Genomic DNA, 113,597 nt, shown 5'->3' with positions numbered 1-113,597 from the left:
AAAAACGACTTAAGACCACTAATATGAAAAAACCGTCCACCAATCCGCGCGGTAAAGTACGCCGTAAAACCCGTGAAGAGTTAAATCAGGAAGGCCGCGATCGTAAGCGTGAGAAAAAGCACCGCGGTAATGCTTCAGGCAGCCGTGCGAACGGTGGCGACGGCGCTTCTGGCTCCGGAAGGGGTAAACAGCAAAAAGATCCGCGTATTGGCAGTAAAAAACCGATCCCGCTGGGTGTCACCGACACGCCGGTCAACAAGCAGCACAAACCTAAGAGCGAGAAACCTATGCTTTCACCGCAGGCTGAGCTGGAAATGCTGGAAACGGATGAGCGCCTGGACGCGCTACTGGAACGTCTGGAAGAGGGTGAAACCCTGAGCGCTGACGATCAAGCGTGGGTCGATGCCAAACTGGACCGCATTGATGAGCTGATGCAGAAGCTCGGCCTCTCTTACGATGATGACGAAGAAGAGGAAGAAGAAGGCAAAGAAGATATGATGCGTCTGCTGAAAGGCGGCAACTAATCCTTTTCTATGGGGCTTTCTGTCCTGCTTATAACCCTTCCGGTTATATGTTATCTGGTGTGGTTATTCGTTAAACTACAGCGGTTGTCGCGGCGCAAGCTGTGGCTGCGCAACCGGCTTATGACCCGAAATGAGGTCAGGCCGGGCCGCCGGAACCGCCAGCGGCGTCATCGGAAGGAGTAAACAATGTCTGAGCAAGTCATCGACTGGGACCTGGCCCTGATCCAGAAATATAACTATTCCGGGCCGCGTTACACCTCATATCCTACCGCGCTGGAGTTTTCCGACGCTTACGGCGAAGACGATTTTCGCCAGGCTGTGGCGCGTTATCCTGAGCGACCGCTATCGCTATATGTGCATATCCCGTTTTGTCACAAGCTGTGCTACTTCTGCGGTTGCAATAAGATTGTCACCCGCCAGCAGCATAAAGCCGATCAGTATCTGGACGCGCTCGAGCAGGAAATTATTCACCGCGCGCCGCTATTTTCAGGTCGCCACGTCAGCCAGTTGCACTGGGGCGGGGGAACACCGACTTACCTGAACAAAGCGCAAATCAGCCGCCTGATGAGCCTGCTGCGCGGTCATTTTGCGTTTAATGCTGATGCGGAAATCTCGATCGAAGTTGATCCGCGCGAAATCGAACTGGATGTGCTCGATCATCTGCGCAGCGAGGGCTTTAATCGCCTGAGCATGGGCGTGCAGGATTTCAACAAAGAGGTTCAGCGTCTGGTTAACCGCGAGCAGGATGAAGCCTTTATCTTCGCGTTGCTCAATCATGCCCGCGATATTGGTTTTACCTCGACCAATATTGACCTGATTTACGGCCTGCCAAAACAGACGCCGGAAAGCTTCGCTTTTACGTTACAACGCGTGGCGGCGCTTAGCCCGGATCGCCTGAGCGTCTTTAACTACGCCCATTTGCCGACATTATTCGCCGCACAGCGCAAAATCAAAGACGCTGATTTGCCGACGGCGCAGCAGAAGCTCGATATTTTGCAGCAGACCATCGCTTCGCTGACCGGCTCCGGTTACCAGTTTATTGGCATGGATCACTTTGCCCGCCCGGACGACGAGCTGGCTATTGCTCAGCGAGAAGGTGTATTGCATCGTAATTTCCAGGGCTACACCACGCAGGGCGACAGCGATCTGCTGGGGTTGGGCGTTTCTGCCATTAGCATGATCGGCGATAGCTACGCGCAAAACCAAAAAGAGCTGAAACACTATTATCAGCAAGTGGACGAGCGCGGAAATGCGCTGTGGCGCGGTATCGCGTTAACCCGTGACGACTGTATTCGCCGTGATGTGATCAAAGGACTGATTTGCAACTTTCGCCTTGAGTTCGATGCGGTGGAACGTGCCTGGGATCTCAACTTCCGTGACTATTTTGCCGAGGATTTGCGCCTGCTGGCGCCGCTGGTGGTGGACGGGCTGGTGGCAATGAACGAGCAGGGATTGCAAGTCACAGCGAAAGGGCGTTTGCTGATCCGCAATATCTGCATGTGTTTTGATGCCTATCTGCGGCGCAAGGCGCGTTTGCAGCAGTTTTCACGTGTGATTTAACGAGATGGCGCATCAAGCCTACAAAACACGTTCTGTAGGCCTGATAAGCGCAGCATAACGCGAAGATTAGCTAAACAGCCCAACCAGCGCGGCACACAGAACAGCCGCGATGGCTGTTTGCGGTGTATGGCTTGCCGACGCGCCAGCTTCTACGCCTGCAGTGACCACATTGATTAATGATTCCAGCATGATGACCTCTCCCATGAACGGGCAAGATCATACGTCACTGCCGGTAACAGTAAAGCGCAAAATAACGGCAATTTGCGATCGCGGTTCATTCTTTACACTTCACCCGCACGCTACTCCATTCCCAGTTCTTTCAACTTACGCGTCAGGGTATTACGACCCCATCCGAGCAGCCGCGCCGCTTCCTGTTTGTGGCCCTGCGTGTGACGTAGCGCCGTGGTCAGCAAGGTACGCTCCATTTCCGGTTGCGCTTCTGAAAGCAGGTTTTGATGACCGGAACGTAATGCGCGATCCGCCCATTGCGCCAGCAGCGTTGCCCAACTGTCCGGCAGGCTCTGCGAAGGGCTGTCCGGCACGCTGGTTTCGAACAACTCGCCTGGCAAATCCTGAATCAACACTTCCTGGCCTGCGGCCATAACCGTTAACCAGCGGCAGGTGTTTTCCAGTTGGCGGACGTTACCCGGCCATGCCAGACGCGTTAACGCGGTTTCGGTTTCCGGGTGCAGTTGTTTCGTTTCCACGCCCAGTTCACGGGCGGCGACTTGCAAAAAGTGGCGTGCTAAACGCGGAATATCTTCCCGGCGTTCACGCAGCGGCGGCAAATGAACGCGGATCACATTCAGGCGGTGAAACAGATCCTCACGGAATTTGCCCTCTTGCACGCGCTGTTCCAGGTTCTGGTGTGTGGCTGCGATAATACGGACATCGACCTTCACTGGCGCATAGCCGCCAACGCGATAAAACTGGCCATCGGCCAGCACGCGCAGCAACCGAGTCTGCACATCCAGCGGCATGTCGCCTATTTCGTCCAGAAACAGTGTCCCGCCATCGGCTTGCTCAAAACGTCCCTGACGAATCGTATTCGCACCGGTAAACGCCCCTTTTTCGTGACCAAACAGTTCCGATTCAATCAAATCCTTCGGAATGGCGGCCATATTGAGGGCGATAAACGGCGCTTTCACACGCGGACTGTGGCGATGCAGCGCATGAGCCACCAGTTCTTTACCGGTCCCCGATTCACCATTAATCAATACGCTGATCGACGAGCGCGACAGGCGACCGATTATGCGAAACACATCCTGCATCGCCGGTGCTTCACCGATGATGTCAGTTGTCGGGCCGCTGGCCTGCACATTGCGCGGCTGCTGCTGTTCCTGATAATGGCTGATAGCGCGCTCAACCAGCGCAACGGCTTCGTCGATATCAAACGGTTTAGGCAGATAATCGAATGCCCCTTGCTGATACGCGCTTACCGCCGCATCAAGATCGGAATGCGCGGTCATAATGATGACCGGGAGCATCGGATGGCGCTGTTTGATCTGTTTCAGTAACGCAAGACCATCCATCCCTGGCATACGAATATCCGAAAGCAGTACATCCGGGGTTTTGGTGGTGAGTGCGTCTAGCACTTCATTGGCACTTTCAAACGTTGTACAACTCAAGCCAGCTCCGGTGAGCGCGCGTTCCAGCACCCAACGGATGGAGCTATCGTCATCAACGATCCAGACTATCCCTCGTTGCATAAACACCTCTACTTCCGAATAGGCAGAAATACCGAGAATTCGGTATGGCCTGGCCAACTGGTAAATTCAATTTTGCCAGAATGTTGATCAATCAAACTGCGTGCGATAGATAACCCCAGCCCGGTACCGCCTTCACGTCCGCTTACCATCGGATAGAACAACGTATCCTGCAGGTGCGACGGAATACCCGGGCCGTTATCTTCCACATCTATTCTCGCCGCGAGGCGATAACGCACGCCGTGCAGCGTTAGCTGGAAGGCAGTACGGGTACGCAGAATAATTTCGCCCCCCTCCGGCCCCAGCGCCTGCAAAGCGTTACGCACAATATTCAGTAAAACCTGTTCGATTTGGTCGGGATCGTGCGCGAGCTCCGGCAAACTTGGATCATAATCACGGGTTAAGGTGACATTCTCCGGTAGCTCCATCGATACCAGTTTCACTACACGCTCAGCTACTTTGTGAATACTTTCGGTAACGTGCATGCCCGGTTGTTGCGGCCCTAACAGGCGATCAACCAGGTTACGCAAGCGGTCAGCCTGCTCGATGATCACTTTGGTGTATTCCAGTAACGCTGGATCGGGTAGGGCTTTGCTCAGCAACTGCGCCGCACCGCGTAAACCGCCAAGCGGGTTTTTAATTTCATGCGCCAGACCGCGTACCAGATCGCGCGCCGCAACTTGTTGCGCATGCTGGAGTTGCTCCTGGCTAAGACGGCGCTGGTTATCCATCGGCGCCATTTCCAACAGAATCAAACCATCCGGCAGACGTTGCGCCGTCAGCGAAAGAATGTGTGAGCGCCCGTCAATGACAAGCGTCACTTCGTTATCAGTAAACCCCTGCCCGGCATGTAAACTTTCCCGCATCAAATCGATGTTCAGGGAAAAGTAACTCAGCAGTTCGGGGAGCGGTGTGCCGAATAACTTACGAGAGCTTTGCGCCAGCAGTTGCTGTGCCGCAGGGTTGGCGTAATGTACCGCCAGGTCGTCATCAACCAGCAAGATGCTGTTGATCAAAGAATTGAGGATCTGCCCAGCATCGGGCAGCACGCCGCTTGCCATTTAGCAGTCTCCCGGAGGTGTGCACCAATTTAGTGCAGTATAGCGTTTTATTGATAAAAAGCGCGTTAGATCAGGTTGTTGGTGGAGAAAAAAGCCCATCCAGGGATGGGCTAAAAGTTCCACGGCAACTAAAAATCCTCTGGCATCTTTCTCACCGTAGCAGCGTTGGCTGCCCTCATTAGCCCGAATCACTTATAGACTAAGCTCATCGGGACTCATTCGGTTGCCACCTTGCTGCGACAAGACTTCTGCCGAGTCTTAATTATTAAACGCTGTAGTACAGTTCGAACTCTACCGGGTGCGGCGTCATGCGAACGCGGTCGTTCTCTTCCATACGCAGCGCGATGTAAGCATCGATAGCGTCGTCGGTGAACACGCCACCAGCAGTCAGGAACTCGCGGTCAGCATCCAGCGCGTTGAGCGCTTCTTCCAGAGAGCCTGCAACCTGCGGGATCTCTTTCGCTTCTTCAGCCGGCAGGTCATACAGGTTTTTGTCCATCGCTTCGCCCGGATGGATTTTGTTTTTAATGCCATCCAGACCGGCCATCAGCAGCGCTGCGAAGCACAGGTACGGGTTAGCAGCCGGATCCGGGAAGCGAACTTCGATACGACGCGCTTTCGGAGAAGCCACTACCGGAATACGGATAGAAGCAGAACGGTTACGAGCAGAGTAAGCCAGCATTACCGGCGCTTCATAACCCGGGACCAGACGCTTGTAAGAGTTGGTGGTCGGGTTAGACAGGGCGTTGATAGCTTTTGCGTGTTTGATTACGCCGCCAATGTAGTACAGCGCCATTTCAGACAGGCCAGCGTATTTGTCGCCAGAGAACAGGTTCGTGCCGTTCTTGGACAGAGACATGTGGCAGTGCATACCGGAACCGTTATCACCGAACATCGGTTTCGGCATAAAGGTCGCGGTTTTGCCGAAGCGGTGGGCAACGTTGTGCACCACATATTTGTAAATCTGAATTTCGTCCGCTTTTTTGGTCATGGTGTTGAAGCGGGTAGCCACTTCGTTCTGACCAGCCGTTGCCACTTCGTGGTGGTGAGCTTCAACAACCAGGCCCATCTCTTCCATCACCAGACACATGGTGGAACGCAGATCCTGTGATGAATCAACCGGCGGAACCGGGAAGTAACCGCCTTTCACTGCCGGACGGTGACCTTTGTTACCACCTTCGTATTTGGTGGAAGTGTTCCATGCGCCTTCGATATCGTCGATAGCGACGCTGGAACCGGAGATGGAGCTGCCGAAACGTACGTCGTCGAACAGGAAGAATTCCGGCTCTGGCCCAAACAGAACGGTGTCTGCCAGACCGGTGGAGCGCAGGTACTCTTCAGCGCGTTTAGCGATGGAGCGCGGGTCACGATCGTAGCCCTGCATGGTGCCTGGTTCGAGGATATCGCAACGAATGATCAGCGTAGACTCTTCGTAGAACGGGTCAATGACAGCGGTAGTCGCGTCCGGCATCAGCACCATGTCTGATTCGTTGATGCCTTTCCAGCCACCAATCGAAGAACCATCAAACATTTTACCTTCTTCAAAGAAGTCGGCGTTTACCTGATGGGCTGGGATAGTGACGTGCTGTTCTTTACCTTTGGTATCGGTGAAGCGCAGATCGACAAACTTCACTTCGTGCTCATTCAGCATCGTCAAAACGTGTTCAGCGGACATACTTAAACTCTCCCGGATTTGTCATTGTCGTCGTGGTAACGAGGTCTTCTAATTACTACGTAAGCTGGCGTAGTTATCGTACAATCGTTAAAGCGAAATCTATGCCAACTTTTAAATGCCCCTAAAAAGGCGTTATCATGCACGGTATAGTGCAAAAGGGCTGCACCATGATGGTTATGTTGCACCAATATAGTGCCTTTATGTGAACATTGGGCACTATATTGGTGCAATTTTCGTTAAATGCCCCTTTTAACGCTCCGTGAAAGCGATCACAAAGCAACTCTGCAATACTTGTTTGCGGAGGATGTTTGTGATCCTGTTTAGTCCTTCGATTAATACGTGTACAATAACGCGCTATTTCTAATGCCTGAGGCAAAGTTGTGATCGAAAATCTGCGTAACATCGCCATCATTGCTCACGTTGACCATGGTAAAACGACCCTGGTTGACAAGCTGCTGCAGCAATCCGGTACGTTCGACGAACGTGCTGAAACTCAAGAGCGTGTGATGGACTCCAACGATTTGGAGAAAGAGCGTGGGATTACCATCCTCGCTAAAAACACCGCTATCAAATGGAATGATTACCGTATCAACATCGTTGATACCCCAGGGCACGCCGACTTCGGTGGTGAAGTTGAGCGTGTGATGTCCATGGTCGATTCCGTGCTGCTGGTGGTTGACGCATTTGACGGCCCTATGCCGCAAACGCGTTTCGTGACCAAAAAAGCATTTGCCCATGGCCTGAAACCGATTGTGGTAATCAACAAAGTTGACCGTCCTGGCGCGCGTCCGGACTGGGTTGTCGATCAGGTATTCGACCTGTTCGTTAACCTGGACGCGACCGACGAGCAGCTGGACTTCCCGATCGTTTACGCTTCTGCGCTGAACGGTATCGCGGGTATGGACCACGAAGACATGGCTGAAGACATGACCCCGCTGTACCAGGCGATTGTTGACCATGTACCTGCTCCGAACGTCGATCTCGACGGTACTTTCCAGATGCAGATCTCCCAGCTCGACTACAACAACTATGTTGGTGTAATCGGCATTGGTCGTATCAAGCGCGGTAAAGTAAAACCGAACCAGCAAGTCACTATCATTGATAGCGAAGGCAAAACCCGCAACGGTAAAGTCGGCAAAGTGCTGACCCACCTGGGGCTGGAGCGTATCGATAGCGAGATCGCAGAAGCCGGCGACATCATCGCGATCACCGGTCTGGGCGAGCTGAACATCTCCGACACCATCTGCGATCCGCAGAACGTCGAAGCGCTGCCGGCACTGTCTGTTGATGAACCGACCGTAACCATGTTCTTCAACGTCAACACCTCTCCGTTCTGTGGTAAAGAAGGTAAGTACGTGACTTCACGTCAGATCCTCGACCGCCTGAACAAAGAGCTGGTGCACAACGTTGCGCTGCGCGTTGAAGAGACCGAAGACGCTGACGCATTCCGCGTTTCCGGCCGTGGTGAGCTGCACTTGTCCGTGCTTATCGAGAACATGCGTCGTGAAGGTTTCGAAATGGCGGTTTCCCGTCCGAAAGTTATCTTCCGCGAAATCGATGGCCGCAAACAAGAGCCGTTCGAAAACGTCACGCTGGACGTTGAAGAGCAGCACCAGGGTTCTGTGATGCAGGCGCTGGGCGAGCGTAAAGGCGATCTGAAAAACATGAATCCGGACGGCAAAGGCCGCGTACGTCTCGACTACGTGATCCCAAGCCGTGGTCTGATCGGCTTCCGTTCAGAGTTCATGACCATGACTTCCGGTACCGGTCTGCTGTACTCCACCTTCAGCCACTACGACGATGTTCGTCCGGGTGAAGTGGGCCAGCGTAACAACGGTGTGCTGATCTCCAACGGTCAGGGTAAAGCGGTTGCGTTCGCACTGTTCGGCCTGCAGGATCGCGGTAAGTTGTTCCTCGGTCACGGCGCGGAAGTGTACGAAGGTCAGATCATCGGTATTCACAGCCGTTCTAACGACCTGACGGTAAACTGCCTGACCGGTAAGAAACTGACCAACATGCGTGCGTCTGGTACAGACGAAGCTACGGTTCTGGTTCCGCCGATCAAGATGACCCTGGAGCAAGCTCTGGAATTCATCGATGACGACGAACTGGTAGAAGTGACCCCGCTCTCTATCCGTATTCGTAAACGTCACCTGACGGAAAACGACCGTAAACGCGCAATGCGCGGAGCGAAAGAAGAGTAATCGCTCTTTATTTGCTTGTGAAAAAGCCGCTGATTTTCAGCGGCTTTTTTTATGTCTGTATCTTCTTCGCGTGAAGCCGCGAACTATTCAAGTCAGAACTTTCCCGCTACAGTTAACTCTCCACGGCTGGCAAGGAGAGAGAAATGCTCTATATCTTTGATTTAGGTAACGTGATTGTCGACATCGACTTCAATCGGGTGCTGGGTGTCTGGAGCGATTTTAGCCGTGTGCCGCTGGCGACCTTGAAGCAGAATTTCACCATGGGCGAGCCGTTTCATCAGCATGAACGAGGGGAAATCAGCGACGAAGATTTCGCTAAAGCGCTGTGTCATGAAATGGAACTACCGCTCAGCTACGAGCAGTTTTCCACCGGCTGGCAGGCCGTGTTTGTCGCGCTGCGCAAAGAGGTCGTCGACATCATGCACAAACTGCGTGAGCAGGGGCATCGGGTCGTTGTGTTATCGAATACTAACCGGCTGCACACCACGTACTGGCCGGAGCAATATCCGGAAATTCAGGCGGCGGCTGACCATATTTATCTTTCCCAGGAGATGGGGATGCGTAAGCCCGAAGCGCCAATTTATCAGCAAGTGCTGGCGCTCGAAGGTTTCTCTGCCGAAGATAGCGTCTTTTTCGACGACAATGCGGATAATATCGCCGGTGCGGAACAACTGGGCATAACCAGTATTCTGGTGACGGATAAAACGACCATCCCGGACTATTTCGCGAAACAGCTATGCTAAAAAATCTGCGGCATCATGCAAAACATCGCACGCGCCCGCTTGTTGCCTGGTTGCGGTTGCTATGGCGGCGCATTGATGAAGACCATATGACGACGCTGGCGGGGAATCTCGCCTACGTCTCTTTGCTTTCGCTGGTGCCGCTGATCGCCGTGGTGTTTGCATTATTCGCTGTTTTTCCTATGTTTTCTGAAATTAGCGTCCAGTTGCGCCACTTTGTATTTGCCAATTTCATTCCCACCACCGGCGATGTGATTCAGAACTACATTGAGCAGTTTGTGGCGAACTCCACCAAAATGACGGCGGTTGGCGCATGCGGGCTGGTGGTGACATCGCTGCTGCTGATGTACTCCATCGATTCGGCGCTAAACACCATCTGGCGCAGTACGCGTGTACGCCCGCATGTTTATTCATTTGCCGTCTACTGGATGATCCTGACGCTCGGCCCGCTGCTGGCGGGTGCCAGCCTGGCGATAAGCTCCTACTTGCTGTCGCTGCGCTGGGCCAGCGAGCTTGATAGCGTGATTGATGATGTGCTGCGCATATTTCCGCTGATCCTGTCGTGGCTCTCTTTTTGGTTGCTATACAGCATTGTGCCGACAACCCGCGTGCCTAACCGCGATGCGATTGTCGGCGCGTTTGTCGCCGCACTGCTGTTTGAGTTCGGTAAAAAGATTTTTGGTCTCTACATCACCATGTTTCCGTCTTATCAACTCATTTATGGCGTGCTGGCTGTCATCCCCATTTTGTTCCTCTGGGTCTACTGGACCTGGTGTATCGTCTTGCTTGGCGCAGAAATAACTGTCACTCTCGGTGAATACCGAAAACTCAAAATAGCCGCACAGCAAGAAGAAGCAGACCAACCATGATTGCATTAATTCAACGTGTTTCCCGCGCGAGCGTTAGCGTGGCGGGTGAGGTGACGGGCGAAATCGGCCCTGGACTTTTGGTGTTGTTGGGCGTCGAAAGGGAAGACGATGAACAAAAAGCGAACCGCCTGTGCGAACGTGTGCTGGGGTATCGTATTTTTGGCGACGCGGAAGGGAAGATGAATCTTAACGTCCAGCAGGCTGGTGGGAGTGTGCTGGTGGTGTCGCAATTTACGCTGGCGGCGGATACAGAACGTGGCATGCGTCCGGGGTTTTCCCGTGGCGCTGCGCCGGAAAAAGCCGAGGCGCTGTACCACTATTTTGTTGAACGTTGCCGCAGCCAGCAAATGGAAACGCAAACCGGGCGATTCGCTGCCGATATGCAGGTTTCGCTGGTCAACGACGGCCCCGTCACGTTCTGGTTGCAAGTATGAGCCAGCTTGCGGCGTGGCCCCTGGTTACAAGAGAGAGTGCTGCTATGTACCACCTTCGCGTACCGCAAACGGAAGAAGAGTTAGAGCTCTATTACCAGTTCCGCTGGGAAATGCTGCGTAAACCGCTGCATCAACCGAAAGGTTCCGAGCGTGATGGCTGGGATGCGATGGCACATCATCAGATGGTTGTCGACGAAGAGGGCAACATTGTCGCTATCGGTCGGTTGTATATCAACGCAGATAACGAAGGGTCGATTCGCTTTATGGCGGTCCATCCGGACGTGCAGGAAAAAGGCCTCGGCACATTGATGGCGATGACGCTGGAGTCCGTGGCCCGCCAGGAAGGGGTGAAGCGCGTGACCTGTAGCGCCCGTGAGGATGCGGTGGCGTTCTTCGCAAAACTCGGGTTCGTCAATGAAGGGGAAATCACCGCGCCGCAAACCACGCCGGTACGCCACTTTTTGATGATCAAACCGATCGCCACGCTCGATGATATTCTGCATCGCGGCGACTGGTGCGGGCAGTTGCAGCAGGCCTGGTATCAGCATATCCCGCTGAGTGAAAAGATGGGTGTGCGTATTCAGCAGTACACCGGGCAGAAATTTATCACCACCATGCCGGAAACCGGCAACCAGAATCCGCACCACACGCTGTTCGCCGGTAGCCTGTTTTCCCTGGCGACGCTCACCGGTTGGGGGCTGATCTGGCTGATGCTGCGTGAGCGTCATCTCGGCGGCACCATCATCCTTGCCGATGCGCATATTCGCTATAGCACGCCGATCACCGGTAAACCGAGCGCGATTGCCGATCTTGGCTCGCTAAGCGGTGATTTGGACCGTCTGGCGCGCGGGCGCAAAGCGCGCGTTCAGCTACAGGTTGAGCTGTTTGGTGAAGATAAGCAGGGTGCGATCTTCGAAGGCATTTATATCGTCTTGCCCGCCAAACCCTTCGGCTCGTTCGAAGAGGGCGGTAACGAGGAAGAGTAAGCCGCTGCGCGCCTGACGATACAGGCGCGCAACGTCCTGCGAACCACCCCTACTGCGCGAAGAAAAACCACGCGATTTTGATCAACCCATCCTGCACTTCATAGACGGCCATATTTTCAATGACCGACTCGCCGATGCCGTAGATTTTTTCGTGATCGAACACCTTATTGCCCATCACCGTGCGCGACAGCAACTCGGCGCGTAATGCCGGGTTGTTAAAGCGATGCGCAGCATAAAAGGCACGTAATGCTTCGAGCCCTTGCAGCGACGGCTCAGTGGATGGCAAGCGATACGCGATAAAATCGTCGCTAAAACAGGCGGTAAACGCCTCAATATCATGGGCATTGTAAGCAGCAAACTGCTTTTCCACAGGCCTTACGACAGACATCGGCTCTCCTTTTTTCACGCGGTTATATCCTGGCCACCCGTGCGGCCACGTCTCTTATCGCGTCTTTTGCGCTTTGGCTGATCCCGGCAAGCTGGAAGAATCCATGGATCACGCCCTGATATTGTGAACAAGTGCAGGTTACGCCCTGCTCGGTCATGTGCTGAAACAGGGCTTCACCCTCATCACATAGCGGGTCAAACTCTGCGGTAATGATGTGTACCGGCGGCAGACCGGAAAAATCATCGCGCCACAGCGGGCTGACATCCGGCAACAGGCGATCGGTATCGCCAAGATACATTTCATAGCCTGAAAGCAGCGCCTCGCGGGTAATCACATAATCGGAACCGTTAAAGGTATAGCTATCAAAATAGGCGGTGGCGTCGAGCATCGGGTAAATCAACACCAGTTGCGCCGGTTGCCATGTCGCCGCAGCTTTCAGCCGTAGCGCCGTCACCAGCGCCAGGTGACCGCCTGCGCTATCCCCCGCAAGCGTGATACGTTTTCTGTCGACACCGAGTTTTTCGGCGTTTTTCCACACGATATCGGCACCAGATTGCGCATCATCATGTGCGGCAGGCCAGCGATGTTCTGGCGCTAACCGATATTGCACAGCAACAACCCGGCAGCCACTATAAAAGGCCAACTGACGCAATTGCTTATCGTGCGTGTCGAAGCCGCCGCTAATAAAACAGCCGCCGTGGTAGTAAATCAACGCGGGAAGATCACCGCTGGCGTTTTGCGGCGAAAACAGACGAAACGTCATGCCTTCAAGCGTTATATCTTCAACCTGAACGCGCGTTTCCGTTTCCCCTGCCAGCACGGTGCTGGCGACATATCCACTGCGCCGGTCATCAATACTCTTCGCCCGAGCTGACGGGCGACCGGCGGCAATAAAGTCGCTCACCAGCCCGGCAATACCTTTTTCCAGTGCCATTCCGCTAACCTTTATCTGTATAAATATCCAGCCTTTATAGCCTGGTTTAACCTGAATGGGAACGGTGATTTTTAACGCCAGCAGGCGTGAGAAGAGGGTAGGGGAAAGTGAAAAAGGCTGACAACCCTTGCCCGGAAGGCAAGGGCTGGAGGCGATTATTCCCCTTCGCCGGGGAATAAAAACGGGTTGATGGAGCTGCGGGCGAAGCCTTCCTGCTCCATGCGGGCATCTAACACCAGCGAGGCCAAATCGTCCGCGACCGGCTCGACGTTCGGGTCTTTTTCCTGATACAGGATCTTCAGGTAAGTGCCGCAGTCGCCGCAGCTTTCCGCTTTGATTGCCGCCTGCTCGTTATCCAGCGACCAGTAGTGTAAATCGCGGGTTTGCTCGCAGTTGCTGCATTTGACGCGCACCACATGCCACTCGGTTTCACACAGGTTGCAGTGCAGATAGCGCAACCCTTGCGTCGTGCCAATATGCACCATGCTGGAGACCGGCATTGATCCGCACACCGGGCAGAACTGGCGCTGTTCACCATATTCCGCGCGTGCTTTGCCGGGGATCAGGCTGGCCATTTGCGCCCAGTAAAGCGACAGCGCCGCCCAGATAAAAGGCGCTTTATCGCTGCTAACGGAGGCGAAATCAGCGGCAAACAGCGCGCTGGCCATCGCTTCCAGTTCCTGCGCAGAGGCTTTTTCCAGGTTCTCAATGACCGCCAGCGCCGGGCCGCTCATCTCCGGCTTCAGCTCGGCGATCAGCGAATGCAGCAGTTTGTGCCAGTGCGCATCGCGCGGCAGCACATGAATGTCCAGCGGCGGTTTGCCCTGTTCAGCGGCCTCTTTAATGCGCGCAGTCAGGTCGATGTGCAGGGGGTGGTCGTAAAGCACCACTTCCTGGGCATGGGCGATAAGCGCAGCAAAACGCAGATAATCACCCAGCGGGTTACTCTCTGCCAGCTCACGCAAACGCTCTGCGCGGCGGTTATAGAGATTTTTCAGTCTGGGGAATAATAACGGCGGAATAACTTCCGCCGTGCGTTTATCGCTCTTCTCCAGCTCATCTTGCGGGATTATGCGAATACTCATTCAGTCGATTTTTCCGTTGTCTTGCGAACTTCCCGGTACCAGCGCGGGTGATGTTTCTTCGCCCACGAACTGGTAACCCAGCCTTCCACCATTGCGGTTATCGTGCCTTTTACCCACAGGGCGGCGTAAATGTGCACCATAATAACCACAATTAACGCGACCGCGGCAAATGAATGCACCATCAACGCTAATCGGATCACCGGAATGGGAAACGCTGGCGCGAAGTAAGGGCGCCAGATAACCACGCCGCTTACCAGTAGCAACACCAGGAAAATAATCGCCGCCCAGAAAACACATTTCTGACCGAAATTATAGCGCCCGGTGTCACCCACTTCCTCATTGACGACGATCTTACGAATATTCTTCGCCCAAAAGATATCATCCCTATTGATGAGGTTATGGTGCCAGTAGCGGAAAAACATGATTATAAACGACGCGAACATCACCACGCCGACAAACGGATGGAGAATGCGCGCCAGCTGCGGCGTACCCAGAATCCCCATCAACCAGTTGAAGGAGGGGAAGAAAAACCCCAGCCCGCTCACCGCCGCCAGCACGAAGCAGAAGGCGGTGACCCAGTGGTTGATGCGCTCTGGCGCCGTGTAGCGCACGATGGTGTCACGTTTTTTCATTTGCGCACCTCGTCTTTCTCTTCATGCAGGTTATCGTCTTCCTCTTCTGCGCGGTTCGGACCGACACCGACATAATGGAAGATGCTGGCAGCGAAGGTCGCGGCAAAGCCGACCGCCGCAAGAGGTTTCCAGATACCTTTCCAGAACTTCACGGTAGAGCTGATTTCCGGGTTCTCTGGCAGGCCGTGATACAGATTCGGCTTGTCGGCATGATGCAGCACATACATCACGTGCGTACCGCCAACGCCTGCCGGATCGTACAGGCCAGCGTTGTCGTAACCACGGGTTTTCAGTTCCGCCACGCGCTCGCCGGCCAGCGTTTTCATATCCTCTTTAGAGCCAAAGTGGATAGCGCCGGTCGGGCAGGTTTTCACACACGCCGGTTCCTGGCCCACGGTCACGCGGTCAACACACAACGTACATTTGTAGACGCGGTTGTCTTCCGGGTTCATGCGCGGCACGTCGAACGGACAGCCGGCGATGCAGTAACCGCAGCCGATGCACTGTTCGGACTGGAAGTCGACAATGCCGTTGGCATACTGAATGATAGCCCCTTCTGACGGGCATGCTTTCAGACAGCCAGGATCGGCGCAGTGCATGCAGCCATCTTTACGGATCAGCCACTCCAGTTTGTCGTTCTGTTCCACTTCCGAGAAGCGCATGACCGTCCACGATTTGGCGGTCAAATCCGCCGGGTTGTCGTACACCCCGACGTTATGCCCCACCTCATCACGAATGTCGTTCCACTCGGAACAGGCCACCTGACAGGCTTTACAGCCAATACAGGTGGTGACGTCGATAAGCTTCGCCACTTCCTGCTGGTGATCCCGCGCCTGCGGCGCGGGAGTGAAACCATTAGTCGCGGAACGACGGATGATGTCTTGCGATTGATAAGCCATAAGTCGTCTCCGTTACACCTTTTCCACATTCACCAGGAACGCCTTAAACTCCGGCGTTTGGGTGTTCGCATCGCCGACAAACGGCGTTAACGTATTGGCGATAAAGCCTTTCTTCGCCACACCTTCATAACCCCAGTGGATAGGAATACCGATGGTATCGACTTCCTTACCGTGCACGTTGAGCGTGCGAATACGTTTGGTCACCACCGCTTTGGCTTTGATATAGCCACGGTTGGAGGAGACGCGCACCGTATCGCCCTGCGTGATGCCCAGCTTGTTCGCCAGTTTCTCGCCAATTTCCACAAACTGCTCCGGCTGCGCGATTGCGTTAAGCAGCGCGTGCTTGGTCCAGTAGTGGAAGTGCTCGGTTAAACGGTAAGTGGTACCGACATACGGGAACTTATCCGCTTTACCCATCGCTTCCAGATCGCCTTTAAACACGCGGGCGGCCGGGTTGGAAACCACTTTCGGGTGCAGCGGATTGGTGCCCAGCGGCGTTTCAAACGGCTCGTAATGTTCCGGGAACGGCCCTTCTGCCATCTTATCGAGCGCGAACAGGCGGCCCATGCCTTCCTGCTGCATGATAAACGGCCCAACATTGCTGCCAGGTGCGGCAGCGCTGTAGTCCGGAATATCCACCCCGCCCCATTTCGCACCGTCCCATTTCAGCAACTGACGCTTCGGATCCCACGGGTTGCCCTGCGGATCAGCGGAGGCGCGGTTATAGAGAATGCGGCGGTTAAGCGGCCATGCCCATGCCCAGCCCAGCGTATTGCCGAGGCCCGATGGGTCAGCGTTATCGCGGTTCGCCATCTGGTTGCCTTTCGGCGTCCAGCTTCCGGCGAAAATCCAGCAACCGCTTGCGGTGGTGCCGTCATCGCGCAGGTGAGCGAAGGTGCTCAGTTGCTCGCCTTTCTTCGCCAGCACGGTGCCGGTTGCCGGATCGATAATATCCGCCAGCGCTTTACCGTTGCTTTCCATGGCCACTTCTTCCGGCGACGGGTTTTCCGGCGTCGAGTAGTTCCAGGTCATGTTCAGCACCTGTTCCGGGTTGGCGCCGCCTTCTGCCGCGTACATTTTACGCATGCGCAGGAAGATGCCCGCCAGGATCTCGCCGTCGTTCAGCGCATCGCCCGGGGCGTCCGCGCCTTTCCAGTGCCACTGCAACCAGCGACCCGAGTTAACGATAGAACCGTTCTCTTCCGCGAAGCAGGTCGATGGCAGACGGAATACCTCGGTCTGAATTTTCGACGGATCGACGTCGTTAAATTCGCCGTGGTTCTGCCAGAAGTTCGAGGTTTCGGTATTGAGCGGGTCAATGGTCACCAGGAACTTCAGTTTCGACAGTGAGGCGACAACTTTATTTTTGTTCGGGAACGACGCTACCGGGTTAAAGCCCTGGCAGATATAGCCGTTGACCTTGCCCTGGTTCATCATGTCGAAGTACTGCAGGACGTCGTAACCCTTGTCCCACTTCGGCAGCCAGTCAAAGCCCCAGCTATTTTCCGCTGTCGCTTTGTCGCCAAAGAAGGATTTCATCATCGAAACGAAGAATTTCGGGTAGTTGCCCCAGTAGTTTACCTGGCCTTCCAGCAACGGTTTTGGCGTATTGGCGGTCAGATAGGTCTGGAGATCGGTCTGTTTTTCATTTGGCAGCGTCATATAGCCCGGCAGGCTTTGTGACAGCAGGCCAAGATCCGTCAGCCCCTGAATGTTGGAGTGACCGCGCAGGGCGTTCACGCCGCCGCCTGCCATCCCCATATTGCCCAGCAGCAGCTGAATCATCGCCATGGTGCGGATGTTCTGCGCGCCAACGGAGTGCTGCGTCCAGCCAAGTGCATACAGGAACGACGCGGTTTTATCACGGGCGCTGGTTTCGGCGATGTATTCACACACCTTCAGGAAATCCGCTTTTGGCGTCCCGCAGATGTCTTCCACCACGTCCGGCGTATAGCGGGAGACGTGCGCTTTCAGCAGGTTCCATACGCAACGCGGATGGGTGAGCGTGGTATCGCGTTTGGCGAAACCTTTCTCATCCAGTTCGTAGTTCCAGCTGGTTTTGTCGTATTTACGTTTTTCCGCGTCATAGCCGGTGAACAGGCCATCTTCGAAGCCAAAATCTTCACGCACGATAAGCGTGGCGTTGGTATAGGCCTCGGTGTATTCGCGCTGATATTTTTCGTTGGTCATCAGGTACAGCAACACGCCTGACAGGAAGGCGATGTCAGTACCGGAACGAATCGGCGCATAGAAATCCGCAACAGAGGCGGTACGCGTAAAGCGTGGATCGATAACAATCAGCTTCGCGCCATTGTGGATCTTGGCTTCCATCGCCCAGCGGAATCCCACCGGATGCGCTTCTGCCGCGTTCCCCCCCATCACAACGATAAGGTTGGCGTTTTTCATGTCGACCCAGTGGTTGGTCATCGCACCGCGACCAAAAGATGGAGCAAGACTTGCTACCGTTGGTCCGTGTCAGACACGCGCCTGGTTGTCGACGGCTAACATGCCGAGTGCGCGGGTAAATTTTTGCGTTAAATAGCCGGTTTCATTACTGGATGCGGATGCGCACAGCATCCCGGTGCTCAGCCAGCGGTTGACGGTCGTCCCTTCTGCGTTTTGCGCAATATAGTTGGCGTCACGATCCGCTTTCATTAATTTGGCGATGCGGGTAAAGGCTTCATCCCACGAAATTTGTTGCCACTTATCCGAGCCTGGTGCGCGGTATTCCGGGTATTTCAGGCGGCTTTCTGAGTGGATGAAATCCACCAGACCCGCGCCTTTCGGGCACAGCGCCCCACGGTTTACCGGATGATCGGGGTCACCCTCAATATGGAAGATTGACGCTTTGGCGTTTTTTGCTCCATCGCCGAGGCTGTACATCAACAGCCCACAGCCGACGGAACAATATGTGCAGGTATTCCGGGTTTCGCGGGTGCGCAGCAGCTTATACTGCCGTGTTTCCGCGAGCGCAACACTCGGGGCAAAGCCCAGCGCCGCTGCCGTGGTTCCTGCCATACCGCCAGCGCAGATCTTAAAGAACTGCCTTCTGCTGACCTGCATGGTTTGCTCCTGGTTCGACATTACTCTTATCGTTTTTTTCTTTGCGGTGCTTTTCGCAAAGGTTCAGAATTGCTGCTAATCCCTCATATCCTGGGGGATTAGCAACGAAGAATACCACAATGTAGGTATGCTTATTCTGACGTGAAGGATTCAGAACTGCTGCTATTCCCTCTTTTCCCCAAGGGATATGCGCGGAGAATACCATAATGTCGATACGCTTGTTCGATAACGGTTAAGACAAAGTGAACGATTTGCAGACAAAAAAGCACAAAAATGCAACATCAGTCACAGGAGCCCGCGAGGTTAGCCTGTGGAAACGCATTGATTTGCAACATGCCGTGCCGGATATGCTGGCGGAAGAAGTGCCTGTCGCGCTGGTGTACAACGGCATTTCGCATGTGGTGATGATGGCGTCACCCAAGGATCTTGAACTCTTCGCGATCGGCTTCTCCTTATCCGAAGGGATTATCGAAAACGCATCAGACATTTACGGGATGGATGTGGTCCCCTCCTGCAACGGCCTTGAAGTGCAAATTGAGCTCTCCAGCCGCCGTTTTATGGGGTTAAAAGAGCGGCGACGCGCGCTGGCCGGGCGCACCGGTTGCGGCGTATGTGGTGTCGAGCAGCTTAATGACATTGGCAAGCCCATCGCGCCGCTGCCTTTTACCCAAACCTTTGATTTACAGGCGCTGGATGCCGGTCTGGCGCACTTAACCGATTTTCAGCCTGTCGGGCAGCTCACCGGCTGCACGCACGCCGCCGCCTGGATGCTGCCATCCGGTGAGTTAGCGGGGGGGCATGAAGATGTCGGGCGTCATGTGGCGCTGGATAAGCTGCTTGGTCATCGCGCCCGTGAAGCGCAAACCTGGGCGAGCGGTGCGGTGCTGGTTTCCAGCCGCGCCAGCTATGAGATGGTGCAAAAGTCGGCCATGTGCGGTGTCGAAATCCTGTTTGCCGTCTCCGCCGCCACAACGCTGGCAGTGGAAGTGGCGCAGCGCTGTAACCTGACGCTGGTGGGTTTTTGCAAGCCAGGCAGGGCAACAATCTATACCCATCCGCAGCGATTAATGGGTGTATAGATTAGTCAAAAAAGTTGAATATTGAGAACAAATCCTTCCGCTTTTTGTTGTGAGTAAACAGGACTACTCTTTATTTCATCGAGGCACGGTGCCTCACTCCAACAAATTAACGTAAGGGTTTATATCATGAAAATCATCAAAACTTTTGTCGCAGTTATCGCCCTGGCTACTTCTTTTGGTTCTTTCGCTGCCCAGTCCGTGACCGCAACTGATTTAACGCTGAGCGGTGCTGAAGCAAAAATTGCGGCGCAGGCTCAACAGGCAGGTGCATCTTCTTACCAGATCACTGAAGCGTATACCGGCAACCAGGTTCACATGACCGCCGAACTGAACAAATAAGTCACGCTTCCCTGTCGAAAGAGCGCCTGCGGGCGCTTTTTTTTTGCTTTTTATCCAGCCTGCCGGGCGAGCCGCCAGTACGACACCAGCGTACTGAGAATGAAGGCGCTCTCCATGGCAACCGCTACGGGCGATCCGATCACCATATTATTCACCAGCCAGCAGCCGCTACCGCAGAGGGTGAGCCGCCGCATACTTTTTGCCGCCGGGTGAAAAGCGGCGCTGGTCATCAGCAGGCTACCGAGTAACGGTAAAACATCGGTGGGTTGCTGCCAGCTTAGCGCGCTGCACAGGCAGGTTGCGACAATAAACCCATTTTTCATTTTCCGCGCAGTCGTCATGATGGCGGTGAGATAACGGCATGCGGCCAGCGCCATCAAACTTGCGGCTACGGGCGCGTTCAGCAAGCAGAAATGTACCGCCAGCAGGCTGGTGGAGGCGGCAAGTATCGCCAGGGTTATCCGCCGGCGGGCAAACTGAAACGCCAGCAAATCAAAAATGAAAGAAAAGCCAGCCAGCATTTGCGACAGCCAAAAAGCGCTCATCATCGTTTCCTCTACGGTGTGATGAGGCGATGGTAGCGGCCTGGCGGCAGGCTTTCGTTAACCTTTGTTAAGGCGCGCGCGGATGCGCGACAGGCTCACCGGCGAGATGCCGATATAACTGGCGAGATCTTTTTGCGTTAATTGTGCTTCCCATGCGGGAAAATGGGTTTGCACATAGCGATAGCGTTGCTCCGGGTTATTGAGCAAAAACATCTGTTCCTTCTTCTCTTTAAATATCAGTTGCTGGCGCAGGAGCGCTATTTTTGCCACCTGATGTTCTTCTTTTTCCAGTAAACGCAGCGGTACTTCGCTGAGCACGCCTGGCGTCAGCATTTGCAGGCTGTAATCCGCCACGCTACCGGTTAGCCAACTGAGATAGAAAAAACAGCACTCACCGGGAAAATAAAACTCCTTCACGCGCTCGCTCCCTTCCGGCGAGTACCAGACCGCACGCGCAATACCTTCGTGCAGCACAAACATTTTTTGCTGGAGATCACCCTGTCTGAGCAGGGTTGTCGCCGGGCGGATTTGCACTGTTTTCTGACCGACAAGGAGGGGGGCTAACCAATCAGCTATCATGCAGATCTCTATTGTTCATTAATTTTGACAAAGAATGGCAAATCATTCCGCTTTTTGTTGTGAGCAAACAGAACTACTATTTATTTCATCGAGGCACGGTGCCTCACTCCAACAAATTAACGTAAGGGTTTATATCATGAAAAGCATCAAAACTTTTGTCGCAGTTATCGCCCTGGCTACTTCTTTTGGTTCTTTCGCTGCCCAGTCCGTGACCGCAACTGATTTAACGCTGAGCGGTGCTGAAGCAAAAATTGCGGCGCAGGCTCAACAGGCTGGCGCATCTTCTTACCAGATCACTGAAGCGTATACCGGCAACCAGGTTCACATGACCGCCGAACTGAACAAATAAGTCACGCTTTCCTGTCGAAAGAGCGCCTGCGGGCGCTTTTTTTATTTCTGCGATGGGATGATAGCGTATTATCGGGGATGTAGTTGTGTTCAGTAATTACCCAAAGTGTTTTAAAAATATCCCTATATTATTGAAATGCCCGATGGCATATAAGAAATGTCGTCGGGCATTATTATTATGGGTGATTTAAATTCACATTCTTATTATTACAGTGCGTTATCAATAATAATATTACGCGGTAAGCGAATTATTAATTATATGTGTAGTTAACAATAATCTGGCTTGACTGGCCATTGACTGTCACCATTCTACCGGTGCCATTTACGCGGGCATATAAACTGAACGGTTGGTTCGGTGCGAGATTATAAGGTGTGAAGTCAATATTACCTGAACGTGCATCAGAAATATCCCTACAGTTGTTACCGTTGTTATAGCATAAATAAACCTGCATTCCAGCCGGGTAGGAACTGTAAGCCCAGGTGTAATAAACCATGCCAACTTTACCAGTTGAAGGTGTTCCGGCTGTAATCGGGAACGTCTTGTTATACCATTGGTTTTTTACTGAGATTGATGGTGCAAGCATTGAGCCGATGGACGTGCCGCCCGTTGCAAATGCGCTTGAAGAGATAAACATTAAACCTGATAAAGCCAGCAGGATCGATTTCCGTTTCATTTAAAGCCTCATTAAAGAGTAAGCTAACTAATATCCATGATATTTAACTTAAATCATGGGAATTATTAAGTTGCCCTGCGTGAATACAAGGTAACTCAATAATTCTTATTTGTCAGCCATAATTTCCTTTTGCCCGTGGAAAACTAGATAATATATTTATTTTTGTCAACGTTTATTATTTAAATTAAGCGAGGCTTAATTGCTGTTTAATATTTAAATATCCGGGGTAAAGTATACGGAATACCTATCGGCGGATGTGGTTAATTCTTTAGGTGTCAATTTTGGTAGGTTTGGTTGAAATGAATCCATGGCAAAAAAGCTAAAGCTTTCGTTTTTCTGGCCGTTAATAGTGATATGTAGTTCACACCATATCCGTGTTCTTCAGGATGAATTATTGGCAAACATGGAACGGTTGCACGACTCAGGGATAAGCGAAACTCACCACACGACATCTGGCGCTGACTTGATACGCCTGGATTCGGTGACCTATTCCTACGCCGCCGGTACAGCGCGGCAGACTATCCTGCACAACATTTCGTTATCTATCCCCGCCGGGCAAAGTTGCGCCATTGTTGGCGCGTCTGGCTCGGGGAAAAGCACACTGCTCAATCTGCTGGGATTGCTTGATACGCCCACTTCCGGGCGCGTGATGTTTCATGGCGAAGATATGTCCCGCTGTGGCGCAGACGCCCGCGCGACGGCGCGTAATCACATCATTGGTTTTGTCTTTCAGAGCTTCAATTTACTGCCCCGGCTTACCGCGCTGGACAATGTTGCTTTGCCGCTGCTCTACCGCGGCGTGCTGCGCCATGAGGCACAGGACGCTGCCCGCAAACAGCTTCAGCGCGTTGGTTTAAGCGATCGCGCGCATCACCGTCCTGCGGATTTATCCGGCGGGCAGCGCCAGCGTGTGGCCATTGCCCGAGCGCTGGTTGGTGAACCGGCTTTGCTGCTCGCCGACGAACCCACCGGTAATCTTGATAGCCAAAACGCTGCTGACATTATTGACTTGTTGCTGGCATTGAATCGCGACAGCGGCACCACGCTGGTGCTGGTGACGCATGACAATTCCATTGCCCGCCGCATGTCGCGCTGTATTCAGGTGGCTGACGGGCGGATCAGCGAGGCAACGCATGTCTGATCTTCGTCTGCCCGCTGCAGTCCGCGTGTCTCAGCCTTCACGCTACGGAATGCCGTGGCTGCAACTTTTGCTGGAGTCGCTGGATAACCTGCGGCTGCTGGGTCGCCGCGCGGTGCTGGCGCTATTAGGTATCGCGGTGGGCTGCGCGGCGGTGGTGGCGTTGCTCAACATTGGCTACAACGCCGAACGTGAAGCGATGAGCATCTTTCGCGGTATGGGTAGTGAGCTGCTGGTGGCTAACATTCAGCAGCCTGTCGGTTCCGGCCGAAAACCACTGGTTGCGCCGGCCGATCTGGATATCGATACCTTGCATCAACGCATCCCGGAAATTGACGCCGCCTCTGCGCTCGTCCCCAGTAACACGCAAGCACGTTTTAATGGCCGAACGGCGGCGGCAACGCTGGTCGGAAGCGGCGCTGAACTGCCTTCTGTTCTGCGGTTGCAACTGGAACAGGGCCGCTTTTTGAGCCGCTTTGATGCGCAGAGCACCTACGCCGTTCTCGGGGCGAATGTCGCCGCACAATGGGCTCAGCCCGACCGCCCTGTACTACTCGGCGACCGCATCCAGATTGACGGTTATCTCTTTGAGATAGTCGGTATTCTGCGCCCGCAAGGGCCAAACCCGATCATTCCGGTCTCCGTGGATGATGCCATTTTGCTGCCGATTACCGGTATGCGCCGGGTAATCAGTTTTCCGCAAATAACGGGCGTAGCGGTGCGCAGTCGCAATGGTGAAGAACTGGAGCGCATCGCGCCCCGGCTACAGGCGTGGCTCAGCGAAAAAATGCCCGGCTTCGAGGTCAATGTGCAGGTTCCTCAGCAGTTGCTGGAAGGCATTGAGCAGCAGTCGCGCCTGTTTTCCTGGTTGCTCGCCGGACTTGGCGGTATCTCGCTGTTGGTCGGCGGGGTGGGCGTGATGAATGTGATGGTGATGAATGTGTCGGAGCGTCGCCGGGAGATTGGTGTGCGCATGGCGCTGGGCGCGCGTCCGCGCGATATCGCGATGCTCTTTTTGCTGGAAGCGATTGTCTTAGCCACCGTTGGCGCGCTGCTTGGCGCGGCGGCGGGGTTGGCGGCGGCGTGGCTGTTTGTCTGGTTTTCCGGCTGGTCTGATTTTGCCTTATCCGCCGCTGCGTTGCCGCTGGGCATTGGCAGCGCCATTGTTATCGGGCTGTTTTTTGGCTTATCTCCCGCACTGGCGGCGTCCCGGCTGGAGCCGGTGGAGGCGCTGCGCGATGCGTAAACATGTCTGGCTGTGGTTACTGGCAAGCCTGATTGTTTGCCCGGCGCGTGCTGAAATGCCGGTGAACCCTTCCCATGCCACGCGAGACGGCGAGACGGCGCGTATTGCCCTGAAAGGCGACAGTATCGATCTCACACTGAGCGATGCCATCTATCTCGGGCTGCGTGATAACCGCGCTATTCGTAGCGCGTATCTCGACAGGGTTGCGCAGAAATTTGACCTGCGCGTGGCCGAAGATCGCTTCACGCCAAAACTGGTGCTCTCCGGCAATTATCTCTCCACGCGTAACCAGGACGACCGCTACCGGCAGGGAAACCTGACGCCGGGTTCCACGCTGCTCACCCCGTACGGCACGCGCGTTAGCCTCGGCTGGACATATCAGCACACCGACGCCAACGTGGCGGGGTTATCCCACAACGACGGGGCGAACTTTTCTGTTATTCAGCCGTTGCTGCGCGGCGCGGGTAAAGATATTGCCACCGCGCCGGTTCGCCTTGCGCAGATGACCGAGCAAATCAACCGCCTGAATTTGAAGTCCACCGTTTCGCAGACGATCACCCAAATTATCACCGCTTACCGCGATCTGTTGCTGGCGCAGGAGCAGTTAAAGATTGCTCAGGATTCGCTGGCGCGGGCGCGCCAGTTGGTGGAAGTGAACCAGGCGATGATCAGCGCCGGGCGCATGGCGGAGTTTGAAATTGTGCAAACCGAAGCCGAAGTGGCCTCACAAGAGCTGTCGCATGAAGAGGCGCGAAACCGGGTGGATATGGCGCGGCTGGCGCTGTTGCAACTGCTGGCGTTGGATCTGCATGCGCCAATCGTCGCGACCGAAGCGCTACAGGCAAAGCCTGTCGAGGTGCAGGCCGATCGCGCACTGAAACAGGCGGAGGCGTCGCAGCCCGCTTACCTGGCGCAGCTGCTTGTTGGCGAACAGGCTGCGATTAACCTCGCCGTCGCCCGTAATGACCGGCTGTGGGATGTTTCGTTGGTTGGCGGCGCGACACAGCAGTGTAACCGTGCGGCGCGAGGTGATGGCGCGCGCAACTGGGATAACTATGTTGGGGTTCAGGTGGAGATCCCTATCGGCGACATGACCGCCCGGCAGGCGGAAGTGCAAGCGCAGGTTAATGTGAAGAACCAGCAAATCCAGCTGGCGGAAGCGCACCAGCAGCTTGACCGTGACGTAACCAACGCCGTGCGCGATATGGGAACCCGCTGGCGGCAGTTTGAGATAGCCCAACGCGCGCGGGATTTGTCACGCCGAAAACTGGAAATTGAACGGGAAAAACTGACCGCTGGCCGCTCCAGCAACTTCCAGGTGCTGAGCTTTGAAAACGATCTTCGCAACGCGGAAAACGCCAGGCTAAATGCGCTTATCAGCTATTTGAATGCGCAGGCCGGGCTCGATCAAACGCTGGGAACCACGCTGCAAAGTTGGGATATTTCGCTCAATGATTAAATTTCTTATGCAAAAGCAACGCCTGCTTTTACTGCTGACACTTGCGGTAGTGGCTGGCGGCTCGCTCTTATGGTGGGTTGTCGCACGCGAACCGGAGAGTGGCGCTGCGCAGGAGATCTGGCTGCCGGTTCAGCCGCAGCGGCTTGAAAACCAACTGGGGCTGGTGGGGCGTATCCAGGCGGCCCGCCAGCAAACCCTTGCCGCGCCGTTTGACGGGGTGATCCGCGAAATCGCGGTTCACGAAGGGCAACGCGTTGAAAAGGGGCAAGTGCTGATAGTGCTCGATCCCGGACAGATTGAAATCCAACTTCGTCAGGCGCAGGCGGAGCTTTTGAAAGCGCAAAAAGAGGTGGCGCTGTTTCGCAACTGGAGCAGCAGCCCGGATGTTTCGCGCGCCAGACGCCTGGTGCAGACTGCGCGCGCGACGCTTTCCAATACGCAGGCCAATCTTCGCGATACTACTGCGCTTTTTAAGCGCGGGATTGTCGCCCGTATGGAAGTCGATGCGCTGGCGCAGCAGGCACAAGCGCAGCAGCAGGATCTGGCTGCCGCGCAGGAAGAGTTACAAACGATGGAAGCGCGGGGTAAAGGCGAGGACAGCAAAATTGCCGATATGGAACTGACAAATGCGCAGGCCCGCTACGCTGCGCTGAAGGCGCAGGTGGAACGGCAAACGTTACGTGCGCCCTATGCCGGTTTTATCATGCGCCCGGTCGCAACGGATAGCGGTAAACCGGTTACCCTCCAGCCGGGGTTGTCGGTGAGCCAGGGCGCGGCGTTATTGACGGTGACGGGGCTGGACACGATGCAGGTAGTGACCCGCGTCGAGGAAGCGGATCTCCACCAGTTAAAAGAGGGGATGCCGGTCAACATCACCGGTGAAGGGTTTGCCGGAAAAACGCTCAGCGGGCAGATCCGCGAAATTGGCGTTCAGAGCAGCGCGGCAGAGACGCAGGGCGCTTATTACGATGTCACTGTGTCGGTAGATACGCCGCTGGCGGATTTACAGCAAGATATTCGGCTGGGAATGAGCGCCCGGCTGGCGGTGATCACCTGGCAAAACGAACACGGTATTGCGGTGCCCGCTCAGGCGTTACATATCGATCCGCAATCCGGGGCGCGCTGGGTGCTCTGGCGAGCCTCGTCCGGTGAGACACCGCGCAAAGTGGTGGTCACCATCGGGCAGGCGGTGGCGCAGGGGGTGGAAATCCACGGGATTGACGCGGGGGAAGTACGCGTTGAAATGGGCGCGCAGGGCAGTTCGGCTAACCCTGTTCCCGTGAGTATCCATTAACACACCCGTTTCTTATGCGATTCCGGCAAGGCGCAGCAGCGCGGTGACGACCGCAGCGGAGAGGATCACCACAATCAGCGGCATTTTGCGCCAGGCGAGAAACAGCGCGAAAAGCACGCCCAGTACGCGTGCCATGCCAGCGAAATGCCCGCCTTCATAGAGCATTGATGCCAGCGCGACCGCGAAAAGCAGGGTGGTAGCCGCATCCGACAGCAGTGCCTGCGAATGCTCGGAAAGCGCCAGCCGGCTGCCGAGTTTTGCGCCGCCAAGGCGCATCAAATAGGTGCCGATAGAAAGGATGGCGATACCGCCAATAATGAGCGCGACGCTGGCCATTATTTCTTCCTCGTCAGTAAGCCAAGTAAAGAGAGCAGCACTGGTAATCCCACCGGCGCAAAAGGAACGGCGGCGAGCGACAGTACCGCGCCGCTCGAGGCGCGAATCAGCGTGGTGCGCTTTTTCAGCGCTGGCAATACCAGCGCCAGCAAAATTGCCGGGAAAACCGCATCCAGACCGATGGTTTCCGGTGCGGGCAGCAATTTACCCACCGCTGCCCCTACCAGTACGCCAGCGGGCCACAATAACGCGACACCTAAACCGCACAGCCAGTAAGCAGCTTTACGCTGCTCGGCGGTGGATTGTGATAAGCCGAACACGACGCTTTCATCATTCATGATGTGGCAGCCGAGAAAAGTGGCCGCACGTTGTCCTACCAGCTCACGCACCGTGACGCCAAAAGGGATATGGCGAGCGTTAACTAACAGACCCGCCAGAGCCGCAGCCAGCGGATTGCCGCCGCTGGCGACAATACCGATAAACATAAACTCGGATGCGCCAGCCAGCACCAGGGTGGAGAGCGCCAGCGGCACCCATAAAGGAAAGCCGTAAGCCATGGCCAGCGATCCATACGAGACGCCGACAACGCCCACGGCCAGGCAGACCAGAAAAATAGCTTTTACGGTGTCGCCCTTCAGCGAGGCGAAGTGTCTGGTGAACATCTCTCTTTACCCATATCGAACGTTTATCCATTATAATGAACACACCAGAATCGTTTTTCAACAAGAACGATTCGTTCGATTAAATGAACAATGGGGTGTTTATGACACAGCCAATTAGCATCATTGCCAAAAGTCTGGTGCGTGAGCGACTGCGAACCGGGCTTTCGCTGGCGGAGATTGCCCGCCGGGCGGGTATCGCCAAATCCACGCTTTCACAACTGGAAGCGGGTAACGGTAATCCTAGTCTGGAAACGCTCTGGGCGCTGTGTGTCGCGCTCGACATTCCCTTTGCGCGCCTGCTGGAACCGCAAAAACCCACCACGCAGGTTATTCGTCGTGGCGAAGGCACGAAAGTGATTGCCGAAGAGGCAAATTACCAGGCGATATTGCTTGCTGCCTGCCCGCCCGGTGCACGACGCGATATCTACTTGTTGCTGACTCAGCCAGGCGCCGATCGGATCTCGCATCCTCACCCGACAGGTTCAGTGGAGCACATTATTGTGACACAAGGGCGGGCTCTGGTCGGGCTGACGGAAGCGCCAGAAGAGTTAGGCGAAGGGGATTACATTTGTTATCCGGCGGACAGAGAACATATCTTTAAAGCACTCGAAGCCGATACACAGGCTATTCTGGTGGCTGAACAAAATTAACCCGCTTTAATTCCACCCGGCAATAATAAAAACGGATAAAGATAACAGAGAGTGGGACAATTTAATTGTTCCCTTTGCTTTTTGTGTTTTATTTGGGATTTTTCACTTCATTTTTTCTGGTGAATATTCTGATTAAATACCTATTTTAATTAATTAATTGATCTTTTTAAGTCGTTAATTAATTACGTATCGCGCTGTTTTTTATGGCTTTTTGTTTATTGGTGTATTGCTTTTGTGAATATTAAAAGCAATGTTATCAATTGCTTGTATGTTATAGCTTGGTTCCATTTAATGCTCTCTTTTAATACCTTTACATAAATATTATCCCAGTGTAATTTACTCGCGAAATCAAAATGATTGGATATATATCAATCATATTCATTGGAGTTGTTAATATAAGGAGCGAGGCGAGTTTATGCACAAGTTAGTAAATATTTTTGCCGCAACAGCTATTTTGTCATTGAGCAGTTCTGCTTTTGCCGCGACATCAAATAACACCGTGCGTTTTATGGGTGAAGTTAGCGAACAGACCTGTGATATCAATATTAATGGTAGCAGCACATCTCCGATTGTACTTTTACCTACCGTCAGTGACAGTCAATTAGCGTCTTCCGGTTCAACGACAGGTGATACGCCGTTCACCGTAACGCTTTCTGGCTGTGGCGGCACGCAAGCATCTAATGCCGGAATTGTTTTTGTTGCCAACGATATTGATGGTACGAATTTGAAAAATACCGCGACCACTTCAGCAGCAACGAATGTTGCGATTCAGCTGATGGACGGTTCGAATGCGATGGACTTTACGGGAAATAAAGCCCAAACCTCGACGCAATCTGTCGGCGGGGCCAATACTACCGTAACCTATGACCTGGCAGCACGTTATTACGCGACCGGGCAGGCAACACCTGGCGCTGTTGAAGCACAAGCGCAATTTGCTGTGACTTATCAATAATCTTTCTTAAAGCGCTGCATTATGCAGCGCTTCTATGCGGCTTATATCTGTATGTCGAAATATATATCACTGACAGCATTATTATTTTTTATTATCGGAAATGCTTGCGCCAGTGTGACGATGGTCGGGACGCGCATTATTTATCCTGCTGACATAAAAGAAAAGGGATTAGCTTTTACTAATACGGGTAATGAACCTGTTTTAGTGCAAGTCTGGGCGGATAAAAATAATCCTCAGTCGACACCGGAAACGGCTGATGCGCCGTTTCTTGTGATGCCGTCGATTTTCCGTATTAATCCAGCTACTGAACACACATTACGGCTGAAATTTACCGGAGCACAACTTCCTCAGGATCGAGAATCTCTTTTTTGGTTGAATTTTCTGCAATATCCGGCAAAGAAAACATCTGAACGTGGGCAGAACAGTTTAACCATGCTGATAAAAAGCCGACTGAAAATTTTTTACCGCCCCGACGGGGTTACAGGAGATGCTAACCATTCTCTCGACAATGTAAAAGTGACATTACATGGTCAAACTGTCGAAGTGAATAATACGAGTGCTTACCATATTTCTGTGATTAGCGCTTTTACTGAAGAACGGGGAAAGAAACATCCAATAAACTTCAAGGGAATGATATCTCCACGCTCCATTACGCAGTGGACTCTCCCAACTGCTGGTGGGGATAAATTAACGATTAATGCATTAAATGATTATGGTGGAGTATTTAGCAAGTCGTATTCTTTAGTTAAATAAATCTTCCGCTCGGAAATATAAAACATTATTCAACTCGGATGGTACTGATGCATCTGCGCTCCTCATGCTTTCGTATTCTCATAGGGTTTATTTCTGTTGTATCGTTGACGGCATCGGCGAAAGATAATGAATTTTATTTTGACGCGTCCTTGTTAAGGGGAAGTGGGTTATCTAATGAAGATCTCCTGCGCTTAAATAAGGATGAATTAATTACGCCGGGCCGACATTCTCTCGATATTTATCTTAATGGGAAATTTACTACCCACCGCGAGATTGAATTTTCCCGCCGCGGTAAAAAAATCGAACCGTGTCTACCCCATGATTTATTAACAACGTTGGGTTTTAATGCGTTGTCTGACGACGCTGCGCCATCCTGTTATTGGCCAGATGATAAGGTATTGAACGGTATCACCCGTAAAGATGACATGGCGCAATTGCGGATGGATTTCACCGCGCCGCAGGCGTTATTGAAATCGGTTCCCCGTGGCAGCGTAAGCGAAGCAAGCCTCAGCGCCGGGGAAAGCATGTTATTTCTCAACTACATGGCTAACCAGTATCATGTTAAGTCGCGCCAGGGTAATACCGACGGCATGGATTCAACCTGGCTGAGTTTCAATGGCGGTATTAATTTGGGGCTATGGCGTTATCGCCAGCAATCCAATTTTAGTTACAGCAAATATAGCGGCAGCCGCTGGAGCACCAGCCGCCGTTATATCCAGCGTGCGATTTATCCGTTACGCAGTGAAGTCTTGATCGGCGAAGGCTACACCAACGGGCAATTCTTCTCCGGCATGAGTTTTCGCGGCTTCCAGATCTCATCGGATACGCGAATGCTGCCGAATTCCCAGCGAGGCTATGCGCCCGTCGTGCGTGGGATTGCCAAAACCAATGCCAAAGTGACCATCCTGCAAGGCAAAACCACGCTATACGAAACCACGGTTGCCCCCGGTCCGTTCACCATAAATGATCTCTATCCCACCAACTTTGCCGGGGATTTAACCGTTGTTGTCAGCGAGGCCGACGGCAGTGAAAACACCTTTAGCGTGCCTTTCTCCGCGCTGGCTGAATCCATGCGTTCAGGCGCTTCTGATTACGTTTTCACCGTGGGGCGAGCGCGCGACGTTGGTGATAACAATGTCTTTAGCGAAGCGGTCTGGCGTCAGGGGCTGACCAACGCGCTCACCCTCAACCTCGGCAATCAGCTTGCCGCGGGTTATATGAGCTATTCATTGGGGGCGGTTTACAGCAGCGTGGTCGGGGCATTTGGTCTGAACAGTATGTTCTCACGAGCGAATATGGGCAGCGAAGGTAACAAGAGCGGCTGGACGCTGCGCGCGAACTACAGCAAATTTATTCCGCGTACCGGCACCTCATTTACGCTGGCGGGTTATAGGTATTCAACGGAAGGTTATTCTGAACTTTATGACGCCCTGGGTTCGCGTGAAGCGCGCAATCATGGGCAAAAATGGCAGTCATTAAGCTGGAAACAACGCAGCCGCATTGAGATTTCCGCCGGTCAGCGCATTGGCATGCTAGGGGATATCACCCTCTCTGCATCATCCCAGGATTACCGTGACGGTAAAAAGCGCGACAAACAACTTCAGTTCAACTGGAGCAAAACCTTCAACCATGGCATCTCGCTGAATCTGGGGGTTGCGAGGACGTATAACGTCGTGCCTGGCATGAACAGTACCCCATGGCAAAACAACGGTAACGAACATACGATTTTCCTGCGTGATCGCATTCAGACCATGTGGTCGCTCTCTGTTTCCGTGCCGCTTGGCAATACACGCTATGCCCCGATTTTGTCGGCCAGCGCGAACCGATCAAACAGTAGTAATAGCCGCGATGGTGGCTATCAATCGACGCTGAGCGGGGTGTATGGCGAGAAGAACCCACTGAACTACAACCTGAATTACTCGACCGATAGCAAAGGTGAGCAATCTGTTTGGGGGGGCGGACTCCAGCGCAGTTTCCCGTATGCCAATACGGGTCTTTCATGGTCCTCCTCGAAAAATTACTGGCAAGTTTCAGGCTCGCTTCAGGGTGCCCTGGTGGCGCATAGAGGTGGCGTGACGCTCGGTCACTGGGTGGGAGACAGTTTTGTGTTGGTTGATGCACCTGGCGCCAAAGGTGCGGAAGTGATTGGTGGGCAGGGTGCGCGTATTGATTCCTTTGGTTATGCGATTGCGCCGTCGCTGGGGGCTTATCAGTTCAATAACATCGGTCTCGATCCCCGCAATATGAGCGAAGATGTGGAACTGCAAACGTCACTCCAGCGTGTTGCACCTTATGCGGGCGCGACGGTGCGGGTTCGTTTTAACACGCTGAGCGGCCAGGCCATGCTTATCACCGCGCAGCCGCAGCACAATACACCGATCCCCATGGGTTCCTCTGTCTATGACAGCTACGGCAATTACGTCGGCATGGTCGGTCAGGCTAATCAAATTTACCTGCGTTCGAGTGACGATAACGGAACGTTGCGCGTTCAGTGGGGAAATAACGCTCAGGAAATCTGCCATATCTCGTGGCGTATTACGCCGCCACGCAAACCTCTGCTTCTGATGAGCTTGCCATGTCGTTAAGCAACGGAGTTTTTATGCCATTTATACGCATCATTTTGCTGAATATTCTTTTATTAACCAGTTTGTCCGCGAACGCGCTGTGTAAAAAAGGCCCGGATTTTGTCCGTACCGAATTAGATGACTATGGCCTTGGCCTGGCGATGGGAACTATTAACGTTTCCAGCCTTGAAATCCAACCGATAGGTTCCCCTCTGGGCTCCAATATCGTGACGTTCTCGCAGAACCCGCGTTACAAAGGCCCGGATAGCGTGTTGTGGGTGTGCGATATTGCAGATAAAGACAATATCTTCGAAATCATCGCCACTAACGGCGACGATCGTAACAGCGGTTTTTATGATTTAGGGAAAGACGATGGTTTTCCCAACTACTTCGGCACGCTGTTTGCGCATGTTGCGTTACGGTTGACGCATCTGAATTCAGGCACGGTGTTTACGCGCCAATATCAGCGTATCCCGATGAAAAATTACCTGGTCTCACCGGATGGTACGCAGATCTATATTCGGGTTAAAGATTTTAGCCCTATCCGCGCGGATCTGATTCGGGTGAGCGGGACAACCTCTACAGGTGCGCCCTTTAATTATTGCGGTCGTGCGTCGCAATTAACCTCCGGCAGTTATAGCTGCAACCAGCCCAACGGTTATGTCTCTTTTTGCTCGCCGGGCAGCCCAGATGCGTACTGTGATTCTGGAGATTCTGCTTACACCTTTGATGGCTGGTATTTAGATAACTGGATGGCCATTAATATGGGCATTTCTACGGGTCACCCCGCCAACCTGGTATCGATACCCACCTGTGTGGCGAAAAGCGTCACGCCGGTGGTGTTTTTCCCCACGATTTCCGTGAGCGATCTGAATAACGGCCAAACCGCTCAGAGCAACTTTAACGTGCACATTCTCTGTGAAGGTCAGTCGACAAGCGGTGAAACACAGGGGATGACGGCAATGGGACTGCAAGTGCCCTATGAAAGTTATCTGACTGCGCAGCAGCTTAATCTGGTGAATGCGTCAGGCGGTGTGAGCCATCTGCTTTCCGAAAAATATGGTCAACCGGGTTACGCCAGCGGAGTGGGAGTTCAGATAGCCAACAGCAATGACGGTGTGCTGCGTAATTTTATTGGCTGGTCTCGCTGCCAGGCCGCAACCTGCCAACCCGGCGGCAATGGCGGCTGGTACCCGGTGCGTGATGGCGCGACGCAAGTGACGAATAACGGCTCAACCGCGATCAATGAATATGTGGTGAATTTCAATGCTTATCTGACGCGTATCGCGGGCGAAACGGTCACGGCGGGTAAGGTTGATGCCAGTGCCGAAGTGCTGGTGAAAGTCCAATGAGAACCCGACTTGCCATCGCGCTGCTCACTGCTTTGTTGATGTCCGCCTTTTCCACCCGCGCCGGGCTTATCGCCGCCTCGACGCGGGTGATTTTTAACGAAGGACAGACCCAGCAAAGCCTGATGCTGGTCAACACCAACAGCTGGCCGGTGATGGTGCAAACCTGGGTCGATAACGGCGACGCGGATGTCGATGCGCCCGCCCGCTTTAAAGCGCCGTTTGTGGCGGTTCCGACGCTGTTTTCACTCGAACCCAAAGGGATGCAAGGGTTGCGGCTGTTGTATAACCAGCAAATGCTGCCAAAGGATCGGGAGTCGGTTTTTTGGCTCAACCTTTATGAGATGCCGCCAAAATCATCCACCTCAGCGCCAGACGCACGCAGCGTGATCCTGACGATGAACACACAAATGAAAATCTTCTGGCGGCCAAAAGGGCTTGGCGCGCCGGTGGATATGGCGAAAAAAATCCGTTTCAGTGTGGCAAACAGCGGTAAAAGCATGGAAATTGTCTGCCATAACGCCTCGCCGTGGCATGTCTCATTTGCCGGATTATCGTTACTCCACGGCGAAAAAACCTACGCCGTGGAGCAGCAGCCGGACATGATGGTGGCGCCCTACGGCGAGAAGCGATACACCGTGGTTGCAAAAGACCTGCAGCCCACGGTTTTACCGCTGCGTATCCAGGCCAAATTGATTGATGATAGCGGCCGGGTTGCCGAACAGACATTTCCCGTTCGTTAATCCCCCTCCGTTGCGAAGGGGGCTAACCGCTTACTCCTGGTAGAACACTTCTTTTAATTCCGCGCTGACCGGGCTGTTGTCCGGGTTAGCGGGCATTACATCACGCATATATTTCCACCAGCGCTGGCACACTTCCGTATTCGCGACCGCGTTCCAGCGCGCTTCCGATTCAATCTCAACGGTGGCGAACAACAGGTTGCGCTGTTTATCGAGAAAAATGGCGTAATGGTGCGCCCCGCCTGCTTTCAGCGCCGCTTCCAGTTCCGGCCAGATCGGGTTGTGGCGGCGTTCATACTCTTCGTGTGCATCGGGATTTACCTGCATCACAAAGGCTTTACGGATCATAATGCCTCCAGATAAAGCTCGCGGACTTCGTCCCGGCTGGCGGTTCGCGGGTTGCACGGTGCGCACGGATCGGCGAGCGCTTTATCCAGCCAGCCTTCGATATCCGCTTTGGTAACGCCGAGTTTGCTGAAACCAGAAGGAATACCGACGCGCGCACTCAGGGCGCGGATCGCATTGATGGCTTCCATGCTGGCGGTTTCATCGCTCATTCCTTTGGTGTCGACACCCATCGCCTGCGCCACGCGGGCAAAACGGGCGACGGCGTTCGGGCGGTTAAAGTTTTCGATGACTGGCAACAAGATGGCATTGCATACGCCGTGCGGTAAATTGTGCGTGGCACCCGGCTGGTGCGCTAACGCATGAACCAGACCAAGCCCGGCGCTGTTAAAAGCCATGCCGGCAAGATACTGGCCGTACGCCATTTGCTCACGCGCTTCGAGGTTGTGGCCGTCATCAACCGCCTTTGGCAGCCACAGGTTAATTAAGCGAATCGCTTCCAGCGCGTTGGCGTCGGTCAACGGGTGCGCACCCACCGAGACATACGCTTCAACGGCGTGGGTCAGCGCATCCATGCCGGTTGCGGCGGTAACAGAAGCGGGGATCTCCAGCATCACGCTGGCATCATCGACGGCGATATCAGGAATAATGTTCGGGTCGATAATCACTTCTTTCACCTGCCGCGCGGAATCAATGATCACCGCGTTACTGGTCATCTCCGCCGCCGTACCGGCGGTGGTATTGATGGCGACCAGCGGCACACCGGGGTTTTTCACTTTGCCGACGCCGGAATAGGCGGTCGACGGGCCAGGGTTAGCGGTGAGGATTTTCACCCCTTTGGCGGTATCGATCGGGCTGCCGCCGCCGAAGGCGATAATGTAATCGCAGGCGGCGTTTTGATACGCCGCATAGCCTTGTTGTACCAGCGCTTCCGTTGGGTTCGGGAACACGTCATCAAACAGGTGATATGGCATGTGATGCGCTTTCAGCGCGGCAAACAGGCTGTCCAGCAGACCCAGTTTGACCAGTTGCCCGTCGGTGACAATCAGCGCTTTTCCCCACTGTTTGTTCGCCACCATTTTGACCATATCGCCGATAGCGCCCGCGCCATGCAGGCTGATTTTGGGTAGTGCTAACATAAAGCTCATACATAACTCCTTTATTTTCTTTGATTTTTACCGGCGACGAAACGCCCTGTCGCCGGAGGGATTCATAAACGCCTGCGCTGCATCATGCGGCGGGTGATGATCGGCAGCGAAATCACCACAATCAGCATCGCGCCGACGATAATCGACATCACAATGCCCGGCACATTGAGCAGGCTCAGGCCAAAGGTCACCAGCCCCATCAGGAAGGCGGCGATAATCACGCCGACCATGCTGCCGGAACCGCCAAGAATGTTGACGCCGCCGAGCACCGCCATCGTCACCACTGAAAGCTCCCAGCCCAGCGCAATCGTCGGGCGCGTGCTGCCCAAACGCGATGTCAGCAGCACCGAGGCCAGACCCGCCATCAGCCCCACCAGCGCGAAGAGGATCAGGTTGTGGCGTTTCACATTGATGCCGGAATACCACGCGCCGGTCGGGTTATTGCCGATGGCGTACGTGCGGCGGCCAAAGTTGGTTTTGTGCAGCAGAAAAGCGAACAGCAACGCCAGCACGATGAACAAGGCAAACTCAAACGACAGTGCGCCCCACACGTAGCCCTGACCAAACCACGCAAAACTCGCAGGCCAGGTGTTAAGTGCCTGATCGCCGAGCAGAATGTAAGTAATGCCGCGATACAGGCTCATGGTGCCGATGGTGATCACAATTGAAGAGAGGTTAAAGCGAGTCACCAGAATGCCGTTGAACACTCCGCACAGCAGCCCAACGCTCAAGCCGACGCACACCAGCAGCGGCGTATCCATACCCGCCTGGGCGCAAAAGCCCATCGCCGTTGAGCTGAGCGCGATGGTGGCGGCGACAGAGAGGTCAATTTCGCGGGCAATGATCAGCATCGCCATTGGCAACACGATGATCGCTTTTTCGGTGAAGTTGAATGTCGCGTCGGAAAGATTCCAGATGTTGAGAAAATAGGGCGATGCAAGGGCGTTCACCACAAACACTGCCAGCGTCACCGCCAGTAAAAACCCTTCCCAGCACAACAAGCGCTTAAAGAACGGTGTCGCGGCAGGGGTATTTTTCACGGGCTCAGAAGTCAATATTTTGCTCATGGTTTCACCGCCTGTTTTTGTCGTGCCAGCGCCGCGTCACGCAGGATCAGGCGGCCTTTGCGTTTGTTACCGCGCTCGTTGAGCAGTACCGCAATCACAATCACCGTGCCGGAAATCGCCATCTGCCAGAACGGCGAAATGCCAATTACCGGCAGTGCGTTATTGATAACGCCGAGGAATAGCGCGCCGAATAAACAGCCGAGCACGCGCCCGGTGCCGCCCATGGTGCTGATGCCGCCAATCACACAGGCGGCAACCACTTGCAGTTCGAACCCGTTAGCCACGTCGACATAGGCCACGGCAAAACGCGAGATCCACAAGTAGCCGCAAAAGCCCGCCAGTGCGCCAGAAAGGCAGAAGCTGACAAACTGCATCTTTCCGGCGTTGATACCGGTGTAATACGCCGCCGTGGCGTTGCCGCCCGCGGTATAGAGCGCTCGTCCGGTGCGGCTGTAACGCAGGAAGTAGCCCACCAGCAGCAATATGGCGATGGCGCACCAGCTCAGTACCGGCAAACCCAGCACTGAAGTTCGCGGCAGGCCGAGAAAATCCGCGCCCATCTGGTTCGAGTTCACCCAGCCGCCGCCGGAGAGCAAAAAGATAATCCCGCGATAAATACTCATGGTGCCAAGCGTGACGACAATTGCCGGGATACCGAGTTTCCATACCAGCAGGCCATTGATGATGCCCATCACCAGTCCGAGTACCGTTGCCAGTAGCAGCAACGACCAGACAGGCACATCCGGGTGATGGAAATTAATCAGCGCGACAATCATGCCGGTCAGCGCCAGGTTGGCGGCCATCGACAGGTCGATACCTTTGGTGAGCAGCACCATCATTTGCCCGAGGGCGAGAATGATCAGAATGGCGGTGTCGTTGAACATCTCCACCAGGTTGCCAGGGCTGATAAACGAGGGGACACGGCTGCCGATGATAAGCACCAGTAGCACAATCACGCCGCCGAGCAACGCTTCGCGATGTTTAAGCAGTTGTTGCCACATTATGCTGCCTCCTTCCCGGCACCGCTGGCGGCGCTGACGATGGTTTCCGCCGTCGCTTCACCGGCCTGGTACTCGGCGACCATCAGCCCTTCGTGCATGACGATCACCCGATCGGCCATGCCCATCACTTCCGGCAATTCAGAAGAGACCATAATCACAGCCAGACCGTGGGCTACCAGTTCCGACATAAACTGGTGTACGGCGGCTTTCGAACCGATATCGATGCCTTTTGTTGGTTCATCGAGGATGATCACGTCCGGATGGGTGGCGAGCCATTTGCCGATCACCACTTTTTGCTGATTGCCGCCGGAGAGGGTTTCCACCGCCTGCTTCCAGCTAAAGGCTTTCACCTGCAAACGGCGGGCGTACTCATCCGCCAGCGCCCACTCTTTGGCCTCGTTAAGCACGCCGTTGCTATTGAGTTTGCTGAGCTGCGGCAGGCTGATGTTCTGGGCAATCGACAGCTCAATGATCGCGCCCTGTTTTTGCCGCTCTTCCGGTACGCAAACAATCCCGGCGTTGATAGCGTCCGCAGGCTGGCGGAAATGCACCGTTCGCCCGTTAAGGATGATCTCGCCAGAAGAGGGGCGCGACACGCCGGAAAGTGCCTGCATCAGTTCCGTGCGCCCGGCACCCACCAGGCCGTAAAAGCCGAGGATTTCGCCTTTGCGCAGCGAAAAGTTGATATGGGCAAATTCCGTGGGATGGCATAAATCGCGCACTTCCAGCACGGTTTCGCCGGGTGTGCAGGCCACTTTCGGCCAGCTCTGGTTAATGGCGCGCCCGACCATCATCGCCACCATCCGCTCTTCGGTGATGTCATTGATGGCGCCGGAATCGACATACACTCCGTCGCGCAAAATGGTGTAGTGATCCGCCAGCTCAAAAATTTCATCAAACTTGTGCGAGATAAACAGGATCGCTTTGCCTTCCTGCTTCAGACGTTCAACGATTTGGTAGAACTCCAGGATCTCATGCTGCGAGAGCGCGGCGGTCGGTTCGTCCAGAATCACCACCTGCGCTTCAAAGGAGAGCGCACGGGCAATCGCCACCATGTGGCGCTGGGCGATACTCAATGTTTTCAGCGTCGCGCGCGGATCAATTTGCACCTCCAGTCGGGTGAGGATCGCCTGTGCTTGCTGGTGCATGGCGGGCCAGTCGAGTTTTTTCAACAGCCCTTTATACAGATACTGCCCAACGAAGATATTTTCGGTGACCGATAACTCGTCAAACAGCACTGTTTCCTGGTGAATAGCGGTGATCCCTACTTTATGCGCCGACTCGGGCGTGGGGAGCGAAATGGGGATCGCTTTGTAGAGTATTTCGCCCTCTTCAGGCTGGTAAATACCGGTCATCACTTTGACCAGCGTGGATTTGCCCGCGCCGTTTTCACCGATCAACGCGGTGACTTTGCCGGGCCAGAGATCGAGCTGTACGTTCTCAAGGGCGCGCACACCGGGAAAAACTTTGGTGATGCCCTTGAGCGACAGCAGAGGAGTGGATGCCGTCATGATAGTTCTCCAGTTTTTGCCCTCTCCCGCAAAAGAGGGCAGGAAGGGATCAGAAAATCTTCGAGAACTTATCAATGTTGCTGGCATCGTAGACAAACGGCTCAGCCATCGCGCCGTTACCGTCGGCGTCGAGTTTCACCTTGCCGAGTTTGCCCATGCTGGCTTCGTCTTTGGTCGCCGTGCCTTTCACCAGATCATCCGCTAAATAGGTGGCGGCATAACCGAGGTCGATCGGGTTCCAGATGGCGAAACTTTTGCTCGCGCCGGACTTGATCGCGCCCGCCATTTCAGACGGCAGCCCTAAACCGGTGACATACACTTTGCCAATCTTGCCCTGGTCTTTTACCGCTTGCGCCGCCGCGACAATGCCGACCGACGATGGCGAAACAATCACTTTCAGGTCCGGATACGATTTCAGCAGGCCGACCGCTTCGCGGTAGCTCTTATCGGAGAGATCGTCGCCATAAGCGACAGTCACCAGGTTAATCGACGGGTACTTCGGCAATACCTTTTTCATCTCCGCAATCCAGATATTCTGGTTGGTGGAGGTGGGCGTGGCGCTAAGAATCGCCACATCGCCTTTTTCAACATTCAGCGCTTTTAGCGCATCGGCGGCCAGTTTGACGTTGGTTTCGCCAATCAGCGCGTTATTCGAGGGGTTGAGGTGGATCTGGCGTCCGGCTTTCGCCACGCCGGAATCCCATGACACCACTTTAATGCCGCGCTGCATCGCTTTTTTCAGCACCGGCACCACGGCATCGGGATCGTTGGCGGAGATGGCGATCGCATCCACCCCCTGGGCGATCAACCCGTTAAGCACTTCGATCTGCGCTTCGGCCGTGGTGGTGGTCGGGCCGGTGTAGATCACTTTGACATCTCCTAGCTCTTTGGCTGCCTCCTGTGCGCCGGTGTTTGCTGCTTCAAAAAAGCCATTACCTAAAGATTTCGCCACGAGGGCGATTTTTACTTCAGCTAAAGCGGAACCGGACAACGCCAGCATGGCAACGGTGAGGATTAAGCTTGCTTTTGTTTTCATTGCTTTTACTCCACGAGAGTTAGTGTTTGTAGGGCTTGCAGGTGAGGATTCGCCCCGTCTCAGTGAGCGGGGCGCGATGTTGTTATGGGTACAGATCTAATGCCGATTGCAGCGGCGTCACGCCAAAGCGTTTACCCAGCGCAATCAACTCTTGCTGCGTGATGGTCTGTTTCATACCGCCCATCGAATAGATTTTTACCAGCACCTCGGCGGATTTCTCGGCGGTGTCGATCAGACCAAACGCTTCATCCAGCGTCGGGCCGCTACCGAACACGCCGTGGAAAGGCCACAGCACCAGCGAATGTTTCTGCATATCTTTGGCGGTCGCCTGGCCGATTTCATCCGTGCCTGGCACCATCCACGGCAGAATGCCAACGCCATCCGGGAACACCACCAGACACTCGGTACTGCCTTCCCACAGTTTGCGGGTAATCAAATCGGCGGAGTTTTCCAGCACGTAGGTCAGCGCAATCAGATTGGTGGCATGGCAGTGCATGATCACGCGGTCTTTCCCGCCGGTGGCTTTGATGCGTTCGCAGTGCGACAAAAAGTGCGCCGGTAGCTCTGACGTCGGAACCGCTTCATGTTCCAGTCCCCACAGAATGTGGTAACCCGCGCCGTCGCTGTCGACTTTCACTACGCCTAAATTTGCTGCCGGATCGAGCTGCACGTTACGGAAAAATTTGCCGGAGCCGGTGACGATAAACGGCGTGTTAGCCAGCAGCGGCATCGGCTGGCTGAGGGCGATATAGCGTGGTTTCTGGTGAAAATCAGCGGCGAACGATGTGATGTCCGCCTCATCCAGGCGCAGCGTCAGGTTGCCGCCGTTGCGTTCATCCCAGCCTTTCAGCCAGGCGTCCGAGGTGGCTTTGATCATCCCCTGGACGAACCAGGAATCGGTAATGGTCTGCATAGTCTTCTGTTTCCCGTTTATTGCCCGGTAGCGCTGCGCTTACCGGGCTGATGAATGCGCAGCGATTAGCCACGTTTGCTTAATACGTCTTTCTCATAGGCCCGCACGCTTTCCAGCCACTGGCTACCGGCTGGCGTATCGTGGCGCTGGCAGTACATTTCCCACACCGCCTGCCACGGCAGGGATTTCTGCTCTTCGAGCAGCGCCAGGCGCGCGGTGTAATCACCGTCCGCTTCCAGTTTGCGCAGTTGCTCAACCGGCTCGAGCAGCGCCCGCAGCAGCGCTTTTTTCATGTTGCGCGTACCAATCACCCACGCGGCGATGCGGTTGATGGAGGCGTCGAAGAAGTCGAGCCCGATATGGACGCGATCGAACAGTTTGTGGCGGATAATTTCGCTGGCGATAGCCTGGGTTTCGTCATCCAGCAGCACCACGTGGTCGCTGTCCCAGCGTACCGGGCGGCTGACATGCAGCAGCAGACGCGGCACATAGAGCATGGCGGCGGAGATTTTGTCGGAGATAACCTCCGTTGGGTGGAAGTGTCCGGCATCGAGGCACAGCGCGGTCTGGCGGCTGGTGGCGTAACCCATATAGAACTCGTTGGAGCCGACGGTGTAGCTCTCAGCGCCGATGCCGAATAACTTACTTTCCACGGCGTCGATATGGTGCGCCGGGTTCAGTTTTTCGCTGATCACCTCATCCAGCGCATTGAGCAGGCGCTGGCGCGGCGCAAGACGGTCAACGGTGACATCTTTCATGCCGTCCGGGATCCAGATATTCATTACCGACGGTGTACCCAGTTGTTCGCCAAAATAAGCGGAAACGCGGCGGCTGGCTTTCACGTGGTCGATCCAGAACTGACGGATCTCGTCGTTAGCGTGGGAAAGCGTGAAGCCATCGGCGCTCAGCGGGTGCGAGAAGCAGGACGGGTTGAAGTCCAGACCCAGATTGTTGGCTTTTGCCCACTGCACCCAGTTTTTGAAGTGCTCGGGTTTGATTTCATTTCGCGCGACCGGCGTTTCGGCTTCGTGATAAATCGCATGCAGGTTCAGGCGTTTCGGACCTGGGATCAGGCTCAGCGCTTGTTCCAGATCGGCGCGTAATTCCGTGGCGTTGCGCGCTTTGCCCGGATAATTGCCGGTAGCCTGAATGCCGCCGGTCAGGCTGCCTTCCGGGTTTTCGAAACCGGCAACGTCATCGCCCTGCCAGCAGTGCATGGAAACCGGCAGCCTGTCGAGCTGGCGCAGCGCCTCCTCGACATCAATCCCCACAGCGGCGAAACGCTGTTTAGCAATGTCCCAGGCTTGTTCAAGTTGAGTGGTCATGCGCAAAGCTCCTTTGTCTGTCGTTTTTGCTGAAAGCGCGCGACATAGCGGGCGATTTCATTATCAGGATTAGGGGTAAACGTAATCAGTGAGTGGTTAGCTGTGACCAGCTGGCGAAAGTCATCGACGTTGCTTAACTCATCCAGCGTCATCAGTTGCACGCCAATATTGCCCAGCGTCGAGGCTTCCACCGGCCCGGCGACCACCGGCAGCCCGCAGGCATCGGCGCAGAGCTGGTTCAGTAACTGGTTCTGGCAGCCGCCGCCGACAATATGCAGGCGGGTAAACGGCTTACCACGCAGGAAAGCCAGTTCGCTCAGCACATCGGCATACAACAGCGCGAGGCTATCGAAGATGCAGCGCGCCAGTTCGGCGGCGTTTTGCGGTACGGGTTGACCCGCATCCCGGCAGGCGGCCTGGATTTCGGCGCTCATGTTGTCCGGGTTGATAAAGCGATCGTCGTTCGGGTTAATCACGCAGCGGCAGTTAGGGAGCTGCTCAGTGAGGGCGATTAACGCCGGCAAATCGGTGATGTTTTGCTCTTTCAGCACGCGTTGCAGCAGCCACAACCCCATGATGTTTTTCAGCACCCGGTAACGGCCTTCGGCACCGCCTTCGTTGGTGATATTGGCGGCGAGCGCCTCATCGCTGGTGTGTGGGGTTTTGCTCTCAAAACCCATCAGTGACCAGGTGCCGGAAGAGAGATACGCCGCGTCGGGATTTTCCAGCGGTGCGGCGATAACCGCGCTGGCGGTATCGTGGCTGGCGACAGCGACGACCGGAATGGCATTCCCCTGCGGGCAGATCCAGTTGCCGATAACGTTGCCTGGATGGGTTGGCGTGCCAAACCAGCGAGCCGGAACGCCTGCCCAGTTCAGCAGGGATTCATCCCAGTTATCGGTGTTGATATTGACCAGTTGTGTGGTGGTGGCGTTGGTGTATTCCCAGTTGAGATTGCCGGTCAGGCGGTAGCTGAAGTAATCCGGGATCAGTAGTGCGTGGTCGGCCTGTTCCAGCAGGTGCGGTTGCTGTTCTGCCAGTGCGCGCAACTGGTACAGAGTGTTGAAGGGTAAAAACTGAATACCGCTGCGGCGATAGATATCGGCTTTGCCGGGGTTTTGCAGCGCGCGGTGCATCACGCCATCGGTGCGATTATCGCGGTAGGCAATCGGCAGCCCGACGCGCTGGCCTTCACGATTAACCAGAATGTAATCGACGCCCCAGGTATCAATGCCGATGCTGTCTGGCTGTATGCCTTCGGCGCACACCTTATTCAGACCGAGGCGGATTTCGGCTTCCAGACTGTCGATATCCCAGCAATCAAAGCCGTCCACTTTTTGCAGACAGTTTACAAAACGGTGCATTTCGCGAAGCGAAAGCGTGCGGTTCTGGCGGTCGTAGCGCGCCAGCATGACGCGTCCGCTGGAGGCGCCTAAATCAACCGCAACACAATGGCGAAAAGTCATGATCGGGTCCTTCTTAGAGTCATTGCGGACAGTCTAAAAAGGGCGCGGCAGTCGTACCTTCTTGCTACTGACAGTGGCGATTTCGCGCTGGCAAGAAAGCAAAGATGAACGTGAGAGAGTTCACAGTTTCCAGTAATCGCGAGGTTTTCAGCCATTGTGACCCTCACCACATTTCCCGATCTTTCCGGCCATTTCTTGAAAAAACGGCAGGCTATGCGCAAATCGGCGTCGAAAATTTAAGGTGAGGTGGAAAACCCTTAATTACTATTTTGAGAACATTTCTCAAGACCGGGGCCATCATGACCGTACTGCATAGCGTGGATTTTTTTCCGACAGGTAAATCACCCGTTGCCATTGAACCGCGATTGCCCCAGGCCGCGTTTCCGGAACATCATCATGATTTTCATGAAATTGTGATTGTTGAACACGGTACGGGGATTCATGTGTTCAATGGTCAGCCGTACACCATCAGCGGCGGCACGGTCTGTTTTGTGCGCGATCATGACCGCCATTTGTATGAACATACCGATAATCTCTGTTTGACCAATGTGCTGTACCGCTCGCCGGATGCGTTCCAGTTCCTTGCCGGGTTGAACCAGTTGCTGCCGCAGGAGCAGGACGGGCATTACCCGTCGCACTGGCGGGTAAGCCAGCACACGCTGGGGCAGGTGCGCGGCATCATTAGCCAGATGGAAGAGATGGGCAGTGAAGTGGCAACGCATGACATTGCCAACCGCGAGATCCTGTTTATGCAGTTGCTGGTGTTATTGCGTAAAAGCAGCCAGCAGGAAGATGCGGGCAACAGCGATGCGCGGCTGAACCAGCTTATGCTGTGGCTGGAAGATCACTTCGCGGAGGACATTTGCTGGGAGTCGCTGGCAGAACAGTTCAGCTTGTCGTTGCGTACGCTGCATCGTCAGCTTAAACAGTCCACCGGCATGACGCCGCAGCGCTATTTAAACCGCCTGCGGTTGATTAAAGCGCGCCATATGTTACGCCACAGCGACGAGAGCGTGACGGATATCGCTTTTCGCTGCGGGTTCGGCGACAGTAACCACTTTTCGACGCTGTTTCGCCGCGAGTTTGACTGGTCACCGCGCGATATCCGCCAGGGGCGCGACACGCTGCTTCAGTAACGAGAAGGTTATCACCGATTTTTAGCCGGGCTTCCGTTAATAATGTCAGGTTGTTCACGGCAGAGGTGGCGTTGTGGCTGGTGAGTTAATTCTTCGTAAAGCAGACTTTTTTCCGCGCGCCGGACAGGCGGTCGTGGTGGCCGATCGCTACCCGCAAAATGTCTTTGCTGAACATACGCATGAGTTCTGCGAACTGGTGATGGTGTGGCGCGGCAATGGGTTGCATGTGCTTAATGACCGGCCTTACCGCATTACGCGCGGCGATCTGTTTTATATCCGCGCCGAAGATCGCCACTCTTACGCCTCGGTTAATGACCTGGTATTGCAGAACATCATCTACTGCCCGGACCGGCTGACGCTGAATCTTGACTGGGCGGCGCATATTCCGGGGCTTAACGGCGCGCCGTCCAACCCGCACTGGCGGATTGGTAGCAGCGGCATGGCACAGGCGCGGCAGGTGATTACGCAACTGGAACATGAGAGCGCGAAGGACGATCCGCTGGCCAATCTGATGGCGGAAACCCTGTTTGCTCAACTGGTGATGACCCTAAAACGCCACCGTTTCGCCACCGATAACCTTGCCGCGACCCACAGCGAAACGCTGCTGGATAAGCTCATCACCGCGCTTTCCGGCAGCCTGAATCGCAGCTTTGTGCTGGAGCATTTTTGTGAACAGGAGCAGTGCAGCGAGCGGGCGCTGCGCCAGCAGTTTCGTACTCAAACCGGGATGACCATCAACCACTATTTGCGCCAGTTGCGCATTTGCCACGCCCAATTTTTGTTGCAGCACTCCGAGCAGATGATCAGTGAAATCGCCATGCAGTGTGGCTTTGAGGACAGTAACTACTTTTCGGTGGTGTTTAGCCGCGAGGTAGGGATGACGCCAGGTCAGTGGCGTCATCGTAGCCGGGTTGCTGCCTGATTAGCTCGCCATGCCGAGGCCGACGATATTGGCCGCGACAATGATCACCACGCAGCCGAGACTCAGCACACTCACCGGTTGCCGTCCGGCATTCTTCCACTCTTTTAGCACCAGACCAACCAGCCCGCCGCACAGCACATAGAAGCTCATATGCAGCATCCAGCTAATGTAGTCATACTGCCCCGGAATGCTGGCGTGACCCCAGGCGTAGAAGAAAAATTGCAGATACCACATCAGGCCACCCAGTGCCGAAAGCAGGATATTGCTGATAAGCAGCCCTTCTGCCAGCGAGAAGTCGGCTTTTAGCGACAGATCTTTCACTTTTGCCAGCCGGATAAAGCAGAAGCTCAGGTTCACCAGCGCACCACCGCCCATGATCACCACGTAGCTTGGCAATGCGGTATAGAGCGGATCGATACCCAGTGCGGCGGCGGCGTCGTGCATCGGTTTGGCGGCGTTCATCGCAAAAGACATCCCGGCAGAGAACACGCCGCACATCACTGCCAGCGCTAACCCTTTTTTCAGGTTGAACTCTTCGGCTTTGATGCCCATTTTGCGCTCTTTCAACTGACCGGCGCGGGTGACAATGCCAACACCAATCAGCGCCACCAGCACACCCAGCAACGTCATCCGCCCGCCTTCGGTGTTGATCAGCACATCGAAGTGGCCGTTGAGGATCGGCGTCATCAATGTTCCGACAATCAGCGTAATACCAATGGCGATGCCAATACCCATCGACATGCCTAAGTAGCGCATGGTCAGGCCATAGTTGATGTTACCGACGCCCCACATTGCGCCGAAAAGAAACACCGGCAGCAGCGTTGAGGCGCTAAACGAACTGAAATAAGCCCAAAAATCAGGCAATAACAGCGCGCTGATAGTCCAGGGAAGGATCAACCACGAGACGATGCCGCCGATTGACCACATCGTTTCCCAGGACCACTTTCTTACCTTTTTAAACGGGGCATAGAAACAGGCTGCACTGGCCGCACCTATCAAATGCCAAAAAATACCCATCGTAATCGCGTTACTCATTTCACAATCCTCTTTGTTTTTATCGCCGGGATACGAGCAGCCGACCCGATGAGTGTAAAAATCGGTCAGAAGATTAACCTTGAGGCGTTTGCCGCGTTGCGTTGCAGGCTGGCAATGAGCACGTGATGAGGGTGAGCGGCTTCACAATTTCAATAACATAACCAAAAGTTATAACCTTATTAAAACTACGGCATTGATAAACATTTTCAATATCATTTAATTAACTATAATGAACCAACTGCTTACGCGGCGTTAACACAATAGCCGCTTACCCTTAATGGAGATGAATATGAGCTATACACTGCCCGCTCTGCCGTATGCATACGATGCCCTCGAACCGCATTTCGACAAGCAGACGATGGAAATCCATCACACTAAACATCACCAGACTTACGTGAACAACGCAAACGCCGCGCTGGAAAGCCTGCCGGAGTTCGCGAGCCTGCCGGTTGAAGAGCTGATCACCAAACTGGACCAGCTGCCAGCCGACAAAAAAACCGTACTGCGTAACAACGCAGGCGGCCACGCTAACCACAGCCTGTTCTGGAAAGGCCTGAAAAAAGGCACCACCCTGCAGGGCGATCTGAAAGCCGCTATCGAGCGTGATTTCGGTTCCGTGGACAATTTCAAAGCTGAATTCGAAAAAGCAGCGGCGACTCGCTTTGGTTCCGGCTGGGCATGGCTGGTGCTGAAAGGAGACAAACTGGCTGTGGTTTCTACCGCTAACCAGGATTCCCCGCTGATGGGTGAAGCGATCTCTGGCGCGTCTGGTTTCCCGATTCTGGGCCTGGATGTGTGGGAACACGCTTACTACCTGAAATTCCAGAACCGCCGCCCGGACTACATTAAAGAGTTCTGGAACGTGGTGAACTGGGACGAAGCTGCTGCGCGTTTCGCTGCGAAAAAATAAGCCGCTTTCGTCCACGCCGTAGAGCGTGAGTCGAAGCCCCGCCAGGCGTTGCCGGCGGGGCTTTTTTATTCCTTTTTGGCTGCCAGAAACTAAAAGGAACGTTGATCCTAAAATAATGAAATAATGTTTTGTTATGGTTGTTTGATCACTTTTCTCGCATCAATCCGGGTCTACCCTCTCTTCATCCGCGCGGCTGTTGTTCCGTTCAACCGGAGTGCCTGCGCCATAAAAATCGAACGGTTTTTACAGGTGAAGATATGCAAATCAAGCGTGCAATAGAAAAAATCCCTGGCGGGATGATGCTGGTTCCATTGTTCATCGGTGCTCTGTGCCACACTTTTGCGCCCGGCGCAGGGAAATACTTCGGTTCATTCACTAACGGCATGATTACCGGCACGGTGCCGATCCTTGCGGTGTGGTTTTTTTGCATGGGCGCGTCGATCAAACTGAGCGCGACCGGTACGGTGCTGCGCAAATCCGGCACGCTGGTGGTGACGAAAATCGTGATCGCCTGGGTGGTGGCGGCTATCGCATCGCGGTTGATTCCGTTCTTCGCTTTCGCGCTTGGCAACACCATCGATTTAAGCGTGATTGCGCAAACCGGGCTGCTGGGGATTTTGCTGGGCGTCGCGGTGATTGTGATAACCGGCATCCCGCTGATTATTGCCGACAAACTGATTGGCGGTGGTGACGGAACTGCGGGTCTGGCGGCTTCCAGTTCGGCTGGCGCTGCGGTGGCAACGCCGGTGCTGATTGCTGAAATGGTGCCGGACTTCAAAGCGATGGCACCGGCGGCGACGGCGCTGGTGGCGACATCGGTGATCGTTACCTCGATCCTGGTGCCGATTTTGACGTCTGTCTGGTCACGAAAAGTGAAAGGGGCGGAAGCGGACATGTCGCTACGCAACACGGTGAAATAACGAAATGAGGCCGACCTTTACAGGTCGGCTTTTGCATTAGCGGATAGCAAAAACGGTGTCGATAATGTTGCACTGATCTTCAGTGAGGGCACCGCCGAAGTTACGGGCGACGGGGGTGCAGTAACCAAACTTGCGCGAGACCACGGTTTTGATGGTGGTAACAAAATCGTCGCCGATGCTGTAGATGGCCATAAATTTGCCGATCTCTTGCTGCACCTGATGCAGGGTTGCCAAATCACTTTGTCGCCACGCCTCCCGCGCTTTAACAAACAGCTCCGGCATCACGTTGTTTAAGCCCGAAATCACGCCAGCGCCGCCCGCCAGCAAAGTAGGAATGAAATACTCGTCGTAACCGCACAACACTGAGAAATCATCGCGCACGTTCCTGGTTGCCAGAATCATATTGCGGGTGTGCGACTGGCAATCAACGGTGTCTTTAATGCCGGCAAAATCGGGGAATTCGGCGGTCAGCGCCGCGACCAGCTCGGGTGTTAAATCACAGCCGGTGCGCGCCGGGAAGTTATAGGCAAACCATTTGCCGCTGATGGCTTTGCCCAGCGCGCGAAAGTAGCTTAAAAGCTGGTTGCTGGTTTGCCCATAGTAATAAGGCGGCAGCACCATCACGGCTTCATAGCCGGTGCGGTAGGCTTCATCAGCCATCCACAGGATGTAGTTAAAACAGGTGGAAGAGACGTTAGCCACCATCGAAATGGGCGACATTCCGCGCGCTTCACGGATCAACATTATTCGTTCATCCAGTGTGAAGGAGGCGAACTCGCCGATACTGCCCATCAGCAATACCACGTCGATTTTCGCCGCCGTCAGGCGGGTAAGATGCTGTTTTAATCCATTGAGATCGATGTTGCCTTCACTGTCCATCGGCGTGATGGAAGGACACCAGACGCCGGAAAAGGGGGTTTTTTGCGTCACGTCACTGCCTCCTCGATTAATGAAATCATGTTTCAAAAGCGTAAGGTAAGTGATAGCACGGCACAGCGGCGCGCATGTGCATGAATGTCTCATTTTTGCAGGTTTGGTCTGAGCTCAATTGTGGTGTAATACCGTGATGAACGAAGCCTGTTGGAGGGAATATGCAACATCCGGTTGAAGTATTTGTAGGAAAAATAAGGGATTATCAGGGCAGCCGACCGAGCGCCATCGCAAAATTGCAGGTTGAAGGCGAACTCACGCTAACCGAAACCGGTATCGCCGGGGACGAGCAGGCGGAGAAAAGTTACCATGGCGGGACAGATCGCGCATTGTGCCACTACCCGCGAGAACACTATGCTCACTGGGCGCAGATGTTTCCGCAGCAGGCGGCCTTATTTTGCGCGCCCGCATTTGGCGAGAATCTTTCCACCAGCGGTCTGACAGAAAAAAACGTCTTTATCGGCGATATTTTTCGCTGGGGCGACGCGCTGATCCAGGTGACGCAACCGCGTTCGCCCTGTTTCAAACTCAATTTCCACTTTGGCATCAGCGACATGTCAACGCAGATGCAGTCCAGCGGCCGTACTGGCTGGCTTTATCGGGTGATTGCGGGCGGCAATGTATCGGCGGAAGCGCCGCTGGAGCTGGTTTCACGTGTGAGCGATGTCAGCGTCTATGACGCGGCGGCGATAGCCTGGTTTCAGCCGTTTGATGATGAGCAATATCATCGCTTGCTGTCGGCCGCCGGGGTGTCGGCGAGCTGGACACGTACGATGCAAAAGCGGCGTTTGAGCGGCAAGATTGAAGATAATTCACGCAGGTTGTTGGGGAATTAAAACGCCCCCTCCGGTGAGCGGAGAGGGCGAGTTATTAAGCGCGTTTATATAACGGCAGCCATATCGTCAGGCGTAACCCGCCGAGCGGGCTGTCGTCTGCTTTTACCCAGCCGCGATGCTGCTGAATAGCGGTTTCGACAATCGCCAGGCCAAGGCCCGTGCCGCCGGACTCGCGATCGCGCGCTTCGTCGGTACGGTAGAACGGGCGGAAAATCTGTTCCCTGTCTTCCGGGCTGACGCCGGGGCCGTCATCGTCCACGTTAATGGTTATGCCGTCTTTATCCACCGCGAAACTGACTTCGATTTTGCTGTGTGAGTAGCGCAGCGCATTGCGCACGATGTTTTCGACCGCACTTTCCAGCGCGCTCGGGTTACCGTACAGCGGCCACGGGCCCGGCGGGAAGTTGACGGTCAGGGATTTACCCATCTGCTCCGCTTCAAACGCTGCGTTATCCAGCACCTCATTCCACATTTGATTGGCTTTCACCGTTTCGCTGACCAGCGCGTTTTTCTGCTGATTGCGCGACATTACCAGCAGATCGTTGATCATGCTGTCCAGCCGCTGCGCTTCGGTTTCAATACGCTCCAGCTCTTTGCTTTCACCGCTGCGGCGACGCAGCAGGGCGGTGCCGAGCTGTAAGCGTGTGAGCGGTGTACGCAGTTCGTGCGAGATGTCGGAAAGCAGGCGCTGCTGCGCGGTCATCATGCGTTCGAGCGCCGTCACCATCTGGTTGAAACTGGCGCCGGCGGCCAGAAACTCCTGCGGCCCGGATTCCAGTTCCGGATGCTGCCGCAAGTTGCCTTGCGCCACTTCATCCGCCGCATTTTTCAACTTACGCGCCGGTTTCGCCAGGCTCCACGCCAGCCACAACAGCAGCGGCGAGCTGATCAGCATGGTGACAATCAGCAACAATAACGGGCGGTCAAACAACAGGTTGATAAAGTCAGATTGCGAACTGCTGGCGGGACGAATCAGATAGAGCTGGTAATTGTCTTCCCCGTCACGCACGGAGAAGGGCCCTACCATTTCGACCCGGCCATATTTTTTCTTCTGCGGATGGTCGGAGTTGTCCGCCTGGCCGATGAAGTTACGGATGATCTGCATCTCGTTGCGTTCGGCGCCAATGACGCGCCCTTCGCTGGTCACCAGCAGCAGACGTTGACCCGGCGGCGCCCATTTGTCGATGGCGCGGAAAAGCCTGCGCCACCACATCAGGTCGTTCGGCGGGTCGTTCGACAGTTCCGCTTCAACATGCTGTTCAATCATCACGCCCTGGCGCTGCTCGCTGTCCAGCAACTCCGTCATCTGACGGGAGTCCAGCTTCGGCACCATCAACACCAGCATCAATACCAGCGCCAGCGTTAACCAGAAAATGGCAAAGATGCGGGCGGTCAAACTTCCTATCATGAAGCGGACACCATCAGATAACCGCGGCCGCGCAGGGTTTTAAACCACGGATGCCCATCTTTACGCTCCGGCAGTTTGCGGCGCAGATTGGAAATGTGCATATCAATAGCGCGGTCGAACGGCGTTAAACGTTTACCCAGCACTTCCTGGCTCAGATGTTCACGCGATACTACCTGACCTAAATGTTGAGCCAGCAAGTACAGCAGGGTGAATTCGGTGCCGGTCAGTTCCAGCGCCTGGCCTTCAAAGCTGGCTTCCTGACGACCCGGATTAAGACTCAGCGCGTCCACTTCAAGGGTAGGCGAGCCGTTATCGGTGCTTTGCTGCTGTTCGCTCCAGTGCGAGCGGCGCAAGATTGCGCGAATACGCGCGACTAATTCACGATCGTTAAACGGTTTTGGCAAATAGTCATCCGCGCCCAGCTCAAGGCCAAGAACGCGATCGAGTTCGCTGCCGCGCGCGGTCAGCATAATGACCGGTGTCTGGTGTGTCTGGCGTAGCTCTTTAAGTGTGTCGATGCCGTTTTTCTTCGGCATCATGACATCAAGCAAAAGCAGGTCGATGCTGTCGTCGAGGAGGTCGAGCGCCTGCTCCCCGTCATGGGCAACGAGCACATTGAAACCTTCCATGTCGAGTAGCTCCTTTAACAAGGAAGTAAGCTCTCGGTCATCATCTACTAAAAGGATTTTATTCATTGTTTAAATACCTCCGAGGCAGAAATTACGTCATCGAGACTTGCTAATCCATGACTTTACGTTGTTTTACACCCCCTGACGCATGTTTGCAGCCTGAATCGTAGACTGATTATCGTTGAATCGTGAGACGAAAAGGTTACTGGAGTAAATGATGCGCATCGTTACCGCTGCCGTCATGGCCTCAACGCTGGCGTTTAGCACCGTTAGCCAGGCTGCTGACGTCGTAACAGGCGATAACTGGCACCCGATTGATGGGTTTGCACAGCGTAGTGTTCAGAGCCATATGTTCGACGGTATTAATTTAACCGAACATCAGCGTCAGCAGATGCGGGATTTAATGAGACAGGCGCGGCACGACCAGCCCCCTGTTAATGTTAGCGAAATGGAGACAATGCATCGCCTTGTCACCGCAGAAAATTTTGATGAAAACGCTGTGCGCGCTCAGGCAGAAAAAATGGCGCAGGAGCAAGTCGCTCGTCAGGTTGAAATGGCGAAAGTCCGCAACCAGATGTACAACCTGCTGACGCCGGAGCAGCAAGCGGTTTTAAACCAGAAACACCAGCAACGGATGACGCAACTGCGCGAAGTGGCGCAGATGCAACAAAGTTCTCCGTCGATGGTTATGAGTAGCAGTAGTACCCGGCATTACCAGTAACAAACCCTGTTTTCCTTGCCATAGACACCATCCCTGTCTTCCCCCACATGATGTGGGGGTTTTTTTGTCAGGTATTTCGGGAAACCCCTTCTAAATCAGTACCCGCTGCAACCGCATTAAGCGGCTACAACGGATTACTGACTTCAACGGCGTAGACAAAACGTAGACAACATTGTCACACCGCGACCCCACCGCCAAGCGGGTTTAACGTCACCGCATGTTGCAGATAATCCGGCGCGAGATGAGCATAAACCATCGTTTGCTGAATGCTCGCATGGCCAAGGATCTGCTGTAACGCGATGATGTTCCCGCCGTTCATCATAAACCAGCTGGCGAACGTGTGCCGTAGCACATGCGTTGCCTGCCCGCGCGGCAAGTCTGGTTTCACCTGCCGCAGCCGTTCGCAGAAGTTTTCATAATCGACTTTGAACAATGGCCCGGTTTCCCGGGTCCTGATCTCCTTTTCCAGCGCTGCCGATATGGGAACCGTGCGGTTTTTCCCGTTTTTGGTTTTCAGGAATGTCACGCGACCGTGAATAATCTGTTCAGCGCGTAGCGTGCTGCCTTCACCCCAGCGCGCGCCGGTACTCAGGCAAAGCAATGCAACGCGGCGCTCGTCGCCGGTGAGCGTGTCAAGCAACTGGCCGATCTCAGGTTTGGTTAGATAGGTCATGGCCGCCGGGGTTTCTTTCAGCGGTTCAAGGCCTTTGAGGGGGTTTTCTTGCCTGAACTCTTCCAGCTTTATCAACGCGCTAAACATGCCGGAAAGGCGGTACATGTCGCGATTGATCGTGGACGCGCTAATGCCGTCCGCCAGGCGTAAGCCGCGATGCTGCGCCAGCGTGCGCTTGCTGAGACGGTTAACCGCTGGATCACCGAGCGCGGTTATCGTTTTCAGCAAATGCCGTTTTTCAATTTCGCCATTTTCCTGCGCCTGCCCGTACAGCAACCACCATGCATCAAGCAATTCGCCTAATGTCCGGCGATCTACGTTCGCGCCCAGCCACTCTTTTTTATCCGCGTTAGCCATCACGTAACGCGCAAAAAGCACGGCCTCGTGTTTCTTCTCAAACCGCCTGCGGATGCGCTTTCCGTTGCGCCCGCGAGGCCAAATGTCTACCTGATATTGACCACCTTCGAGCTTCTTAATCGACATAGCGAAGCCCTCCGGTACTGCTACAGATCGAATGGCTTTCTATCCATTCGATGAATGCGTAATGAAGTGTTAACCAGTCTTGCGGCCTGAGCGGTGAGAAATTTCTCTGCTTTGCCCATCAGGGGAGAGAACCGGTTCAATCTGTCCGGCTTCAGGTATGGTGGTATCAGTCATTAACCAGAGCGTATATTTTGCAAAGCGAGGATGTTGTGTGATTTTCAATAATATCTCGCTGCCGACTCCCTCTCTCCTTCCCATTTCATAGTGTTTTTGCGTGCCTGAAGGAATACCTGTCAATTCAAAGAATTGCGTCCTCGATAAACCTTCTGCATCCCTTATCGCACGAATTTTTTGCCCAATAGCAGTTGACTGGGTCTCATTTGATACCATATGCTTCTCCTTGTTGGGTCTCAATTGATACCATTGAAACAAGCAAACGGCGCGCACAGTACCCCTGAACGAGTTGTAAGCCGCCGAACACCAAAGGAGATTATTGCACATGCAGAGGGAACATCAGGAGAGTTACATTCAGCTTAAACATCCGATTGATGCAGTACCCGCCGCAAAATTTGCAGAAATGATCGGCAAGACGGCCAAGGCTGTGACCAATATGGTTGGCGAAGGAAAGTTGCCGGTCATTCCAATGAAGAACCCGGACGCGCTAACAGGACGCGCAGAAAACTGGGTATACCTGCCGGAGTTCAACCGCGCAATGCGTGACGCTTTCTACAACCGCCCCAAAGAACAGCGCGACGCCTGGCTGCTCTGGATCGGTCTGTGAGGGTTAGCTATGTGCCTTTTATTATCACCTCAGCTTTCCACCGGGCAGCGGGCAACGTTTTACGGACGTCACCGGCTTCACCATCCGGGAAATATCGAAAATAATTATTTAGTCGATATGCAAAAAGGGCTCGTTATTAAAACCGAACGCGGTGAATTTATAATGACGAATAAAAAAATTATCAATAAAGAAATTAAATCTATTTCACACGATGTTGATAGTCAGCAATTAAAAAAGGGGAGATAGGAATGACTATATCTTCTAAGTTAATTAAGTTAGGTCGCCACGCTTATTTATATCGCGGGTTCACAATTCAGGAATGCCCGCGCAATCCTTTCACGCAGAGAGCGTCTTACACTATTTCCAGCGGCGGGAATCACTACGGACGTGATTTCGCGCTTGCCGACGCGATCAGAACCGTTGATAACATTTGCCGGGGTGGCAGCTATGCAAAGTGAATGCCCGTCGATGGCAAGCCTGCTGCGCCACGGCTGCAAAGTGACGCACTTCAAAAACTCACGCGGCTGGATTGAAACGCCAGACGGAAGATTTTTTAAACCCGAACCGACGCGCGTGCAATTTATCAAGGAAAGGAATAAGCCGTTTATTTATGCCGGAAAAATAAAAAAGGGGGCTTTACGCACGCTGCTCGAATTATTTAAAAAGGCGATCTAACCCATTCAGTTTTTAAACATCATTTTTGTATTTCCGTCATTTTTAAATATGACGGCGGTTAAACTCATCTGATTAAGAGGGATGCACCGTGACCGTACTGTCAAAACGCGACCAGCTTAATTTTATTTTGCATAAATTAATTCCGGCCATCGTCGAAGAGGGGATGACCATCAAAACCCGGCACGATGGCGAAGTGACTTTTAAAGCCACCGATCCCGCCGTCATGGAATTTATCGACGCAACCCGCACACGCATCAGCAACCAGTTGCAACGCGCTGCCGCGCCTTCCTCGCCATATGGAGCATGACGACATGCAAATGAGAAATAGCGAAAAGCGGAAATTTCAGGTGGCGAGCCCATCCCTCAGCCGCCTGCCGGAGCGCACACGCAAAGAAGAGCGCCTGCGCTGCGGCGATGTGACTGCCAACTCGCTGGCGCTTCTTGCAACGCATACCAGCGACAGCGCGCTGAACAGCACAGAAGCCGCTGAGCTGCTGCGCGCCACGGCTGAGGCTATCCGCAACGAAGTCAGGGAGCCGATCTGATGGAAATCGCCGTTTTGCTGGCTGGCGTGCTCCTGTGCGGCATCAGCATCGCGCTGATCTGCTGGATGGAAAAACACAGGGGCTGACCATGCCGGACGCCATCGACTTAGTGCAACAACGCGGGCAGGAAGTGCGGGAGCGGCAAATCATCATAGCCCGCCGCCGCCCGGTGGCCGCGTCCCGTGTTATGTGCGAATGCGGCGGCGGTTCCATACCGGCAACGCGCCGCGTAGCGGTTCCCGGTGTTGTCATGTGCGTGACGTGCCAGGGCATTTACGAAGAGTACCGCAAACATTTCAAAGGATGATTTATCAACACGGAACACGTTAAACAACCGCGTTTTTTATTTTGGCCATCGGGGATGACGGCGAAGAGCGCCTGCGCGTGCCGGTGAATGATCCGGGTGCGTAAGCCTGCTTGCTGCATTACATCAGCGTGCAGCGATCTGCCGGCGCGGGCAGAAGAGATGCGCAAAAAAGCCGGGGAAGTGAGCGGCGTGATGGATAACAAGGAGGTTTTTGATGGCCGGATTAACCGAGCTTTTAAACGAAATCGGTGATGAAAATTTGTCGTTTCAGACGCTTCACCAGTCTGTAACTGGTGCCGCGAAAAAACGCAACGGTGACACTGAAGTGAAATTCGTCGCCACCGGCATCAGGCCGGGGGATCTCTATGGCCGCCTGAAAAAAACCGCGGTCATTGTGTGGATGGACGCTGACAAATTCGATGCCGCGCTGCTGAGTCTTCAGAATAAGGCTGATTAGTCGTGACCGCAGTAAATCGCGGGCGTTACGCGCCATCTGATCCGCCGCCGTTTCCGGGTAGTGCGGAAGACGCTACCCGTTACGCTTACGCGTGGAATCAGCCACGGCCAGCGGTAGGGCGGGAAACAGACACCAGGCGTGATGGCTTCGGCTATCTCACCCCCAACGGCACGCGAAAACAGCTCACCTTTGCCGATCTTGCCGAAGAAGACGAAAAGCCCGATCGCTGCAAATTCCTGCGCCGCCGCCTGGCGGCTTTGCCGCAGTACCTCCGCCACCACTATGCCCGCAAGCTGGAAACGCTGGACGCGCGCGATCGCCGGGCTGGCGACCGCTGGCTGATTAACATCTTCGAACGCCACATCCTTTCCCGTATCGACACCGTTAACGAACGTTATTTGCCGGTGGGCGTAACACCCGGCGCACTGCTGCCGGTGCACGAGCAGCTTTTGCGGTTGTTATGGGCGAGGAAAAAAGAGCTAAAACGCCTCGCGTATACGCTTGTCGATATCTTTACCAGCGAGTTTATACGCGAGTCGAATTACCAGCTTTCCCGCACTGGTGACCCGGCGTTCGCTGCGCTTTCCGGTTATGGCCGCATTGCTTCGCTGGCGCGTCATCTGAATACGCCGATCCCCGGATGGTCTGCTTACTGCAAAGAAGAGCTGGAAGCGGAAGACGCATTACGCATTGTGCTGCGTCTTGAGTCGCCCAAATGGTGGCTCAACCGCCTGCGCCGTATTCACGCGCGCTGGCGCGAACATTTGCTGATCGCCGCCGGTTACGTGCAGAAAAAATCCACGCCATATGCCAGCGCGCCGTGCGTCAGCGAGTGGCACGCGCAAAAAAAGGCGAACACCAGATTTTTGCAAGCGATGGAGCTGGAAGACCAGGACACCGGCGAACGCACATCCCTGATCGATAAAGTTGCCGGGAGCGTGGCGAACCCGGCGAACCGCCGCCGGGAACTGATGACCAGAATGCGCGGGTTTGAAGATCTGGCGCAGCTACAAGGGCTGGCTGGTGATTTCTATACGTTAACCGCGCCGTCAAAGTTTCACGCGATGCAGCATGACGGCAAGCGCAACAACAAATACACCGGCGCATCACCACGGAAAACCCAGAAATACCTTTGCAACGTGTGGGCGAAAGTGCGCGCCGCGTGGAAGCGCCACGGCATTCGCGTTTTCGGTTTCCGTGTTGCGGAACCGCACCACGACGCGACACCACACTGGCACTTATTGCTGTTCATGCGCCCCGATCACGTCGGGCTGGCGCGCGCCACTTTCCGCCAGTACGCGCTGGAGGAAGACGGCAACGAGCCGGGCGCAGAAGAGAACCGCTTTAAAGTCGTGCCGATCGACAACGCGCGCGGCGGCGCGACGGGCTACATAGCCAAATACATTGCAAAGAATATCGATGGCTTCGCGCTGGACGATGAGAAGGACGATGAAACCGGCGAAGACCTGAAAGCGATGTCACGCCGCGTCAGCGCCTGGGCTTCACGCTGGGCGATTCGCCAGTTTCAGCAAATCGGCGGCGCGCCGGTCACGGTGTATCGCGAGCTTCGCCGCCTGCGCGATCGCGATCTCACGCTTCACCCGGACATTTCACCGGCCCACGTTGCGGCCGATAGCGGCGACTGGGCCGGGTATATCACGGCGCAGGGCGGACCGCTGGTCACCCGCGACGCGCTGCGCGTGCGCCTGAGTTATGAAACCACGGAAAACGGCAATGACTTCGGCGATGACGTGTCGCGGATCTCCGGCGTCTATTCGCCGCAGGCGGGAAAAGATTCTTTAATTTTTACCCGCACCAGCGCTTACAAAATCGTGCCGAAGCTGAAGGCCGACGACACTGGCGAAAAGTTGGGCTTTTCAGGCGGCAGCGCCGCCCCTCGGAGTTCTGTCAATAACTGTACGCGGCAGGCCGCGCAAGGGTTTGACGGAGATTTACATGCCGACAGCGACGCAGCGGCACCGGCAGAAATAGCGGTGTCAGCTTACGATGGCGCGACGGTGAATGTTGATGCGCTGACGCGCAAAGAGAAGCGGGAAATTGCGCAACGTTTAACCAGTGACGTTAAGCGGAAAAGGGGGAAACGGGGAACGCCGACACCGCCGCCGATATTAGAAGGACGCGAAACGATTATCGCGGAATTGCTGGCGGCCAAAGGGCTGGAGAGCAGCCCGGCGCTGGTGAAATCGGTGATGGCTGGCGCGGCTATCGCCTGCGGTGATCTGGTTTACAGCGTGGTGGACGGGCGCCTGGTTTCATGCCGGCGCGGTGAAGATAAATCACCGGCGTGGGTGATGGCGACAAAGCAGCAGACCAGCAGCCTGATCAGCAGGATGAAGGCTAAATTTCGCAGAACTAAGCCGATATAAGCCGCTCTAAGTCGATATAGCACCTTGAAGACACAACCGAAATCGTTATGAGTTTCGCCGTTTTCTGCTTATAGTGTGCGCGTTTTTGTGTCATAACTAATAAATAATAAGGTTGCTGCTACATACAGCGTGGAATGCTTCGGAGGCTCTCATGACTATTCAAAAGCCAATGAGTCGTATATATGAAAAGATAAGCAATGCTGGTTTTAACCAGGCTTACATAAAAACATTACTACCAGAGTGGTGGGATGATAGCTTGGCTGAAACTCCGGCTGGTAAGCAGTATGCTAGCCTGCATTTAGCTCGTATCTTTAGCCTTGCGCCAGAAAGCCTCAAGGATGATTCAGGTTCTGTTAGTTTCTGTTTCGATGGGCATCATCGTTTTAAGCATCGTGTAGATCTGGGTGAAGATGATCTCACTGTGGCGACTGCTATCGCCTATTCAGCAGCACGAATTGTTTCGAGTAACTTCGGTATAGATTACGATCCTGATGTTGATTTGGATTGGACTTCGGTACGCGCGCAGTTGTTAAAAACATCACCTTACGTGACGCTGCCTGCTTTGGTTAGGTTCTGCCACATGTCAGGTATTCCTGTCGTCTACATTAAGAACTTCCCGCAGAAAGCCTGCAAAATGGCAGGCATGGCGCTTATGTGTGCCGGTCGTCCGGTCATTATTCTTACCCAGGCTAAAAAATACGGTTTTATGTTTTTCGACCTTGCCCATGAACTGGGGCACATAGCAAAAGGGCATCTGAAGGCCAGCGCCGAAGGTGTGTTTGTTGACAGGAAAATTGATTCTGGAGCCACGACTGATCTTGAAGGAGAAGCTAACAGCTACGCCTTTGGTTTGATGGCAGGAAAAGAATCTTTGAGGATTGTGCCAAAAGGGCGGTATTTGACTGCTGAACGTCTTGCCCGTGCTGCAAAAGCCTATGGTGAAGAGAATTCCATAGACCCGACACATGTTGTTTTGAACTATGGATTTAGCCTGAAACATTGGGGTGTTGCAACGAATGCCCTTAAGTACCTTTGCAAGGGCAATCCAGTGGATCAAGAAATCGTTCAAAGGCTGCTTATGGAAGATATCGATCTGGATTCCATTAATGATGATGATTTGGAGTTACTGACTGCACTCTGTGGGGCATAAGTAGTGATCGTTTTATCAGACAATGATGTCATTTTGAAACTTGCGCAGTGTGATTTGCTTAAGCATCTGCCTGAAATACTTGATGAAAATGAGCACGATATTTTTGTTAGCCCCTCCGCACGGTTTAAGTTGTTATCCCCTCGTAAACCTGAAAAAGCGTTGAAGCTATGTGGTAATGATACGGTTTACAGAAAAGTCTCTGACTTCCTTGATCGTGTGCAGGAAATACCAGAGGTCACAAATGAGCAATTATTCAACGAACTTGGGAAAGTTCCTCACATTGATATTGGTGAGCAATTGCTTTTAGCCTCCTGTATGGAAAACCCAGGCTCCCTCTTCATGACTGGAGATAAGCGTTGTTTGCAGGCTGTAATGGACAACCAAACTATCATTGCAACAGTGCATTCTCGCTTGATTAATAGTGTCGTGACTTTTGAAAGCGCTTTGCTTTTATCTGTAAGAATGTTGGGTTTTGATGCAGTTTATAAGCAACTACAGGAAAATCCGAAACCAGATTCAATGTTGAAACTTGCGATGCGTTCAGCACAGCACGATGATGTTTGTGGGTGTCTACTTTCATTCACCAGGCCTGTTTATGACTATCTGGCTTTCAAAGACAGGCTTCCGGTTCGGGCAGCATACATGTGATCCAATCTCTTAGGCTGTTCCTGTCAATTGAGCGGCTTTTCTTCCCCTCATCTCCCCTGCTTTAGTTGCACAATAGTGCTCAAATTTGCACAATTTTTTTGAAACTGTTTTTGCCTGATAAGCCCAGATGTGGTGTGGCCAGCCGTGTTCTGCAAGTTTGCACAAAAAAGCGGGACTTCTGCGTATGGGCTACGACCGCTCACGCGCATTAGCCTCCCCCCTCCGGGCCGATATTCAGCATCGCATATTTATTAAAGCGCACCACATCGATCCCCAGCCAGGTGTTTAACTCCTTCAGCGTTTCCATAACAAACGACATTTCATTGATGAAAAATACTTTCGCGGCCTTCTCCGAGTCGCCGAACCCGCCGACATTACATGGCATGACGGCCTACAGCACCGGCGGGATGCGGTCAGCAGCCAGCAGGTCAATGTCGCGCACTCACATGGCATCTTCTCCGGCTTTCCGACCTGGCGAGGATACTGCACAAGCGTGCGAACGCGCGCCCGTTCCCACTCAGAGCGACGTCGCCAGCGATAGATCGGGTTGATGCCCACCCCGATTTTTTCGAAATCTGAATGACGCTATCTACCTGATTTTGCGCGGATACTGAGGTCTCCGACGATATTCCTGGCGGCAGACTAACGCGCCCGCAGGTACAACCATCCCGGCTGTGATTGTGGCACGCCTCTGACAAAAGCAACGCTTTGCGCCGGGCGGCCATCGGGGGGGATGATAAGCCAACTGGTTAATATCAACCGCTTATCACCGGCGCTTTGTCACATGCCAGTGATGAATTTTTCCGCGTGGCGGTCGGGACGCAACAAAATGCCCCCTCGACCAGATTGGCGCGCGTAACTGAGGCGGTGTGAGACGTAAATAAAGGGATTTCGGCTGCAACTGAATTACAGGCAGGAGCGTTGGTTTATCTGCCTGATATCCGGCCGCCAGCGCAGCGAGAGATTGTGCAACTGTGGGACTCAGCGCGATATGAACAATTCAAACAGCGAGAAAAATACAGTGAAATGGATCGCTACCCATCTGCCCATTATTTATGCGGTTTTGGCCGCTGTCAGCCTCTCTTCGCTGATGAGCCTTTATGACGGCCAGCCAGTTGTGAAGACCGTCACGGGCGCACTGGCCTGCGGCGTCATGACGGCGGTTCTGGCCACGTCTCTGGATTTCTTTGGCCTGCCGATCACCTCCGCAACACTCGTTGGCGCATCCGTAGGATTTATGGGCGCGGAAAAAATTCGGGACAAAATTACCAGTTTCGTCGATAGCCGGAATCGGAGAGTAAAAAGTGGGGAATAACTTTTCATTCAGCCAGCGCAGCGATAGCAACCTGCGCGGCGTGCACCCCGATCTGGCGCGGCTGGCGCGGGCAGCGCTGCAGCTTTCGCCGGTCGATTTTGGCGTGACCGAAGGGCTGCGAACCCTGGCGCGTCAAAAGCAACTGGTAGCCAGCGGCGCAAGCCAGACCATGAAAAGCAGGCATATCACTGGTCATGCGATCGACGTGTTTGCATACCCGACAAACGCTGGCTCCTGGGAGTGGAAATACTATGAGGCGATCGCCGCCGCCTTTAAGCAGGCAAGCGAAGCAATGGGCATCCCGGTCGAGTGGGGCGGCGACTGGCAGACGCTAAAAGACGGCCCGCACTTTCAGTTGCCACACGCGAGTTACCCGGCCTGATGGTGTCGTTTATCGGTCAATACTGGCTGAAGGTCATCACGGTGCTGATAAGTATCGCGCTGTTCTGGGCGGGAGATCACCACGGGGCAATGCAGGCAAATAACGCCTGGCGGATAAAGTGGGCGCAGCGCGATCGGGATGACGCAAACGCGCTGGCGCAACGGCAGGCGCAGGAAAGAGCAGAAGAGCACCGGCGACAGCGCGCAGCCGATGCGGAAAGGAAACGAGCCGATGAGGAACGGGCAAGTGCGCAGGCCGATGCTGATGCTGCTAAGCGTGCTGGCGACAAGCTGCACAAATCAGTCGCCGAACTTCGAAACAGCCTCGCCAGAAGTGAAACCGGCAAACTATCCGCACTTGCAGCAGAACGCGCGGCAAGGGAAAAGGCCGGCATATTGCTTGCCGACTTGCTCCGCGAATCTGACGCGGCAGCGGGAGAGTATGCAAAAGAGGCTGACCGGGCTTACACCGCCGGGCGCAGTTGTGAACGGACATATGACGCAGTGACCGGCGTGAAGACGGTCAAAAAGTGAGGAAACATCATGGAAAAAGCACAAATCAGTAAAGTAGTAAAAGACACCTACGTTGTAACCGCCGGGCCAAGCGCGACACGCTTTCTCGACTATCAGGAAGCGATGGATAACCTGCCGCTGCTTATTAAAAACTTCGGTTTCCCGGCAGGGGTAAGCAAAGAAACGGTGTATATGATCCTGGAAACAATTGAATAACCAGTGCAGCGGGCATTCGCAGAGTGCCCGCGACAGTGCGTATTCATTAAGGAACCGGCACATCGTAAACGCCGGTTTACTGTGCTTGGCGGCCGGCAAAAGCGGATTTAAGGCCCTGATCGACAGCGGGAACTGGACGATTACGCGTGGCGTTCATTATATGGGCAGCAGCGGGTTTACCACATCGCCAGCGCCGGAAGTGAAGAGCGCCGACGGGGCGGCAGAAAGTGACGATTCAACAGCGTAGACGTTATACTTGCGGCGATATTAACCCGCAAGAAAGGAGGCGCACGTATGGCATTACGCTGCCCTCGTTGCCGCGCAGCGGCAAAGACCCGAACCAGCACCGAACTAAGCCCATTAGTGCGGCGCAGCTATCACCAGTGCCAGAATCTGACGTGCGGTTACTGCTTCACAAGCATGACCCATATTGATGGCCCGCTAAATGAAGTCAGAACCGTACCCGGCGCGATGGTTCCGGATGTTTTCCCGCGAAGTCACAAGGGGGACGATCAGATATCGTTAGTGCTATAAAAATAACCCGCCTTTCGGCGGGTTTTTTATTTATCGAAACTTTTTCACCTGCTATGTTTTACGCCGGTTAAATAACTATTTCTATGGAGAGAAATAAAATGGCGTTAATTCATTGCCCGGAATGTGGAAAAGAAGTCAGTGATTCCGCATTAAAATGTCCATCCTGCGGGCAGCAAATAAGAAAACCGAAACGAACATTATTCGGGAAAGCGGTAAAATGGATATTTATTATATTCAACATATTTATGATTTATTGCCTATTTGCCGGTGCGGGTGGGAGTGGTGAAGTGATCGATGCCGCAACGACAGAAGCGGAACGTGCAGGCGCGACGATTGGCGCGGGCATCGGCGTGATGCTCCTGGGGGTGATATGGGTTATCGGCGATATTATTATCGGCATGATTGTTTTTCTGACCAGACCGAAAGCATAAGGAATACATTATGAATAAAATAATTATATTCATGGTGTTTTTGTTTTCGGCTTTTTCGGAAATATATGCTGCGGATAATATTGATAAGGAAGGTCTGACAACGTGCCAGTCTGAAACAAACAGTGACAGGCGTCTGGCTTGTTACGATAGAATTATGCCACCTGCGGCAACTGCTCATAATAAAACAGCGGAAGGCGCCGGAAAATGGCAGATAGATTCAGAACTATCACCGGTCGATGATTCAAAAAACGTCACTCTCAGCTTGTCTGCTAATCAGCCAATTCGCTCACAATTTGGCGAGACGGTTACACCGGGTTTGTATGTTATATGCCGGGAGAATAAAACCGAGCTATTTATCAATTGGGGCGTATATCTCGGTATGGGGGATACAGAGGTACTGTACAGGTTGGATAAAGCGAAAGCACAAACCAATTCATGGGGGATCTCTGCTGACAACAAGGCAGCCTTTTACCGGGGCAACACGATCGAGCTTGCCAAAGAGCTCGCAACATCTACCCGCTTATTTCTTCAGGTCACTCCATATGGTGAAAACACGGTGAGCGCAACGTTTGATCTTGCCGGTCTGCCGCAAGCCATTAAGCCGCTTCAGGAAGCCTGCGGCTGGAAATAATTTGCGCAGATTTTTAAACAGACCACCGGGCAGATGCCCGGCCGCTTTGTCGACATGTAGTCAACAGGTAGACAGCTTTTGCAATAAATCCATTTATTACAGTTGATTAAAGAGATAGTTTTTTCCCCATCCCTGTCTTCCCCCACATGATGTGGGGGTTTTTGCCCGCAATTCCACTGCTTAATTTTCCCATTGCTGTTGCCTGCCTTTCGTTATAATCCCTGCTGGATCCAGGCAGGAGCGTTTATGAATCAATCCTATGGGCGTTTGGTTACCCGGGCAGCAGTTGCGGCGACCGCCATGGCGTCGTCACTGTTGATAATTAAAATATTCGCGTGGTGGTTTACCGGTTCGGTCAGTATTTTGGCGGCACTGGTTGATTCGCTGGTGGATATTGCCGCGTCGCTAACCAACTTGTTAGTGGTACGCTATTCGCTGCAACCCGCCGATGAAGAACATACCTTCGGCCACGGAAAGGCGGAATCGCTGGCGGCGCTGGCACAAAGTATGTTTATTTCTGGTTCGGCGTTGTTCCTGTTTTTGACCGGTATTCAGCACCTTGCTAAACCTGAACCGCTTCGTGATGCTGGCATTGGTATTACGGTCACGCTGATCGCGCTGTTTAGTACTGTGATCCTTGTCACTTTTCAGCGCTGGGTCGTGCGGAAAACCCACAGCCAGGCGGTGCGGGCGGATATGCTTCATTATCAGTCTGATGTTATGATGAACGGCGCAATTCTCATCGCGCTGGGTCTCTCCTGGTATGGATGGCATCGTGCAGATGCATTGTTTGCGCTGGGTATTGGCAGCTATATTTTGTATAGCGCGTTACACATGGGGTATGACGCCGTTCAGGCATTGCTGGACAGAGCCTTACCCGACGAAGAGCGACAGGAAATTTTCACCATTGTCACCTCCTGGCCGGGCGTCAGCGGCGCTCACGATCTTCGCACGCGGCAGTCAGGGCCGACCCGCTTTATTCAAATACATCTGGAAATGGAAGATAACCTGCCACTCGTTCAGGCGCATCTTATTGCTGAGCAGGTAGAACAGGCGATTCTGCAACGTTTCCCGGGTTCTGATGTGATAATCCATCAGGATCCTTGTTCGGTAGTACCTCAAGGACGATAAGCACGTAGAGGCTTTCGTATTTCGTTGTAAAAAAGTGAGCCAGACCAACTTTTTGTGTATAAATTACCGCCATTTGGTCTGACCTGAATCAATTCAGCAAGCTGGGATTGATATACTATTTGCAGCATAGTTGTTCGCTCCCACAGGGGAGTCGCTTCGGGCCACAGAATTTTATTTTGCATTCCTAAGTTCAGAGGTAGTCATGATTAAAAAAATCGGTGTGTTGACAAGTGGCGGTGATGCGCCAGGCATGAATGCCGCGATCCGCGGTGTCGTCCGCGCAGCATTGACAGAAGGTCTGGAAGTGGCAGGTATCTATGACGGTTACCTCGGCCTGTACGAAGACCGCATGATCCAACTTGACCGCTACAGCGTGTCCGACATGATCAACCGCGGCGGCACATTCCTCGGCTCCGCCCGCTTCCCGGAATTCCGTGAAGAGCATATCCGCGCCGTGGCTATTGAGAACATGAAAAAACGCGGTATCGACGCGCTGGTGGTTATCGGCGGCGACGGTTCCTATATGGGTGCTAAGCGCCTGACTGAAATGGGTTTCCCGTGCATCGGTCTGCCGGGCACCATTGATAACGACGTTGCCGGTACTGACTACACCATCGGTTACTTCACCGCGCTGCAAACCGTGGTTGAAGCCATCGACCGCCTGCGTGACACCTCTTCTTCTCACCAGCGTATCTCCATCGTTGAAGTCATGGGGCGCTACTGTGGCGACCTGACGCTGGCAGCGGCGATTGCGGGCGGTTGCGAGTTTATCGTACTGCCGGAAGTGGAATTCAACCGTGAAGACCTGGTAGCAGAGATCAAAGCGGGTATCGCCAAAGGTAAAAAACACGCCATCGTGGCGATTACCGAGCATATCTGCGATATCGACGAGCTGGCGAAGTACATCGAAAGCGAAACCCAGCGTGAAACTCGCGCTACCGTTCTTGGCCACATTCAGCGCGGCGGCTCTCCGGTACCTTACGACCGCATTCTGGCCTCCCGTATGGGTTCTTATGCGATCGAGCTGCTGTTGCAGGGCTACGGCGGTCGCTGTGTCGGTATTCAGAACGAAAAAATGGTACATCACGACATCATCGACGCTATCGAGAACATGAAACGCCCGTTCAAAGGCGACTGGCTCGACTGCGCGAAAAAACTCTACTAAGTGCAAAAACGCCCTCAATAGCGAGGGCGTTTTTTTATCCCCATTTATTCCCCAAAGTTATAGCCAATCTTTTTTTATTCTTTAATCATTGGATGCCTTTCTGGCAGTCTGACGACATCAAAATCGATAACTTTAAGAGAGCGGGCGATGAATAAATGGGGCTTGGGGATTACATTACTGCTGGCTTCCACCAGCGTTCTGGCAAAGGATATCCAGTTATTAAACGTCTCTTACGATCCAACGCGTGAGCTGTATGAGCAATACAACAAAGCCTTCAGCGCGCACTGGAAACAAGAGACTGGCGACAACGTTGTGATCCGTCAGTCCCATGGCGGCTCCGGCAAACAGGCAACATCGGTTATCAACGGTATCGACGCCGATGTGGTGACTCTGGCGCTGGCCTACGATGTTGACGCGATTGCAGAACGTGGCCGTATCGATAAAAACTGGATTAAACGCCTGCCAGACAACTCCGCTCCGTACACCTCGACCATCGTTTTCCTGGTGCGTAAAGGCAATCCGAAACAGATTCATGACTGGAACGACCTGATTAAACCGGGCGTTTCGGTGATCACGCCGAACCCGAAAAGCTCCGGTGGTGCGCGCTGGAACTACCTGGCGGCCTGGGGTTATGCGCTGCATCAGAACGGCGGCGATCAGGCAAAAGCGCAGGAGTTCGTTAAAGCGCTATTTAAAAATGTAGAAGTGCTGGATTCCGGTGCGCGCGGTGCGACCAATACTTTCGTTGAGCGCGGTATCGGTGATGTACTGATTGCGTGGGAAAACGAAGCGCTGCTGGCAACCAACGAACTGGGCAAAGACAAATTTGAAATTGTCACCCCGAGCGAATCTATTCTCGCAGAGCCGACCGTCTCCGTTGTCGACAAAGTGGCAGAGAAGAAAGGCACTGAGAAAGTAGCGGAAGCCTACCTGAAATATCTCTACTCGCCGGAAGGTCAGGAAATCGCCGCGAAGAACTTCTATCGCCCCCGTGATGCGCAGGTGGCGGCGAAATACGCCAGCGCGTTCCCGAAACTGAAACTCTTCACCATTGATGATGTGTTCGGTGGCTGGACGAAGGCGCAAAAAGAGCACTTCTCCAACAGCGGTACGTTCGACCAAATCAGTAAACGTTAATCTCCCCAAACGCCCTCGTAAGAGGGCGTCTTCTTTTCTGTCTGCGTAAAATCCAGGATTTTCAACTTGCCGGGCAATTTGCGCTATCATTCCGGTTCTTTCAGCAAAGGAAGCGGAAAAAATGAAAACAGTGCGTCGCGTCGTCATTGTTCTGTTGGTGCTGGCCTTACTGGCAGCGGCGGGAGCGTGGTTGTGGTTTAAAAACAGCGGTAACCCGGATGCGCTGCGCCATATCGTTACCGAACAATGTTTACCGAACCTGCGTGAGCATAACTCGCCAAAACCCTGCGCCCAGGTGAACCTGAAAGGCGGCTATGTGCTGATGAAAGATCGCAATGGGCCGCTGCAGTTTTTGCTGATGCCAACGTACCGCATCAACGGCACGGAAAGCCCGTTGCTGCTGCAACCGACAACGCCCAACTTCTTCTGGCAGGCGTGGCAATCCCGCGATGTGATGAGCAAACTGCGTGGCAGCACGGTGCCGGACAACGCCATCTCCTTAACCATTAATTCACGCTCCGGGCGCACACAGAACCATTTTCATATTCATATCTCCTGCCTACGTCCTGATGTGCGCACGCAACTGAATGACAATGCCGCACGTATCAGCAGCCAGTGGCTGGCATTTCCGGGGGGGCTGCTCGGTCATCAATATTTAGCGCGCCGCGTGACGGAAGCGGAGCTGGTGCAACGCAGTCCGTTTTTGATGCTGGCAGAAGAAGTGCCGGAAGCAAAAGCGCATATGGGCCGCTTCGCGCTGGCACTGGCGCAGCAGGCCGATGGCTCGTTTGTGCTGCTGGCCACCGAGCGTAATCTGTTAGCGCTTAATCGCGCATCGGCAGAGGAAATTCAGGATCATCAATGCGATATCCTGAAATAACCCCACCATAATTCACGTTTACTCCGCCTGCCTGTCACCGTAGACTTGCTGAAAAAAACTACAGGAGACAGGCATGTCGCTCTGGTTTTCTCACCCTCTGTTCCTTCCCTCTGTCATTGTCGGCATCACTATTGTTTTGTGGGCCACCTCGTTATTGCCGGAATTTATCACCGCGCTGCTGTTTTTTACGGCGGCGATGGTGGCGAAAATTGCCCCGCCGGAGGTGATCTTTGGTGGCTTCGCGTCATCGGCTTTCTGGCTGGTGTTCAGCGGGTTCGTGCTCGGTGTGGCAATACGCAAAACCGGGCTGGCGGATCGGGCGGCGAGAGCGTTATCGGCAAAGCTGACCGACTCATGGCTGCAAATGGTCGCAAGCGTCGTACTGCTCAGTTACGCACTGGCGTTTGTGATGCCTTCGAACATGGGGCGCATAGCGCTGTTGATGCCGATCGTCGCGGCAATGGCGGCGCGCGCGGGTATTCACGAAGGCACTCGTTCGTGGTACGGGCTGGCGCTGGCGGTCGGTTTTGGCACTTTCCAGTTATCGGCAACCATTTTGCCCGCTAACGTACCAAACCTGGTGATGAGCGGCGCGGCAGAAGGCTCTTACGGTATTCATCTTAACTATGTGCCTTATCTGCTGCTGCATACGCCGGTGCTTGGCCTTTTAAAAGGGCTGATCTTGATTGGCCTTATTTGCTGGCTTTTTCCCGGTCAGCCACGTGCGCCCCGCGAGCAAGCCCCTTCTGAACCGATGAGCCGGGCAGAAAAACGGCTGGCGTGGATGCTGGCAGTGGTGCTGACGTTGTGGGTTACCGAAAGCTGGCACGGCATCGGGCCTGCGTGGACGGGGTTAGCTGCCGCCTGCGTGACGCTGCTGCCGCGTGTGGGGTTTATCACGGGTGATGAATTTTCCAGCGGCGTGAATATTCGCACCTGTATCTATGTGGCGGGAATTCTTGGCCTGGCGATTACGGTGACGCAAACCGGGATCGGTAGCGCCGTTGGTGATGCGCTGCTGCATGTGATGCCGCTCGATCCGGCGCGGCCGTTCACCAGTTTCCTGGCGCTGACCGGCATTACCACCGCCCTGAATTTTATTATGACCGCTAACGGCGTACCGGCACTGTTTACTACGCTTGCGCAGAGTTTTGCCGACGCCACCGGTTTTCCGTTGCTGTCAGTGATCATGATTCAGGTGCTGGGATATTCCACGCCGCTATTGCCGTATCAGGCGTCGCCGATTGTGGTGGCGATGGCGCTCGGCAAAGTTCCGGCGAGATCGGGGATGCTGCTCTGTCTGGCACTGGCAGTGGTGACGTATCTGGTGTTGTTACCGCTGGATTACGCGTGGTTTAGCGTGCTGGGGAAATTGTGAGGTAAAACCCTCTCCCGGGTCGGGAGAGGGTAAAACAGAATTACGCCTGTTTTGCAGCTTCTGCCGCTTTAACGATCACCGCAAAAGCGTCAGCTTTCAGGGATGCGCCGCCAACCAGTGCGCCGTCGATATCCGGCTGGGTGAACAGCTCAGCTGCGTTGCCAGCGTTAACGGAACCGCCGTACTGAATGATCACTTGTTCAGCCACTTTCGCGTCGGCTTTTGCAATGTGGTCACGGATAAATTTGTGAACAGCCTGTGCCTGTGCCGGGGTCGCGGATTTGCCGGTACCGATAGCCCAAACCGGTTCGTAGGCAATTACCGCGCCTTCGAATGCCGCAGCACCCTGCGTTTTCAGCACGGCGTCGATCTGACGTGCGCATACTTCTTCGGTTTTACCGGCTTCGTTTTCTGCTTCGGTTTCACCGATGCACAGAACCGGCGTCAGACCCTGCGCTTTCAGCACGGCGAATTTCTTCGCGATCAACTCGTCGGATTCTTTGTGGTAAGTACGGCGCTCAGAGTGGCCGATGATGATGTATTTCGCGCCAATATCTTTCAGCATTTCGGCAGAGGTTTCGCCGGTGAATGCGCCAGACAGGTTAACGTCAACGTTTTGCGCGCCCAGTACAATGTGGCTGCCGTCAGCGGCGTGTTTGGCCAGATCGAGGTACATTTCCGGCGGAGCGATTGAGACAGCACAACCCGTTACGCCAGCCAGCTCGGTACGCAGGTTTGCAACCAGTTCGTTTACCATGTGGCGGCTGCCGTTCAGTTTCCAGTTACCCATCACTAAAGGATGTCGCATTTTTACTCTCCACGCGCTTGGCGAATTAAGGAATATGGCCGCCCCTCAGGGCAGCATGGTCTGTGAAACAGTATAGAGATTCATCCCCTGAAAGGCTTTGCTTTTTGTCATTTATTGTTCTCTTCCAGCGAATCAGATAGCGTCAGCTTAATCGGTTCAACAGCGAAGGTCAGCCCTTTTTCACCGTTGTCTGCTACCACATAGCGAATCGCGCCTTCCGTTTCGGCGTAGTAAGGTTTGTTTTTGCCGTTAGTCAGCAACTTTTGCAGCTTTTGCGTACTTTGTGCGGCGGTTAACGTCGGTGAAAAGGCGCGGATAAACGCCGCCATATACTCCTGAGCTTTTGCTTTCGCCGCTTTTTGCTCCGGACCTTGCACTGGCAGCCAGGTTATCTGCATCGATTTGATTTTCAGCGTACCGCGCTCCAGCGCCGTCGAGGCGTAGAGGTAATCATTGATTTTTGTGGCTGCGCGCGTCAGGTTCGCCTGATCGCCCCGGCTATCCACCGCGCGAAATTCACTGAGCGCCAGCGTCGGGTTATCGGTGTTGAATTTCTCACGAAACTGACTAATCGACTGATCAAATGTCGGCGCGCCCGGCAATAAATAGGGCGCAGTGGTGGCGGTCGACGGCTCTTCTGCATGAGCCGGTATGCTGAAAACCAGCGCGGAAAGGAGCAGCCAAATGGGATAACGCCATGCTTTCATTCACATCGCCCTCTGTTGAGTTTGCTCACGATTAAAACGATATCGGGCTGGCTTGTCAAAAACTCCCGCCGCCAGGGTAAACTACGCGGCACTACGATAATAAGGAACCTTACATGGGCATACAGCAGTGGTTGTTCTCTTTTAAAGGGCGCATTGGGCGTCGCGATTTTTGGGTCTGGATGATCCTCTGGCTATTGAGTATGACGGTGCTGTTCACGCTCGCCAACGGCGGCATGCTCGATTTTCAGATGGCGGCATTTATCCTTGTGTGCCTGATCTGGCCGACAACCTGCGTGATGGTAAAACGTCTGCATGACCGGGGGCGTCACGGCGCGTGGGGTTTTTTGCTGGTGCTGGCGTGGATGCTGCTGTCGGGCAACTGGCAGGTACTGGGCGGTACGCTGGAGTGGACGGTGGGGCGTCTGATCCCGGTGGTGATTATCGTCATGATGGTCATCGACCTGGGCGCATTTGTGGGCACTCAGGGGGAAAATAAGTACGGCAAAGAGACACTGGATGTGAAATACCGCTGATCACCAATAGTGTTCGGCGGTGATATGCCCGGGGCGGCGGCGCAGATGTTTCGCCATCTGGCGGGTATCTTTCAGTAACTGTGTGGTATCGCGCACCATCTGCGGGTTGCCGCACAGCATCACATGGCTGGTCTCCGCTGCCATCGGCAGCCCGACCGCTTCTTCCAGCGCACCGCTTTCAATCAGCGCCGGAACGCGCCCGGTCAGCGAACCGGAAAGGGTTTCCCGGCTGACCACCGTCTGAATCCGCAGTTTCCCTTCATAGCGTTTTTGCAGCTCCAGCATTAGCGGTAAATAACTTAAATCCGCCGCGTAGCGCACCGCATGTACCAGCACCAGGTTTTTGAAACGCTCCAGATCTTTGCCTTCCTGCAACATCGACAAGTACGGCCCAATCGCGGTGCCGGTTGCCAGCATCCACAAAGTGTCGCAGTCCGGCACTTCTTCCAGCACGAAGAAACCCGCCGCTTCGCTCACCAGTAACACCTCGTCTCCCGGCTGGAGTGCGGCCAGGCGCGGGCTAAGTTTCCCTTCCGGCACGGTGACAAGGTAGAACTCCAGATCGGGATTGCTCGGGGCGTTCACGTATGAGTAGGCGCGCTGGACGCGCTCGCCGTCAATTTCCAGCCCAAGTTTGGCGAATTGTCCGGCAGTGAAGGGGTGAACGGGGGCATGAACGGTGAGGCTGAATAGCGCATCGGTCCAGAACTGCACCTTTGTGACTTTTCCTGTTACCCAGTCCGCCATGGTTTTCTCCTGTTCTGTAGCGTTGCCTTATCTTCGTGTCTGTCGTGCGAGATTTCCAGCCCGTGAAGGCCGGAAAGCTCAATTGAACAAATACCCTTACAGTATATGACGCTGCACTTCCGGGTCTTTACGATCCAGATAGTGAATGGACTGAATACGGCGAATGGTGCGCGATTTGCCGCGGATCAGCAGCGTTTCGGTGGTGGCGATATTGCCCTTACGGGTGATGCCGTCCAGCAGGTCGCCTTTGGTAATGCCGGTAGCGGCGAAAATAACATTGTCACTGCGCGCCATTTCATCCAGACGCAGCACATTGCCCGCTTCAATCCCCATGCCACGGCAGCGTTTTAATTCATATTCGCCAATACGACGGTTCTCTTCGTTATCGCCTTTCACCTGATGGCGCGCCAGCAGACGGCCCTGCATATCGCCATCAAGCGCGCGGATGACCGCCGCGGAAACCACACCTTCCGGCGCACCGCCAATACCGTACAGGACATCCACTTCGCTATCCGGCATACAGGTGAGGATGGAGGCGGCAACATCGCCATCGGGAATCGCGAAAATACGTACGCCCAGCGCCTGCATCTCGGCAATAGTATCGTCGTGGCGTGGTTTAGCCAGAATGGTGACCGTCAGTTCACTCAGCGGTTTGCCGAGCGCAGCGGCGACATTACGCAGGTTATCGGCCAGCGGCAGATTGAGATCGATAGCGCCTTTCGCACCAGGACCGACAATCAGTTTTTCCATGTACATATCCGGCGCATTCAGGAAACAGCCCTTATCGCCGACCGCCAGCACCGCCAGCGCGTTGGCCTGGCCCATTGCCGTCATGCGTGTCCCTTCGATCGGGTCAACGGCAATATCGACCGCATCGCCTTTACCGGTGCCGACTTTTTCACCAATAAACAGCATCGGCGCTTCGTCGATCTCGCCTTCGCCAATCACGATGGTGCCGTCTATGTCGACATTGTTGAGCATGATGCGCATAGCGTTAACCGCCGCGCCATCCGCGGTGTTTTTATCGCCACGCCCCAACCATTTGTAGCCAGCCAGCGCTGCGGCTTCGGTCACGCGGGAGAATTCGATGGCAAGTTCTCGTCTCATAACAAACTCTATAGTGAAAGAAATTGAGCGAAGTTTATCACAGCGAGAAGAGGAGGGTTGGTAGAGCAGCCCTCTCTCCGGGGAGAGAGGGCAAGGTTGAGGCTAATTACTCGTCACGCTCTTCCCACGCCATCGCGCGTTTGACGGCTTTTTTCCAGCCGTCGTAGCGGAAGTTACGCTCGGTGGTTTCGATACCCGGGCGGAATTCGCGTTCGATAACCGCTTTTTCCTGCAGCTCATCCAGATTCTGCCAGAAACCAACCGCAAGACCCGCAAGGTACGCCGCGCCCAGCGCCGTAACTTCACGTACTTCCGGACGCTCTACGCGCGTGCCGAGAATGTCAGACTGGAACTGCATCAGGAAGTTGTTGGCAACTGCGCCACCATCCACGCGCAGCGCGTGTAAACGAATGCCGGAATCCGCCTGCATCGCTTCCAGTACATCGCGTGTCTGGAAGGCGATAGACTCAAGCGTAGCGCGAATGATGTGGTTCGCATTGACGCCACGGGTCAGACCGAAAATAGCACCGCGCGCATACGGATCCCAGTACGGTGCACCCAGACCGGTAAAAGCCGGTACTACGTACACACCGTTGGTATCTTTCACTTTGGTGGCGAAATATTCGGAGTCGAACGCGTCGCTGATAAGTTTCATCTCGTCGCGCAACCACTGAATTGACGCCCCCGCCATAAACACCGCACCTTCCAGCGCGTAGTTCACTTCACCTTTCGGACCGCAGCCGATAGTGGTCAGCAGACCATGCTCAGATTTCACCGCTTTCTCGCCAGTGTTCATCAGCATAAAGCAGCCGGTACCATAGGTGTTTTTCGCCATCCCTTCTTTCACACATAGCTGGCCAAACAGCGCCGCCTGCTGGTCGCCCGCGATCCCGGCGATAGGAATACGTGTACCGCCTTTACCACCAATGTTGGTCTGACCGTAAACCTCAGACGATTTACGTACTTCTGGCAGCATGGCGCGCGGAATATCCAGCGCCTCCAGCATTTTGTCATCCCAGTCCAGCTCGTGGATGTTGAACAGCATGGTACGCGAGGCGTTGGTGTAATCCGTCACGTGAACGCGGCCCTGAGTCATTTTCCAGATAAGCCAGGTATCAACAGTACCGAACAGCAATTCGCCGCGTTTCGCACGTTCGCGAGAGCCTTCAACGTGGTCGAGGATCCATTTCACTTTGGTGCCAGAAAAATACGGGTCAACCACCAGACCCGTGGCGTTGCGCACATACTCTTCCATGCCGTCGCGCTTCAGTTTTTCGCAAATATCGGCGGTGCGGCGACACTGCCAGACGATGGCGTTATAAATTGGCTTGCCAGTTTCACGTTCCCAGACGATCGCGGTTTCACGCTGGTTAGTGATACCGATAGCGGCGATCTCGTCGGAATTGATATCCGCTTTCGCTAACACTTCGACCAGCGTTGAGCTCTGCGATGCCCAGATCTCCATCGGGTCGTGCTCAACCCAGCCTGGCTTCGGATAAATTTGTTCAAACTCGCGTTGTGAGACGCTGATGATGTTGGCGTCATGATCCATCACGACGGCGCGGGAGCTGGTAGTGCCCTGGTCGAGCGCAACGATATATTTTTTGTCAGTCATGGTTATGTTCCCGTAGTCACATTACAGCGAAGCTTTTTGTTGAGTCGTGGAGGCGGTGCCTTTTTCTTCTGCCGCCTCACTGGTTCCAGACGGCAGATGGCGACCAATCAGTTTACGATAACCGAATGCGCCGAGCGCCGCGCCTACGATCGGCCCGAACAGCGGGACGAGGAAGTAGGGAATATCTTTGCCGCCGGTAAAGGCAACGTTGCCCCAGCCAGCAAGCCAGGCGAACGTTTTCGGTCCAAGGTCACGCGCCGGGTTCATGGCGAATCCCGTCAGTGGCCCCATGGATGCACCGATAACCGCAATCAACAAACCGATGAGCAAGGGTGCCAGCGGGCCGCGCGGAATACCGTTGCCGTCGTCACCTAACGCCATGATGACGCCCATCAGCACAGCGGTAATCACCATTTCAACGGCGAAGGCCTGCACAAAGTTGATGTGCGGGTTCGGGTAGGTAGAGAAAATACCAGCCAGATCAAGACTTTCAACGCTGCCGCGCACCATATTGTGCGTGTGTTCGAAATCGAGGAAAAGATTGTAGTAAAGCCCGTAAACAAGTGCAGCCGCGCAAAACGCGCCGGCAAACTGAGAAATGATGAAGGGAACAACTTTGCGCCCATCAAAACTAGCGAAGAGCCATAATGCAATAGTCACAGCCGGGTTCAGATGTGCGCCGGAAACCCCTGCAGTCAGGTAGATGGCCATCGCCACACCCAAACCCCAGATGATACTGATTTCCCATTGGCCGAAGGTGGCGCCAGCCACTTTCAACGCCGCGACACAGCCGACACCGAAGAAAATCAACAACCCGGTGCCGAGAAATTCGGCGATGCACTGGCCTTTTAAGGTTGATGTCTGACTCATAATCGGATCCTGCAAAAGAGTAATGGTTATTGTTAGCACGGGCGATCGCTCCCCCATGATGTCGTGTAGACATAGTGTTAATTTATCGTTAACGAGCAAAAACGAGAAATATCGAAATTAAAATGTGTGTACTGCGTCAATAAAATGAGCGTTTTCGAGCGCTGAAGCGCGTTTTTGCACCATAGCGAAATGTGAGCTGAATCATTTTTGTAACCCAGGCCTTAACAATTTAGTGGTAGGCGTGCGCGTTGCACCAGGATGAGGACGAAAAGTGTTGCAAAGCGCAAACAGCGCGGCTCTGCGCTGGACAGGGGCTGGTGGGCTTCATACAATCGGGGACAAGCGAGATCCGCTCAATATCATAAGGCGTCGCCGATTTTCGGGACGGGGATTTTTAAAGACACGCATCATTCGGGTTGCAAGAAAGCGGTGACGCACCTGCAACGCGAAGATATTAAGTGTATATCCATCAGCGCCTTGCAACTCAGGAGAGGTATGACAATGTCATTAGAAGTGTTTGAAAAACTGGAAGCGAAGGTGCAGCAGGCGATTGATACCATCACGCTGCTGCAGATGGAAATCGAAGAGCTGAAAGAGAAAAACAATAGCCTGGCGCAGGACGTACAGTCTGCTCAGCAGAGCCGTGAAGAGCTGGAGCGTGAAAACCACCAGCTGAGAGAGCAGCAGCACGGCTGGCAGGAACGCTTGCAGGCGCTGCTGGGGCGTATGGAAGAAGTCTGATTACGCTTTTCGTGCTGTCGCGGCACTGGCTTGCGCGTATTCACCCCGGTAACGGCGTTGCCGGAGAAATGGGCTTAGCTACAGCGCGAAATGGGCAGGGAAAGTACGGCGATGTCGGATAAGTGAAGCGCTAGCCGGCAAAAAGAAAAAGGGCACCTGACGGTGCCCTTTTTTTACTCGATATCGAGGGGATCTTCGGAAAGGATAATGCCAGTGCTATCGGCATAAAGATGGTCGCCGGAGAAGAAGGTCACGCCGCCGAAATTGACACGTACGTCGCTTTCGCCGATACCTTCGCCCGCTGCGCCAACCGGAATGGCGGCAATTGCCTGAATCCCAATATCCAGCTCTTCAAGATCGTCTACCTGGCGTACTGAGCCATAGACTACAATTCCTTCCCACTCGTTTTGCACCGCAGTGCGGGCGAGATCCGCGTCGATTAACGCACGACGCATTGAACCACCGCCGTCGACCAGCAGGACGCGACCACGGCCGTTTTGTTCGAGCAGATCGTACAGCAACCCGTTATCCTCGAAACATTTCACCGTGATGATTTGTCCGCCAAACGACGACCGTCCGCCAAAATTGGAGAACAGCGGTTCCACGACGTTGATCTCTTCCTGGTAAATATCACAAAGCTCAGAAGTATCGTATTTCATAGGATTAGCGTTCAGTTGCTGCGAGAACCGTCAGTATATCGCGCATCACGCGCTGTTGGCAAAATCATCAATTGTTCGTTGACATTTATCAGTTAAAGATGCGTTTGACTGAGGATTATTCCTAATACAAACAAGAGATTAGTTAACAGTGCACCTTTTACCGTGCGTTCCAGCATCGGCGGCATAGCGCGCGGGTCGAGCTCGCGCAGCACAAAGCGCGCCTGTTTGATAAGCAGTGGTGCTGCCAGCACAAACAGCCAGCCCCACAGGCTTTGCAGCGAAAACAGGTTAAACAGCGCAAGGCATAACAGCGCGCCAACCAGCAGGCCAGCATGGTAACGGCGTGCGTTAATTGGTCCTAAACGGACGACAAGCGTATTTTTGCCGTTTTCGCGGTCACTTTCGATATCGCGCAGATTGTTGATATTCAATACCGCCGTCGCCAGCAGACCACAGGCGGTCGCGGGCAGAATAACGGCCGGGATCAGCATATGCGTCTGCAAATACCAGCTACCCATTACGCTTATCCAGCCGAAGAAAAGCAGCACGGAAATATCGCCAAGGCCAAGATAACCGTATGGACGCTTGCCGACGGTATAGGTAATGGCGGCAATAATCGACAGCCCACCGAGCGCAAGGAAACCGATGAAATCCGCCATCGTTTGTGTCGCCGTGATTACCAGCAGCAGCCCGGAGATACAACTCAGCACGATGACAATCATCAGCGCGCGCTTCATCTGCGCAAGGGAAATGGCGCCTTTTTGCATGCCGCGCAACGGACCAATGCGATCCGGTTTATCGCTGCCTTTGACCGCATCGCCGTAATCATTGGCGAGGTTGGAGAGGATTTGCAGCAATCCGGCGGTGATGAGTGCGAGCACCGCCACCAGCGGATCAAAATAGCCCTGCCACCAGGCCAGCACTGTGCCAACGACAATCGCGGCGAAAGCCAGCGGTAATGTTTTCGGTCGCAGGCTTTCCAGCCAGGCCTGGGTGAGGCTAAGAGATTGCGTTTCGTTCATAAGGTCAGCCAACAAAAATGGGGGCAAAAGCCCCCATCGAGTGTGATGAAAACGTTGTGGCCGGGATTATAAGATAAAACGGCTCAGATCTTCATCTGCCACTAAAGCATCAAGGTGCTTACTCACATAGTCTGCATCAATGGTGATCGTCTCGCCGCCCAGATCGCTGGCGTCATAGGAGATATCTTCCATCAGACGTTCCAGCACCGTATGCAAACGACGCGCACCGATGTTTTCGGTGGTTTCGTTCACCTGCCATGCGGCCTGAGCAATACGTTTGATGCCGTCTTCGGTGAAATCAATGTTTACGCCTTCGGTCGCCATCAGCGCTTTGTACTGTACGGTGACAGACGCGTTTGGCTCGGTCAGGATGCGTTCGAAATCTTCCGTGGTTAACGCTTTCAGCTCAACGCGGATTGGCAAACGGCCTTGCAGTTCCGGGATCAGATCCGACGGGCTGGCAATCTGGAACGCGCCAGAGGCAATAAACAGGATGTGGTCGGTTTTCACCATGCCGTGTTTGGTCGATACGGTGCAGCCTTCCACCAGCGGCAGCAGATCGCGCTGCACACCCTCGCGGGAAACATCCGGACCCGAAGTGTTACCGCGTTTACAGATTTTGTCGATCTCATCGATAAATACGATCCCGTGCTGCTCAACGGCTTCGATAGCGTCCTGTTTCAGCTCTTCCGGGTTCACCAGTTTCGCCGCTTCTTCTTCAATCAGCAGCTTCATCGCGTCTTTGATTTTCAGCTTACGCGGTTTCTGCTTCTGGCCGCCCAGGTTCTGGAACATGGACTGGAGCTGATTGGTCATCTCCTCCATGCCCGGAGGCGCCATAATTTCTACGCCCATCGGCGCGGCAGCGAGATCGATTTCAATCTCTTTGTCGTCGAGCTGGCCTTCGCGCAGTTTTTTGCGGAAAGACTGGCGCGCAGCGGATGGTTCAGCGGCTTGTTCCGGCTGGCCCCAGTTGTTTTTCGCTGGTGGGATCAGCACGTCGAGAATGCGCTCTTCGGCCATCTCTTCCGCGCGGTAGCGGTTTTTCTCGATCGACTGACTACGCACCATTTTCACTGCCGCATCGGTCAGATCGCGGATGATAGAATCCACTTCTTTCCCAACGTAGCCGACTTCGGTGAACTTGGTCGCTTCAACTTTGATAAACGGCGCATTGGCCAGTTTTGCCAGGCGGCGGGCGATTTCGGTTTTACCGACGCCGGTTGGGCCGATCATCAGAATGTTTTTCGGCGTGACTTCATGGCGCAGCTCTTCATCAAGCTGCATGCGGCGCCAGCGGTTACGCAGGGCAATCGCCACAGAACGCTTCGCTGCGTCCTGGCCGATAATGTGTTTGTCCAGTTCGCTGACAATTTCGCGTGGGGTCATTTCAGACATGGGAGATCCTTACGCTTTATAGGCTAATTCTTCGATGGTGTGGAAGTGGTTGGTGTAGATGCAGATATCGCCTGCAATCCCCAACGCCTTCTCAGCAATTTCGCGTGCGCCAAGCTCGGTGTTTTCCAGCAACGCGCGGGCAGCGGCCTGGGCGTATGGCCCGCCGGAACCGATGGCGATCAGGTCATTTTCCGGCTGGATCACATCGCCGTTACCGGTGATGATCAGCGACGCGGTTTCGTCGGCAACCGCCAACAGTGCTTCCAGCTTGCGCAGCATGCGATCGGTGCGCCAGTCCTTTGCCAGCTCGACAGCCGCTTTCACCAGATGACCCTGGTGCATTTCCAGTTTGCGTTCGAATAATTCAAACAGAGTGAAGGCATCGGCCGTGCCGCCGGCAAAGCCCGCAATGACTTTGTCGTTATACAGGCGGCGAACTTTTTTCACGTTGCCTTTCATTACTGTGTTGCCCAGTGTGGCCTGGCCATCACCGGCGATAACGACATGGCCGTTACGGCGTACGCTTACGATTGTTGTCACGAGCAGACCCCTTGGTTACAAATGCACAATACAGCGCCCCGCACGGTGTACGGGGCAGAATGCAATTATAAATGGGGGGTGTTTTAGGGGTTTCAACCCCCGGCGGCAAGACGGATGCAGTTTGCGTGACCGGCCATTTTCAGGCGGCTGATGGTGGCATCGGCGCTCTCTTTGCCTTTCACTGGGCCCATCACCACGCGATTCCAGCCGTTGTTGCTGGTAATACGCGAGTCGAAACCTTCAAATGCCAGCTGTGCACGCACGGTTTCTGCCTGATCCTGGCCTTTAAACGAACCGCACTGGATAAGCCAGCGGCGATCGTCCTTTTTCTCAGCCGTTTGCGGTTGCGCCTTCGGCGTTTCCACTTCACGTGTTACCGGCGCGGCTTGTTGCGTTTTCGGCTGTGACGCAGCGGTATGCGGCGGCGTTTGCAGCAGATCCTGATACGGTTGCGAGGTGGCCGTTTTTTGCTGCGTTGTGCTTTGCGTCTGGCGCGGCGGTGGCGTGGTTTGCGTAGTACGCGCCTGCTGCTGCACCGGCTGCTCCGTTACGCGCGGTTGCGTGCGCGGCTGCTGTGCTTGTACCGGCTGCGACTGCGTCCACTGCTGTTGCTGCTGTTGCATCTGCACCTGTTGCTGCGCCTGGCGCTGACGTTGCAGCGTTTGCTGGCGCTGCTCCGGCGTCTGTTCGTTCCACGGCACTTCGTTGAGCTGCGTCGGCTGCTGGCGCATGTCGGCCTGCATCTGCGCTAAAAGCTGACGCTGTTCGTCGGTCAACTGCTCCGGTTTTTGCACTTCACCACCGGCCGTCGGCTCGGTTGGCGCTCGTACGCCAGGCTGGCGGCTTTCCAGCTCTTTAATGTAGCGCCAGCGCTCTTCCGGTTTCGGCGGCAGGCCGTTGCCGGTCATTTTCTGGTTTTGCAGTGACTCGGATTCTTCTTTTTTGTGGTGCGTAATAAAGTACAAACCACCGATAAAGGCGACCAGCACGGCGGCCGCAATGGCGACCATAGCTGGAGAGACCGCAGACTTGCTGCGCTGTTTTTTCCTTGAGTTACTCGTCTTTCGCCGCGCAGGAGCCGACTGGCTGCGGCGTACATAATCTCGTTGTGCCACTATCGTTTCGCTGTATTTATTTCGTTTATCAGCCCGCCATGTTACTTAAGCGACGGGGTTTTGACCAGAAGAGGGCGTCTGAAAGGCCGCGCCTTTACTTCAGCGCCCGGGTGCTGCCGCGCAGGATTAATTCACACTCCAGCAAGCGCGAACCGCTGCTTACGTTATGCCCCTGCAACTGCTCCAGCAGCAATAACATGGCTTCGCGACCAATCTGATAACGCGGTTGCGAAACGGTGGTCAACGGCGGGTCGCTGAATTCAGCCAGGGAAATGTTATCAAAGCCGATGATCGATAAGTCGTCCGGTACTTTCAAACCCCGGCGTTTAGCTTGCGACAGGGCGCCAAGCGCCATCACATCGCTGTGACAGAACACGGCCGTTGGCGGCTTCGGTAGCATCAATAACTGATCCAACGCCCGCGCGCCCGCCTCAAAAGTGAAATCACCGCGCGTGATGTAATGCGGATCAACGGTCACGCCAGAGCGGCGCAGCGCCTGAACATAGCCCTGCAAGCGGTAATGGCACAGCGGCATCTCTTCCGGACCGGCGATACAACCGATTCGCTGGTGACCCTGTTCCTGCAAATAATTGACGGCATTAAAGGCGGCGGTCAGGTTATCAATATGCACCGTCGGCAACTCCAGCTCCGGCGCGAATTCGTTAGCCATCACCATTGGCGGCAAATTGCGTTGCTCTTCAATGCTGGCGTCAAACGGCAAACGCGAGCCGAGCAGCAGCATGCCGTCGATTTGCTTGGTGATAATCAGGTCGATAAAGGTTTTTTCCTGCTGATTTTGATGGGCGCAGTCGCCAATCAGCACCAGATAGCCGTGTTCTGCGGCGGTCACTTCAATGCCGCGAATAATCTCGCTGAAAAAGGGATCGCAAATATCCGGCACAATCACCAGCAGTGTGCGTGATTCATTGCGTTTGACGTTGCGTCCCATCGATTGAGGCAAATAACCCACTTCCATTGCCGCTTGTTCTACCCGGTTGCGGGTAGCCTGCGACACTTTTTCCGGGTTCATTAATGCACGTGACACAGTTGCCGTCGAAACCTTTGCTTTCATGGCAACATCTTTCATGGTCGCTGCCGCAACCTGATTTTTGGGTTTCACATTGTTCTCCTCGCATGCACGGCGCAGGCGTTGTCACATTTTTATCAGATAGTTAAGCGCACCGGTTACAGAATTTTCATGAAAAGTGTGATGAAAGTTGAATTTTATACGCCGGCTCGCAGCGTTAACTTTCAATCGGGTCGACATCCAGCACCCATTTCACCCGCCGAGCGTCCGGCAGGGTGTTAATCAGGGCCAGCGCGCCGGTGACGATATGCTGCAGGCGAATACGGGAAGGATGTTGTAGCAGCAACTGCCAGCGGTAACGCCCGGCGCGTTTGGCCGCCAGTGCCGGAACCGGGCCCAGGATCCAGAGCTGGTTGTCCGCCAGTGGGCTGGCTTGCAGCAGATTTTTAAGCTGTTGCAGAAACAGCGGCGCGTGCTGGTTGTTCTGATCTTCCGCGCGGATCAGCACATGGCTGGTCCACGGCGGCAATTGCATGGTTTGCCGCTCCGCCAGCGCCTGTTCCGCGAAGGTGTCATAGCCTTTATGCAGTAGCGTTTGCAGAAGCGGATGTTCCGGGTGGTGCGTTTGCAGTACCACTTCGCCCTGTTTGCCTGCGCGCCCGGCACGGCCGGAAACCTGGGTATAAAGCTGGGCGAAACGCTCGGCAGCGCGGAAATCTGCCGAAAATAACGCGCCGTCGACATCCAGCAGCGCAACCAGCGTAACATCCGGGAAGTGGTGGCCTTTTGCCAGCATTTGCGTGCCAATCAGAATGCGCGCGCCGCCGCGATGTACTTCGGCAAGGTGTTGCTCCAGCGCGCCTTTGCGGCTGGTGGTATCGCGGTCAATGCGTGATAGCGGCACACCGGGAAACATCGGCGTTAACGCGTGTTCCAGCTGTTCAGTGCCAAGGCCAACAGGCAATAAATGTGTTGAACCGCAGGACGGACACTGGCGCGGCACCGGGCGCTGGCTGTCGCAGTGGTGACAGCGCAAATGCTGCTGCGCCTGGTGGAAGGTGTAATAGTGGTCGCAGCGCGGGCATTCCGCTATCCAGCCGCAGTCATGACACAGCAATGCAGGCGAAAAACCACGGCGGTTAAGGAACAAAATAACCTGGTTTCCCGCCTGTAAATGCTGGCGCATACGGTTGATGAGCGCCGGAGCCAGGCCGGCCTGTAACGGCTGGCCTTTCAGATCCAGCACATGCTGCATCGCGGGTCGCGCGTGGCCAGCCCGGCGGGTCAGGCGCAGCAGATGGTATTTGCGTGACCGCACGTTGTGCAGAGTTTCCAGCGCAGGCGTTGCCGAGCCAAGAATGATCGGGATCTGCTCACTGTGAGCGCGGTAAACCGCCAGATCGCGGGCGTGATAACGCCAGCCTTCCTGCTGTTTATAGGAGCTGTCATGCTCTTCGTCGATGACGATCACGCCAAGGTTCTTAAACGGGGTAAACAGCGATGAGCGCGTGCCGATCACAATCGCCGCTTCACCGCTCTTTGCTTTTTGCCATGTGATCAGGCGTTCGCTGTCGTTCAGCCCGGAGTGAAGCACTTCAACTGGCGCGTTAAAGCGCTCGCGAAAACGGGCGATAGTTTGCGGTGTCAGACCAATTTCCGGCACCATCACCAGCGCCTGCTTTCCCTGCGCCAGCACGTTTTCCAGCACGCTTAAATAGACTTCTGTTTTACCTGAACCGGTCACGCCCGCCAGTAACCAGGCGGAAAAGCGATCCGCTGCGCTGTGAATAGCGCCAACGGCGGTGGCTTGCTCTGTGTTCAGGCGCAGCCGGTCGCCGCTTACGGAAAATGTCGTGCGCCAGTCATTAAAGGCTGGTGTTTCGCTGTTCATCTCCGCCAGCCCTTTGGCGCGCAGCGCTTGCAGGGTAACGCTTTTCAGATCCAGCGCTGCCAGTTGATGCTGCCAGATTTTGCCTTTTCGCAGCGCCGAGAGCGCCTGTTGTTGTTTGGCTGATTTGACGCGATTGATGTCCATCGCCTGGCCCTGCTCGGTCGCAAACCAGTAGCCCTGGAACTGCGCGCTGGCGGGCTTAGTCTGGCGCAGCAGAACGGGAAGGGCGTTAAACAACACATCCCCGATCGGATGGTGGTAATAATCCGCAGCCCACAGCAATAACCGCCAGACCGCCGGGGAAAAAACCGGTTCGCTGTCGAGCACCTCTTCCACGCTCTTGAGATCGGTCAGCGGCAGTTCGCTTTCGTCGCCCACTGACAGCACAATGCCGACGCGGTGCTGGTTACCAAACGGCACACGCACGCGACAACCCGCGCGCGCGGACATCTCATCCGGCAACAGGTAATCGAACGTGCGGGGCAACGGTACAGATAGCGCAACGCGGGCGACGGGCATCTCATCATCCTGACTTGAAAACTGGCGGGATAGTATACACATTGTTGCTACCGGCGAGCGGATCAGTTTGCATGTGCTGGCTAATTTCTGTATGATTCGCCGCCTTTGATGCGTTTTGAACGTGCCAAAGATACACTTACATATTAACTCGCGTGGTGTCTGGCGTTAGGGCTGGAAGAGCGACGCGGCCTTAAACTGAGGTTTCCCATGAAAAAAGGTATTCACCCGAATTATGTAGCGATTACTGCAACCTGTTCTTGCGGTAACGTGATCAAAACCCACTCCACCGTGGGTCACGACCTGAACCTGGACGTATGCGGCAAATGCCACCCGTTCTTTACTGGTAAACAACGTGTTGTTGATACCGGTGGTCGTGTTGAGCGTTTCAACAAACGCTTCAGCATCCCGGGCAGCAAATAAGTTGCCAAAGAAAAAAGCGCCGAAAGGCGCTTTTTTTGTCTCTGCGTTTTGCCGAAGGGGCGCTTTTTTGTGATAAAAGTCACAAAAATATTGCTCTGCTTAAAAAGTGAGCATATGCTTTTCGCCATCCATTCCTGTGACATTGGGCGGAAAAATGAGCGATTTGCTGACGGCTGTGAAAAACGTATTTATGTCTTACCTGCTCTCGCTGGCGGAAGTGCACCCGGAAGTGACGCGCTTCTGAGTGAGCCGATAAGATAAACAGATTGAAACAAAAAGGGCGGAAGATATCTTCCGCCCTTTTTTATTGCGATCAGTATTCCCACGTATCCGGGTCGATCCCCAGTTCACGCATAATCACTTTCGCCTCTTCCGGGATTTCGTCGCTGCGCTCTTTACGCAGGTCTTCATCGTTCGGCAGGGGTTGACCGGTAAACGCATGCAAAAACGCTTCACACAACAGCTCGCTGTTGGTGGCGTGACGCAAGTTGTTCACCTGACGACGGGTACGTTCATCGGTGAGGATTTTTAACACCTTAAGAGGAATGGAAACCGTAATTTTTTTTACTTGCTCACTCTTCTTGCCGTGCTCAGCGTATGGGCTGATATATTCGCCGCTCCATTCAGCCATGAGATACCTTTAATCCTCTCAGTCATTAGTCTAAACCCGGACACCGCCGGGCCGTAATTCCGCGTAGTTTACCGTAGAGTCAACATGGTGACACGGTGTATCGCTCAGCTACCGGTACTAAAGCGTATAATTTTAACGGCTATTGTACTTTTGCTCAATCTATACGCAAAGAAGTTTAGATGTCCAGATGTATTGACGTCTATTGTCGCAATGTTTACTCTGTCGTGAGACTTTTCATCCATTAAGCCAGGAAGCCTTCACCATGACGCGTAAACAGGCCACCATCGCAGTGCGTAGCGGATTGAACGATGACGAGCAGTACGGTTGCGTTGTCCCGCCTATTCATCTCTCCAGTACTTATAATTTCACCGGCTTTAACGAACCCCGTGCGCATGACTATTCGCGTCGCGGCAACCCAACGCGTGATGTGGTTCAGCGTGCGCTGGCAGAACTGGAAGGTGGCGCGGGCGCGGTATTGACCAATACCGGCATGTCGGCAATTCATCTGGTGACGACCGTCTTTCTCAAACCAGGCGATCTGCTGGTTGCGCCGCACGACTGCTATGGCGGTAGCTATCGCCTGTTCGATAGTCTGGCGAAACGCGGTTGCTACCGGGTGAAATTTGTTGATCAGGGCGATGAGCAGGCATTGAAAGCGGCGCTGGCGGAACAACCGAAGCTGGTGCTGGTCGAAAGCCCAAGCAACCCGCTGTTGCGCGTTGTGGATATCGCGAAAATCTGCCAGCTTGCGCGTGAAGCTGGCGCAATCAGCGTGGTGGATAATACGTTCCTGAGCCCGGCCCTGCAAAACCCGCTGGCGCTGGGCGCGGATTTGGTGCTGCACTCCTGCACCAAATATCTCAACGGCCATTCCGATGTGGTGGCGGGCGTGGTGATTGCGAAAGATGAGGCGACTGTCACCGAACTGGCATGGTGGGCGAATAACATTGGCGTCACCGGCAGCGCCTTCGACAGCTATCTGCTGTTGCGCGGTCTGCGTACGTTGTCGCCGCGCATGGAAGTGGCGCAGCGTAATGCTCAGGCGATCGTCGATTTCCTGCAAAAACAGCCGTTGGTGAAAAAACTGTACCACCCGTCTCTGCCGGATAATCAGGGGCACGAGATTGCTGCGCGTCAACAAAAAGGCTTTGGCGCGATGTTAAGTTTTGAGCTGGATGGCGACGAACAAACGCTGCGTCGTTTCTTAAGTGGTCTATCGTTGTTTACGCTGGCGGAATCATTAGGCGGGGTTGAAAGTTTAATCTCCCACGCCGCGACAATGACCCACGCAGGCATGGCGCCGGAAGCGCGCGCCGCAGCGGGAATTTCTGAGACGCTATTGCGTATCTCAACCGGTATTGAAGACAGTGAAGATCTAATTGCCGATCTGGAAAATGGCTTCCGGGTCGCAGCTGAGGGGTAAACATGAGTGTGATTGCGCAGGCAGGGACGAAGGCTCGTCAGCTGCACAAATTTGGTGGGAGTAGTCTGGCGGATGTGAAATGTTACCTGCGTGTCGCAGGGATCATGGCGGAGTATTCACAACCGGGCGACATGATGGTTGTCTCGGCCGCAGGCAGCACCACCAACCAGCTGATCAACTGGCTGAAATTGAGCCAGACTGACAGGCTTTCTGCGCATCAGGTTCAACAATCGCTACGTCGTTATCAGAGTGATTTAATCAGTGGGCTGTTGCCCGCCGCTATCGCCGACGGTCTGACCAGCGAGTTTATTCACGATCTTGAACACCTGGCGGTGCTGCTGGATGGTGGCATCACCGACGCGGTTTACGCCGAAGTAGTTGGCCATGGTGAAATCTGGTCGGCGCGTTTAATGGCCGCCGTGCTGAACCAGCAAGGTCTGGATGCCGCCTGGCTGGATGCCCGCGATTTCCTGCGTGCCGAACGCGCGGCACAGCCGCAGGTAAATGAAGGTGCGTCTTATCCGCTGCTGCAACAACAGCTGGCGCAGTATCCGGGCAAACGTATTGTGGTGACGGGCTTTATCAGCCGCAACGAAGCCGGTGAAACCGTGCTGTTGGGACGTAACGGTTCGGACTACTCGGCCACGCAAATTGGCGCGCTGGGCGATGTTACCCGCGTAACCATCTGGAGTGACGTGGCCGGTGTTTACAGCGCGGACCCGCGTAAGGTGAAAGATGCCTGCCTGTTACCGCTGCTGCGCCTTGATGAAGCCAGCGAGCTGGCACGTCTGGCGGCACCGGTGCTGCATGCGCGCACGCTACAACCGGTCTCCGGCAGCAATATCGATCTGCAATTGCGCTGTAGTTACCACCCGGAACAGGGGTCGACACGCATTGAACGCGTGCTGGCTTCCGGCACCGGGGCGCGGATTGTCACCAGCCATGATGACGTCTGCCTGATTGAGTTTGTTGTACCGTCCGGGCAGGACTTCAAACTGGCGCATAAAGAGATTGACCTGATCCTTAAACGTGCGCAGGTACGCCCGCTGGCGGTTGGCGCACATGCTGACCGCAACCTGCTGCAGCTTTGCTACACCTCAGAAGTGGTCGATAGCGTCTTTAAACTGCTTGATGAAGCCGGTTTACCGGGCGAATTGCGTTTGCGTCAGGGGCTGGCGCTGGTAGCGATGGTTGGTGCGGGTGTTTGTCGCAATCCGTTGCACAGCCACCGTTTCTGGCAGCAGCTTAAAGGCCAGCCGGTGGAGTTTATCTGGCAATCTGACGAAGGCATTAGCCTGGTCGCCGTGCTGCGCGTTGGCCCAACGGAAAGCCTGATTCAGGGGCTGCACCAGTCGCTGTTCCGCGCGGAGAAACGCATAGGTCTGGTGCTGTTTGGTAAAGGCAATATTGGTTCCCGCTGGCTGGAGCTGTTCTCGCGCGAGCAGAGCGCGTTGTCGGCGCGTACCGGTTTTGAATTTGTGCTGGCGGGCGTGGTGGATAGCCGCCGCAGTTTGCTGAGCTATGAAGGGCTGGATGCCAGCCGTGCGCTGGCGTTCTTTAATGATGAAGCGGTAGAGCAGGATGAGGAGTCGCTGTTTTTGTGGATGCGCGCCCATCCGTACGACGATCTGGTGGTGCTGGATGTCACCGCAAGCTCGCAGCTGGCGGAGCAGTATCTGGATTTCGCCAGCCACGGCTTCCATGTGATCAGCGCCAACAAACTGGCCGGAGCCAGCACAACCGATACCTATCGTCAGATCCACGATGCGTTCGAAAAAACCGGTCGCCGCTGGTTGTATAACGCCACTGTTGGCGCCGGTCTGCCGGTGAATCATACCGTGCGCGACCTGCGTGAAAGCGGTGATTCGATTCTGGCGATCAGCGGAATTTTCTCCGGTACGCTCTCCTGGCTGTTCCTGCAATTCGACGGCACCGTGCCGTTTACCGATTTAGTGGATCAGGCCTGGCAGCAAGGGTTGACCGAGCCGGATCCGCGCGTTGACCTTTCCGGCAAAGATGTGATGCGCAAGCTGGTGATCCTCGCCCGCGAGGCGGGCTACGATATCGAACCAGACCAGGTGCGCGTAGAGTCTTTAGTGCCTGCGGGTTGCGAAGAGGGATCGGTCGATCACTTCTTTGAAAATGGCGATGAGCTGAATGAACAGATGGTGCAGCGCCTGGAAGCCGCCCGTGAAATGGGGCTGGTGCTGCGTTATGTGGCGCGTTTTGATGCCAACGGTAAAGCGCGCGTCGGCGTCGAGGCCGTTCGGCCGGAACACCCGCTGGCGGCGGTTTTGCCGGGGGATAATGTTTTTGCCATTGAAAGCCGCTGGTACCGCGATAACCCGCTGGTGATCCGCGGGCCGGGCGCGGGGCGCGATGTGACCGCTGGCGCTATCCAGTCGGATATCAATCGCCTCGCACAGTTACTGTAATTCCTTTCTTTTATCCTCTCCCGGGACAGGGAGAGGATGCTGTGCGGCATCATGAACTTTTTTCATCTTCGCTGAACATTCCTCACACAGAATAGTGATTTTCCTGTTGACGCCCCGATCGTTTTCCGTCATTTTTACATCTGGACGTCTAAACGTATAGAAGTTCACAAAACAACAGACAATGACACGCGATTGATGAGGTAAGGTATGAGCTTTTTTCACGCCAACCAGCGGGAAGCCCTGAATCAGAGCCTGGCGGAAGTTCACGGCCAGATTAATGTTTCCTTTGAATTTTTCCCGCCGCGCACCAGTGAAATGGAACAGACCTTATGGCACTCCATCGATCGTTTAAGCAGCCTGAAGCCGAAATTTGTTTCGGTAACTTACGGTGCAAATTCGGGCGAGCGCGATCGCACACACAGCATCATTAAAGGCATCAAAGATCGCACCGGGCTGGAAGCGGTGCCGCATTTGACCTGCATCGATGCCACACGTGACGAATTGCGCACTATCGCGCAGGATTACTGGAACAACGGCATTCGCCACATTGTGGCATTGCGCGGTGATTTACCCCCGGGCGGCGGTAAGCCGGATATGTACGCCGCCGATCTGGTGACGTTGTTAAAAGAGGTCGCGGATTTCGATATCTCCGTCGCCGCTTACCCGGAAGTTCACCCGGAAGCGAAAAGCGCACAGGCCGATCTGCTGAACCTGAAACGCAAAGTGGATGCGGGCGCGAGCCGCGCGATTACGCAGTTCTTCTTCGATGTGGAAAGCTATCTGCGCTTTCGCGATCGCTGTGCGGCAACCGGTATTGATGTTGAGATCGTGCCGGGCATCCTGCCGGTCTCCAACTTTAAACAGGCGAAAAAATTCGCCGATATGACCAATGTGCGTATCCCGGCGTGGATGTCGCAAATGTTCGATGGCCTGGATGATGACGCGGAAACCCGCAAGCTGGTGGGCGCGAATATCGCCATGGATATGGTGAAAATTTTAAGCCGCGAAGGGGTGAAAGATTTCCACTTCTATACGCTGAACCGCGCCGAAATGAGTTACGCCATTTGCCACACGCTGGGCGTTCGCCCGGCAGTGTAAGAATCCTTGCAGTGGAAAAATTAAAGAAAAGCCGGATTGCGATCCGGCTTTTTTATGGCTGACTGAAAACCACGCCTTATGCGCGTGGTCATCAACCGATTTTAGCTCTGCCTTGTTTTGGATTTATATCTCACAGGGTTGGCAGAGACGCTTTTTAGGCGCTTGATACTCCCCGTGAGGGTGCAATCAGAGCCACCCACTGTAAACCTGAGCGCTATTCCCACTCTTCAAGAAAACGCTGCCCGTACTGATCGGCGACCAGTAGCGCGGCATAGACCTGATCCGCTGTCGCACCGCCCGGCATATTGTGAATGGTTTCCCCTTGTGCACAGGCAGCCTGCGCCACGATGCGCATTTTCTCTGGAATGTCAGTTTTAATCCCCAGTTGCGCCAGCGTAATTGGCAAACCCACGGTATGACACAGGGCGGCGACGGTTTCGATCTCTTCCAGCGGCGCGTTTTCCAGTACCAGTTGAGTTAAGGTGCCAAACGCCACTTTTTCGCCATGGTAGTAATGATGCGCTTCCGGAATTGCCGTGATGCCGTTATGAATGGCGTGTGCTGCCGCCAGACCGCCACTCTCAAAACCGACACCGCTGAGGTAGGTATTGGCTTCCACCACGCGCTCCAGCGCAGGCGTCACCACATGCTGTTCGGCGGCGAACATCGCTTTTTCACCCTCTTCAAGTAGCGTGTTGTAACACAGCTCCGCCAGCGCGAGGGCGGATTGCGTACATTGACCGCCCGCCATGGTTTTTGCGCCGCTGCGTGAACAAGCACGCGCTTCAAACCAGGTCGAGAGTGCATCACCAATCCCGGCTGCCAGCAAACGCGCAGGGGCTCCGGCGACAATTTTGGTGTCGACAATCACCCGATCCGGGTTGTTGGGCAGCAGCAAATAACGGTCGAACTCGCCACTGTCGGTGTAGATAACCGACAGCGCGCTACAGGGCGCATCGGTCGATGCGATAGTGGGGGCAATCGCCACCGGCACGTGCATGAAATGCGCCAGTGCTTTGGCAGTATCCAGCGTTTTACCGCCACCGATGCCGAGTACCGCGCCGCAGCGGGCGCTTTCTGCCACACCGCGCAGCCGGTCAATTTCGTTTTGTGAACATTCGCCGCCGAACGGCGCGATTTCACAGGCCAGCCCGGCATCCACCAGGCTTTTTTGCAGCGTTTCCTGCGCAAAACCGAGAACAAATTTGTCACCGACCACCAGCCAGCGATCGGCCAGCGGTTTGAGATAGTCACCGAGGCGGGTGATAACGTCTGCACCCTGGATATACTTGCCCGGCGACTGGATGATGCGGTCCATATACTACCTCCTTATAGGTTGAGGTTGCCAAAAGCTGTTTTCCAGTCCTGTTCAAACTTCTCAATGGCTGACTCTACTGCGGGTGTATTGAGCATTTGTTGCGCTACATCTAATGGGAGCGTGATCGCTTCGCATCCGACCAACAAACACTCCAGTGCCTGGCGCGGCGTTTTAAAACTCGCGGCCAGCACTTTGCTCTCTGGCGCATGGAGTTTCAGCAGGGTTTGCAGCTCCTGCACCATGCGGATCCCGTCTCCGCCCTGTGCATCGACGCGGTTAACATACGGGGCGACATATTTTGCGCCAGCCAGCGCGGCAAGCAGCCCCTGCGCGGCGCTGTAAACTGCCGTACCCAGCGTGACAATGCCCTCTTTTTTCAGTTGCTTGATGGCGGCCAGGCCTTCAGCAGTGACCGGAATTTTGACCACAATATCCGGCACGGCGTTATTGAGGCGTTTGGCCTCAGCCACCATGCCATCCGCTTCGCGGCTCATCACCTGGGCAAACAGCGTTCCTTGTGGGCCAATAGCGCGCTGCAGGCGTGGCAATACGTCCCAGAGGGAGTCTTTACCGGCGGCGATAATGCTCGGATTAGTGGTTACACCCGCCAGCGGGTAAATCCGCGCCAGGCGCTCCACTTCCGCTACGTTTGCGGTGTCGAGATACAGTTCCATCATGCTTCCTCATATAGCGTTTCTGCACACAGCATAAGAGCGCGGGTTGTGTGCTCGCCATATAACAAATCTGCCAAACACTGGACAAATGTGATCGAGAGAACAAAGTGCGAGCTGGCTCACAAGTTGCGTGATAGCGGATGAAAAAAGGCCTTGTAGGGTGCTGTTGAAACAAAATTGGTTTTTTTAACGTACAAAAATCCAGTGCTGGCGTTATTCGTCCAGCGGGGACTTTTCGCTGAGATGGCTGTGATACTGCTGGCGGTATTCCGTGGGGGAGCGTTCCGTGTTTTTACGAAACAGGCGGCAGAAGTAATTACTGTCAACAAACCCGCAACTGTGCGCCACTTCTTTCACTTTTAAATCGTACCCTTTGAGCAGCGTTTTAGCGTGCTCCAGCCGGGTATGAGTCAGATATTCGTTGAAGCCAACAGAACCGGTTTTCTGAAACAGATGCGACAGGTAATTGGGTGAGATATAAAACGCCTGCGCCACCGATTCACGCGTGAGTGGCAAAGCGTAATTTTCGTCGATATAGTCGCGAACAGCTTCGAACAGCGCCTGACTGCGCGATGCGGTTTGGATCTGGCTACCAAGCAAGTCATGACAGTGGCTGAGCAGGCTGGTGACGATCAGACGTGCGGTTTGCTGTTCGTGCGGCTGCATCTGCATTTCATGCAGCGTTTGCAGCAAGAAAGAGCCGACGCGCGGGCCGCGACGCGCAACATGTTGTTTCGCCAGGTTTTGCAGCATGGCGCCATCCCACTGCGTGACGTTAAAACTGAGCTGTTGCTTGCCAAACAGCACGCTTAATGTGGTGGCAGGTAGCTGCCATTGTGGGTGATTCCAGCTACCTGCGGGAACATACAGCACGTCGTGCTGCGACATCCGCGCGGTTTCGCCGTTGATCCCCGTATCGGTCACCGTTCCTTCCAGCACAATTTCCAGGCGTGGGAAATCCACCTGGCAGGCCTGCGCAGGCGCGGTTCCGGTCACGCCCGCAAAGTATATCTGCCGTAGCGGGGCCGGGCCGTTTATCAGGCGCGAGATAAGATGGCTGACATCGAGACTCATGATGTCCCTTTGGTTGCTGGCGAAGGGACAACCTTAACTGGCAGGATCAAAAAAGGCCACAACCAGTGTGGCCTTTTGCGATGATAGCGAAATTAACCGGTATTACGCATACCCGCCGCCACCCCGGCGATCGTGACCATCAGCGCTTGCTCAACGCGGTGATCCGGCTCTTTGCCTTCTTCTTCCGCAAGGCGCGAGCGGTGCAGCAGCTCGGCCTGCAACACGTTCAGCGGGTCGGTATAGATGTTACGCAACTGGATGGATTCGGCGATCCACGGCAGATCGGCCATTAAGTGCGAGTCGTTGGCGATTGCCAGTACCACTTTGATATCCGCTTCCAGCAGTTTGCGCAGCTCACTACCCAGCGCCCACAGTTCAGGTTTCACCAGACGCTGATCGTAATATTCTGCCAGCCACAGGTCGGCTTTCGAGAACACCATCTCCAGCATGCCCAGACGAGTGGAGAAGAAGGGCCAGTCGCGGCACATGGCTTCCAGCTCGCTCTGTTTGCCGTCTTCCACCACTTTCTGCAACGCCGCGCCCGCGCCCAGCCAGGCTGGCAGCATCAGACGGTTTTGCGTCCAGGCGAAGATCCATGGGATCGCGCGCAGCGATTCAACGCCGCCGGTCGGGCGACGTTTCGCCGGGCGAGAACCCAGCGGCAGTTTACCCAGTTCCTGCTCCGGCGTGGCGGAACGGAAGTACGTTACGAAATCTTTGTTTTCGCGCACATAGCCGCGGTACATATCGCAGGAGATGGTTGAGAGCTCGTCCATAATATGGCGCCACTCGGTTTTTGGCTCCGGCGGCGGCAGCAGGTTGGCTTCCATGATCGCGCTGGTATAGAGCGACAAACTACTGATGGTGACTTCCGGCAGACCGTATTTGAAGCGGATCATTTCGCCCTGTTCGGTCACGCGCAAACCCCCTTTCAGGCTGCCTGGCGGTTGCGAAAGCAGTGCGGCGTGAGCCGGTGCGCCGCCACGGCCAATAGAGCCGCCGCGACCGTGGAACAGTGTCAGTTCGATTCCTGCTTTTTCGCAGGTTTTGATTAATGCGTCCTGCGCCTGGTACTGTGCCCAGGAAGCGGCCATCACGCCCGCGTCTTTCGCCGAGTCGGAGTAGCCAATCATCACCATCTGTTTGCCCTGGATAAAGCCGCGATACCAGTCGATATTCAGCAACTGGGTCATCACGTCGTCGGCGTTATTCAGGTCATCAAGGGTTTCAAACAGCGGCGCGACCGGCAGCGCAAAACCGATACCGGCTTCTTTCAGCAGCAGGTGAACTGCCAGCACGTCTGAAGGCGTCTTCGCCATTGAGATCACATACGCGGCGATAGATCCGCGCGGCGCTTCGGCGATCACCCGGCAGGTGTCCAGCACTTCGCGGGTCTCTTCGCTTGGCTCCCACTGGCGCGGCAGCAGCGGACGTTTAGAGTTCAGTTCGCGGATCAGGAATGCCTGTTTGTCCGCTTCCGACCAGCTTTCGTAGTCGCCAATACCCAGGTAACGCGTTAATTCGCCCAGCGCTTCCGTATGACGGGTGCTCTCCTGGCGAATGTCGATGCGTACCAGTGGCACGCCAAAACTCTTCACGCGGCGTAATGTATCGAGCAGTTCCCCGTTGGCGATAATGCCCATGCCGCAGGCCTGCAACGATTTATAACAGGCGTAGAGCGGTTCCCACAGTTGCTCGTTTTGCACCAGCAGTCCGGCCGGTTTCGGTAATTTCTGGCCTTTCAGGCGCGCTTCCAGCCAGGCCTGGGTGGCCATCAGATCGCCGCGCAGCTTCTTCATCAGGTAGCGATACGGTTCACGCGCGCCTTCTGCGCCCGCCAGTTCGCGCAACTCGTCGGTACACTCCACCATCGACAGTTCGGAAATCAGCAACTGAATGTCCTTCAGGAACAGATCGGTTGCTTTCCAGCGGCTGAGCAGCAGGACATGACGGGTGATATCAGCGGTAACGTTCGGGTTGCCGTCACGGTCGCCGCCCATCCACGAGGTAAAACGCACCGGCACAAAGTCCACCGGCAGTTTGTAATTGAGGTTCTCTTCCAGCTGTTCGTTCAGCTCGCGCAGGTAATTTGGCACGCCTTCCCACAGGCTGTTTTCCACCACCGCAAAGCCCCATTTGGCTTCATCTACCGGGCTTGGACGGTTTCTGCGGATTTCATCGGTATGCCAGGACTGGGCAATCAACTGGCGCAGGCGGCGCATCAGCTGGTGGCGTTCATAATCGGCGATATCGCTGTTATCTAGCTGCTTTAAGCAGTTATTCACTTCCACCATTTTGTGGATCAGCGTACGGCGAGTAATTTCGGTCGGGTGCGCAGTCAGCACCAGCTCCAGCGACAGTGATTCAATCGCTTTAATAATTGTGGCTTCGTTGAGATTGGGTTGGTCTTTCAGCTTTCTGATGGTCTGGGCAATCACTTCCGGGTTGCTGGCCGCTTCGCCTTTCGCTGAAATGCTATGGTATTGCTCAGCGGTGTTAGCAAGGTTCAGGAACTGGCTAAACGCGCGGGCTACCGGCAGCAGTTCGTCATTGGACAGATTCTGCAAAGTGGTGAGCAGTTCCTGACGGCTGGCTTCATTCCCGGCGCGGGAGGATTTGGACAGCTTACGGATTGTTTCTACCCGGTCGAGAATGTTCTCGCCGAGAGCATCCTTAATGGTATCTCCCAGCAGTTTGCCGAGCATACTGACATTACTACGCAAAGCGGAATATTGTTCGTTCATGTTACCCCAGACACCCCATCTCATTTTATTTTGTTATACCTGCCGTTGCGCAGATATAAGACACCGTCTTTTATAAAGCCACGTAAAACCCACCGCGTCAATTGTTGCGAAATCGCTTCAGCAAACGAATAAATGTCGGCAATTTACGAAATTTAATTCGCATCGTGTCCAATAAGTATTGCTTATGGGATCGTGACAATTGTCACGCTTTTTCGCACATAAAAACCCCCTCATACGAGGGGGTAAAAAAGCGAAAATCACTTCAGTGCCAGCAGAAATGATGAACGACCTGGGTGATGAGTTCGCGTGTTGGTTTAATAAAGCGGGTTTCCAGATATTCATCCGGCTGATGCGCCTGGTTAATAGACCCCGGCCCCAGCACCAGCGTCGGGCAAAGCGTCTGAATAAAGGGCGCTTCGGTGCAGTAGTTCACTACGTCGGTTTCGACGCCGAGCAGTTTTTCCACCACTTCTACCAGTTGGTGATCCGGCGGGCATTCGTATCCCGGAATCGGCGGGTGCAGTTCAGAAACGGTCAAACGACCCGGCCAGCGGGAACTTACCGGCTCCAGCGCATCGTTTAACAGCCCATTGAGATCGTTAAGCGTCATGCCCGGTAGCGGACGAATATCCATATGCAGTTCGCAACAGGCGCAGATACGGTTTGCCGCATCACCACCGTGAATATGCCCAAGGTTCAATGTTGGATACGGCACGGTGAACGCGTCGTAGTGATAACGTTCTTTCAGGCTGTCGCGTAGTTGCAGAATATGGCCGATGGCATCGTGCATCAGTTCGATGGCGTTGACGCCGCGCGCCGGATCGCTGGAGTGGCCGGATTGACCAAGAATGCGAATCGCATTGGAGATATGGCCTTTATGCGCACGCACCGGCTGCAAAGAGGTCGGTTCGCCAATGATGGCGCAGTCCGGGCGCAGTTGCGTGTTCTCGGAGAAATAGCGCGCACCGGCCATGCTGGTCTCTTCATCGGCGGTGGCGAGCACATACAGCGGCTTGCTCAGTTTTGTCACATCGACGTCACGCAGCGCATCAAGAATAAAGGCGAAAAAGCCTTTCATATCGGCGGTGCCCAGACCGTAGAGCTTGTTGTCATGCTCGGTGAGCGTAAACGGGTCGCGCGTCCAGCGACCATCATCGAACGGCACTGTGTCGGTGTGACCGGTCAGCAACAGGCCGCCCGCGCCGGTTCCGGCACTGGCAAGCATATTGAATTTGTTACGGGTGCCGGGAACCGGCTGCACTTCAACCTTGAAACCGAGATCGCCAAACCATCCAGCCAGCAAATTGATTAAAGACGCATTGCTCTGATCCAGCGCTTCTTCCGTCGCGCTGATCGACGGCGTGGCTATCAGGGCGCGGTAGATCTCGATAAATGGTGGCAAATTCATTTTCATTGTTGACATACCTGAGTTCGTGATAGTATCAATATTCATGCACTAAATGTGAATAAAAATACATTAATGTTGAACGTAAAGGAACCCATGCGGCGACTTTGCTCAGCGACGCGGGATTGATGCCGAGTCTTTCCCTGGCACACATGACGTAAGAAGGTAAACCGCCCCAATGTTGAACACATTAATTGTGGGTGCCAGCGGTTATGCTGGTGCAGAGCTAGTGACCTATGTAAATCGCCATCCTCATATGAACATAACCGCTTTGACGGTTTCTGCGCAAAGTAATGATGCAGGAAAATGTATCTCTGATTTACATCCGCAGTTGAAAGGCATTGTTGATCTCCCGTTACAACCGATGTCCGATATTGGCGATTTCCTGGAGGGCGTGGATGTTGTCTTCCTCGCCACCGCCCATGAAGTGAGCCACGATCTGGCGCCAACCTGCCTGGCGGCGGGATGTGTGGTGTTCGATCTCTCTGGTGCGTTCCGCGTTAACGATCCCGCGTTTTACGAAAAATTCTACGGCTTCACCCATCAGCATACCGATCTGCTGGCACAGGCAGTGTATGGGCTGGCGGAGTGGAACCATAACAAACTGAAAGAAGCGCAATTAATTGCCGTGCCGGGGTGCTATCCGACGGCGGCGCAGTTGTCATTAAAACCGTTGATCGACGCCGGGCTGCTGGATCTGAACCAATGGCCGGTGATCAACGCCACCAGCGGCGTAAGCGGCGCGGGGCGCAAAGCGGCGCTTTCTAACAGTTTCTGCGAAGTGAGCCTGCAACCGTACGGTGTTTTCAACCATCGCCACCATCCGGAAATCGCTACTCACCTTGGCGCGAGTGTGATCTTCACCCCGCACCTGGCGAGCTTCCCGCGTGGGATCCTTGAAACCATCACCTGCCGTTTGCAACCGGGCGTTACCCACGCACAGGTGGCGGATGTATTCAAACAAGCGTATGGCGATAAACCGCTGGTGCGTCTGTATGACAAAGGCGTTCCGGCGTTGAAAAACGTGGTTGGCCTGCCGTTCTGCGATATCGGTTTTGCGGTACAGGATGAGCACCTGATTGTCGTCGCCACGGAAGATAACCTGCTGAAAGGCGCGGCGGCGCAGGCGGTACAGTGCGCGAATATTCGTTTTGGCTATGCTGAAACTCAGTCACTTATTTAAATTGAACAGGCGTGATCGTGATGATGAATCCATTAATTATTAAGCTCGGTGGCGTACTGCTGGATAGCGAGGAAGCGCTGGAGCGTTTGTTTACGGCACTGGTGCACTATCGTGAATCTCATCAGCGCCCGTTAGTGATTGTCCACGGCGGCGGCTGCGTGGTGGATGAGCTGATGAAACAGCTTAACCTGCCGGTTAAAAAGAAAAATGGCCTGCGCGTAACCCCGGCGGATCAGATTGACATCATCACCGGTGCGCTGGCCGGTACGGCCAACAAAACCCTGCTGGCGTGGGCGAAGAAACACCATATCGCCTCTGTCGGCCTGTTCCTCGGTGATGGCGACAGCGTGAAAGTGACGCAACTGGATGAAGAACTGGGGCATGTCGGCCTGGCACAACCGGGTTCACCGAAACTGATCAATGCGCTGCTTGATGGCGGCTTTTTGCCGGTGATCAGCTCCATCGGCGTCACCGATGAAGGTGAGCTGATGAACGTCAACGCCGACCAGGCAGCAACCGCACTGGCTGCAACATTGGGCGCAGATCTGATTCTGCTCTCCGATGTAAGCGGTATTCTGGATGGAAAAGGCCAGCGTATTGCCGAGATGACAGCGGCGAAAGCGGAGCAACTGATCGCCCAGGGCATCATTACCGATGGCATGATCGTAAAAGTAAACGCGGCGCTGGACGCGGCGCGCACGCTGGGTCGCCCGGTGGATATCGCCTCCTGGCGTCATGCCGAGCAGCTACCCGCGCTGTTTAACGGCACGCCGATCGGCACCCGTATTCTGGCGTAACGACACAACAATTTATGTAGGCCGGGCAGGCGCTGCGCCGTCCGGCAAAACGGATAAAGAGAAGGAAGCAAACTATGGCACTTTGGGGCGGGCGTTTTACTCAGGCAGCGGATCAACGGTTCAAACAGTTCAACGACTCTTTGCGCTTTGACTATCGCCTGGCGGAGCAGGATATCGTTGGCTCTGTGGCCTGGTCTAAAGCGCTGGTAACCGTTGGCGTGCTGACTGCGGCTGAGCAGCAGCAACTGGAAGAAGCGTTGAATAATCTGCTGGAAGAGGTGCGCGCTAATCCGCAGCAGATCCTGCAAAGCGACGCGGAAGATATTCACAGTTGGGTGGAAGGCAAGTTGATCGATAAAGTGGGTCAACTGGGCAAAAAACTGCATACCGGGCGCAGCCGTAATGACCAGGTAGCGACCGATCTGAAACTGTGGTGTAAAGACACCATCAGTGAATTGCTGCTGGCGAATCGCCAGTTGCAGAGCGCGCTGGTGGTGACGGCGGAAAATAACCAGGACGCAGTCATGCCTGGTTATACTCACCTGCAACGCGCGCAGCCGGTGACGTTCGCGCACTGGTCGCTGGCCTATGTTGAGATGCTGGCGCGTGATGAAAGCCGCTTGCAGGATACGCTAAAACGCCTGGATGTCAGCCCGCTGGGCAGCGGCGCGCTGGCGGGAACGGCTTATGAAATCGACCGTGAGCAGTTAGCGGGCTGGCTGGGTTTTGCCTCGGCAACCCGCAACAGCCTGGACAGCGTATCCGACCGCGACCACGTGCTGGAACTGCTCTCTGACGCTTCAATCGGTATGGTGCATCTGTCGCGCTTTGCCGAAGATCTGATTTTCTTTAACTCCGGCGAAGCGGCGTTTGTTGAGCTTTCTGACCGCGTAACCTCTGGTTCTTCACTGATGCCGCAAAAGAAAAACCCGGATGCGCTGGAGCTGATCCGTGGTAAATGCGGCCGTGTGCAGGGCGCGTTAACCGGCATGATGATGACGCTTAAAGGCCTGCCGCTGGCGTACAACAAAGATATGCAGGAAGACAAAGAAGGGCTGTTCGACGCGCTCGACACCTGGCTTGACTGCCTGCACATGGCGGCGCTGGTGCTGGACGGCATTCAGGTGAAACGCCCGCGTTGTCAGGAAGCGGCGCAGCAGGGTTACGCCAATGCCACCGAACTGGCGGATTACCTTGTCGCGAAAGGCGTACCGTTTCGCGAAGCGCACCACATCGTTGGTGAAGCGGTGGTGGAAGCGATTCGCCAGGGCAAACCGCTGGAAGATCTGCCACTTGCCGATCTGCAAAAATTCAGCGATGTGATTGGCGATGATGTTTATCCCATTCTGTCACTGCAATCCTGCCTTGATAAACGTGCGGCGAAAGGCGGCGTGTCACCGGTGCAGGTCGCGCAGGCCATTGCGGATGCGAAGGCGCGGTTGGTGTAAGCACGCTACAGTTTGCAAACAGGAGCCTGGCGTTACGCCGGGCTTTTTTATGCAAAAAAATGCGGACGCTAAGGTCCGCAAAACGTTCACGTTGGCTTTAGTTGTTCAGAGAGAAACAGAGGGTAGTTGCCTCATCACGGGTCAAGCTGAGGTGCCGCTTCGTTTCTGGTGCTAATTATTGAACAGAATGCTTGATAGGGATAATCGTTCGTTGCTATGCTATCTATCGCCATGAACTATCGTGGCGACGGAGGATGAATAATGAATATTCGTGATCTTGAGTACCTGGTGGCGTTAGCCGAACACCGCCATTTTCGCCGTGCAGCCGATTCTTGCCACGTCAGCCAGCCCACGCTGAGCGGGCAGATCCGTAAACTGGAAGATGAACTTGGCGTAATGCTGCTGGAGCGTACCAGCCGCAAAGTGCTGTTCACCCAGGCGGGTTTGTTGCTGGTAGATCAGGCGCGCACCGTGCTGCGCGAGGTCAAAGTGCTGAAGGAAATGGCAAGCCAGCAGGGGGAAACGATGTCCGGCCCGCTGCATATTGGCCTGATCCCAACCGTTGGACCTTACCTGTTGCCGCATATCATTCCGCTGTTGCACCAGACTTTCCCGAAACTGGAAATGTATCTGCATGAAGCGCAGACGCATCAGCTTTTAGCGCAGTTGGACAGCGGCAAGCTCGACTGTGCGATCCTCGCGCTGGTGAAAGAGAGCGAAGCCTTTATTGAGGTGCCGCTGTACGATGAGCCGATGATGCTGGCGATTTATGAAGATCATCCGTGGGCGAACCGCGAATGTGTGCCGATGGCTGACCTGGCGGGCGAAAAGCTGCTGATGCTGGAAGACGGGCACTGCCTGCGCGACCAGGCGATGGGCTTCTGCTTTGAGGCGGGTGCGGACGAAGATACGCATTTCCGCGCAACCAGCCTGGAAACGCTGCGCAATATGGTCGCCGCCGGGAGTGGCATCACGTTGCTGCCTGCGCTTTCCGTTCCGCGCGAGCGTAAACGCGATGGCGTGGTGTATCTGCCGTGCATCAAACCTGAACCGAAACGCACGGTTGGGCTGGTGTATCGCCCGGGTTCGCCGCTGCGCAGCCGCTATGAGCAGCTGGCAGAGGCCATCCGTGGTGCGATGGATGGCCATTTCGACACAGCGTTAAAACAGGCGGTTTAAGCCGTTTAATGCCGCTACCCGGTAGGCTTCCGCCATTGTCGGGTAGTTAAAGGTGGTGTTAACGAAGTACTCAATGGTGTTACCGCCACCTTTCTGCTCCATAATCGCCTGGCCGATATGAATAATTTCGGCCGCGCGCTCGCCAAAGCAGTGAATTCCCAAAATCTCTTTCGTTTCGCGGTGGAACAGGATCTTCAGCGTACCGACATTCATGCCGACAATCTGCGCCCGCGCCAGGTGTTTAAACTGCGCGCGACCCACTTCATACGGCACTTTCATGGCCGTGAGTTGCTGTTCGGTTTTGCCCACGGAACTGATCTCCGGAATGGTATAAATCCCGGTCGGAATATCTTCAATCAGATGCGCCGTGGCTTCGCCTTTGACCATCGCCTGCGCGGCAATGCGCCCCTGATCGTAAGCCGCTGATGCCAGGCTGGGGTAGCCAATCACATCGCCTACCGCATAGACGTGCGGCAGCGCGGTTTGGTACATGCTGTTAACCTTCAACTGACCGCGTCCGTCCGCTTCAAGGCCAATATTCGCCAGTTGCAGGCTGTCGGTGTTCCCGGTACGGCCGTTGGCGTAGAGCAGGCAGTCGGCTTTCAGTTTTTTGCCGGATTTCAGGTGCATAATCACCCCGTCATCCAGCGGCTCGATGCGCTCGTACTCTTCGTTATGGCGGATAACGACGCCGCTATTCCAGAAGTGATAAGAGAGTGAGTCCGACATTTCCTGATCAAGGAACGCCAGCAGGCGATCGCGGGTGTTAATCAGATCCACTTTGACATTCATACCGCGGAAGATCGACGCATATTCGCAACCGATCACCCCCGCGCCGTAGATGATCACATGGCGGGGCTCGTGGTGCATATCGAGGATCGAGTCGCTGTCGTAAACACGGGGATGGGCAAAATCGACATCGGCCGGACGGTAGGGGCGGGAGCCGCAGGCGATAACAAATTTTTCGGCGGTGATGGTTTCGACAGTGCCGTCGTGGCACTCCAGCGCCAGTGTGTGGTCATCAATAAAATGGGCGTTGCCTTCTAAAATTTCGCAGCGGTTACGCTCATAAAAGCCCTGACGCATGCGCGTTTGCTGATTAATCACGCTTTCAGCATGGTTCAGGATATCGGCGAAAGAGGAGCGGAGAAGGCGGGTGTGGTCACTGTAGAGCGGGTTTTGGTTGAATTCGATAATACGGCTAACGGCGTGGCGCAACGCTTTTGAGGGGATAGTGCCCCAATGCGTACAGCCGCCGCCGACATTGTGGTAACGCTCAATAACCGCGACCCGTGCTCCTTGTTTAACCAGGCCCATGGCTGCGCCTTCGCCGCCGGGGCCGGAGCCTATTACTATTGCATCATAATCGTAGGAATGTGGCATGGTAAGGCTTACCTGTTCTTATACATAAAAGCAACATAATACTAACATCAAAGCGGCGGTAACCCAATTATCGTTGTGCTCTTTTGCCACGAAAAAGAAGAAACTGCGCGTAAACAATCAGTCACAATCCAGTACAATCGGATCGGATTTATTCTCTGGTATAGTGCCAGCGGGCCCCTGGAAGGATTCAAACATCGTGATGGGTGTAAGAGCGCAACAAAAAGAGAGAACGCGGCGTTCGCTGATCGAAGCCGCATTTAGCCAACTCAGCGCGGAGCGCAGCTTCGCCAGCCTGAGCCTGCGGGAAGTCGCCCGTGAGGCAGGTATTGCGCCAACGTCTTTTTATCGTCATTTCCGGGATGTGGATGAACTCGGTCTGACCATGGTGGATGAAAGCGGGTTAATGCTGCGCCAGTTGATGCGCCAGGCGCGTCAGCGTATTGCGAAAGGCGGTAGCGTTATCCGCACATCAGTTTCCACATTTATGGAATTTATCGGCAATAATCCCAACGCTTTTCAGCTCCTGTTGCGGGAACGCTCCGGAACGTCCGCAGCCTTTCGTGCGGCGGTGGCGCGTGAGATCCAACATTTTATTGCGGAACTTGCCGACTACCTTGAACTCGAAAACCATATGCCGCGAGCGTTCACTGAAGCGCAAGCCGAAGCGATGGTGACGATTGTCTTCAACGCCGGCGCTGAAGCGCTGGATGTGGGGGCGGAACAACGCAGGCAACTAGAAGAGCGACTGGTACTACAATTGCGCATGATTTCAAAAGGCGCGTATTACTGGTATCGCCGTGAACAGGAAAAACTGGCGCATCAACCGACGAGTGAAGGATGAGTAATGAAACAGTCTGGTCAAGATAAAGGTACGTTGCTGCTGGCGCTCATCGCTGGCTTATCGATTAACGGTACGTTCTCTGCCGTGTTCAGCTCGATTGTACCGTTTTCAATATTCCCGATTATCTCGCTGGTGCTGACGGTGTATTGTCTGCATCAGCGCTATCAAAATCGCACGATGCCGGTGGGTCTGCCAGGCCTTGCCGCCGCGTGTTTTATCCTCGGTGTGCTGATTTACAGTACGGTGGTGCGCGCCGAGTATCCGGATATCGGTTCTAACTTCCTGCCTGCCGTTTTGTCGGTGGTGCTAGTTTTCTGGATTGGTTTTCGTCTGCGCGATCGCAAACACGAAGCCTCTGAATAAGCATTATCCCCTCTCCCTGCGAGAGGGGATTTTCATTCCCAATGAATCAAGTGTTGAAAGTTATTAATCCCTTTGTTCTGCGTTTGCGAAATAACTCCCTGCCAGAATTCATCAATAATTTATTAATTAAAAAAATCTACGGTAAAACGCATTTCATCTGATGTACTGATCCGGCATTTTATTCGGTTGCCTTACGATCGCTTGATCCAGGTGACAGGTTAAAATTAACTCTGGACATCCTCATGAAAAAAATAACACAACTTCTGTTAGCCACGGCCGGTTTAGTTATTTCGGTCGCCGCATTCGCGGATACAATAAAAACGAATGAGAGCGAGCACCGTATTCCGGCGATAAAGCTCATTAATACGGCGGATAACCACTCGGCGTTTATTAAAGGTTCTGTTCCCTCGCTGGCGAAGCTCTCGTCGCAAAATCTCTACTTCAGCAATACATTCGAAGAGTGGCAGAAAGGGGTACATCCGGCACCGAAGAAGCAATACGTGGTGACGATGAAAGGCAAACTTAAGTTCAGGGTGAGCGATGGCTCAACCTTCATCATCGAACCCGGCACGGTTCTGCTTGCGGCAGACACGGCGGGCGAAGGTCACAGCTGGGATATTGTCGACGGTAAAGAGTGGGTTCGCGTTTATATTCCGGTGGGTGATGATGACCACTTTATTGCCGATAAATAACCCGTAAAACGCATTATTTCTCAGCCCTGCTTCTCGCGGGGCTGAACGCGAAATATCAGAAGCGAACATCTCTGGTGATATAAATACCGCATCAGAACATTCACAAACTATTATGAAATAACGTTAGCGAGATCACGTTCCGCAATAGTCATTATTCTGATAAGTAAATAGTTACGCGCAGCAGTCATTTGCGTCTCACCGCTATTATTCGGCTGGCCTGATTGACAGGCCAGCCGTTAAATGGAATTGCCGGGTTTTGTATAGCGCTATTTATTTTTACGCGTAAGCAGTACGCCGCACTCCATATGGTGCGTATACGGGAATTGATCGAACAGCGCCAGACGTGAAATATCGTGTGTCTGGCTCAATGCTTCCAGGTTTTTACACAGCGTTTCCGGGTTGCAGGAGATATACAGAATACGCGGATAGGCCTGCACCATTTTCTCGGTTTCCGCGTCCAGCCCGCTGCGCGGCGGATCGACGAAAATCGTTTCGCACTGGTAGCTCGCAAGATCGATACCCTGCAAACGGTTAAAAGCGCGCACGCCATTCATCGCCTGCGTAAATTCTTCGGCGGACATGCGGATAATCTGCACGTTATCAATGTGGTTAGCCGCGATATTGTATTGCGCTGCCGCCACGGACGGTTTGGCGATTTCGGTTGCCAGCACACGATCGAAATTGCGTGCCAGCGCCAGCGAAAAGTTGCCATTGCCGCAATACAGCTCCAGCAGATCGCCCGTTGAATCGCGCGTGGCATCAAGCGCCCATTCCAGCATTTGGATATTCATCGCGGCGTTAGGCTGCGTAAAGCTGTTCTCCACCTGGCGGTAGATCATCTCTCTGCCACCGACCGGCAGACGCTCATCGACAAAATCCTGATCCAGCTCGATTTTGGTTTTGGTCGCACGGCCAATTAACTGCACATTCAGATTCCGGGCGCGCAGCGCGTCACGCAAGTGCGCGGCTTCTGCCTGCCATTCATCATCCAGCTTTTTGTGATAGAGCAGAGTGACAATCGCCTGGTTGCTCATGGTGCTCAGGTAATCAATCTGGAACAGTTTATGACGCAGTGTTTTATTGCCGCGTACCGCCTCGATCATTACCGTCATTAATTGGTTAATCAGCTCGCTTGCCGCCGGGAAGCTGTCCACGCGGATCCGCGATTTCGTCTGCTGATCGAAAATGATGTGGTAGAGATCGTCGCCGTCATGCCAGATGCGGAATTCGGCGCGCATACGGTAATGGCTGACCGGTGAGCGGAACACCTCCGGAAGCGGCGCGGAAAAAGGCGTCATCATTGATTGCAGACGCACCACTTTTTCGGCCAGCTGGGCTTCGTACTGTTCTGTCGGCAGGTGTTCGGGGGTCATCATGCTTCCTGAGTGATTAAGAATAACGCGGGGATTGTAGGCATTGCTCAGGCGATGTCCAGCCCCGGATGTGAGCTAAATAGTCAGTTAGCAGTCTGGACATCCATATGTTACAGAATGTAGCATCCTTGTTCCGGTCCTGTGAGTTAAAAGGGAACCCAGTGAGAATCTGGGGCTGACGCGCAGCGGTAAGGATCAAGGTGAGAGAGCAGACACTGCCTGTGGGGTGGGAAGTCGCTTTCTTGATGTACCTCCAAGCCCGAAGACCTGCCGGTATACGTCGCATCTGGTGACATCATCGCGTGCTATTGATGGAACCTGCGGCATCCTTACTCTTTTGTGGATGCTTTCACAATGATTAAAAAAGCTTCGCTGCTGACGGCGCTCTCCGTCACAGCTTTTTCCGGCTGGGCGCAAGATAGCAGCTCAGACACTTTGGTGGTGACAGCAAATCGTTTTCAACAACCGGCTAAGACGGTGCTTGCACCAACTGAAGTGGTGACGCGTGAGGACATCGATCGCTGGCAGTCGCGCTCACTGGTTGATGTGCTGCGTCGCCTGCCTGGAGTTGATATCGCGCAAAACGGCGGATTAGGCCAGACCGCTTCGGTTTATGTGCGGGGTACAGAAGCGAAACACCTGCTGCTGCTGATTGATGGCGTACCGGTTGCGCGCTCAGGGATTTCCAACGATCCCGAGCTGAATCAAATCCCGCTCTCTTTAGTACAACGCGTTGAATATATTCGCGGGCCGCGCTCTGCCGTGTATGGCTCCGGGGCGATTGGCGGCGTGGTTAACGTCATTACCATGACCGGCAATGAGAAATCACAAATCAATGCCGGCGTAGGCTCGAAAGGCTATCAGACCTACGACGGTACGCTGCGCCAGCGCTTTGGCGACACCGTGGCGACGGCGGCGGGTTCTTATACCAGCACACGCGGTTTTAATGTGCAGCCCGGTTCAACCTGGGATCATGACAGTGATCGCGATGGTTATCGCAACAAAACGTTCTGGGGCAGCCTGCAGCACAAGTTCAACGATAACGTCGACGGTTTCTTTCGCGGTTACAACTTTAGCAACAACGTGGATTACGATCTTGGCAGCCCACCGTTCGCGCCAGACTATAGCGCCGATGAGCGTCAACTGTTTGTGCAGGGTTGGGATACCGGGCTGAATTTCGCCGAGGGGATCTATTCGTCCCAGTTGCTGGCCAGCTACCAGAAAAGCAAAGACTACAACTACAGCAGCATTTATGGCCGCTATAACGACGGCACCACGCTGGATGATATGGAGCAGCGATACATTCAGTGGGGCAATAACGTTGATGTCGGCAAAGGTTCTGTTGGCGCGGGCGTAGACTGGAAACAAGAGCGCCTGGTTTCATCGAATAAAACGACGCGCGATGCTTATGAGCGTGAGAATACGGGCTTGTACCTGAACGGGATGCAGCAGTTCGGCGATGTCACGCTGGAAGCCTCGGGCCGTGAAGATAAAGATGACGAGTTCGGCTGGCATGGTACCTGGCAGACCGCTGCTGGCTGGGAGTTCGTTGAAAACTACCGTCTGACCGTCTCTTATGGCACCGGCTTCCTGGCGCCTTCTTTAGGCCAGCAGTTTGGTGCGAAGCGTTTTGGCATTGCTTCCAACCCGAACCTGAAACCGGAAGAGTCCAGACAGTGGGAAGCGGGTGTTGAAGGCTTAACCGGCCCGCTGGACTGGCGTTTGTCTGCCTATCGCTATGAGATTGAAAACCTGATCACCTATAGCAATACGGCTTACTACAACATCAACTCTGCCACTATTAAAGGCGTTGAGTGGACGGGCAGCGTGGATACCGGCATTTTCTCGCATCGCGTGACGCTGCAATACATTGATCCGCGTGATGATGAAACCAATGAAGTGCTGCCGCGTCGTGCGAAGCGTCAGGCGAAGTACCAGCTTGACTGGTCCGTATTGAATGTCGATATGGATCTGGCCTGGGAGTACTTCGGTAAGCGCTATGACAACCGCACGTCAACCTATAATCCTGAGCAACGTATTTTGCCAAGTTATAGTACGGTTGATTTTTCTGCCTCATATCCTGTGACCTCTCATTTAACAGTTCGTGGTAAAATCGCCAACCTGTTCGATAAAGAGTACGAGACAGCATATGGCTACCAAACTGCAGGACGGGAATACACCTTGTCTGGCAGCTACACCTTCTGACGCACGTCCCACCGTGCTGGTGTTTGACTCCGGCGTCGGTGGGTTATCCGTTTATGATGAGATCCGGCATCTCCTGCCGGATCTGCATTACATCTACGCGTTTGACAATGTCGCTTTCCCCTATGGTGAGAAAAGCGAAGCGTTTATTGTTGAGCGCGTTGTCGAAATCGTCGCCGCCGTTCAGGCCCAATACCCCCTCGCACTGGCCGTTATTGCCTGTAATACGGCGAGCACCGTATCTTTGCCCGCGCTGCGGGAGACGTTTTCCTTCCCTGTCGTCGGCGTCGTGCCTGCCATCAAACCCGCCGCGCGTCTAACGGCGAACGGCGTGGTAGGGCTGCTGGCCACGCGGGGTACGGTGAAGCGTCCTTATACACACGAACTGATTTCGCGTTTCGCGAATGAGTGTCGGATTGAGATGCTGGGTTCGGCGGAGCTGGTTGTATTGGCGGAAGCGAAACTGCATGGTGAAGCGGTCTCGCTGGATGAACTGCGCCATATCCTTCGCCCCTGGCTGCGCATGAAAGAGCCGCCGGATACGGTGGTGCTGGGATGTACGCACTTTCCTTTACTGCAAGACGAGTTGCTGCAAGTGCTGCCGGAAGGAACGCGTTTGATTGATTCAGGCGCGGCAATTGCGCGTCGTACTGCCTGGCTGCTTGAACACGAAGCGCCGGATGCGAAATCTTCCGATGAGAATATTGCCTATTGCATGGCATTAACGCCAGAGACTGCGCAATTATTGCCCGTTTTGCAGCGCTATGGGTTCAAAAAGCTCGAAAAACTGGCGCTTTAGCGCAGTTTTGCGCAAAAAAGAGACGGTTGAAAAGTTTTTTGAAATTAGGGGTTGTCAGCGGGAATTAACTCCCTATAATGCGCCTCCACTGACACGGCACAACGGCAAACACACCGGCCTGTCAGGTGAAGAAACCTGAAAATAAACAGTTGACTTCACGGCGGGAAAGCGTAGTATACGCAACCCGCGCCGCAGCAAAAAAGCGAGGCGGCACTGCTCTTTAACAATTTATCAGACAATCTGTGTGGGCACTCAGGGTGACATGGATTCTT

116 protein-coding genes and 1 riboswitch are annotated in these 113,597 nt (G+C 54.4%); of the genes, 64 read left to right on the top strand and 52 right to left on the bottom strand.

Annotated features, from left to right (window positions below; all coding sequences use genetic code 11):
• The first annotated feature begins 23 nt into the window (after nt 1–23).
• Nucleotides 24–524 carry a Der GTPase-activating protein YihI gene (gene yihI / locus AAIG26_RS21430; protein ID WP_017460097.1) on the top strand — a complete coding sequence of 167 codons (501 nt, stop codon included), beginning with the start codon at nt 24–26 and terminating at the stop codon, nt 522–524.
• Between the two features lie 186 nt (nt 525–710).
• Nucleotides 711–2,084: an oxygen-independent coproporphyrinogen III oxidase gene (gene hemN / locus AAIG26_RS21425; RefSeq protein WP_343181426.1), complete on the top strand. Its 1,374-nt coding sequence runs from the start codon at nt 711–713 to the stop codon at nt 2,082–2,084.
• 66 nt (nt 2,085–2,150) lie between these two features.
• Here hemN and AAIG26_RS21420 read toward each other — a convergent pair whose 3' ends face one another.
• The 4 genes from AAIG26_RS21420 to glnA form a co-directional block, all read right to left on the bottom strand.
• The gene (locus tag AAIG26_RS21420) at nt 2,151–2,273 is read right to left on the bottom strand and encodes a YshB family small membrane protein (protein ID WP_141399381.1); all 123 of its coding nucleotides are present in this window, start codon (nt 2,271–2,273) and stop codon (nt 2,151–2,153) included.
• A 110-nt stretch (nt 2,274–2,383) separates the two neighbouring features.
• Nucleotides 2,384–3,793 carry a nitrogen regulation protein NR(I) gene (glnG, locus tag AAIG26_RS21415; protein ID WP_020455888.1) on the bottom strand — a complete coding sequence of 470 codons (1,410 nt, stop codon included), beginning with the start codon at nt 3,791–3,793 and terminating at the stop codon, nt 2,384–2,386.
• 8 nt (nt 3,794–3,801) lie between these two features.
• The gene (gene glnL, locus AAIG26_RS21410) at nt 3,802–4,851 is read right to left on the bottom strand and encodes a nitrogen regulation protein NR(II) (RefSeq protein ID WP_017460101.1); all 1,050 of its coding nucleotides are present in this window, start codon (nt 4,849–4,851) and stop codon (nt 3,802–3,804) included.
• Between the two features lie 265 nt (nt 4,852–5,116).
• Nucleotides 5,117–6,526 (bottom strand): glutamate--ammonia ligase, encoded by a 1,410-nt coding sequence (gene glnA, locus AAIG26_RS21405; RefSeq protein ID WP_020455889.1) that lies wholly within the window; start codon nt 6,524–6,526, stop codon nt 5,117–5,119.
• Between the two features lie 380 nt (nt 6,527–6,906).
• Between glnA and typA the strand changes: the two genes are divergently transcribed.
• From typA to fabY, 5 genes are all read left to right on the top strand, one after another.
• Nucleotides 6,907–8,730, top strand: coding sequence for a ribosome-dependent GTPase TypA (typA, locus tag AAIG26_RS21400; RefSeq protein ID WP_017460103.1), 1,824 nt, complete (start codon nt 6,907–6,909; stop codon nt 8,728–8,730).
• Between the two features lie 143 nt (nt 8,731–8,873).
• A complete protein-coding gene (gene yihX, locus AAIG26_RS21395) occupies nt 8,874–9,473 on the top strand; it encodes a glucose-1-phosphatase (RefSeq protein ID WP_343181425.1) in 600 nt (199 codons plus the stop codon).
• Complete coding sequence (locus tag AAIG26_RS21390; protein WP_020455891.1) at nt 9,467–10,339, top strand: virulence factor BrkB family protein; 873 nt, start codon at nt 9,467–9,469, stop codon at nt 10,337–10,339. The genes yihX and AAIG26_RS21390 overlap by 7 nt, the downstream gene beginning before the upstream one ends.
• Complete coding sequence (gene dtd, locus AAIG26_RS21385) at nt 10,336–10,773, top strand: D-aminoacyl-tRNA deacylase (protein ID WP_017459695.1); 438 nt, start codon at nt 10,336–10,338, stop codon at nt 10,771–10,773. Before AAIG26_RS21390 ends, dtd begins: the two co-directional genes overlap by 4 nt.
• 44 nt (nt 10,774–10,817) lie before the next feature.
• Complete coding sequence (gene fabY, locus AAIG26_RS21380) at nt 10,818–11,759, top strand: fatty acid biosynthesis protein FabY (RefSeq protein ID WP_020455892.1); 942 nt, start codon at nt 10,818–10,820, stop codon at nt 11,757–11,759.
• A 49-nt stretch (nt 11,760–11,808) separates the two neighbouring features.
• Here fabY and AAIG26_RS21375 read toward each other — a convergent pair whose 3' ends face one another.
• The 6 genes from AAIG26_RS21375 to fdnG all read right to left on the bottom strand — a co-directional run bounded on the left by AAIG26_RS21375 (nt 11,809) and on the right by fdnG (nt 18,760).
• Nucleotides 11,809–12,147 carry a nuclear transport factor 2 family protein gene (locus AAIG26_RS21375; RefSeq protein ID WP_097407382.1) on the bottom strand — a complete coding sequence of 113 codons (339 nt, stop codon included), beginning with the start codon at nt 12,145–12,147 and terminating at the stop codon, nt 11,809–11,811.
• A 22-nt stretch (nt 12,148–12,169) separates the two neighbouring features.
• A complete protein-coding gene (locus AAIG26_RS21370) occupies nt 12,170–13,081 on the bottom strand; it encodes an alpha/beta hydrolase (protein WP_343181423.1) in 912 nt (303 codons plus the stop codon).
• A gap of 155 nt (nt 13,082–13,236) precedes the next feature.
• On the bottom strand, nt 13,237–14,166 hold the full coding sequence (gene fdhE, locus AAIG26_RS21365; protein WP_020455895.1) for a formate dehydrogenase accessory protein FdhE: 930 nt from the start codon (nt 14,164–14,166) through the stop codon (nt 13,237–13,239).
• Complete coding sequence (gene fdoI, locus AAIG26_RS21360; RefSeq protein WP_017459690.1) at nt 14,163–14,798, bottom strand: formate dehydrogenase cytochrome b556 subunit; 636 nt, start codon at nt 14,796–14,798, stop codon at nt 14,163–14,165. Before fdoI ends, fdhE begins: the two co-directional genes overlap by 4 nt.
• Entirely contained in the window at nt 14,795–15,697 is a 903-nt protein-coding gene (gene fdxH, locus AAIG26_RS21355; RefSeq protein WP_017459689.1) for a formate dehydrogenase subunit beta, read from the bottom strand. Before fdxH ends, fdoI begins: the two co-directional genes overlap by 4 nt.
• 12 nt (nt 15,698–15,709) lie before the next feature.
• Nucleotides 15,710–18,760: a formate dehydrogenase-N subunit alpha gene (gene fdnG / locus AAIG26_RS21350; protein ID WP_147271697.1), complete on the bottom strand. Its 3,051-nt coding sequence runs from the start codon at nt 18,758–18,760 to the stop codon at nt 15,710–15,712.
• A 242-nt stretch (nt 18,761–19,002) separates the two neighbouring features.
• Here fdnG and fdhD point away from each other — a divergent pair, with 242 nt between their 5' ends.
• On the top strand, nt 19,003–19,839 hold the full coding sequence (gene fdhD / locus AAIG26_RS21345) for a formate dehydrogenase accessory sulfurtransferase FdhD (protein ID WP_343181422.1): 837 nt from the start codon (nt 19,003–19,005) through the stop codon (nt 19,837–19,839).
• A 126-nt stretch (nt 19,840–19,965) separates the two neighbouring features.
• Nucleotides 19,966–20,178 carry a YdgH/BhsA/McbA-like domain containing protein gene (locus tag AAIG26_RS21340; protein WP_343181421.1) on the top strand — a complete coding sequence of 71 codons (213 nt, stop codon included), beginning with the start codon at nt 19,966–19,968 and terminating at the stop codon, nt 20,176–20,178.
• 50 nt (nt 20,179–20,228) lie between these two features.
• Here the strand turns inward: AAIG26_RS21340 and AAIG26_RS21335 are convergent, their stop codons facing one another.
• Both AAIG26_RS21335 and AAIG26_RS21330 read right to left on the bottom strand, forming a co-directional pair.
• A complete protein-coding gene (locus tag AAIG26_RS21335) occupies nt 20,229–20,726 on the bottom strand; it encodes a YgjV family protein (protein WP_343181420.1) in 498 nt (165 codons plus the stop codon).
• 54 nt (nt 20,727–20,780) lie between these two features.
• Complete coding sequence (locus tag AAIG26_RS21330) at nt 20,781–21,302, bottom strand: Crp/Fnr family transcriptional regulator (protein WP_343181419.1); 522 nt, start codon at nt 21,300–21,302, stop codon at nt 20,781–20,783.
• Between the two features lie 136 nt (nt 21,303–21,438).
• On the opposite strand from AAIG26_RS21330, the gene AAIG26_RS21325 reads away from it, so the two are divergent.
• The gene (locus AAIG26_RS21325; RefSeq protein ID WP_017460122.1) at nt 21,439–21,651 is read left to right on the top strand and encodes a YdgH/BhsA/McbA-like domain containing protein; all 213 of its coding nucleotides are present in this window, start codon (nt 21,439–21,441) and stop codon (nt 21,649–21,651) included.
• 250 nt (nt 21,652–21,901) lie between these two features.
• Here AAIG26_RS21325 and AAIG26_RS21320 read toward each other — a convergent pair whose 3' ends face one another.
• Nucleotides 21,902–22,324, bottom strand: coding sequence for a flagellar protein FlhE (locus AAIG26_RS21320; protein WP_082071798.1), 423 nt, complete (start codon nt 22,322–22,324; stop codon nt 21,902–21,904).
• A 403-nt stretch (nt 22,325–22,727) separates the two neighbouring features.
• Here AAIG26_RS21320 and AAIG26_RS21315 point away from each other — a divergent pair, with 403 nt between their 5' ends.
• Genes AAIG26_RS21315 through AAIG26_RS21300 form a run of 4 tightly spaced genes read left to right on the top strand, consistent with a single transcriptional unit; the run spans nt 22,728 to nt 27,461 of the window.
• Nucleotides 22,728–23,465 (top strand): ABC transporter ATP-binding protein, encoded by a 738-nt coding sequence (locus AAIG26_RS21315; protein ID WP_240528456.1) that lies wholly within the window; start codon nt 22,728–22,730, stop codon nt 23,463–23,465.
• Nucleotides 23,458–24,708 carry an ABC transporter permease gene (locus tag AAIG26_RS21310; RefSeq protein ID WP_343181418.1) on the top strand — a complete coding sequence of 417 codons (1,251 nt, stop codon included), beginning with the start codon at nt 23,458–23,460 and terminating at the stop codon, nt 24,706–24,708. The genes AAIG26_RS21315 and AAIG26_RS21310 overlap by 8 nt, the downstream gene beginning before the upstream one ends.
• A complete protein-coding gene (locus tag AAIG26_RS21305) occupies nt 24,701–26,167 on the top strand; it encodes a TolC family protein (RefSeq protein WP_343181417.1) in 1,467 nt (488 codons plus the stop codon). The genes AAIG26_RS21310 and AAIG26_RS21305 overlap by 8 nt, the downstream gene beginning before the upstream one ends.
• On the top strand, nt 26,160–27,461 hold the full coding sequence (locus AAIG26_RS21300) for an HlyD family efflux transporter periplasmic adaptor subunit (protein WP_343181416.1): 1,302 nt from the start codon (nt 26,160–26,162) through the stop codon (nt 27,459–27,461). Before AAIG26_RS21305 ends, AAIG26_RS21300 begins: the two co-directional genes overlap by 8 nt.
• 12 nt (nt 27,462–27,473) lie before the next feature.
• Here AAIG26_RS21300 and AAIG26_RS21295 read toward each other — a convergent pair whose 3' ends face one another.
• Together AAIG26_RS21295 and AAIG26_RS21290 are read right to left on the bottom strand one after the other, a co-directional pair.
• Complete coding sequence (locus AAIG26_RS21295; RefSeq protein ID WP_017459679.1) at nt 27,474–27,797, bottom strand: AzlD domain-containing protein; 324 nt, start codon at nt 27,795–27,797, stop codon at nt 27,474–27,476.
• The gene (locus AAIG26_RS21290) at nt 27,797–28,459 is read right to left on the bottom strand and encodes an AzlC family ABC transporter permease (RefSeq protein ID WP_045512381.1); all 663 of its coding nucleotides are present in this window, start codon (nt 28,457–28,459) and stop codon (nt 27,797–27,799) included. Before AAIG26_RS21290 ends, AAIG26_RS21295 begins: the two co-directional genes overlap by 1 nt.
• Nucleotides 28,460–28,560: 101 nt before the next feature.
• Here AAIG26_RS21290 and AAIG26_RS21285 point away from each other — a divergent pair, with 101 nt between their 5' ends.
• From AAIG26_RS21285 to AAIG26_RS21260, 6 genes are all read left to right on the top strand, one after another.
• A complete protein-coding gene (locus AAIG26_RS21285; RefSeq protein WP_044489536.1) occupies nt 28,561–29,109 on the top strand; it encodes an XRE family transcriptional regulator in 549 nt (182 codons plus the stop codon).
• 415 nt (nt 29,110–29,524) lie between these two features.
• Nucleotides 29,525–30,061, top strand: a complete 537-nt coding sequence (locus tag AAIG26_RS21280) for a fimbrial protein (RefSeq protein ID WP_020455906.1) — start codon at nt 29,525–29,527, stop codon at nt 30,059–30,061.
• 21 nt (nt 30,062–30,082) lie between these two features.
• Nucleotides 30,083–30,814, top strand: coding sequence for a molecular chaperone (locus AAIG26_RS21275; protein ID WP_343181415.1), 732 nt, complete (start codon nt 30,083–30,085; stop codon nt 30,812–30,814).
• 38 nt (nt 30,815–30,852) lie between these two features.
• Nucleotides 30,853–33,399, top strand: coding sequence for a fimbria/pilus outer membrane usher protein (locus tag AAIG26_RS21270; RefSeq protein ID WP_343181414.1), 2,547 nt, complete (start codon nt 30,853–30,855; stop codon nt 33,397–33,399).
• 14 nt (nt 33,400–33,413) lie between these two features.
• Nucleotides 33,414–34,730: a fimbrial protein gene (locus tag AAIG26_RS21265; RefSeq protein WP_343181413.1), complete on the top strand. Its 1,317-nt coding sequence runs from the start codon at nt 33,414–33,416 to the stop codon at nt 34,728–34,730.
• The gene (locus tag AAIG26_RS21260; RefSeq protein WP_343181411.1) at nt 34,727–35,470 is read left to right on the top strand and encodes a molecular chaperone; all 744 of its coding nucleotides are present in this window, start codon (nt 34,727–34,729) and stop codon (nt 35,468–35,470) included. The genes AAIG26_RS21265 and AAIG26_RS21260 overlap by 4 nt, the downstream gene beginning before the upstream one ends.
• A gap of 30 nt (nt 35,471–35,500) precedes the next feature.
• Here the strand turns inward: AAIG26_RS21260 and rhaM are convergent, their stop codons facing one another.
• The 9 genes from rhaM to rhaB form a co-directional block, all read right to left on the bottom strand.
• Nucleotides 35,501–35,815, bottom strand: coding sequence for an L-rhamnose mutarotase (gene rhaM / locus AAIG26_RS21255; RefSeq protein WP_343181409.1), 315 nt, complete (start codon nt 35,813–35,815; stop codon nt 35,501–35,503).
• Nucleotides 35,812–36,960 (bottom strand): lactaldehyde reductase, encoded by a 1,149-nt coding sequence (fucO, locus tag AAIG26_RS21250; protein ID WP_020455912.1) that lies wholly within the window; start codon nt 36,958–36,960, stop codon nt 35,812–35,814. Before fucO ends, rhaM begins: the two co-directional genes overlap by 4 nt.
• 62 nt (nt 36,961–37,022) lie before the next feature.
• The gene (locus AAIG26_RS21245; RefSeq protein ID WP_045512375.1) at nt 37,023–38,027 is read right to left on the bottom strand and encodes an ABC transporter permease; all 1,005 of its coding nucleotides are present in this window, start codon (nt 38,025–38,027) and stop codon (nt 37,023–37,025) included.
• Nucleotides 38,024–39,028 (bottom strand): ABC transporter permease, encoded by a 1,005-nt coding sequence (locus AAIG26_RS21240; protein WP_020455914.1) that lies wholly within the window; start codon nt 39,026–39,028, stop codon nt 38,024–38,026. The genes AAIG26_RS21245 and AAIG26_RS21240 overlap by 4 nt, the downstream gene beginning before the upstream one ends.
• Nucleotides 39,028–40,539 (bottom strand): sugar ABC transporter ATP-binding protein, encoded by a 1,512-nt coding sequence (locus AAIG26_RS21235; RefSeq protein ID WP_045512373.1) that lies wholly within the window; start codon nt 40,537–40,539, stop codon nt 39,028–39,030. Before AAIG26_RS21235 ends, AAIG26_RS21240 begins: the two co-directional genes overlap by 1 nt.
• A gap of 49 nt (nt 40,540–40,588) precedes the next feature.
• The gene (gene rhaS / locus AAIG26_RS21230) at nt 40,589–41,575 is read right to left on the bottom strand and encodes a rhamnose ABC transporter substrate-binding protein (RefSeq protein WP_020455916.1); all 987 of its coding nucleotides are present in this window, start codon (nt 41,573–41,575) and stop codon (nt 40,589–40,591) included.
• Between the two features lie 82 nt (nt 41,576–41,657).
• On the bottom strand, nt 41,658–42,488 hold the full coding sequence (gene rhaD, locus AAIG26_RS21225) for a rhamnulose-1-phosphate aldolase (RefSeq protein ID WP_020455917.1): 831 nt from the start codon (nt 42,486–42,488) through the stop codon (nt 41,658–41,660).
• A gap of 65 nt (nt 42,489–42,553) precedes the next feature.
• On the bottom strand, nt 42,554–43,813 hold the full coding sequence (gene rhaA / locus AAIG26_RS21220; protein WP_097407369.1) for an L-rhamnose isomerase: 1,260 nt from the start codon (nt 43,811–43,813) through the stop codon (nt 42,554–42,556).
• Nucleotides 43,810–45,279 (bottom strand): rhamnulokinase, encoded by a 1,470-nt coding sequence (gene rhaB / locus AAIG26_RS21215; protein ID WP_343181407.1) that lies wholly within the window; start codon nt 45,277–45,279, stop codon nt 43,810–43,812. Before rhaB ends, rhaA begins: the two co-directional genes overlap by 4 nt.
• A gap of 299 nt (nt 45,280–45,578) precedes the next feature.
• Here rhaB and rhaS (AAIG26_RS21210) point away from each other — a divergent pair, with 299 nt between their 5' ends.
• Both rhaS (AAIG26_RS21210) and rhaR read left to right on the top strand, forming a co-directional pair.
• Nucleotides 45,579–46,415 (top strand): HTH-type transcriptional activator RhaS, encoded by an 837-nt coding sequence (rhaS, locus tag AAIG26_RS21210; RefSeq protein WP_160271433.1) that lies wholly within the window; start codon nt 45,579–45,581, stop codon nt 46,413–46,415.
• A gap of 73 nt (nt 46,416–46,488) precedes the next feature.
• Entirely contained in the window at nt 46,489–47,337 is an 849-nt protein-coding gene (rhaR, locus tag AAIG26_RS21205; protein ID WP_269232574.1) for an HTH-type transcriptional activator RhaR, read from the top strand.
• Here rhaR and rhaT read toward each other — a convergent pair whose 3' ends face one another.
• Nucleotides 47,338–48,372 (bottom strand): L-rhamnose/proton symporter RhaT, encoded by a 1,035-nt coding sequence (gene rhaT / locus AAIG26_RS21200; protein ID WP_343181405.1) that lies wholly within the window; start codon nt 48,370–48,372, stop codon nt 47,338–47,340. It abuts the gene before it with no gap.
• Between the two features lie 289 nt (nt 48,373–48,661).
• On the opposite strand from rhaT, the gene sodA reads away from it, so the two are divergent.
• Together sodA and AAIG26_RS21190 are read left to right on the top strand one after the other, a co-directional pair.
• The gene (gene sodA / locus AAIG26_RS21195; RefSeq protein ID WP_020455923.1) at nt 48,662–49,282 is read left to right on the top strand and encodes a superoxide dismutase [Mn]; all 621 of its coding nucleotides are present in this window, start codon (nt 48,662–48,664) and stop codon (nt 49,280–49,282) included.
• A gap of 257 nt (nt 49,283–49,539) precedes the next feature.
• Nucleotides 49,540–50,202 carry a 2-keto-3-deoxygluconate permease gene (locus tag AAIG26_RS21190; protein ID WP_343181404.1) on the top strand — a complete coding sequence of 221 codons (663 nt, stop codon included), beginning with the start codon at nt 49,540–49,542 and terminating at the stop codon, nt 50,200–50,202.
• A gap of 36 nt (nt 50,203–50,238) precedes the next feature.
• On the opposite strand, the gene AAIG26_RS21185 is transcribed toward AAIG26_RS21190, so the two are convergent.
• Complete coding sequence (locus AAIG26_RS21185; RefSeq protein WP_343181403.1) at nt 50,239–51,132, bottom strand: dihydrodipicolinate synthase family protein; 894 nt, start codon at nt 51,130–51,132, stop codon at nt 50,239–50,241.
• A gap of 161 nt (nt 51,133–51,293) precedes the next feature.
• Here AAIG26_RS21185 and yiiM point away from each other — a divergent pair, with 161 nt between their 5' ends.
• A complete protein-coding gene (gene yiiM, locus AAIG26_RS21180) occupies nt 51,294–51,968 on the top strand; it encodes a 6-hydroxyaminopurine reductase (protein WP_343181402.1) in 675 nt (224 codons plus the stop codon).
• Nucleotides 51,969–52,002: 34 nt separating this feature from the next.
• Here the strand turns inward: yiiM and cpxA are convergent, their stop codons facing one another.
• Both cpxA and cpxR read right to left on the bottom strand, forming a co-directional pair.
• Nucleotides 52,003–53,376 carry an envelope stress sensor histidine kinase CpxA gene (gene cpxA, locus AAIG26_RS21175; protein ID WP_045512355.1) on the bottom strand — a complete coding sequence of 458 codons (1,374 nt, stop codon included), beginning with the start codon at nt 53,374–53,376 and terminating at the stop codon, nt 52,003–52,005.
• On the bottom strand, nt 53,373–54,071 hold the full coding sequence (gene cpxR, locus AAIG26_RS21170) for an envelope stress response regulator transcription factor CpxR (protein WP_044489537.1): 699 nt from the start codon (nt 54,069–54,071) through the stop codon (nt 53,373–53,375). Before cpxR ends, cpxA begins: the two co-directional genes overlap by 4 nt.
• 151 nt (nt 54,072–54,222) lie before the next feature.
• On the opposite strand from cpxR, the gene cpxP reads away from it, so the two are divergent.
• On the top strand, nt 54,223–54,726 hold the full coding sequence (cpxP, locus tag AAIG26_RS21165; RefSeq protein ID WP_020455929.1) for a cell-envelope stress modulator CpxP: 504 nt from the start codon (nt 54,223–54,225) through the stop codon (nt 54,724–54,726).
• 175 nt (nt 54,727–54,901) lie between these two features.
• Here the strand turns inward: cpxP and AAIG26_RS21160 are convergent, their stop codons facing one another.
• Nucleotides 54,902–55,882 (bottom strand): tyrosine-type recombinase/integrase, encoded by a 981-nt coding sequence (locus AAIG26_RS21160; protein WP_343181401.1) that lies wholly within the window; start codon nt 55,880–55,882, stop codon nt 54,902–54,904.
• A gap of 69 nt (nt 55,883–55,951) precedes the next feature.
• Entirely contained in the window at nt 55,952–56,272 is a 321-nt protein-coding gene (locus AAIG26_RS21155) for a transcriptional regulator (RefSeq protein ID WP_020455931.1), read from the bottom strand.
• A 109-nt stretch (nt 56,273–56,381) separates the two neighbouring features.
• On the opposite strand from AAIG26_RS21155, the gene AAIG26_RS21150 reads away from it, so the two are divergent.
• The 11 genes from AAIG26_RS21150 to AAIG26_RS21100 all read left to right on the top strand — a co-directional run bounded on the left by AAIG26_RS21150 (nt 56,382) and on the right by AAIG26_RS21100 (nt 62,832).
• On the top strand, nt 56,382–56,663 hold the full coding sequence (locus tag AAIG26_RS21150; RefSeq protein ID WP_020455932.1) for a Cox family DNA-binding protein: 282 nt from the start codon (nt 56,382–56,384) through the stop codon (nt 56,661–56,663).
• A 9-nt stretch (nt 56,664–56,672) separates the two neighbouring features.
• Nucleotides 56,673–56,909 (top strand): hypothetical protein, encoded by a 237-nt coding sequence (locus AAIG26_RS21145; protein WP_343181400.1) that lies wholly within the window; start codon nt 56,673–56,675, stop codon nt 56,907–56,909.
• Nucleotides 56,910–56,911: 2 nt separating this feature from the next.
• Entirely contained in the window at nt 56,912–57,121 is a 210-nt protein-coding gene (locus tag AAIG26_RS21140; protein WP_233500432.1) for a DUF4761 family protein, read from the top strand.
• Complete coding sequence (locus tag AAIG26_RS21135; RefSeq protein ID WP_045512346.1) at nt 57,111–57,338, top strand: phage filamentation protein Fil family protein; 228 nt, start codon at nt 57,111–57,113, stop codon at nt 57,336–57,338. Before AAIG26_RS21140 ends, AAIG26_RS21135 begins: the two co-directional genes overlap by 11 nt.
• Before the next feature lie 88 nt (nt 57,339–57,426).
• Entirely contained in the window at nt 57,427–57,645 is a 219-nt protein-coding gene (locus AAIG26_RS21130) for a hypothetical protein (RefSeq protein WP_020455935.1), read from the top strand.
• Complete coding sequence (locus tag AAIG26_RS21125) at nt 57,635–57,883, top strand: DUF2732 family protein (protein ID WP_343181399.1); 249 nt, start codon at nt 57,635–57,637, stop codon at nt 57,881–57,883. The genes AAIG26_RS21130 and AAIG26_RS21125 overlap by 11 nt, the downstream gene beginning before the upstream one ends.
• Before the next feature lie 88 nt (nt 57,884–57,971).
• Complete coding sequence (locus AAIG26_RS21120) at nt 57,972–58,190, top strand: TraR/DksA C4-type zinc finger protein (protein ID WP_160271554.1); 219 nt, start codon at nt 57,972–57,974, stop codon at nt 58,188–58,190.
• Nucleotides 58,191–58,404: 214 nt separating this feature from the next.
• A complete protein-coding gene (locus AAIG26_RS21115) occupies nt 58,405–58,647 on the top strand; it encodes a hypothetical protein (RefSeq protein ID WP_343181398.1) in 243 nt (80 codons plus the stop codon).
• Between the two features lie 2 nt (nt 58,648–58,649).
• The gene (locus tag AAIG26_RS21110; protein ID WP_343181397.1) at nt 58,650–61,034 is read left to right on the top strand and encodes a replication endonuclease; all 2,385 of its coding nucleotides are present in this window, start codon (nt 58,650–58,652) and stop codon (nt 61,032–61,034) included.
• Nucleotides 61,035–61,185: 151 nt separating this feature from the next.
• Entirely contained in the window at nt 61,186–62,184 is a 999-nt protein-coding gene (locus tag AAIG26_RS21105) for a hypothetical protein (RefSeq protein ID WP_313627844.1), read from the top strand.
• Nucleotides 62,185–62,187: 3 nt separating this feature from the next.
• A complete protein-coding gene (locus AAIG26_RS21100) occupies nt 62,188–62,832 on the top strand; it encodes a hypothetical protein (RefSeq protein ID WP_313627842.1) in 645 nt (214 codons plus the stop codon).
• 208 nt (nt 62,833–63,040) lie between these two features.
• On the opposite strand, the gene AAIG26_RS21095 is transcribed toward AAIG26_RS21100, so the two are convergent.
• Nucleotides 63,041–63,217 (bottom strand): hypothetical protein, encoded by a 177-nt coding sequence (locus AAIG26_RS21095; RefSeq protein WP_313627841.1) that lies wholly within the window; start codon nt 63,215–63,217, stop codon nt 63,041–63,043.
• Between the two features lie 606 nt (nt 63,218–63,823).
• Here AAIG26_RS21095 and AAIG26_RS21090 point away from each other — a divergent pair.
• The 12 genes from AAIG26_RS21090 to AAIG26_RS21035 all read left to right on the top strand — a co-directional run bounded on the left by AAIG26_RS21090 (nt 63,824) and on the right by AAIG26_RS21035 (nt 72,544).
• Nucleotides 63,824–64,147, top strand: coding sequence for a phage holin family protein (locus AAIG26_RS21090; RefSeq protein ID WP_343181396.1), 324 nt, complete (start codon nt 63,824–63,826; stop codon nt 64,145–64,147).
• On the top strand, nt 64,137–64,529 hold the full coding sequence (locus tag AAIG26_RS21085) for a M15 family metallopeptidase (protein ID WP_343181395.1): 393 nt from the start codon (nt 64,137–64,139) through the stop codon (nt 64,527–64,529). The genes AAIG26_RS21090 and AAIG26_RS21085 overlap by 11 nt, the downstream gene beginning before the upstream one ends.
• A complete protein-coding gene (locus AAIG26_RS21080; protein ID WP_343181394.1) occupies nt 64,529–65,062 on the top strand; it encodes a DUF2514 family protein in 534 nt (177 codons plus the stop codon). Before AAIG26_RS21085 ends, AAIG26_RS21080 begins: the two co-directional genes overlap by 1 nt.
• 9 nt (nt 65,063–65,071) lie before the next feature.
• Nucleotides 65,072–65,257, top strand: a complete 186-nt coding sequence (locus tag AAIG26_RS21075) for a hypothetical protein (protein ID WP_020455942.1) — start codon at nt 65,072–65,074, stop codon at nt 65,255–65,257.
• A gap of 294 nt (nt 65,258–65,551) precedes the next feature.
• Nucleotides 65,552–65,791 carry an ogr/Delta-like zinc finger family protein gene (locus AAIG26_RS21070; RefSeq protein ID WP_343181393.1) on the top strand — a complete coding sequence of 80 codons (240 nt, stop codon included), beginning with the start codon at nt 65,552–65,554 and terminating at the stop codon, nt 65,789–65,791.
• Between the two features lie 98 nt (nt 65,792–65,889).
• The gene (locus AAIG26_RS21065) at nt 65,890–66,222 is read left to right on the top strand and encodes a zinc ribbon domain-containing protein (RefSeq protein WP_044489538.1); all 333 of its coding nucleotides are present in this window, start codon (nt 65,890–65,892) and stop codon (nt 66,220–66,222) included.
• Nucleotides 66,223–66,232: 10 nt separating this feature from the next.
• A complete protein-coding gene (locus tag AAIG26_RS21060) occupies nt 66,233–66,853 on the top strand; it encodes a type VI secretion system-associated protein TagO (protein ID WP_343181392.1) in 621 nt (206 codons plus the stop codon).
• Nucleotides 66,854–67,099: 246 nt separating this feature from the next.
• The gene (fieF, locus tag AAIG26_RS21055; protein WP_343181391.1) at nt 67,100–67,984 is read left to right on the top strand and encodes a CDF family cation-efflux transporter FieF; all 885 of its coding nucleotides are present in this window, start codon (nt 67,100–67,102) and stop codon (nt 67,982–67,984) included.
• A 202-nt stretch (nt 67,985–68,186) separates the two neighbouring features.
• Nucleotides 68,187–69,149 (top strand): 6-phosphofructokinase, encoded by a 963-nt coding sequence (gene pfkA / locus AAIG26_RS21050; RefSeq protein ID WP_017459651.1) that lies wholly within the window; start codon nt 68,187–68,189, stop codon nt 69,147–69,149.
• A 147-nt stretch (nt 69,150–69,296) separates the two neighbouring features.
• Nucleotides 69,297–70,286, top strand: coding sequence for a sulfate ABC transporter substrate-binding protein (locus AAIG26_RS21045; RefSeq protein WP_343181390.1), 990 nt, complete (start codon nt 69,297–69,299; stop codon nt 70,284–70,286).
• Nucleotides 70,287–70,407: 121 nt separating this feature from the next.
• Entirely contained in the window at nt 70,408–71,166 is a 759-nt protein-coding gene (locus AAIG26_RS21040; protein ID WP_045512320.1) for a CDP-diacylglycerol diphosphatase, read from the top strand.
• Between the two features lie 73 nt (nt 71,167–71,239).
• The gene (locus AAIG26_RS21035; RefSeq protein ID WP_343181389.1) at nt 71,240–72,544 is read left to right on the top strand and encodes an SLC13 family permease; all 1,305 of its coding nucleotides are present in this window, start codon (nt 71,240–71,242) and stop codon (nt 72,542–72,544) included.
• 40 nt (nt 72,545–72,584) lie between these two features.
• On the opposite strand, the gene tpiA is transcribed toward AAIG26_RS21035, so the two are convergent.
• Together tpiA and AAIG26_RS21025 are read right to left on the bottom strand one after the other, a co-directional pair.
• Nucleotides 72,585–73,352: a triose-phosphate isomerase gene (tpiA, locus tag AAIG26_RS21030; RefSeq protein ID WP_017459647.1), complete on the bottom strand. Its 768-nt coding sequence runs from the start codon at nt 73,350–73,352 to the stop codon at nt 72,585–72,587.
• 107 nt (nt 73,353–73,459) lie between these two features.
• A complete protein-coding gene (locus AAIG26_RS21025; RefSeq protein ID WP_343181388.1) occupies nt 73,460–74,059 on the bottom strand; it encodes a YiiQ family protein in 600 nt (199 codons plus the stop codon).
• Between the two features lie 113 nt (nt 74,060–74,172).
• Here AAIG26_RS21025 and AAIG26_RS21020 point away from each other — a divergent pair, with 113 nt between their 5' ends.
• Nucleotides 74,173–74,592, top strand: a complete 420-nt coding sequence (locus AAIG26_RS21020) for a DUF805 domain-containing protein (protein ID WP_020455952.1) — start codon at nt 74,173–74,175, stop codon at nt 74,590–74,592.
• Here AAIG26_RS21020 and fpr read toward each other — a convergent pair whose 3' ends face one another.
• The 4 genes from fpr to AAIG26_RS21000 form a co-directional block, all read right to left on the bottom strand.
• Nucleotides 74,593–75,339 (bottom strand): ferredoxin--NADP(+) reductase, encoded by a 747-nt coding sequence (gene fpr, locus AAIG26_RS21015; RefSeq protein ID WP_343181387.1) that lies wholly within the window; start codon nt 75,337–75,339, stop codon nt 74,593–74,595. It lies immediately after the preceding gene.
• A gap of 96 nt (nt 75,340–75,435) precedes the next feature.
• Nucleotides 75,436–76,446, bottom strand: a complete 1,011-nt coding sequence (gene glpX, locus AAIG26_RS21010; RefSeq protein ID WP_343181386.1) for a class II fructose-bisphosphatase — start codon at nt 76,444–76,446, stop codon at nt 75,436–75,438.
• Between the two features lie 106 nt (nt 76,447–76,552).
• A complete protein-coding gene (gene glpK / locus AAIG26_RS21005) occupies nt 76,553–78,061 on the bottom strand; it encodes a glycerol kinase GlpK (RefSeq protein ID WP_020455954.1) in 1,509 nt (502 codons plus the stop codon).
• A gap of 21 nt (nt 78,062–78,082) precedes the next feature.
• Nucleotides 78,083–78,931, bottom strand: coding sequence for an MIP/aquaporin family protein (locus tag AAIG26_RS21000; protein WP_017459641.1), 849 nt, complete (start codon nt 78,929–78,931; stop codon nt 78,083–78,085).
• A 495-nt stretch (nt 78,932–79,426) separates the two neighbouring features.
• Here AAIG26_RS21000 and zapB point away from each other — a divergent pair, with 495 nt between their 5' ends.
• The gene (gene zapB, locus AAIG26_RS20995; RefSeq protein ID WP_086873298.1) at nt 79,427–79,672 is read left to right on the top strand and encodes a septal ring assembly protein ZapB; all 246 of its coding nucleotides are present in this window, start codon (nt 79,427–79,429) and stop codon (nt 79,670–79,672) included.
• 173 nt (nt 79,673–79,845) lie between these two features.
• Here the strand turns inward: zapB and rraA are convergent, their stop codons facing one another.
• The 7 genes from rraA to priA all read right to left on the bottom strand — a co-directional run bounded on the left by rraA (nt 79,846) and on the right by priA (nt 87,843).
• On the bottom strand, nt 79,846–80,331 hold the full coding sequence (rraA, locus tag AAIG26_RS20990; RefSeq protein ID WP_020455956.1) for a ribonuclease E activity regulator RraA: 486 nt from the start codon (nt 80,329–80,331) through the stop codon (nt 79,846–79,848).
• Between the two features lie 92 nt (nt 80,332–80,423).
• A complete protein-coding gene (menA, locus tag AAIG26_RS20985; RefSeq protein WP_097407362.1) occupies nt 80,424–81,353 on the bottom strand; it encodes a 1,4-dihydroxy-2-naphthoate polyprenyltransferase in 930 nt (309 codons plus the stop codon).
• Between the two features lie 66 nt (nt 81,354–81,419).
• Nucleotides 81,420–82,751 carry an HslU--HslV peptidase ATPase subunit gene (gene hslU, locus AAIG26_RS20980; protein ID WP_020455958.1) on the bottom strand — a complete coding sequence of 444 codons (1,332 nt, stop codon included), beginning with the start codon at nt 82,749–82,751 and terminating at the stop codon, nt 81,420–81,422.
• Between the two features lie 9 nt (nt 82,752–82,760).
• Nucleotides 82,761–83,291 carry an ATP-dependent protease subunit HslV gene (gene hslV, locus AAIG26_RS20975; RefSeq protein ID WP_020455959.1) on the bottom strand — a complete coding sequence of 177 codons (531 nt, stop codon included), beginning with the start codon at nt 83,289–83,291 and terminating at the stop codon, nt 82,761–82,763.
• Nucleotides 83,292–83,383: 92 nt separating this feature from the next.
• Nucleotides 83,384–84,406: a cell division protein FtsN gene (gene ftsN, locus AAIG26_RS20970; protein ID WP_343181385.1), complete on the bottom strand. Its 1,023-nt coding sequence runs from the start codon at nt 84,404–84,406 to the stop codon at nt 83,384–83,386.
• A gap of 94 nt (nt 84,407–84,500) precedes the next feature.
• Complete coding sequence (gene cytR / locus AAIG26_RS20965) at nt 84,501–85,526, bottom strand: DNA-binding transcriptional regulator CytR (protein ID WP_045512302.1); 1,026 nt, start codon at nt 85,524–85,526, stop codon at nt 84,501–84,503.
• 124 nt (nt 85,527–85,650) lie between these two features.
• Nucleotides 85,651–87,843, bottom strand: a complete 2,193-nt coding sequence (gene priA / locus AAIG26_RS20960) for a primosomal protein N' (protein WP_343181433.1) — start codon at nt 87,841–87,843, stop codon at nt 85,651–85,653.
• A 207-nt stretch (nt 87,844–88,050) separates the two neighbouring features.
• Between priA and rpmE the strand changes: the two genes are divergently transcribed.
• Nucleotides 88,051–88,263: a 50S ribosomal protein L31 gene (gene rpmE / locus AAIG26_RS20955; RefSeq protein ID WP_007369223.1), complete on the top strand. Its 213-nt coding sequence runs from the start codon at nt 88,051–88,053 to the stop codon at nt 88,261–88,263.
• 313 nt (nt 88,264–88,576) lie between these two features.
• Here the strand turns inward: rpmE and metJ are convergent, their stop codons facing one another.
• Nucleotides 88,577–88,894, bottom strand: a complete 318-nt coding sequence (gene metJ / locus AAIG26_RS20950) for a met regulon transcriptional regulator MetJ (protein WP_007369220.1) — start codon at nt 88,892–88,894, stop codon at nt 88,577–88,579.
• Between the two features lie 262 nt (nt 88,895–89,156).
• On the opposite strand from metJ, the gene metB reads away from it, so the two are divergent.
• From metB to metF, 3 genes are all read left to right on the top strand, one after another.
• Nucleotides 89,157–90,317, top strand: coding sequence for a cystathionine gamma-synthase (gene metB, locus AAIG26_RS20945; RefSeq protein ID WP_020455964.1), 1,161 nt, complete (start codon nt 89,157–89,159; stop codon nt 90,315–90,317).
• A gap of 2 nt (nt 90,318–90,319) precedes the next feature.
• On the top strand, nt 90,320–92,752 hold the full coding sequence (locus AAIG26_RS20940; protein ID WP_020455965.1) for a bifunctional aspartate kinase/homoserine dehydrogenase II: 2,433 nt from the start codon (nt 90,320–90,322) through the stop codon (nt 92,750–92,752).
• Nucleotides 92,753–92,959: 207 nt separating this feature from the next.
• A complete protein-coding gene (metF, locus tag AAIG26_RS20935) occupies nt 92,960–93,850 on the top strand; it encodes a methylenetetrahydrofolate reductase (RefSeq protein WP_017459628.1) in 891 nt (296 codons plus the stop codon).
• Between the two features lie 214 nt (nt 93,851–94,064).
• On the opposite strand, the gene AAIG26_RS20930 is transcribed toward metF, so the two are convergent.
• From AAIG26_RS20930 to argE, 5 genes are all read right to left on the bottom strand, one after another.
• On the bottom strand, nt 94,065–95,168 hold the full coding sequence (locus AAIG26_RS20930) for a glycerol dehydrogenase (protein WP_020455966.1): 1,104 nt from the start codon (nt 95,166–95,168) through the stop codon (nt 94,065–94,067).
• A gap of 11 nt (nt 95,169–95,179) precedes the next feature.
• Complete coding sequence (gene fsa / locus AAIG26_RS20925; RefSeq protein WP_269232607.1) at nt 95,180–95,842, bottom strand: fructose-6-phosphate aldolase; 663 nt, start codon at nt 95,840–95,842, stop codon at nt 95,180–95,182.
• 213 nt (nt 95,843–96,055) lie between these two features.
• Nucleotides 96,056–96,916 (bottom strand): AraC family transcriptional regulator, encoded by an 861-nt coding sequence (locus AAIG26_RS20920; protein ID WP_343181384.1) that lies wholly within the window; start codon nt 96,914–96,916, stop codon nt 96,056–96,058.
• A 92-nt stretch (nt 96,917–97,008) separates the two neighbouring features.
• Nucleotides 97,009–99,660 (bottom strand): phosphoenolpyruvate carboxylase, encoded by a 2,652-nt coding sequence (gene ppc / locus AAIG26_RS20915; protein WP_343181383.1) that lies wholly within the window; start codon nt 99,658–99,660, stop codon nt 97,009–97,011.
• A 262-nt stretch (nt 99,661–99,922) separates the two neighbouring features.
• Nucleotides 99,923–101,074 carry an acetylornithine deacetylase gene (gene argE / locus AAIG26_RS20910; RefSeq protein WP_343181382.1) on the bottom strand — a complete coding sequence of 384 codons (1,152 nt, stop codon included), beginning with the start codon at nt 101,072–101,074 and terminating at the stop codon, nt 99,923–99,925.
• Nucleotides 101,075–101,243: 169 nt separating this feature from the next.
• Here argE and argC point away from each other — a divergent pair, with 169 nt between their 5' ends.
• From argC to oxyR, 4 genes are all read left to right on the top strand, one after another.
• The gene (gene argC / locus AAIG26_RS20905; protein WP_097407355.1) at nt 101,244–102,248 is read left to right on the top strand and encodes an N-acetyl-gamma-glutamyl-phosphate reductase; all 1,005 of its coding nucleotides are present in this window, start codon (nt 101,244–101,246) and stop codon (nt 102,246–102,248) included.
• Between the two features lie 20 nt (nt 102,249–102,268).
• The gene (gene argB / locus AAIG26_RS20900; RefSeq protein ID WP_020455972.1) at nt 102,269–103,045 is read left to right on the top strand and encodes an acetylglutamate kinase; all 777 of its coding nucleotides are present in this window, start codon (nt 102,269–102,271) and stop codon (nt 103,043–103,045) included.
• A 74-nt stretch (nt 103,046–103,119) separates the two neighbouring features.
• The gene (gene argH / locus AAIG26_RS20895) at nt 103,120–104,493 is read left to right on the top strand and encodes an argininosuccinate lyase (protein ID WP_045512284.1); all 1,374 of its coding nucleotides are present in this window, start codon (nt 103,120–103,122) and stop codon (nt 104,491–104,493) included.
• Between the two features lie 261 nt (nt 104,494–104,754).
• Nucleotides 104,755–105,672 (top strand): DNA-binding transcriptional regulator OxyR, encoded by a 918-nt coding sequence (oxyR, locus tag AAIG26_RS20890; protein WP_017459619.1) that lies wholly within the window; start codon nt 104,755–104,757, stop codon nt 105,670–105,672.
• Here the strand turns inward: oxyR and sthA are convergent.
• Nucleotides 105,655–107,055 (bottom strand): Si-specific NAD(P)(+) transhydrogenase, encoded by a 1,401-nt coding sequence (gene sthA / locus AAIG26_RS20885; protein ID WP_044489539.1) that lies wholly within the window; start codon nt 107,053–107,055, stop codon nt 105,655–105,657. The genes oxyR and sthA overlap by 18 nt on opposite strands.
• 196 nt (nt 107,056–107,251) lie before the next feature.
• On the opposite strand from sthA, the gene fabR reads away from it, so the two are divergent.
• The 3 genes from fabR to AAIG26_RS20870 all read left to right on the top strand — a co-directional run bounded on the left by fabR (nt 107,252) and on the right by AAIG26_RS20870 (nt 108,951).
• Nucleotides 107,252–107,896 carry an HTH-type transcriptional repressor FabR gene (gene fabR, locus AAIG26_RS20880; protein WP_017459617.1) on the top strand — a complete coding sequence of 215 codons (645 nt, stop codon included), beginning with the start codon at nt 107,252–107,254 and terminating at the stop codon, nt 107,894–107,896.
• Between the two features lie 3 nt (nt 107,897–107,899).
• Nucleotides 107,900–108,259 (top strand): YijD family membrane protein, encoded by a 360-nt coding sequence (locus tag AAIG26_RS20875; RefSeq protein WP_020455977.1) that lies wholly within the window; start codon nt 107,900–107,902, stop codon nt 108,257–108,259.
• A 242-nt stretch (nt 108,260–108,501) separates the two neighbouring features.
• Nucleotides 108,502–108,951 (top strand): hypothetical protein, encoded by a 450-nt coding sequence (locus AAIG26_RS20870; RefSeq protein WP_343181381.1) that lies wholly within the window; start codon nt 108,502–108,504, stop codon nt 108,949–108,951.
• A gap of 266 nt (nt 108,952–109,217) precedes the next feature.
• Here AAIG26_RS20870 and trmA read toward each other — a convergent pair whose 3' ends face one another.
• A complete protein-coding gene (gene trmA, locus AAIG26_RS20865) occupies nt 109,218–110,324 on the bottom strand; it encodes a tRNA (uridine(54)-C5)-methyltransferase TrmA (RefSeq protein ID WP_343181432.1) in 1,107 nt (368 codons plus the stop codon).
• 117 nt (nt 110,325–110,441) lie between these two features.
• Nucleotides 110,442–110,614, top strand: a riboswitch (cobalamin riboswitch).
• A gap of 64 nt (nt 110,615–110,678) precedes the next feature.
• On the opposite strand from trmA, the gene btuB reads away from it, so the two are divergent.
• Both btuB and murI read left to right on the top strand, forming a co-directional pair.
• Complete coding sequence (gene btuB / locus AAIG26_RS20860) at nt 110,679–112,529, top strand: TonB-dependent vitamin B12 receptor BtuB (protein ID WP_020455981.1); 1,851 nt, start codon at nt 110,679–110,681, stop codon at nt 112,527–112,529.
• Nucleotides 112,474–113,325 (top strand): glutamate racemase, encoded by an 852-nt coding sequence (gene murI, locus AAIG26_RS20855; RefSeq protein ID WP_044489540.1) that lies wholly within the window; start codon nt 112,474–112,476, stop codon nt 113,323–113,325. The genes btuB and murI overlap by 56 nt, the downstream gene beginning before the upstream one ends.
• Nucleotides 113,326–113,597 lie beyond the last annotated feature (272 nt).

This window comes from Kosakonia sp. PSU_27, from assembly GCF_039409795.1.
Lineage (GTDB): Bacteria > Pseudomonadota > Gammaproteobacteria > Enterobacterales > Enterobacteriaceae > Kosakonia.
The sequence above is the reverse complement of the archived record's forward strand: the minus strand, read 5'-3'. Positions and strand labels throughout refer to the sequence as shown.

Coding starts and splice junctions, on each gene's coding strand:
- AAIG26_RS21040 (WP_045512320.1), top strand. CDS start 70,408: ATGAAAACAGTGCGTCGCGTCGTCATTGTTCTGTTGGTGCTGGCCTTA.
- AAIG26_RS21340 (WP_343181421.1), top strand. CDS start 19,966: ATGAAAATCATCAAAACTTTTGTCGCAGTTATCGCCCTGGCTACTTCT.
- metF (WP_017459628.1), top strand. CDS start 92,960: ATGAGCTTTTTTCACGCCAACCAGCGGGAAGCCCTGAATCAGAGCCTG.
- AAIG26_RS21160 (WP_343181401.1), bottom strand. CDS start 55,882: ATGTCGATTAAGAAGCTCGAAGGTGGTCAATATCAGGTAGACATTTGG.
- AAIG26_RS21315 (WP_240528456.1), top strand. CDS start 22,728: ATGGAACGGTTGCACGACTCAGGGATAAGCGAAACTCACCACACGACA.
- cpxA (WP_045512355.1), bottom strand. CDS start 53,376: ATGATAGGAAGTTTGACCGCCCGCATCTTTGCCATTTTCTGGTTAACG.
- AAIG26_RS21300 (WP_343181416.1), top strand. CDS start 26,160: ATGATTAAATTTCTTATGCAAAAGCAACGCCTGCTTTTACTGCTGACA.
- AAIG26_RS21420 (WP_141399381.1), bottom strand. CDS start 2,273: ATGCTGGAATCATTAATCAATGTGGTCACTGCAGGCGTAGAAGCTGGC.
- fucO (WP_020455912.1), bottom strand. CDS start 36,960: ATGAGCTTTATGTTAGCACTACCCAAAATCAGCCTGCATGGCGCGGGC.
- AAIG26_RS21135 (WP_045512346.1), top strand. CDS start 57,111: ATGCAAAGTGAATGCCCGTCGATGGCAAGCCTGCTGCGCCACGGCTGC.
- AAIG26_RS21125 (WP_343181399.1), top strand. CDS start 57,635: ATGGAGCATGACGACATGCAAATGAGAAATAGCGAAAAGCGGAAATTT.
- AAIG26_RS21265 (WP_343181413.1), top strand. CDS start 33,414: ATGCCATTTATACGCATCATTTTGCTGAATATTCTTTTATTAACCAGT.
- AAIG26_RS21095 (WP_313627841.1), bottom strand. CDS start 63,217: ATGCCATGTAATGTCGGCGGGTTCGGCGACTCGGAGAAGGCCGCGAAA.
- AAIG26_RS21035 (WP_343181389.1), top strand. CDS start 71,240: ATGTCGCTCTGGTTTTCTCACCCTCTGTTCCTTCCCTCTGTCATTGTC.
- AAIG26_RS20870 (WP_343181381.1), top strand. CDS start 108,502: ATGAAAAAAATAACACAACTTCTGTTAGCCACGGCCGGTTTAGTTATT.
- rraA (WP_020455956.1), bottom strand. CDS start 80,331: ATGAAATACGATACTTCTGAGCTTTGTGATATTTACCAGGAAGAGATC.
- AAIG26_RS20920 (WP_343181384.1), bottom strand. CDS start 96,916: ATGAGTCTCGATGTCAGCCATCTTATCTCGCGCCTGATAAACGGCCCG.
- AAIG26_RS21065 (WP_044489538.1), top strand. CDS start 65,890: ATGGCGTTAATTCATTGCCCGGAATGTGGAAAAGAAGTCAGTGATTCC.
- AAIG26_RS20875 (WP_020455977.1), top strand. CDS start 107,900: ATGAAACAGTCTGGTCAAGATAAAGGTACGTTGCTGCTGGCGCTCATC.
- AAIG26_RS21280 (WP_020455906.1), top strand. CDS start 29,525: ATGCACAAGTTAGTAAATATTTTTGCCGCAACAGCTATTTTGTCATTG.
- fdxH (WP_017459689.1), bottom strand. CDS start 15,697: ATGGCTTATCAATCGCAAGACATCATCCGTCGTTCCGCGACTAATGGT.
- glnG (WP_020455888.1), bottom strand. CDS start 3,793: ATGCAACGAGGGATAGTCTGGATCGTTGATGACGATAGCTCCATCCGT.
- dtd (WP_017459695.1), top strand. CDS start 10,336: ATGATTGCATTAATTCAACGTGTTTCCCGCGCGAGCGTTAGCGTGGCG.
- argE (WP_343181382.1), bottom strand. CDS start 101,074: ATGAAAATGAATTTGCCACCATTTATCGAGATCTACCGCGCCCTGATA.
- rhaT (WP_343181405.1), bottom strand. CDS start 48,372: ATGAGTAACGCGATTACGATGGGTATTTTTTGGCATTTGATAGGTGCG.
- AAIG26_RS21325 (WP_017460122.1), top strand. CDS start 21,439: ATGAAAAGCATCAAAACTTTTGTCGCAGTTATCGCCCTGGCTACTTCT.
- rhaB (WP_343181407.1), bottom strand. CDS start 45,279: ATGACTTTTCGCCATTGTGTTGCGGTTGATTTAGGCGCCTCCAGCGGA.
- AAIG26_RS21060 (WP_343181392.1), top strand. CDS start 66,233: ATGAATAAAATAATTATATTCATGGTGTTTTTGTTTTCGGCTTTTTCG.
- cpxP (WP_020455929.1), top strand. CDS start 54,223: ATGCGCATCGTTACCGCTGCCGTCATGGCCTCAACGCTGGCGTTTAGC.
- fdhE (WP_020455895.1), bottom strand. CDS start 14,166: ATGAGTATTCGCATAATCCCGCAAGATGAGCTGGAGAAGAGCGATAAA.
- cpxR (WP_044489537.1), bottom strand. CDS start 54,071: ATGAATAAAATCCTTTTAGTAGATGATGACCGAGAGCTTACTTCCTTG.
- AAIG26_RS21290 (WP_045512381.1), bottom strand. CDS start 28,459: ATGTTCACCAGACACTTCGCCTCGCTGAAGGGCGACACCGTAAAAGCT.
- fdoI (WP_017459690.1), bottom strand. CDS start 14,798: ATGAAAAAACGTGACACCATCGTGCGCTACACGGCGCCAGAGCGCATC.
- rhaS (WP_020455916.1), bottom strand. CDS start 41,575: ATGAAAACAAAAGCAAGCTTAATCCTCACCGTTGCCATGCTGGCGTTG.
- yihI (WP_017460097.1), top strand. CDS start 24: ATGAAAAAACCGTCCACCAATCCGCGCGGTAAAGTACGCCGTAAAACC.
- sthA (WP_044489539.1), bottom strand. CDS start 107,055: ATGCCACATTCCTACGATTATGATGCAATAGTAATAGGCTCCGGCCCC.
- AAIG26_RS21390 (WP_020455891.1), top strand. CDS start 9,467: ATGCTAAAAAATCTGCGGCATCATGCAAAACATCGCACGCGCCCGCTT.
- ppc (WP_343181383.1), bottom strand. CDS start 99,660: ATGAACGAACAATATTCCGCTTTGCGTAGTAATGTCAGTATGCTCGGC.
- rhaM (WP_343181409.1), bottom strand. CDS start 35,815: ATGATCCGTAAAGCCTTTGTGATGCAGGTAAATCCCGATGCACACGAA.
- yiiM (WP_343181402.1), top strand. CDS start 51,294: ATGCAACATCCGGTTGAAGTATTTGTAGGAAAAATAAGGGATTATCAG.
- AAIG26_RS21320 (WP_082071798.1), bottom strand. CDS start 22,324: ATGAAACGGAAATCGATCCTGCTGGCTTTATCAGGTTTAATGTTTATC.
- pfkA (WP_017459651.1), top strand. CDS start 68,187: ATGATTAAAAAAATCGGTGTGTTGACAAGTGGCGGTGATGCGCCAGGC.
- btuB (WP_020455981.1), top strand. CDS start 110,679: ATGATTAAAAAAGCTTCGCTGCTGACGGCGCTCTCCGTCACAGCTTTT.
- fieF (WP_343181391.1), top strand. CDS start 67,100: ATGAATCAATCCTATGGGCGTTTGGTTACCCGGGCAGCAGTTGCGGCG.
- AAIG26_RS21090 (WP_343181396.1), top strand. CDS start 63,824: ATGAACAATTCAAACAGCGAGAAAAATACAGTGAAATGGATCGCTACC.
- fsa (WP_269232607.1), bottom strand. CDS start 95,842: ATGGAACTGTATCTCGACACCGCAAACGTAGCGGAAGTGGAGCGCCTG.
- AAIG26_RS21305 (WP_343181417.1), top strand. CDS start 24,701: ATGCGTAAACATGTCTGGCTGTGGTTACTGGCAAGCCTGATTGTTTGC.
- priA (WP_343181433.1), bottom strand. CDS start 87,843: ATGCCCGTCGCCCGCGTTGCGCTATCTGTACCGTTGCCCCGCACGTTC.
- AAIG26_RS21310 (WP_343181418.1), top strand. CDS start 23,458: ATGTCTGATCTTCGTCTGCCCGCTGCAGTCCGCGTGTCTCAGCCTTCA.
- AAIG26_RS21375 (WP_097407382.1), bottom strand. CDS start 12,147: ATGTCTGTCGTAAGGCCTGTGGAAAAGCAGTTTGCTGCTTACAATGCC.
- fpr (WP_343181387.1), bottom strand. CDS start 75,339: ATGGCGGACTGGGTAACAGGAAAAGTCACAAAGGTGCAGTTCTGGACC.
- AAIG26_RS20940 (WP_020455965.1), top strand. CDS start 90,320: ATGAGTGTGATTGCGCAGGCAGGGACGAAGGCTCGTCAGCTGCACAAA.
- AAIG26_RS21235 (WP_045512373.1), bottom strand. CDS start 40,539: ATGACGGCATCCACTCCTCTGCTGTCGCTCAAGGGCATCACCAAAGTT.
- AAIG26_RS21335 (WP_343181420.1), bottom strand. CDS start 20,726: ATGATGAGCGCTTTTTGGCTGTCGCAAATGCTGGCTGGCTTTTCTTTC.
- hemN (WP_343181426.1), top strand. CDS start 711: ATGTCTGAGCAAGTCATCGACTGGGACCTGGCCCTGATCCAGAAATAT.
- hslU (WP_020455958.1), bottom strand. CDS start 82,751: ATGTCTGAAATGACCCCACGCGAAATTGTCAGCGAACTGGACAAACAC.
- AAIG26_RS21155 (WP_020455931.1), bottom strand. CDS start 56,272: ATGGTATCAAATGAGACCCAGTCAACTGCTATTGGGCAAAAAATTCGT.
- AAIG26_RS21120 (WP_160271554.1), top strand. CDS start 57,972: ATGCCGGACGCCATCGACTTAGTGCAACAACGCGGGCAGGAAGTGCGG.
- AAIG26_RS21045 (WP_343181390.1), top strand. CDS start 69,297: ATGAATAAATGGGGCTTGGGGATTACATTACTGCTGGCTTCCACCAGC.
- AAIG26_RS21275 (WP_343181415.1), top strand. CDS start 30,083: ATGCAGCGCTTCTATGCGGCTTATATCTGTATGTCGAAATATATATCA.
- AAIG26_RS21245 (WP_045512375.1), bottom strand. CDS start 38,027: ATGAGCAAAATATTGACTTCTGAGCCCGTGAAAAATACCCCTGCCGCG.
- menA (WP_097407362.1), bottom strand. CDS start 81,353: ATGAACGAAACGCAATCTCTTAGCCTCACCCAGGCCTGGCTGGAAAGC.
- metJ (WP_007369220.1), bottom strand. CDS start 88,894: ATGGCTGAATGGAGCGGCGAATATATCAGCCCATACGCTGAGCACGGC.
- AAIG26_RS21025 (WP_343181388.1), bottom strand. CDS start 74,059: ATGAAAGCATGGCGTTATCCCATTTGGCTGCTCCTTTCCGCGCTGGTT.
- glnL (WP_017460101.1), bottom strand. CDS start 4,851: ATGGCAAGCGGCGTGCTGCCCGATGCTGGGCAGATCCTCAATTCTTTG.
- AAIG26_RS21370 (WP_343181423.1), bottom strand. CDS start 13,081: ATGGCACTGGAAAAAGGTATTGCCGGGCTGGTGAGCGACTTTATTGCC.
- rpmE (WP_007369223.1), top strand. CDS start 88,051: ATGAAAAAAGGTATTCACCCGAATTATGTAGCGATTACTGCAACCTGT.
- AAIG26_RS21140 (WP_233500432.1), top strand. CDS start 56,912: ATGACTATATCTTCTAAGTTAATTAAGTTAGGTCGCCACGCTTATTTA.
- glpX (WP_343181386.1), bottom strand. CDS start 76,446: ATGAGACGAGAACTTGCCATCGAATTCTCCCGCGTGACCGAAGCCGCA.
- rhaS (WP_160271433.1), top strand. CDS start 45,579: ATGACCGTACTGCATAGCGTGGATTTTTTTCCGACAGGTAAATCACCC.
- AAIG26_RS21000 (WP_017459641.1), bottom strand. CDS start 78,931: ATGAGTCAGACATCAACCTTAAAAGGCCAGTGCATCGCCGAATTTCTC.
- AAIG26_RS21150 (WP_020455932.1), top strand. CDS start 56,382: ATGCAGAGGGAACATCAGGAGAGTTACATTCAGCTTAAACATCCGATT.
- AAIG26_RS21295 (WP_017459679.1), bottom strand. CDS start 27,797: ATGGCCAGCGTCGCGCTCATTATTGGCGGTATCGCCATCCTTTCTATC.
- AAIG26_RS21145 (WP_343181400.1), top strand. CDS start 56,673: ATGTGCCTTTTATTATCACCTCAGCTTTCCACCGGGCAGCGGGCAACG.
- argC (WP_097407355.1), top strand. CDS start 101,244: ATGTTGAACACATTAATTGTGGGTGCCAGCGGTTATGCTGGTGCAGAG.
- zapB (WP_086873298.1), top strand. CDS start 79,427: ATGACAATGTCATTAGAAGTGTTTGAAAAACTGGAAGCGAAGGTGCAG.
- AAIG26_RS21075 (WP_020455942.1), top strand. CDS start 65,072: ATGGAAAAAGCACAAATCAGTAAAGTAGTAAAAGACACCTACGTTGTA.
- AAIG26_RS21270 (WP_343181414.1), top strand. CDS start 30,853: ATGGTACTGATGCATCTGCGCTCCTCATGCTTTCGTATTCTCATAGGG.
- fabY (WP_020455892.1), top strand. CDS start 10,818: ATGTACCACCTTCGCGTACCGCAAACGGAAGAAGAGTTAGAGCTCTAT.
- argB (WP_020455972.1), top strand. CDS start 102,269: ATGATGAATCCATTAATTATTAAGCTCGGTGGCGTACTGCTGGATAGC.
- murI (WP_044489540.1), top strand. CDS start 112,474: ATGGCTACCAAACTGCAGGACGGGAATACACCTTGTCTGGCAGCTACA.
- yihX (WP_343181425.1), top strand. CDS start 8,874: ATGCTCTATATCTTTGATTTAGGTAACGTGATTGTCGACATCGACTTC.
- AAIG26_RS21105 (WP_313627844.1), top strand. CDS start 61,186: ATGACTATTCAAAAGCCAATGAGTCGTATATATGAAAAGATAAGCAAT.
- AAIG26_RS21260 (WP_343181411.1), top strand. CDS start 34,727: ATGAGAACCCGACTTGCCATCGCGCTGCTCACTGCTTTGTTGATGTCC.
- AAIG26_RS21115 (WP_343181398.1), top strand. CDS start 58,405: ATGGCCGGATTAACCGAGCTTTTAAACGAAATCGGTGATGAAAATTTG.
- oxyR (WP_017459619.1), top strand. CDS start 104,755: ATGAATATTCGTGATCTTGAGTACCTGGTGGCGTTAGCCGAACACCGC.
- AAIG26_RS21285 (WP_044489536.1), top strand. CDS start 28,561: ATGACACAGCCAATTAGCATCATTGCCAAAAGTCTGGTGCGTGAGCGA.
- tpiA (WP_017459647.1), bottom strand. CDS start 73,352: ATGCGACATCCTTTAGTGATGGGTAACTGGAAACTGAACGGCAGCCGC.
- trmA (WP_343181432.1), bottom strand. CDS start 110,324: ATGACCCCCGAACACCTGCCGACAGAACAGTACGAAGCCCAGCTGGCC.
- argH (WP_045512284.1), top strand. CDS start 103,120: ATGGCACTTTGGGGCGGGCGTTTTACTCAGGCAGCGGATCAACGGTTC.
- sodA (WP_020455923.1), top strand. CDS start 48,662: ATGAGCTATACACTGCCCGCTCTGCCGTATGCATACGATGCCCTCGAA.
- metB (WP_020455964.1), top strand. CDS start 89,157: ATGACGCGTAAACAGGCCACCATCGCAGTGCGTAGCGGATTGAACGAT.
- glnA (WP_020455889.1), bottom strand. CDS start 6,526: ATGTCCGCTGAACACGTTTTGACGATGCTGAATGAGCACGAAGTGAAG.
- rhaA (WP_097407369.1), bottom strand. CDS start 43,813: ATGACCACTCAACTTGAACAAGCCTGGGACATTGCTAAACAGCGTTTC.
- AAIG26_RS21190 (WP_343181404.1), top strand. CDS start 49,540: ATGCAAATCAAGCGTGCAATAGAAAAAATCCCTGGCGGGATGATGCTG.
- glpK (WP_020455954.1), bottom strand. CDS start 78,061: ATGACTGACAAAAAATATATCGTTGCGCTCGACCAGGGCACTACCAGC.
- AAIG26_RS20930 (WP_020455966.1), bottom strand. CDS start 95,168: ATGGACCGCATCATCCAGTCGCCGGGCAAGTATATCCAGGGTGCAGAC.
- AAIG26_RS21070 (WP_343181393.1), top strand. CDS start 65,552: ATGGCATTACGCTGCCCTCGTTGCCGCGCAGCGGCAAAGACCCGAACC.
- AAIG26_RS21330 (WP_343181419.1), bottom strand. CDS start 21,302: ATGATAGCTGATTGGTTAGCCCCCCTCCTTGTCGGTCAGAAAACAGTG.
- AAIG26_RS21020 (WP_020455952.1), top strand. CDS start 74,173: ATGGGCATACAGCAGTGGTTGTTCTCTTTTAAAGGGCGCATTGGGCGT.
- rhaD (WP_020455917.1), bottom strand. CDS start 42,488: ATGCAGACCATTACCGATTCCTGGTTCGTCCAGGGGATGATCAAAGCC.
- AAIG26_RS21080 (WP_343181394.1), top strand. CDS start 64,529: ATGGTGTCGTTTATCGGTCAATACTGGCTGAAGGTCATCACGGTGCTG.
- AAIG26_RS21240 (WP_020455914.1), bottom strand. CDS start 39,028: ATGTGGCAACAACTGCTTAAACATCGCGAAGCGTTGCTCGGCGGCGTG.